The sequence below is a fragment of the Streptomyces sp. NPDC054047 genome (assembly GCF_055585065.1).
Map to the genome: position 1 here is coordinate 165,907 of NZ_JBVJKV010000013.1, position 111,399 is coordinate 277,305.

Here is a 111,399-nt window from a genome sequence, read left to right on the forward strand (position 1 = left end):
ATGAGCGGCACAGAGGTGGATCCCGCGCAGACGCGGCATGCGGCCTCCGAGTACGGGGAACCCGCGCCGTACGTCGAGGTGTTGACGGCCAGGGACGTCCCCCTCGGGGGCCCGCGGGCGATGACCGTGCGGCGCACCCTGCCCCAGCGGTCCCGGACGCTGATCGGCGCCTGGTGCTTCGTCGACCACTACGGCCCCGACGACGTGGCCGTCTCGGGCGGCATGGACGTCGCCCCCCACCCGCACACCGGCCTCCAGACGGTGAGCTGGCTCTTCAGCGGCGAGATCGAGCACCGCGACAGCCTGGGAAGCCACGCGATGGTGCGGCCCGGCGAGCTGAACCTGATGACGGGCGGCTCGGGCATCAGCCACACCGAGGTCTCGACCCCGCACACCACGCTCCTGCACGGCGTCCAGCTCTGGGTGGCGCTCCCCGAGGAGCACCGGCATGCCGCCCGGGACTTCCGGCACCACGTCCCGGCCGCGGTCCGGGTCGGCGGGGCGGACGTCCGGGTGTTCCTCGGCTCCCTCGCCGGCGAGACCTCCCCGGTGCCGACCTTCACGCCCCTGCTCGGCGCCGAACTCGTCCTCGACCCGGGGGCGACGACGACGCTGGAGACCGCCACCGGCTTCGAGCACGGCTTGCTCGTCGACCAGGGGACGGTCCGCATGGCCGGAACGCTCCTGCGCGCCGCGGAGCTGGGCTTCCTCGGCCCGGGTCACGCCACCCTGACGCTCACGAACGAGACGGACGCGCCCGCCCGGGTCGTCCTGCTCGGCGGAGTCCCGTTCGAGGAACGGATCGTCATGTGGTGGAACTTCGTCGGCCGCACCCACGAGGACATCGTCGAAGCCAGAGAGGCGTGGCAGAACGCCTCCGACCGCTTCGGCCACGTCGAGGGCTACGACGGGGAGCGCATCCCCGCTCCCGCCCTGCCGAACGCCACCCTCGCCCTGCGCGGAAACCCGCCCCACCCGAAAGGCACCCGATGACCCCGCCCGACGCCACTCCCACGCCTCCCGCCCCCGCCGTCCGGCGCGTGGACCCCCGGCACCGCTACGAGATCCTGGTCGACGGCAAGGCCGCGGGCTTCACCGCGTACCGCGACCGCGATCACCAGCGGGTCTTCTTCCACACCGAGATCGACGACGCGTTCGCCGGTCAGGGCCTGGCCTCGATCCTCGTGCGGGAGGCGCTGACGGACGTCCGCGCTTCGGGGCTGCGGATCGTGCCCATCTGCCCGTACGTGGCGAAGTTCCTCCAGAAGCACCGGGAGTTCGACGACATCACCGACCCGGTCACCGCCGAGATCCAGACCTGGCTCGACGCCGCCCTCGCCCGCTGAGCCGCTGTCGCTCCGTCCGCCGCTCCCGTCGTCGCGCACCACGCGGGAGCCGGCGGACGCCGGGCCCCGCGCGGTGCCGCAAGTCCTGGTGATCCGCCTACGTCTAGGCTTCATGCATGGAGCAGCGCGAGATCATCCAAAGAGTCGTCGGCATCCTGACCGAGGCGATCGAGATGCGCCGACAGGTGAGGGAGAACCCGGACGGCGAGGTCGAGCCCAGCGGCGCGGTCGGCACGATGCTCGAGGAGATGCTGCCGCGCATCGAAATCCCCGCCGACGCCACCCCCATCGAGGTCGCCGAGGTGGTGGGCCGGGAGCTGAGCCCCGTCATCGAGCAGATCACCTCGGCCTTCGCCTTCTCCTTCGCACAACTGGCCGAAGCACACGACGAGGGCCGCACGGACGTGACGTCCGCGGACGTCCTGCAGTCCATCGCGCTGCACTTCGAGGACGAGGTGGAGGAGTAGGGCCCGCGCGACCTGGCCGAGGCCCCCTGGGATGGTTCGCCCGAGTCCGAGCCCACCTATGCTGTGACGCCTGATTCACGGGGGGCGTGGGATGGATCAAGGACTGGCGGCCATTCTCGGGGCGGCCGTGGGGGCGACGGCCACCGGGGCGGCGGCGCTCGTCACGTCGATGTCCGCGTCGCGGCTGAGCAAGAACAAGGCCCGCCAGGAAGCGTGCCTCGCCTACCTCACCCTGGTGGCGGAGATCGGCACGGCCCTGGCCGACGTCAGCCGGCACTTCCGCACGGGACTGGCCGACGTCTACGAACCACTCGACGCCACGACCGCGCGCGCCCGGGTCACCGCCATCGACGCCCAGTACCACGAGCTCATCACGAAGCACGCGATCCTGATGCTGGCCGGGCCCCGCCGGGTCTACCGCCAGGCGGTGCGGACGACGGACCTGGTCGCCGAACCGCTGACGCTCATCGCGCGATGGAGCGCGGGCTCCGTCCCGGCAACCGTCACGAGCGAGCAGATGCAAACCTTCGACCGCAGCTTGGAAGCCCTGTCCCAGAGCCTGGCCCAGTTCGCGGACACGGCCAGGGAGAGTACGTAGCGCGCTTACGCGAACGGGTCCTCGTACGGCAGTAGATCCGGGCGCTTGGCCGGGAGGCCGTCGCCGGAGGAGCGGCCTGTGAGGCGGCGGATGATCCAGGGGACGAGGTGCTGCCTGGTGAAGCGGACGTCGGCCACGCGGCGTGCCGCCCAGTTCGGGGGGACGGTGTCCGGGAGCTGGGCCTGCCAGTCGTCCTCGGGGTCGTAGCCGAGGGACTGCCACACCGCTTCGGCCACCCTGCGGTGCCCGTCGGCCGTCAGGTGCAGACGGTCCACGTCCCACATGCGCTGGTCGCTGAGCACGGTCGATCCGTACAGGTCCACGACCGTGGCGCCGTGCCGTGCCGCCAAGTCGTCGATGTGGACGAAGAGTTCTTCCATGCGGGGGCGGAAACGCTGCTGCACGGGCCCGCTCCGGCCCGGGCTGCGCATCAGGACCAGCTGCTTGCAGGCGGGGGCGAGGCGTTCGACCGCCTCCTCCAGGAGGCCGCGTACGCGGACCATGTCGCACTTGGGGCGCAGCGTGTCGTTGAGGCCGCCCACCAGGGTGATCACATCGGGCTGCATGGCGGCCGCGACGTCCACCTGCTCGTCCACGATCTGGCCGATGAGCTTCCCGCGCACCGCGAGGTTCGCGTACCGGAAACCGGGGGAGGCGGCAGCCATCCGGGCGGCGAGCAGATCGGCCCAGCCGCGGTAGCTGCCGTCGGGCAGGCGGTCCGACATGCCCTCGGTGAAGGAGTCGCCGACCGCGACGAGACTGGTGTAATTGGCATTCATCTGCATGGCGGGAGCGATCGTACATGGAGCTTCGACCGTTCGCCGTGGCGGATGCCGGCACGGTGGCGAGCTGGCCGGCCTCCGCCGGTGAGGTGGCCCTGTGGTGCGGACTGCGCGCCTTTCCCGTGGACGCCCGGGTGGTCGCCGACTGGCAGCTGGACGGGGACGTGCGGGGCCACGTGCTGGTCGAGGGAGAGGCGCTCCTCGGCTACGGGGAGGTGTGGCGCGACGACGAGGAGGAGGACGAGGCGGAGCTCGCCCGGATCATCGTGGCGCCGGGAGCCCGTGGGCGGGGCGTCGGGCGGCGTCTTGTGCGGGGGCTGATCCAGCAGGCACTGCGGGCCGGCCACCCGGAGATCTTCCTGCGCGTCCACCCGGAGAACGCCCCCGCCCTGCGCTGCTACCGCGGGGCCGGATTCCTCCCCGTCGAGCCCGCCCCCGCCGCGGAGTGGAACGCCCCGCAGCCCGTCAGCTATGTGTGGCTCCGGCATGCGGGCCGGGGGCAGTAGCCGCTGCCGGACCGACGGAGGAACCCACGTCCCCGGGGGTGGGGCTCCCGAGCAGGGGCGCGGACTCACTTGCTCGGAGGGGTGACCTCCGGATCGAGCGGCGCCGTACGGCCCACCAACCGCTCGTAGCGCTGTCGCGCCGCCTGCGGAGTGCCGAGGCCGAGGCCGAAGGCGATCTGCGGCCAGGTCATGCCGCGACCGCGTGCCATCTGCAGGAGCGCGGACTCCACGTCGTCCATCTCGCCGCGGGCCGCCGGCATGAGCGTCAGCGCCGCGGTGATGTCCGCGTGGTCCACCTCCGGTTCGCCCTCCGCGGGCTGGGCGATCCCGGTCATCAGGAACGTCACGATGCGTACGGCCTCATGGGGGCTGATGATCCTGGAGTTCACCTGCCGCCACCGCTGCTCGTCGGTGGCCGCGTGCCGCTCGGCGATGCGGAACAGCGAGGCGGGGGCGCGGCCCGCTCGCACCTGGTCGGGGTGCGTGGGGCTGAAGGGGTCGGTCTCGTCGGGCCGGGGTTCCGGTGTCGATGTCGGTGACATGCCTTCAGCGTGAAGGACGCACATCATGCTGTCAATGCTTTGTTGTGAACAATCTGTTTGCATGCGGGTGAGTCCAGTCGCCGGTCGGGATGCTCTGTGAAACGGTGGAAAACGTCCGAAATGCCAAATATCACTCAAGGTGAACTTGGCGCACCTGGCGAGAGGGGAAGCGCATGTCATCGAAGCGACGCCGCAAGAAGAAGGCACGCCGCAAGCACGCGGCCAACCACGGCAGCCGTCCCCAGTCCTGACCGCTGACCGTTGACCGACCGCTGACCGCGCAACCGGTTTCTGTGTGATCTCGTCAACAGCCTTGCCACCTGGGTCAACGGGTGAACAATGGTGCAATGTTGGAGTTGTTGCGAGAAGTCGGCGTGGAACTGCCGGGCGGGGCTGGACTGTTGAAGTTCGGGATGACTCCCGGCGAGGTCCTTGAACTGCTGCCGCCCGACAGGGTCACGCACCACCGCCAGTGCATGGGGCTGACCCTGGACCAGTACGCGGAGCTTCGGCACGCGCACGACGCCTGGCTCGGCGGCCTCCTCTTCGAGCCCGAGTGGAACTTCGACGCCGAGCTCGACGGCGTCGTCCTGGGATTCGGGGGCGGCGGGCCCGGAGCCACCGACCGGCTGGCCCGCGTGGAGATCCAGGCGCGCAGGCAGCCGGACGGGCAGGCGGACGGCCCCGAGACGACACCGGTGGCCTGGGACGACATCGACCTGTTCGGCTATCCCGCCGCCGAGATCGTGGCCGTGCTGCCATGGGCCGGTGCACCGCCCGGCGGCCCGCCCCTCGCCGAGATGGCGGTGGACGAGCTCGGCCTGCGCCTCTCACGGGCGACGCCGACGACGGAGCGCTGGGAGCGCGTGACCCTCGTCGGGCCCGAGTCCGGTGGCTGGGGCTCCTGCTGCGCGGGCGGACTCGTCTGCGCCGAGCAGGGGGACGGCCTCGTGGGGATCATGTACTGAGGGATCTTGTACGGAGGGATCTTGTACGGAGGGGTCTTGTACTGACGGCAGCCCCGGGTCGGGCCGATCACGGCCGCGCCCCGCCCGCACCCTCCAACGCCGCCAGAATCCAACTCCGCGACTCCGCGGGGTCGATGACCGCGTCGATCTCCAACGCGGCCGCGGCATTCACCGCCTTGCCGTGCTCGTACAACTCGGCGACATGGGCGTCGAACACCCGCTGCCGCTCCTCGGGATCGGCGATCGCGGCCAGCTCCTTGCGGTAGCCCAGACGGACGGCGCCTTCGAGCCCCATCCCCCCGAACTCGCCGCTGGGCCATGCCGCTGTCGCCACCGGGGCACGCGTGGAGCCGCCCATCATCGCCATCGCGCCGAGCCCGTACGCCTTGCGCAGCACCAGACTCACCAGCGGGACCCGGAGTTGGGCGCCGGTCACGAAGAGCCGGGAGAAGTGCCGCACGGTCGCCGTCCGTTCGGCGTCCGGGCCGACCATGAAACCCGGTGTGTCGCAGAGCGAGACGACGGGCAGCCCGAACGCGTCGCACAGCCGCAGGAAGCGCTCCGCCTTGTCCGCCGCGTCGCGGTCGATCGCCCCGCCCAGGTGCCCGGGGTTGTTGGCCAGCAGCCCCATCGGCCGGCCCTCGACGCGTACGAGAGCGGTGATGATGCCGGCTCCGAAGCCTGCCCTCAGTTCCAGGACCGAGTCGGTGTCGGCCATGCCCTCGATCGCGGCCCGCACGTCGTAGGCGCGGCGCCGGTTCTCCGGGACGGCGTGGCGCAGCAGCCGCGGGTCCGGCGCGTCCCAACTTCCGGCTTTCCCGGGGGCGTACGTGAAGTAGGCGAGGTACTTCCGTGTCACCCGCACCGCCTCGGCCTCGTCGGCCACCGCGATGTCCACGACGCCGTTGGGCACCTGGACGGAGAGCGGGCCGACCTCCTCGGGGCGGTACACGCCGAGGCCGCCGCCCTCGATCATCGCGGGGCCGCCCATCCCGATGCTCGCCTCCGGCGTCGCGATCACCACGTCGCAGCAGCCGAGCAGGGCCGCGTTGCCCGCGAAGCACCGCCCGGACGCGACGCCCACCAGGGGCACCCGACCGCTCAGCCGCCCCATCTGATGGAACGTCGCCACGTCGAGCCCCGCCACGGACGTCGTGTCGGTGTCGCCGGGGCGCCCGCCGCCGCCCTCCGCGAACAGCACCACGGGCAGCCGCCGCTCCTCGGCGAGCTGGAGCATGCGGTCCGTCTTGCGGTGGTTCTGCAGGCCTTGGGTGCCGGCGAGCACGGTGTAGTCGTACGACATCGCCACGCACCGCACGCCGTCGATCCGCCCCGTGCCGGTGACCATGCCGTCGGCGGGCGTCGATGCGATCAGATCGTCCAGGGAGCGGCGACGGCGCTGGGCGGCGATCGCCAGCGCCCCGTACTCCGTGAACGTGCCGTCGTCGCACAGGTCCTGGATGTTCTCGCGTGCCGTGCGGCGCCCGATGCGGTGGCGCTTGGCGACGGCTTCGGGGCGGTGCTCGTCCAGGCCGAACGCGTGCCGGGCCAGGCTCTCGGCCAGGTCGGGGCGGATGGCGTCCGGGTCCGCGGATTCCTCGGCGTGGGCCGTCGCCGCCTCGCCCGCCGCCGACGCGTCCACCGTCACCAGGGGGTGGCCCTCCGCCGCCGTGTCGCCCACGCGCGCGTGGAGGGCGGTCACGGTTCCGGAGGCCTCCGCACGCAGCACGTGCTCCATCTTCATCGCTTCGAGCACGAGCAACTGCCGCCCTGCCGCGACCTGTTCACCCACCGCCACATCGACCGTGACGACCGTCCCGGTCATGGGGGCGGTGATCGTCGCGTCACCCGGGACCGCCCGCGGCGGCTCGTCGGGCAGCAGCTCCGCGATGTGCTCGGCCACGAAGTCCGTGTGCGCGCCGCCCGCCGTGAAGCCCGGGTGGGCGAGCAGGGCCCGGAGCAGCGGGATTCCGGTGCGTACGCCCTCGACCGCGAAGTCCGCGAGCGCGCGGGACGCGCGTTCGCAGACCGCCGCGAAGTCCCCATGCGGTGTGTGCGTGATGACCTTCGCGAGCAGGGAGTCGTAACGCGCCCCGATCTCCGCTCCGTTGCGCGCCGCGGTGTCCACGCGCACCCCCCGGCCCGTCGGCACGTCGAAGCGGGTGAGTGTGCCCGTGGAGGGCAGCGCGGTGCCGTCGGGCGCCAGGGACTCGGCGTTGACGCGTGCCTGGAGTGCGTAGCCGCGCGGCTGCGGCGGAGGTCCCGCGAGGCCCAGTGACGCCAGCGAATCGCCTGCGGCGAGGCGCAGTTGGGTCACCACCAGGTCGACGCCCGTGACCTCCTCGGTGACGGTGTGCTCGACCTGGAGGCGCGGATTCGCCTCGATGAAGTGGAACTCCTCGCCCAGGACGAGGAATTCGAAGGTGCCGAGGCCGGTGTAGCCGCACTCGCGAGCCATCCGGAGAGCGGCGGACACGAGCTTCTCCCGTACGTCCGCGACGAGGCCGGGCGCCGGGGCGATCTCGACGAGCTTCTGGTGGCGGCGCTGGGCACTGCAGTCCCGCTCCCAGAGGTGGGTGACCTCGCCGGTGGTGTCGCCCAGGATCTGGACCTCGATGTGGCGGGCGCCGGTCAGCAGCTCCTCCACGTACAACTCCGCGCGCCCAAAACCCTGCAGGGCCTCCGAGCGGCAGCGCTCCCAGGCGTCCGCGAGTTCGTCCGGACGCCGCACGGCGCGCATGCCGCGCCCGCCACCGCCTCCGATGGCCTTCACCATCACCGCGCCCGAAGGGCCGAGCCCGGAGAGGAAATCGGCGGCCTCGGCCAGGCTCGTCGGCCCCTGTGTGCCCGCCAGGACGGGCACTCCGAGGCGCACGGCGAGCGCACGCGCGCGTGCCTTGTCGCCGAACAGGCCCAGCACTTCGGGGGAGGGTCCCACGAACCGCAGCCCGGCCTGCGCGCACCGCGCCGCGAAGTCCGCGTCCTCGCTGAGGAACCCGTAGCCGGGGTGGACCAGTTCGCACCCCGAGCGCCGGGCCGCGGCGAGCACCGCGCCCGCGTCCAGATAGGCGGCCGGACCCGTGCCGCACAACGGCTGTGCCTCATCGGCCAGTTGGACGTGCCGCTCGGCGGCGTCGTCATCGGCGTACACGGCGACGGTGCGCAGTCCGGCATCCGCGGCGGCCTGGAGGACGCGGACGGCGATCTCCCCGCGGTTGGCGACGAGCACGGCGGCAGAACCCATGAAGCCCTCCTGAAGTGTGCGGCGCCGCCATGCTCATTGACATTGGCGTCAACGTCAATAAGCTCGCCGCGTGGCACGACATCAACAGCAGCCCTGGGCGACCCGCACCGCCCGCGACCGCAGCGACGCCCCGGCCCGCGGGCGGCTCCTGGACGCCGCCGAGGCCGTGTTCGCGCGGCGTGGCTACGGCGCGACGACCATCGCCGACATCACGGCGGAGGCGGAGGTCTCCCGGGCGGGCTTCTATGTGTACTTCGCGTCCAAGGAGGAGATCTTTCGCGTCCTCGCGGCGCGCGTACGGGACGCGTTCCTCGCCGCGCAGGACGTGCCGGGCGTCGACCTGGACGACGCGCGCGAGGTCGCCGGGGCGTCCACGGCCGCCTTCATCGCCGCGTACGCCCAACACCTGCCGCTGCTGCGTCTGCTGGAGCAGCAGGCGCAGAACGACGAGGACGTGCGCGCGCTGTGGGAGGAGACCCAGGAGCGCCCGATCCACCGGTCCGCCCGCTACATCCGGCGGCTCGCCGCCGAGGGCAGGGCCCGGCCGGTCGCCGATCCGCTCGCCGTGGCCCGCGCGGTCGGCGGCATGAGCATCCAGTTCGCCCGGCTCACGGCGGCGGACCCGGATGCGTACGACGCGGCCGTGCGCGATGTGACCGCCATGTTCCTGCACCTGCTCGGAGTCGATCCCCAAGGCGGTCCCCAAGGCGGTCCCCAAGGCTGAGGAGCCGCTCGCACGCCAGCCTACGTGGTGGAGATCCTCGACGAACCGCCGCTCACGGCGACGGGCAAGATCAGAAGAACGGAACTGACGGAGCGAGCCCGAGCCACAGCTACGGCAGCGGCAACAGCAACGGCTACGACCGCGACAGAGCAGCCAGGTGGTCCCAAGCCGCCTGCGCCGTGAACTCGGCCTGCCCGCCGCGCAGCAGGAGCCCCGCCGACGCGAACGCCGGCTGGTCGGCGTGGGCGGTGACATAGGGGATGGCGATGCAGCGCATGTCGGCGGCGTGCGCTGCCGTCGCCCCCGGAGCGGCGTCCTCCAGGACCACGCAGTCGGCCGGGTCCGCGCCGAGGAGCGCGGCGGCGGCCAGGAAGACGTCGGGCGCGGGCTTGCCGTGCGCGACCTCGTCGGCCGAGACGAACGTGGTCAGGAGTGCGTCGAGGCCGGTGCCGGAGAGGATCGCCTCGATGGCGGCGCGGGACGACCCGGAGGCCACGGCCATCGGCACCCCCGCACCGTGCAGCCGCTCCACGAACTTCCGCATCTCGGGAAAGACGTGCGTGTCGGCGCGGGCCAGCTCCAGGTAGCGACGGTCGAGCTCCGGGAGCAGTTCGGCCACCGGTACGTCGATCCCGTACCGCTCCTTCCAGATGGCGAGGCTCTCCTGGGTGCTGATGCCTACGAACTGCTCGTTCTCGGCCCAGGTGTAGTCGACTCCGTGCTCGGCGAGCAGCCCGCGCTGTGCCGCGTAGTAATTGGGCTCGCTGTCCACGAGAGTGCCGTCGAGATCGAAGATGACCGAGGTCTTGCCGAGGATGCTCATGCCCTCCAGCATGCCAAAGCCGCAGCTCACCGCTGCACGGCGGAGGCGGGGGCGGAGGCAGAGGCCGAGGCCTTCCCGATCGACTCGACGAGCGGCAGCAGCCGGTGCGGGACGCGCTCGCGCAGAGCCATCTCCGTACGGGTACGGACCACGCCCGGCATCTGGATCAGCTGCTGGACCACGTCCTCCAGGTGCCCGTTGTCCCGGGCGACCACGCGGGTCAGGAGATCACCACCACCGGTGATGGAAAAGGCCTCGATGATCTCCGGCACGGCAGCAAGAGCGTCCCCCACTTCATCGAGATGCCCCTGGGTGACCTCGATGTGCACGAAGGCAAGCACCGGGTGCCCGAGCGCGGCAGGCGAGAGGGAAGGCCCCGTCCCGGTGATCACCCCGTCCCGCTCAAGCCGATCGAGCCGCGCCTGAAGGGTGCCACGGGCAATGCCGAGCACACGCGCGTACTCACGGACGCTGGTGCGGGGCTGCTCCAGGAGGAGACGCAGAATGCGGGTGTCGAGTTCGTCGACGGCCATGGCGCGGGTCTCCCGGGTGCAAGGGGGATGAACCTGGCGACTGTACCAATGGGAGAGGGCGGGCAGCCTCAAGGAGAACGGTCTGACCTGCGCATACTGAAGCGGCCCTCAGCTCCCCTCCAGCTCCCGGCCCCACAGCTCAGACGGCGCCGTCCCTCCGCTGGAGCGCCCGCACCGCCTCGATCAGAGCCGTGACCCCCTGCTCGACCTTGGTTCGTGGGCAGCCGGCGTTCAGGCGTAGGTGGCCGGGGGAGTCGTATGTCGTGCCGGGCATGATCGCTGTCTTTTGGGTTTCGATCAGTTCGCGTTGTAGGGCCTCGTCGTCGATGTTCAAGGGGCGGATGTCGATCCAGGCCAGGTAGCCCGCCTGGGGTGGGGTCCACGTCAGGGGTGGGAACGCCGTGTTCAGGCGGTCGGCCACCAGGTGGAGGTTGCCGCGCAGGTACGTGCCCAGGGAGTCCAGCCACGGGGCTCCCTCTCGGTACGCCGCTATGTGGCCCACCAGGGAAAGCACCGCCGGGGACGACAGGCCGTCCGCCTCCTTGAGGTGGTGGAGGTACGCGTCGCGTGTCGTGGGGTCGCCGATGATGCCGTAACTGCCTGTTAGGGCAGGGATGTTGAAGGACTTCGACGCCGATGTCACGATCGCCCAGCGGTCGCCCCGGCCGCCGTGCAGGGCCCAGGGGCGGTGGACATGCGGCGGGTGCGCGAGGTCCGAGTGGATCTCGTCGCTGATCACCGCCACGCCGTACCGCGCGCACAGGGCCGCGACGCGGTCCAGCTCCCCTTCCGTCCACACATGCCCCGTGGGGTTGTGGGGCGAGCACAGCAGCAGTACCGCCGTGTCCGGGAGGGCGAGGAGCCGCTCCAGCTCCGTCCAGTCGTCGAGCGGGCAGCCCAGCAGGCGGCGTTCGTTGGCGGCGATGGTCTTGGGGAAGGCGTCGTACGCCGGTGTGTGGACCACGACCCCGTCGCCGGGGCGTGACCACAGGCGCAGGAGCCGGGCGACCTGGTAGATCACGGACGGGCCGTAGACGATCGACTCCGGGTCCACCACGGTCGCGTGGCGTGTGCCGTACCAGTCGACGATCGCGGAGAGGAAGTCGGCCTGGCGCCAGCGGGAGTAGCCGAGCACGCCGTGGTCGAGCCGGCCGCGGAGCGCCGCGAGGACCGCGGGCGCCGTCTCGAAGTCCATGTCCGAGATGGTGAAGGGCAGCAGGTCCGGGACGCCGAAGCGGTCCTCCACGTAGTCCCACTGCGTGCACCACGTGCCGTGCCGGTCGACCGGAGTGTCGAAATCGAAGGAGTGCCCCATCGCTCAGCCCACCCGCGTCAACGACGCGATCGCGTCCTTCACCGACTGCACCTGCGGGCCGATGATGACCTGCACGTTGTGCGCGTCGAGCTTGATGACGCCCACCGCGCCGAGCTTCTTCAGGCGCGGCTCGTCGACCTGTTCGGCGTCCGCGACCGTCATACGCAGGCGGGTGATGCAGTTGTCGAGGGACTGGATGTTCCCGGCGCCGCCGATCGCCTCCAGGATCGCCACGGCGTCGTACTTCCCCGCGATCAGTTCGCGCGGAGCCGCGGCCTCGTCCTGGGACGACGACTCCTCCTCGGTCCCCTCAGGGGCAGGCTCGTCGCGGCCCGGCGTCTTGAGGTCGAAGCGGGTGATGGCCCAGCGGAAGAGGAAGTAGTAGACGGCGAACCACACCGCGGCGATGACCGGTATCAGGTACCACTTCGTGGTCGTGCCCTGGAGGACGCCGAAGACGAGCCAGTCGATGACGTTGCCGTCGGTGTTGCCGATGAACACCCCGAGGACGGCCGCCGTCAGGAAGCCGAGGCCGACCAGGACCGCGTGGATCAGGTACAGCCACGGGGCGATGAACAGGAACAGGAACTCCAGCGGTTCGGTGATGCCGCCGACGACGCACGCGACGACGCCGGAGATCAGGAGGGCCTTGATCTCGGGGCGCATCCTCTTGTTCGCGCAGTGGTACATCGCCAGAGCCGCGCCCGGCAGCCCGCCGAGGTAGACCGCCATCTTGCCCTGGGACAGGAAGTGGGTGGCGCTGGTGACATCGTCACCGGGCGGGTTCGCGCAGTTGAGCTGCGCGTAGAAGAGGTTCAGCGCGCCGGAGACCTGATCGCCGCAGACCGCGCCCGAACCGCCCACGTCGGTGAAGCGGAACATCGCCACGAGGATGTGGTGCAGGCCGATCGGACGGAGCAGCACCTCGCCCATGCCGAAGAAGAACGGGCCGAAGACACCCGCGTGACCGATCGCGCGCCCCAGATCCGTGATCCAGCCGTTGAACGTCGGCCACACCAGCGGGATCAGCAGGCCGAGCAGGCTGAGTACGAGCGTCGAGATGATCGGGACGAACCGCAGGCCGCCGAAAAAGGCGAGCGCGTCCGGCATCCGCTGAGCACGAAACCGCTGGTGGAGCACGCTGACAACGATGCCAACAGCGACGGCGCCGAGCAGTCCCGTATCGATGGACTGGATGCCGATGACGTCGGCGATGCCGTAGTGGGCGATGGCCTTCTCGTCCTCGAGGTCCACGCCCTTGGCGGTGAGGTAGAAGTTCACCGCCAGGTTCATCGCGGCGAACCCGACGAAGCCGGAGAAGGCCGCGACGCCCTTGTCCTCGCGGGCGAGGCCCAGCGGGATGGCTATCGCGAACATCACCGGGAGGAACTTGAAGGCGACGAGGCCCGTACTGGCCATCCACGTGAAGACGAGGTGGAAGCCATCGCCCTGGAGGAAGGTGAGGTTGTCGGTGACGGCGTCGCTGGAGAGCGACGAGCCGATGCCCAGCATGATGCCGCAGAACGCGAGCAGGGCCACCGGGAGCATGAACGTCTTGCCGAGGCCCTGGAGGAACTCCCAGAGCGCGGACTTGGTCTTCTGCATGTGTGGGGGTCTTTCGGGCCTGAGCGGAGACGTGCGATGACCGGCCCACGGGCGCGCGGGCCAGGACGGTGGCCGGTCACATGCTGCACACAGGGATCGCCTGCCGATCAGCGTGGCTGGTCCGACGATCCACGCCGAAGGTCGATCGATCCGCCCGGACGGATGAGATCACAGCAGTTCGGGGGCTGTCCATGGGGGAGGAGCGGCTCAGGACCTAAGTCCCGGCCGCGCCCTCACCTGTAACGGGCCCCGCTCGCACGCCGCCTCATCCGTAGGCGGCCTCGCCTCATCCGTACGCCCGCCTCACCCGCGCCCGCCGCCTCACGCGTCCCGCATCCGCAGCACCGCCCCGCCCGCGAGAAGCGCCGCGCCCGCGTACGCGGCGAGCACCCCGATCCCCGCCCACGGCCCGATCGGCAGCTGGTCCAGATCGAGCGTCGACTGGATCGCCAGCCCGGCCGTCGCGGGCGCCGCACGCCGGGCGTACTCCTGCCAGTCGGGATCGGCGAGCAGCCCCGCCAGGAGCGGGAAGGCGTAGAAGAGGCCGAGGACCGCGGTGACGGCACCGGCCGTGTCGCGCAGCGCGGTGGCCACGCCCAGGCCGATCAGGGCGGCCAGCGTGAGGTAGAGGACCGTGCCGGCGGCCGCGCGCAGGGTCGGACCCTCCGCGAGGCCCGGTGTCGCGAAGCCGTCGGCGGCCAGCAGCATCCGCCCCGCCAGGAGGGAGCCGAGCACCCCGACGGCACTGGCCGCCGCGGTCAGGGCGCACAGCACCAGGGCCTTCGCGGCCAGCAGCCGCACCCTGCCCGGCTCCGTCGTCAGCGTCGTACGGATGGTGCCCGTGCCGTACTCGCCGCTCATCGTGAGCACCGCCAGGACGACGACGGCGCCCTGGCCGAGCCAGACCCCGGTGAGGCTCAGCTTCACGGTGTCCTCGTGGCAGTCGGCAGGGACCGGGCAGTCCCCGGCGGTCAGCGACGCGGCGGTGGCCGCGCCCGCGAGGACGGTCAGGGCCACCACGGCGAACAGGAGCCACCAAGTGCTGGGCAGGGTACGGAGTTTGGTCCACTCGGCATGGACGGTGCCGAGCGCGCGTCCCTCGGGTGCGCGCACACCGCGGCCGCCCTTCACGCGTCCCGCTTCCGGACGCGCCACACCGCGACGCCGAGCGTCACGACGGCGTATGCGGCCAGCGTCGCGAAGCCGGTCCACGCGCCCTGCGGATAGCAGCCGTCCTCCGGGAGGCACAGGCTCGCCACCTGGTCGTGGCGCGGAGTCGTCTCCTGGATCGCGAACCCCGCGACGGGCGTGAGCCGTTGCAGCCACTGCGACAGGCCGAGCGGCAGCATGCTGACCAGGATCAGCGGCAGCACGATCACCACGACGACGGTGGTGATCGCGGCGGCGGTGTTGCGCAGCAGCGCGCCCAGCGCCAGGGCGAGCACGGCGATCAGGGCCAGTAGGGCAGCGGTGCCGAACACCGCGCGCAGGACGGGGCCGTCGGTCAGCGAGAAGTCGGGGAACCGCGGCGGCTCGTGACCGTTCGCCCGCAGCACCGGCATGCTGAGCAGGTACGAGGCGAGCGACGCGACGAGCCCGGCGGCGAAGGCCACCGCGCCGATCACCACGGCCTTGGCGACCAGCACCCGGCCGCGCCGCGGACTGGCCACGAACGTCGTGCGGATCATGCCGCGCCGGTACTCGGCGGTGATGAACAGGACGCCGAGCGCGGCGATCAGGACGAGGCCGAGCTGCGAGCCGTTCAGGGCGGTCGCGACGAGGTCGGGCTGCATGGGGGCGCCGGGGGCGATGTCGCCGGAGCCGGTCAGCGTGAACGTCCCGCCGGAGCGGACCAGTTCACCCTGCTCGCCCTTGCCCTGACCGCCGCCGCCCTGGCCGATGTCGGTCCGCTTCCAGTCGGCGCCGCTCTTCGCGCCCTTGACCGTCACCTCGTCGAAGCGCGCGGTCGAGCGCGACGGGCGGTCGTCGATCGAGACGTTGCCGAACTGGCGTTGCATGGACTGCACGTTGGGCGACGCCACGAAGAGGCCGACCGGGACAGCGCCCGTGGCCGTGCCGATTCCGGCCGTGCCGATCTTCCTCCAGTCGCGGCCGTCGTCCGACGCGTACGCCGTGACGGTGGCGCCCGCCCGGGTCAGCCGCAGCCAGTGCGGCGTGTCGGCGGACGCGTCGCCCCCCGCGACGTCGCGGGTGAAGTCGCTCTGGAAGCGCACCCCGTGCCCCGGGGTGACCATCAGCGCCGCGTAGTCGGAGCCGCTCTCGGTGTTCTCCTTGACGAGCACCCCGGCCTTGGCCCACTCGGGCGCCCGGTCGGGGCCCGCGCCGGTGGGTCCTGTCACCCGCGCCGTGACGCTGCCGTCGGCGGGGAGCGTGCGGTGCACGAAGGTGAAGTCGTCACGGACGTGCCTGGCCGGGCGGTCGGCCGCGGACGAACCGCCGCCTCCCTCGACCTGGAGGCCCGAACTGGACGCGGAGAACAGGGAGATCAGCACGGTCACCACGACCGCGGCCAGCAGGGTGAGGCCCCAGCGGCGCACCGTACGCAGTTTGGTCCACTCCGCGCGCAGGAGCTGCGGGAAGCCGTCGCGCCCGACCACGACCGTGCCGGGGCGGCGAGGGGGTGTCGCCGTGGTCGTCATCGGGTGCCCTCCCCGACCGGGTGCTCGGCGGCGAACTCCGCCTCGTTCCTGGTCAGTTCCATGTACGCCTCTTCGAGCGTGGCGCGGTGCGCGGCGACCCCCGAGAAGGCGACACCGGCGCCGCCGAGCAGTTCCACGACCCGTCCCGCCTCAAGACGGGAGACGGTGAGCGTGTCGCGGCCGGTGGCCGCGACACTGGCCCCGGCGCCCGCGAGGACGGTCATCGCCGTCGTGCGTTCGGCCGTCCGCACCTCGACGCGGTCGCCCGACGCGGCGGCGAGCAGCTCTCGTACGCTCGTGTCGGCGATGACGCGCCCGCGCCCGACGACCACCAAGTGGTCGGCCGTGTCCTCCAGTTCACTCATCAGGTGACTGGAGACGAGCACGGCGCGGCCCTCGGCGGCCAGGGACTTCAGGAAGCCGCGAATCCACCGGATGCCTTCCGGGTCGAGCCCGTTGACGGGTTCGTCGAAGAGCAGCACGGGCGGATCGCCGAGCAGCGCCGCCGCGATGCCGAGGCGCTGCCGCATGCCGAGCGAGTACCCGCCCGCCCTGCGCCGGGCGGCCTGCCCGAGCCCGACGAGGTCGACGACCTCGTCCACCCGCCGCACCGGAAGACGGTGCGAGTGCGCCATCCACAGGAGGTGATCGCGTCCGCGGCGGCTGGGGTGCACGGCCGCCGCGTCGAGCAGCGACCCCACTTCGAGCAAGGGCGTACGCAACTCGCGGTAGGGGCGCCCGCCGATGAGGGCGGTGCCCTCGTCGGCGGAGTCCAGGCCGAGGACGATGCGCATGGTGGTCGACTTGCCGGCGCCGTTGGGGCCGACGAAGCCCGTGACCTGACCCGGCGCGACGGTGAAGGAGAGGCCGTCGACCGCGGTGACCGATCCGAACCGCTTGCGCAGCCCGCGTACTTCGATGGTCGCTTCGCCGCCATCGGCTGTTGCTGTGATGCCATCCATGAGAAGGGAGGCTAGGGACGCCGTGCCCGCAGGTCGTCACGCCGGGGAGCCGTCTTCGTATCCCTCACGTGAGGGACTCCGCCGGGCGCCGGGCCGGTGACAATGACACGTGTGAGGGAGAAATCTTCCAGAGCGGGCTTCCGGCGCGGCATGCCCGGCTTCGGTCGCGGCACCGCCGGCTTCGGTCGCGGCGTGGCGCGCGGCCGCATCGCGCACCGCCCCGAGACTCCGGTCGCGGCAGCGGCGCTCCTGGCGCTCGGGGCCGTGAGCGAGGTGCTGCTGCGGGCGGACGGCGATGTTCCGCTCCCGCTGGCCCTGTCGCTCGCGCTGGGGACGACGGTGCCGGTCGCGGTGCTCGCGGGCGGCGACCGCATGGCGCAGCCCTCTGCTGGGCAGCACCCCTTCGGCGCCTCAAGGAGCTCCCGTGGCTACTTCGCCGCCGCGGTCGTCCTCGCCGGTGTGGCGGGCATGCTCTCCCTCGCGCCGTTCCACGTCCTGACCGGTGCCGGACTGTGCGCGCTGCTCGTCGCGCTCCACCAGGCCGGGCGCCGGGGCCTGAAGTACGTGGCCGGCCTTCTCCCCCTGCCCTTCATCGCGTACGCGGTCTCCGTGCCCGCGGGATCGGATGCGGGGGAGCGGTTCCTGACCGTCCTCACCGCGGTGGGCGCCGCCGTCGCCGCCGGTACCGGTCTTGCCCGCAGGGCGCGGGACACCGCCCTGGTGAACAGCGCGACCGAGCAGGCCATCGCGGACACCCTCCTGGAACACGTCGCGCGCGGCGAACGGGCCAGGATCGCGCGCGAGTTGCACGACGTGGTCGCCCACCACATCTCCATGATCGCGGTACAGGCCGAGACCGCCCGGCTGACCACCCCGGGCCTGCCCGCCGTCGGCGCCGAGCGCTTCCTGGCCATCGGCGACACCGCGCGCATGGCCCTGACCGAGATGCGCAGGCTGCTCGGCGTGCTGCGCGAGGACGCGGGCGGCGGCACGACGCCGGACCGCCGCCCGCAGCCGGGCCTCGAACAGCTCGGTGAACTCGTCGACGAGGCACGCGACGCGTCGGCGGCGGCCGTGCGCCTCATCGTCGAGGGCCCGGTACGCCCCCTGGACCCCGGCCTCGAACTCACCGCGTACCGCATCGTGCAGGAGGCCCTCACCAACACCCGCCGCCACGCGCCGGGCGCCGCCGTGGACGTCGAACTCCGCTACACCCAGGACGCGTTGCGCCTGCGCGTGCGCGACAACGGCCCCAGTCCGCACACGTCGAAGAACCTCGACGCGGGGCACGGCCTGGTCGGCATGCGGGAGCGGGCCGCGATGGTCGGCGGCGAGCTGCGTGCGGGCCCGGCGCGGCGCGGCGGATTCCTCATCGAGGCGACGTTCCCGGCGCCGGTGCGGGAGCATGCCGCATGAGCACCCCCAGCCCCTCTCCGCTGCGCCTCGTCATCGCCGACGACCACGAGGTCGTACGCGCCGGATACGCCGGACTCCTCGCCACCCAGCCCGACTTCACGGTCGTGGGCACGGCGGCCGACGGCGCGCGGGCGGTCGAGCTCTGCCGGGAGCTGCTGCCCGACCTGGTCCTGATGGACGTCCGCATGCCGGTGATGGACGGCATCGAGGCGACCGGGCGGCTCGCCGGGACCGGCACGCGCGTGCTGATCCTGACCACCTTCGACCTGGACGAGCACGTGTACGACGCGCTGAGCGCGGGCGCCGCCGGGTTCCTGCTCAAGGACGTGACGGCGGAGCGCCTCTTCGACGCGGTGCGGGTGGTGGCCGCCGGCGAGGGGCTGCTCGCCCCCACCGTGACCCGCCGCCTCATCGCGGAGTTCGCCCGCCTCAGGCCGGGCCCGCCCGCGGGGCCCGCCGCCCGCCTCGACACGCTCACCCCGCGCGAGACCGAGGTGCTGCGGCTGATCGCGGAGGGCCTGTCCAACCCGGAGATCGCCGGGCGGCTGCACGTCAGCGAGGAGACCGTGAAGACCCACGTGAGCCGGGTGCTCGCCAAACTCGGGCTGCGGGACCGCACGCAGGCGGTGGTCGCCGCGTACGAGTCGGGCCTCGTGGTGCCCGGGGCGGGGGCCTGAGCCCAGGCCCGACGGGCCCGTCCGCCGTACAATGGAAGGGCGGCAATGTGCACGACGGCGTGACTCGATCATGAACGCACGCATCGAGGACTACGCCCTCATAGGTGACCTGGAATCCGCTGCCATGCTCGGCAGGGACGGGTCGATCGACTGGCTCTGCCTGCCTCGCTTCGACTCACCGGCCTGCTTCGCCGCACTGCTCGGCACGCGGGAGCACGGCTTCTGGCGCGTCTCCCCCGTAGGCGCTGGACCCTGCGCCCGGCGGGCCTATCGCCAGGACACCCTGATCGTGGACTCCCGCTGGGAGGGCCCGACCGGTGCCGTGCGCGTCACGGACTTCATGCCGCCCCGCGCACACCTGCCCTGCGTCGTGCGCGTCGTCGAGGGCCTGTCCGGCGCCGTGGCCATGCGCAGCGAACTGCGGCCGCGCTTCAACCAGGGCCGCATCGTGCCGTGGGTGCGCGCCCAGGAGCACTGCACGGTCGCCGTGGCCGGTCCCGATTCCCTCTGGCTGAGCGCCGACGGCCCGATGGAGATACGCGGCGTGGACACCACCCCGGACTCCACCACCCCGGACTCCACCGACCCGAACCCCACCGTCCTGGACTTCACCGTCACGGCGGGCCAGCGCCTGACCCTCCAGCTGGTGTGGGCGCCCTCGCATCTGACCGATCCGCCCGCGCCCCTGAGCGTCCCGGCCGAGACGGCCCTGAAGGCGACCGGCGACTTCTGGCGCCGCTGGACGGCCCAGTGCCGCTACCAAGGTCCCTGGCGGGAGGCCGTCACCCGCTCGCTGATCACGCTGAAGGCCCTCACCTACGCGCCCACCGGCGGCATCGTCGCCGCGCCGACCACCTCGCTCCCCGAGTGCGTCGGTGGCGAGCGCAACTGGGACTACCGCTTCTGCTGGCTGCGCGACTCCACGCTGACCCTCTCCGCCCTGCTGCGCAGCGGCTACCGCGAGGAGGCCACGGCCTGGCTCGACTGGCTGGTGCGTGCCGTCGCGGGGGACCCCGCCGATCTACAGGCGGTGTACGGAGTGGGGGGCCAGCGGCGGCTGCCGGAGGCCGAGGCGCCCTGGCTGCCCGGCTACGAGGGGTCGCGGCCCGTACGGTTGGGGAACGCGGCGGTCGGTCAGTTCCAGCTCGACGTCTACGGCGAGGTGCTCGACACGCTCTACTTGTCGCTGCGGGCGGGGATTCCGATGCAGCCCCATCTGTGGAGCCTGGTGAAATCCCTGATGGGCCATCTGCGGGAGCACTGGCGCGAACCCGATCAGGGACTGTGGCAAGTCCGGGGCGCCAGGCGGCAGTTCGTCCACTCCAAGGTCATGTCGTGGGTCGCAGCCGACCGTGCCCTGCGGATGGGTGAACTGCTGGGCAGGAACGAGTCCGCGGGGGAGTGGCGCGCCATGCGGGACGCGGTGCACCGGGAGGTGTGCCGTGAGGGGTGGGACGCCGGGCGGCGGTCGTTCGTGCAGTCCTACGGATCGCCCGCCCTGGACGCGTCGGCCCTGCTGATCCCCAAGGTCGGCTTCCTGCCCGCGGGCGACCCGCGCGTGCGCGACACCGTCCGGGCGATGCGAGCCCTGGACCACCAAGGATTCGTGCGCAGGTACGCGCACGAGGGCCCGGGCAGGCACGGCGTGGACGGCATGCGCGGATCGGAGGGCACGTTCGTGGCGTGCTCCCTCTGGTACGCCGACGCGCTGGCGGCGACCGGCGACCTCCGGCAGGCGCGCGAGACCTTCGAGCGCGTCCTGGACGTACGCAACGACGTGGGCCTGCTCGCGGAACAGTGGGACCCGCGAGACCGGCGCCAACTGGGCAACGCCCCCCAGGCGTTCAGCCACATCGCGCTGGTGGAGACGGCGTTCGCACTGCGGGAGGCGGGCGCCTGAGGCCCCAGGAGGCGGGTCCCCGAGGGCGGGCGGTCACGCCTCGCGGCGCGTCGCCGAGAGCAGCACCATCCCGGAGTCGCCGTAGTCCGGCAGTGTCGGGTCGGCGTCGATCCGGGTGACGGCGAGGTGCTCGGTGAGCGGGGCGAACACCTCGGTGACGACGGCCGGGTCCACTGGGCAGCCGGGCCACCGCGACGTGGGCCCGATGCGGTACGTCGGCATGTTCTCCATGAACGCCGCGACGAGATGCCCGCCCGGGACGACGGAGCGCGCGAAGCGGTGGCAGAAGTCGGTGAACTCCGCGAAGTCCTCGGTGACGCCCTCGGCGACGAAGTTCATCGACGAGATGTCGTACGAGCCGGACGGCAGCGCCCGGATGTCGCCGTGGACGACGCGCACGCCCGCGAGCGCCCGTGGAAGCGTCGGCGGCAGATCGGGGTTGAGGCGTCGGCACAGCGCGTGGAACGGCAACCAGCTTTCGTCAGGGGCCTGTTCGAGCTGCCGGGTCAGATAGGCGACGCCCGCCGCGCTCGCCTCCACGGCGTCGATGCGGCGGCTCGCGGCGGCGGCGAGGATCAGCGGATAGAGGTTGGGTCCGGCCCCGAACTCCAGGGAGCGCGCGGCGCTGTGCGGGGCGAACTGCCGGTAGAAGGCGGAGTGGTGGACGATGACCGCGGCGTCGGAGGGGTGCAGCACGCGGTAGTTCTCGCCGAGATAGTCCTGGACGGGCCAGCTGTCCCAGTCCACGTCGTCGTTGCGGGTCGGGGCCATCACGGTGTCAGCTCCCCGGCCGCAGCGGGAACCGCTCGGAGAGGCGGGTCAGGGCGGCGTTGAGCCGGTCGATGTCCTCGTCGGAGTTCAGGGCCGTGAGCTGCGCGCGGAAGCCGACCCGGTCGCGCGGCACGAGCGGATAGGCCGCGAGGGTCACATAGATGCCCTGCTCCCAGAGGAAACCGGCGACCGCGTCCAGGTCGGACGCGTCGGCCAGGGGGATCTCCACGATCGGCAGCTGATCGGAGTTGAGCGTCTTCAGCCCGAGCCCGGCCACGTGGTCCAGGACCCGGACGGTCTTGCGGTGCAGATCGGCGCGGATGGCGTCGCCGCGCCGGTCATTGACCTCCAGCCCGGCAAGCGCGGTCGCGAGCGAGGCGGTGGGCGAGGGCCCGGAGTACAGATAGGGGGCGGCGGTGACCTTCAGATGGTCCTTGAGCCCGGTCGGCAGCGCGAGAAAGGCGAGCAGCGACGAGTAGGCCTTGGAGAAGCCGCCGACGAGCACGATGTTGTCGTACGTCTCACCCGTGTGCCGGACGACGCTGTTGCCGCGCATCCCGTACGGGCACGGCTCGTCGACGCCGCGCTCCCCGATGACACCGAATCCGTGGGTGTCGTCGATGTACAGCGTGGCGTCCACGTCACGGCAGAGTCCGGCCAGTTCGGGTACGTCGGCGATGTTCCCGCTCATGCTGTTGACGCCGTCCAGGCAGACCAGGCGGGCATCGCCGCTCGGCACCGCCCGCAGCAGGGCGGCCAGTTCGTCGGGCCGGTCGGCGTGGAACCGCCGCAGCGTCGCGCCCTGCCCGCGGGCGGCCACGCAGCCGTCGTACACCGTGCGGTGCGCCGCCGCCTCGACGAAGACATGGCCCTTGCCCGCGAGGACGGGTATCACCGAGGCGTGGATCAGGGTCGCCGTCGGGAGCAGCAGCGTGTCGGGTGCACCGAGCAGCGCGGCGAGCCGTTCCTCGATCTCGGGGTAGAGCCGGGGGCTGCCGAGCAGCCGGGACCAGCTGGGGTGCGTTCCCCAGCGGCGTACGGCGGGTTCGATGGCAGCGATGATCTCCGGATCGCAGTCGAAGCCCAGGTAGTTGCAGGAGGCGAAGTCGATGAGCCAGTGGTCACCGCTGCGGATGTGCCGGCCGCGGACCTCGTCCAGGACGCAGTCGCTCATCGGGCTGGTCCGCCGCAGGTGGTCGAGATCGCCCCAGCGCGGCTCGCTCCGTACCCCCAGGAGTTCGGCGTCAGGTTCGCTCATGGCGCTCTCCCTCTCCGAGGGGATCGGGGCGGTCGGGACAGCGCGGGTGGAAGGAGCGGGGGCGGCCGGTGTGATCCGGCGGCCCGGCCCCGCTCCCCGGCCGGTGGCGGCGCCGTTCTGCCCCCGGCGTCGCAGGAGCCGCTCCCCCTGCTCGGCCGTCAGCGGCCGGGCGAAGAGATAGCCCTGGCCGAACCCGCAGCCCATCCCGGCCAGCAGGTCCCGCTGCGCGGACTGCTCGATGCCCTCGGCGATGACCTGGAGGCCCATCGTGTCGGCGAGGTGCACGATGCCCTCCACGAGGGCGAGTTGCCGGGTGTCGTCGGCGATGTCGTCGATGAACGTCTTGTCGATCTTGAGTACGTCGACGGGGAACTCGCGGAGGTAGCGCAGCGAGGAGAATCCCGTGCCGAAGTCGTCCACCGCGATCCGCACCCCGAGGTCCTTCAACGCCTCCATGACCCCCTGGATCTGGCTGTCGCGCCGCATCAGCACCGACTCGGTGAGCTCCAGCTGCAGGGAACCCGGGGCAAGGCCGGGCGTGTCCAGGGCCCTGCGCACCTCGTCGAGGAAGCCCGCGTCGCGGAACTGGCGCGCGGACACGTTCACGCTGATGTAGGGGTGCCGCTCCGATGAGGGCCCCACGCTCTGCAGTCCGGCCATGTCCGTGGCGGCGCTGCCCAGGACCCAGGCGCCCAGCGGCGTGATGTGCCCGGTCTCCTCGGCGAGCGGGATGAACTGCTGGGGCGGCACCAGGCCGCGCCGGGGGTGCGGCCAGCGGGCCAGGGCCTCGAAGCCGACGATCTCGGCGGCGCCCGCCGCGCTCTGCGCCGGGTCGACGTGCGCGCTGATGTCCACGACGGGCTGATAGCGCAGCGCGAACTCCTCGTCGGCGATCGCCCGGTCCAGGCCGGCCTGGAGGTCGTGCCGCTCCAGCATGCGTACGTGCAGCCGCTGCTGGAAGCGGCGCCATTGGCGCTTGCCCGCGGCCTTGGCGGCGTACAGCGCCAGGTCGGCGTGGGCCAGGAGCTCATCGGCGCCCGCGCTGTCCGCGGCCGTGGCCACGCCCACGCTCGCCGAGACGCTCACGCAGTCGCCGGACAGCTGGAAGGGCCTGCTGAGCGCCTGCACCACCTGCGCGGCGAGGATCTCGGCGTCGACGGGCTGCTTGGCGTCCTCCATCAGGACGGCGAACTCGTCGCCGCCGAGCCGGGCCGCGGTGTCGCTGCGGCGCAGCGACCGCGAGAGGCGCGATCCGACCGCCGTCAGGAGCCGGTCGCCGACCGAGTGCCCCAGCGTGTCGTTGACGACCTTGAAGTCGTCGAGGTCCACGAAGAGCACACAGGTCAGCATCGACTCGCGGCGGCCGCGCAGCAGGGCGCGCTCGATGCGCTCCAGGAGCAGTGTCCGGTTGGGCAGGCCGGTCAGCGCGTCGTGGAAGGCCCGCTGGGTGAGCTCGTGCTCCAGCTGCCGCTGCTCGGTCACGTCCCGCAGGGTGACCACCAGGCCGCGGACGGTGGGGTCCTGGCGCAGGTCGCTGCAGCGCACCTCCACCTCGATGCGCCCGCCGCCGCGCGGCATCCACCAGTAGTCGTGGGGCTCCTGCTGCCCGCCGCCGCGCATGGCCGCGAGGACCCGCGCGGCCCGGTCGCTGTCGCGCGGGTCCACCAGCGCCGGGAGCTCCGCCCCGATCAGCGTGGCGGCCCCGAAGACGGCCTGGGCGGACGGGCTCGCGTACCGCACGGTGTCGTCGTCGTCGACGATGAGGATGACGTCGGAGGCGTTGCGCACCAACGTACGGAAGTGCGCCTCGCTCTCCCGCCGGATGATCTCCTTGCGGAGTGCGATGCGCTCCTTGGCCAGGCCCGCGTGCGAGGCGAGGATCTCCAGGGAGCCCCAGATCTCGGTGAGCTGTTTCTCGGAGCCCGCCGCGATCAGCACCCCCGGCGGCGCGTCGCCGGCCGGACGGTCGCGCTGGATCATCGGGCACACCAGCGCACGCTGCGCGGCCCCGAAGCGGGCGGCGATCTGCGGGCCGAGTGCGGCGGCCTGGACCAGGCGCGTGCGGCGCAGGTCGAGGGCGGCGTAGGGCACCGGCGGTGTGTCGCCCGCCTCCAGGAGCAGGGTCCCGGACCGGCCGCCGGACCCGGAGAGCGCGGCGACGGTCGTCTCGCAGGTGTCGGTGATCTCCTCCGTCGTGATCGCCGCCACCAGCGAGGAGGCCGCGTCGCGCAGCGCAAGCTCACGGTCCACGGCCTTGCGGTGCGCCACGACCATGCCCGCGAGCCGCAGGATCACCAGCAGGAACAGAGCGCCGGAGAAGGCGGCGATGACGGCCGCGTCATGGGCGCTGTCGAGCAGGCCCTCCGTGAGCAGGATCGCCGGGGCGATGAGGGTGGCCGCGGCGAGCAGCACGAGCCTGCGCGGCGGCGGGAGCAGGGTCAGTGGCTGATGGGTGTAGGCGGTCAGCTCCGCCATGGAGGGATGCAGCGCGGCAAGGCCCCACGCCGTGTAGAAGACGATCCAGCCGGTGTCCAGGAGCGTGCCCGCCTGCCACAACCCGTTGAGCTGGAGAATCCCGTACGCGATGTCGAAGAGCAGCAGGGTGAGCGTGCCCAGGACGAGCAGGCGCACGGCGGGATTGTGGCCGGTCACGTAGCCGGGGGTCAGCAGCCGGGCGAGCAGGGCGAGGACCAGGACGTCGCCCAGCGGGTAGGCGATGCTGATGGCGCGCTGCGGCCAGGTCAGGCCCTCGACCTCGGTGAGCGGCTGGACGAGGTAGACCCAGACGGGCAGCGCGAGCCCGCCGGTGATGATCAGCGCGTCGAGGAGGCTGGGCAGGTCGCGGCCCGCCCAGCGGTAGCGGACCAGGCCGAAGAGGCCTGCCGCGAGCAGCGGATAGACCACGAGGTAGCAGGCGTCCGCCGGGGAGGGGAACGGATTGGACGCGTCGAAGTACTGCTCGACCACGTTGTAGTACGTGTCGCCCGCGGCGAACGCGAAGAGTCCGGCCGCGAGCACCCACCACGGCCAGCGGTGCGCGGGCCGGTGGACGTGCGCACCGAGGAGGACGGCCGCGACGCCCCCGAGGCCGATGAGTGCCCAGAGGGGTGCGCGCAGGCCCGGCAGCGTCATGTAGACGGCGGTGAGAGCGGCGACCAGGACGATGTAGGCGACCATGAGCCGATGGGCCCGTGGTGGGTCCCGAGGGTGTGCCCGAAGCAATGGCAAAGCGCCTCCCTGCGTGGCAGGGACACCCGGCCGAGAGTCACGCTTCAACCTGGGGTCTCGCTGTTTCGATCGTAGGCCCGGGCGGCGGGCACCTGCATCTTCAGCCGGACCCGGTGTCTTCGGCCGGGCTCAGTCCGCCGGGGGCAGCGCGGCCCCGACCGGCGGAGGCGTGCCGACGGGCCGGCCGAAGTAGTCCACGGAACCGGGGTCGACGCCGAACAGCTTCCGCAGGTCGAGGCCCTTGTCCGCGAGGGCGTCGCACTCCGGGGCGAGCAGGTGCGCGTCGCCGGGGGAGTCGACGTCCGGCAGTTCGCCGCCGGCGAGGCAGGGGTCGACGGTCAGGCCGGCGGGCCGTCCGTCGACGCGTTCCTGTCCGGTCGCCGTGCGCCAGGCGGCGAGGCCGGTGTAGGCGTGGTCGCCCCACTGCACGGCCCACTGTCCCTGCGGCGCCCGGTAGTTGTTGCCCTGCACGAGGACGTTCTTCGCGGTGAGGCCCCGGTCCACCAGGGCCAGGGGGGAGCCGTCGGTGACGAAGGTGTTGTTGCGGACCGTGACACCCGTCTGACCGTCCATCAGGCGCAGGGCGGGGCCGCTCCTTCCGTTCTCCAGGGCCGTCATGACCACGGTGTTCTGGTAGATGCGCAGGTTGCGCACGTCGTGGCCGTAGACGGCGAGCCCGCCGAAGCGCGGCAGCTTGCGGCCGTCGTCGGAGGTGAGGTTGTAGCGGATCGTGTTGTCCTTGTGCGCGCCGTTGGTCTTCCTGGTGTAGGTGTAGAAGCCCGGGCCGTCGTTGTGGAAGGCCAGGTTGTACTGGATGGTCGAGTCCGAGACGTTCTCGTCGAATCCGAACCCGGCGCCGTCGACGTCCGAACCGGTGTGGTTGCGGTAGGCGGTGTTGTGCTCCAGGAGCACGTCGCTGGCGTCGTAGGCCCAGATGCCCACCGGCCCCGAAGGCGCCTCGGTGGCCGACGTGCTCCCGTTGTCGTGGGCGCTGGAGTCGCGCACCGTGGCGTGGCGTACGGCGCCCAGGATGATGCCGTCGCCGGTGTGACGGTCGTCCGCCGCGGGATCGCCGGTGTTGCGGTAGGCCTCGACGCCCGTGACGTCGACGTCCTCGTGCGCGTAGGCGGGCTGTCCCGGCTCGAACTCGGGGCCGTACGTCAGGAGACCGGCGTCCTTGTTGCCGTGCAGCTTCGCCTGCCGGATCGTCACGTCCTTGAATCCGTTGCCCTTCTCGATGCCGCCGACGGCGATGCCCACCTGGAATCCGGAGACGGTGACGTCCGAGACGGAGACACGGTTCAGCTTTCCGCCGCCGGGGCGGTCGGCGTAGAGGTTGATGCCGCCGTCACGGGCGTAGGCGGCGCGGTCCCCGGTGACGGTGAGATCGCGGATCCGCACGCCCGCGGTGTTGTGCACGGAGATGCCGGGGCTGCCCTCGGCCTCGACGGTCGCGCGGCCCTCGCCGTACGAACCGATCACCACGGGCCGGTCCGCGCGGCCCGCCTCGGTGCTGCCCAGGGTGATCGTGCCGGTGAACCGGGCGCCGCCCTCCAGGAGCAGCCGGTCGCCGGGTTCGAGCGCCACGCGTTCGGCACGGGCGAGGGAGCGCCATGCCTGTCCGGGCGAGGAACCGTCGTTCTCGTCGTCGCCCCGCGAACCGACGTAGTACGTGGCGTACGGGGCGGCATCGGCCTTGGTGCCGGTCGCGGGCGAGTAGTGGGGCGTGGCCACGCAGCCGCTCGCACCGATCAGCACGAGCGCGGCGGTGAGGACGCCGGGGGCGGTGCACCGCCGGGCGGTGGCTCTGGAGAATTGCCCGGTCATCGGGATCAGGCCTCCACCGGCACTCGCGCGAGCGGCGGTTCGGACCGCGCGGCGAACCACGCCACCGTGCGCCGCAGCCCCTCGTCGAGGGGGACGCGGGGCATCCAGCCGAGCTGCTCCACGGCCCGGTTGATCACCGGGCGGCGGCGGGTGGGATCGTCGACGGGCAGCGGGCGGCAGACGATCCGCGAGGGCGATCCGGTGATACGGAGGACGAGTTCGGCCAGTTCGCGGACGGTGCGCTCGCTGGGATTGCCCAGGTTCACCGGCCCGGCGCGGTCGCTGTCGAGCATCGCGATCAGGCCTCGGACGAGGTCGTCGACGTAGCAGAAACTGCGGGTCTGGCTGCCGTCGCCGTAGAGCGTCAGCGGCCGGCCCGCCAGGGCCTGGCGGACGAAGGTGGAGACCACCCGTCCGTCGTGCGGCCGCATCCGCGGACCGTACGTGTTGAAGATCCGTACGATGCCCGCGTCAACGCCCGGGCCGCGCCGGTACGCCGTGGCGAGCGCCTCCGCGAACCGCTTGGCCTCGTCGTAGACGCTGCGCGGGCCGACCGGATTGACGTGGCCCCAGTACTCCTCGGGCTGCGGGTGGACCTCCGGGTCGCCGTAGACCTCGCTGGTGGAGGTGAGCAGGAAGCGGGCGCCGTGCCGCTGGGCCAGGCGCAGGGCTTGCTCGGTGCCGCGGCTGCCGACGGCCAGGGTCTCCAGGGCCAGGCGGTGGTAGTCCGGCGGAGAGGCGGGGCTGGCGAGGTGGGCGACGGCGTCCACGCGGCCCGGCACGTCGAACGGCGCCGTCACGTCGGCGTGGATCAGCCGGAAGCGGGGTGTGCCGAGCAGGTGGGCGACGTTGTCCTCTTCCCCGGTGCAGAAGTTGTCCAGGCAGCAGACGGTGTCTCCTCGGCGCAGCAGCGCCTCGCACAGATGGGATCCCACGAAACCGCCGCCGCCGGTCACCACGACCCTCATGACGCACCTCCGGTGAGTGCGGCGGTCCTGACCCGCGACGGGGTGGCGCAGGAGAGCCGGGGGCGGCCCGGGGCGTGCACGGTCCAGCCGGCCGCCGACCAGGACCGCGGGTCGAGGCTGTTGCGGGCGTCCAGGAGGACGGGGGAGCGCACCTGGGAGGCGAGCGCGGCGGGGTCGATGTCCTGGTACTCGGGCCAGTCGGTCAGGTGCAGGACCAGGTCGGCGTCCTCGCACGCCTTGTCGACGTCCAGGGCGTAGGACAGTTCGGGGTGGACGGCGCGGGCGTTGTCGAGGGCCTGGGGGTCGTGCACGCGGACCGCGGCGCCCTGCCGGTGCAGGGCCGCCGCCACGGCCAGGGCGGGCGAGTCGCGCACGTCGTCGCTGCCGGGCTTGAAGGCCGCGCCGAGCACGGCGATCCGGCGCCCGGTCGGCGAGCCGCCCAGGAGCCGGCGTGCCCGCTCGACGGTGCGCAGGCGCTGACGGGTGTTGATCCGGTCGACCTCGTGCAGGAACACCACCGCCTCACCGGCGCCGATCTCCTCGGCGCGGGCGGCGAAGGCCCGGATGTCCTTGGGGAAGCAGCTGCCGCCGAAGCCGAGCCCCGGTTCGAGGAAGCGGGGCCCGATCCGGGTGTCCGCGCCGATGGCCCTGGCCAGGACCGACGCGTCGGCGCCCGCGGCGTCGCACACCTCGGCCATGGCGTTGATGAAGGAGATCTTGGTGGCGAGGAAGGAGTTCGCCGCGACCTTGACCAGCTCCGCCGTCGCCGGATCGGTGCTGAAGAACGGCACCCCGGCGAGGATCATCGGCGTGTAGATCGTCCGCAGCACGGCCTCGGCGTGCTGCGACGTCACGCCCACGACGAGCCGCTCGGGCCGCATGGTGTCCTGGACCGCGGACCCCTCGCGCAGGAACTCGGGGTTCCAGGCGACCTCCGTGTCCCGGGTCGTCCGGGCGATGCGCTCGGCGAGCCGGGCCGCCGTGCCCACCGGCACGGTCGACTTGCCCACGATCAGGCTGCCGGGCCGCAGATGCGGGGCGAGCCCGTCCACGACGGCGTCCACGTAACGGAGGTCGGCGGCCTTGCTGTCGGGGCGCTGCGGGGTGCCCACGCACAGGAAGTGCGTCCGGGCGAACGCGGCGCCCTCGGCGAGCGAGGTGGAGAAGCGCAGCCTGCCCGACGCGACGGTCCTGGCGAGCAGTTCGTCGAGGCCGCTCTCGTGGATGGGCGCCCGGCCCGCCGACAGGGATGCGATCCGTTCGGCGTCGATGTCGATGCCGAGGACCTGGTGGTCGATGTCGGCCATGCACGCGGCGTGCACCGTTCCCACGTATCCGGTGCCGATCACTGTCATCCGCATGACGTCGCTCCTTACGGGTCGTCGGGCCTCACGGGGCCTGCTGCTTGCTGGTGGGGTGCCGGCCGGGGCCGGCGTAGCCATGGGGGTTGAGCTGCTGGAAGCGCCACGCGTCGCGGCACATGTCGGCGAGGTCCCGGGTGGGGCGCCAGCCCCAGGCGCGCGCCACCGCGCTCGCGTCGGCGACGAGTTCGGTCACGTCGCCGGGGCGGCGCGGCATGATCTGGTACGGGACGGCCCGGCCGCAGGCCGCGCCGAACGCGGAGATGACGTCGAGGACCGAACGGCCGGTCCCGACGCCGAGGTTGAACACCCGCAGGCCCGGTCCGTCGGCGAGGTGGTCCAGGGCGATGCGGTGGGCCTCGGCGGTGTCCATGACGTGGAGGTAGTCGCGGATCGCGGTGCCGTCGGGCGTGGGGTAGTCGTCGCCGAAGACGGGGAGCCGCTCGCGCCGCCCGACGGCGACCTGCGCCACGTAGGGCATCAGATTGTCGGGCACTCCGCCCGGGTCCTCGCCGAGCAGTCCGCTGGGGTGGGCGCCGACGGGGTTGAAGTAGCGCAGGGCCAGCACGGTGAACTCGGGGCAGCGGGCGCACACGTCGGCCAGGACCTGCTCGCAGATCCACTTGGACGTCGCGTACGGATTGGTGGGCCGGGCGGGCGTCGACTCGTCGAGCGGCCCGCGCCCCGCGTCGCCGTAGACGGAACAGGAGGAGGAGAACACCAGCTGGTGCACGCCGTGTTCACGCATGACCCGCAGCAGCGCGGTCGTGCCGCCGACGTTGGTGTCGTAGTACTCGATGGGCATCCGTGTCGACTCGCCCACGGCCTTGTGCGCGGCAAAGTGCACGACGGCGTCCACGGAGTGGCGGTCGAAGACGGCCGACAGGGCGCGCCGATCACGGATGTCCAGCTCATAGACGGCGCCGACGAACCGGTCGGCGATCCGTTCCACCCGCGTGAAGACCTGCGGGGTGCTGTGGGAGTAGTCGTCGATCACGATCAGTTCGTAGCCGTGGTCGAGGAGTTCGACGCAGGTGTGGCTTCCGATGAAGCCCGCTCCGCCGGTGACGAGGATCGTGGAGGGTGCGCTCATGGCCCGTTCACCAGCTCAGGACGGCGGCGGCGTACGCCGGGTAGAAGACGATGGCGGTGGCGACCGGAAGGGACGCCAGGAGGCCCAGGGCCAGCGGCAGGCGGGCGGTCGACAGGGCGCGGGTGAAACGGATGTCCGCCGCCCGTGCCGCCTCCCGCACGTGGAGCAGGGGCACGGCGACGGCGACGGCCGCGTAGGTCGCGGCGGCGAGCAGGCAGAGGAAGACGTAGCCGGCCGCGGGGCTTGTCAGCTCGCCCACCACGGCGATCGAGGACAGCGCGCCGGCCAGCACGACGAAGGGCAGGGTGAGCCGGGCGGGCAGCGGCCGCGGCCCGCCGGTGTCCTTGGGCGTGACCTTGAAGGTCACCGGGTGCGGGCGCAGCTTCTGCCCGACGGCGCCGAACAGGCCCAGGATGACGAACGGCCAGCGGGCGAGCGCGAACAGCCAGGTCTCCCAGCTGATCAGCGGGGCGGTGCGCGGGCGCAGCATCCCGCAGCGCCGCATCACGTACAGGGTCAGGAGCAGCCACACGGGCATGGCCCAGAAGTGGACCAGGAAGTCGAAGTAGTTGACGTTCATCCACGGCAGGCCGGTGAGGACGGCGATCGGCGGCAGCGTGAGGCCCGCGGTGATCATCAGGCCGAGGAGCGGGTAGTAGGCCAGGGCGTACGAGAAGCGCAGCCGCAGCACGAGCGGCAGCCGTCGCAGATGGCACGGCAGCAGACCGAGGAGCATCGTGGTCAGGCTCCGTGACCACTGGTACTCCTGCGTGATCATGTCGGCGAAGGTGAGCGGACCGTCCCCGTGCGCCTCGGCGTCGATGGCGAACGCGCCGTTCCAGCCGGCCGAGTTGAGCAGGTACGTGGTGGAGAAGTCCTCGGCGAGCTCGGGGCCGAGGCCGCCGATGTCCCGCAGCGCGCGGGTGCGCACGGCGTAGTGGGAGCCGATGCACATCGGCGCGAGCCCGTCGCTGTGCCCCAGCTGGACCGCGCCGTGCCAGACGGCCTCGCGGTGCAGCCGTCCCCGGGCCGCCCACGACACCGCGCCGTTGGCGTCGCAGATGCTGGGGGCGGCGACGTAGCCGATGGCGGGGTCGTCGAAGGGGCGGACCATCTCGGCGAGGTAGGTCGGCGCGGGGACGTGGTCACAGTCGAGCTGGGCGACCACCTCGTAGCGGTCGTAGCCCCAGTTGTCGTAGAAGTAGGCGAGGTTGCCTTCCTTGCAGCGGGTGCGGCGCGGCCAGTCGCTGCGGTGGTAGGGGCGCACGCCGCGGCGGCAGGACATCCGCACCTGATGCGTCCGGCACCAGGCGATGATCTCCTCGGTGGGGTCCTCGTCGCACAGCCACACGTCGTAGCGGTGCGGGAAGTCCTGGGCCAGCATCGCCTCGAGCGTGTGCCGGACGGTGGGCCAGGGCTCCGAGGGGGCGCGGGTCACGGCGAAGGCGACCGGAAGTGCGGGCACCGGAAGCGCGGGGTTGACGCGGCGCAGGCGCAGGGCGGTGACGAAGAAGTAGCAGGGCAGGGCGGTGAGGTACAGCAGCAGGGCACTGTTGACGATCAGGCCCGCCCAGCCGACACGGTGCTGGGGCTGAAGCCACCAGGACCAGAACCACAGGAAGCTCAGCGCCCAGCACACGGCGATCACCGTGAGGGCGGCCCGGTCGTGCCGGGGGAGCGCGGGCACGAAGGTCGTGGGGCGGACGGTGCGCACCGGGAACGGATGGCCGAAGACGGGGCCGCCCGCGGTGACCCGCACGACGTTGCCGTCCGACATCCGCGCGAGCTCCCGCTCCAGCTGGAGCAGATCCGCCGGCATCGGCTCGCTGTGCGTCATGGCGCGACGCTCCTGAGAGGTCGGACGCTGTACGCTGACCACGTACGTTTACGTCGTATATGTACGACTTTGCACCCGATGTTCCCTGAGGTCAAGGGGGCCAGAGAGGCGGACGCGGCGGACATGCCGAACGAGAAAGAGAAGGAGAAGAAGGCGGCCGCGGCCGAGGGGCGGCGCGCCAGTGACCGGGGGCGTTATGGACGGCTCAGCCGGGAGCGCGTCCTGGCCACGGCCCTGGAGGTCGTCGACCGCGACGGGCTCTCGGGCCTGAGCATGCGCAAGCTCGGCGCGGAACTGGGCGTGGAGGCGATGGCCCTGTACCGGTACGCGTCCAGCAAGGGGGACCTGCTCGACGGCCTGGTCGAGGCGTTCTGCCAGGAACTGGAGAGCGACCTGGACGCCGAGCCCCGAGCCGCCGACTGGAAGGGGGAGCTGCACCGCATCGCGCTCGCCACCCACCGCGTCGCCCTGCGCCACCCGAACATGGTCCCGCTGCTCGCCACCCGCCTGCTGTCCACCCCGCTGGCCCGCCGCCCGGCGGCCGTCCTGCGCAGCGACGAACGCGTCCTGGCGCTGCTGCACGACGCGGGTCTGGGCGGCCGCCGCGTCGTGGAGCTCCACCGGGCGTTCACGGCGTGGCTGCTCGGCTATCTCCTCGTCGAGCTGCGGGCCATGGACGACGAGCCCGGTGAGCCCGACCCGGCCTTCCGGCTCGGCCTGCACCGCATGCCCGCACAGGAGTTCCCGCGGCTGCGGGCCACCGCCGTCTCCCTGGACGGACAGGGCGGCCCGGGGCAACTGGCCGCGGGGCTCGACGCGTTGCTGGGGGCATGAGGCCGCCGCCCCGGCGTGCGGCAGCGGGCTCCGGCGCCACCGTGGCGCCGGAACTCGCCCTGGACGCGCGGGAGTTCACATCCGCTTCGCCCCGGCCTTGATGGCCTCGCGGATCCGGGTGTACGTACCGCACCGGCAGATGTTGCGGATCTCGTCCAGGTCGTCGTCACTGATCTCACGGCCGGCGGCGGCGGCCTGCCGTACTTTGGCGACGGCGGCCATGATCTGGCCCGGCTGGCAGTACCCGCACTGCGAGACGTCCAGCTCCAGCCACGCCTCCTGCATCGGGTGCAGCTCCTTGCCGACGGTGCCGGGCAGGCCCTCGATCGTGGTGATCTCGTCATCGGTGCCGATCTTCGAGACCGGCACCGAACAGGGGTTGAACGCCTTGCCGTTGATGTGCGACGTACAGGACTGGCAGACGCCGAGACCGCAGCCGTACTTCGGCCCGGTCACGCCGAGCAGGTCACGCAGCACCCACAGGAGGCGTACGTCGTCGTCGGCCTCGACGGTGATCTGTTCGCCGTTGAGCTTGAAGGTGTGGCGCGGCACGGAAGGCTCCTCAGCAGACGCGGGCGCGTCAGTAGGCACGGGCGAGTCAGTAGGCACGGTCGAGACCGTCGGTCGGGGACTGCGGCGTGGACGGCTGGGCCGGCAGCGGATCGAAGCCGAGCGTGCCGTGGTTGATGGGGAAGCTGGTCGGCATCGTCCCGGTGGCGCGCGCGTAGGCGCAGGCGATCGCGCCGAACGCGGGCGCGACCCCCAACTCGCCCACACCGGCGGGCTTCCCGGTGGTCTCGCCCATCACGACGACGTCCAGTTCGAGCGGGGTGTTCCACTGCCGGGTGTAGAAGTAGTTGTCCCAGCTGCCCTCCAGCGGGAGCCCGTCCTTGATGTGCAGGCTGGAGGTGAGCGCCATGGCGAGGGCGTCGTTCATCCCGCCCATCATCTGCGCCTCGATGCCGCGGGGGTTGATGGCGAACCCCGCGTCCACGACCATCAGCGCCTTGGTGACGCGCGGCCCGGTCACTCCGTCCCTGACCTCGCGGTTCACCGTCTCGGGCCGGCAGTCGATCTCGACGAGCGTGGCGACCGCTCCCCGGTACTCGGCGTGCAGCGCGATCCCCTGGGCGACGCCCGAGGGCAGCGACCGGCCCCACTGCCCGGCCTCGGCGGCCTTGTCCAGGACGGCCCGCAGCCGCTTCTCCTTGACGAACTCGCGGCGGAACTCCACGGGGTCCTTGCCCATCTTCGCCGCCAGTTGATCGACGATGAGCTCGCGCGCGCACGCCACGTTCGGCGAGTAGATGTTGCGCATGCTGCCCGTGTTGAACTTCAGCGGCACCTCGTTCAACAGCTGCGTGGTGACACCGAAGTGGTAGGGCGAGGACTGGGTGAGCTGGAAGATGGTCTGGGCGAACGTCGGATTGCCCACCACCGGCAGCTGCGCGGCCGTGGACGTGAGCACCTCGCCCAGGCCGTGGCCGAAGTCCGTGCGGGAACTGGTGTGCCGCTGCTCGTAGCTGAGGACATTGCCCAGCGCGTAGGTGGCGCGCACCCGCGAAACGCACATGGGATGGGTGCGGCCCTGCCGGAAGTTGTCCGTGCGGGACCACGAGAGCTTGACCGGCTTGCCCATCTTCTGCGAGATCTCGGCGGCTTCGGCGGCCACGTCGTGGAAGAGGTGGCGCCCGAACGACCCGCCGCCCTCCACCACATGCACGGTCACGGCCCGCTGGGGCAGGCCGAGTTGGGTCGCGATCGCGCGCTGCGCCACGATCGGCACCTTGAGGCTCGACCAGATCTCCGCCCGGTCGGAGCGCACGTCGGCGATCGCGTTGTCGGGCTCCAGCGGGCTGTTGCTGGCGAACGCGAAGGTGAACTCGGCCTCGACCTTCTTCGTCAGGAGCGGGGGCACGACCAGGGGCAGCGCGGCCTTCTTCAGCTTGGCCAGGACGGTGGCGTCGGACTCCTTGTCCACGGGTCCCGGACCCCACGTCACCTCCAGCGCCCGCAGCGCGTCGATGCACTGGCCGAACGTCTCGCCGCGTACGGCCACTCCGTGCTTGACGGTGGCGACATCGGTGATGCCCGGCATGGAGCGCACCGCGTCGGCGTTGGCGACGGACACGACGGTGCCGTTGATCGTCGGCGGCCTGCGCACCATTGTCGGCTTGGCGCCCGGGACCTGGAGGTCCATGCCGAACGACTTGCGCCCGGTCACGGCGGCCACCGCGTCGACGCGGTTCTGCGGGGTGCCGATGACGGTGAAGTCCGAGGGATCCTTCAGGCGCGCCGATGCCGCCACGACGCTGGCGCTGGCCGCCGCCTCGGCGAGCGAGCCGTACGTGGCGCTCTTCGTGGAGCCGTACGAGATGACGCCGTCCTTGGTGGACAGGTCGCCCGCGGCGACGCCCCACTGCTCGGCGGCGGTCGCGACGAGGCGCTGGCGGGCGACGGCCGCCGCGACGCGCACGGGGCGGTAGATGCTGCGCATCGAGTTCGAGCCGCCGGTGAGCTGATTCATCATCAGCTCCGGGCGGGCGTCGGCCAGCGTGACCCTGACCTTGGCGAGCGGCAGGTCCATCTCCTCGGCGATCATCATCGCGACCGCCGTGGTCATGCCCTGGCCCACTTCGGCCCGGGGCACCGCGAAGGACGCGGTGCCGTCGGTGTGCACCTGGACCGCGATCAGGCCGGAGGTCGGCGCAGCCGCGAGATTCTGCAGGTCGCCGAGGTCGAGCAGGTTCTCGGGCTGCGGCGGCGACGGCACCACGGCCTCGGCCGTCTCGCCGCCCGCCGAGTCGACCCCCAGCCGCACGCCGACGGCCAGCGTCGGCGCCGCCAGCAGATACGCGAGGACCCTGCGGCGGCCGGGGTCTTCGGGCCCGGACTCCTGTTCCGAACGGCGCTGTTCTGCCATGTGTGCTCCTCCCGGGGAACGCGAACGACCTGGACGGTGGCGTTGCGTTGATCAACCGCGCAGCTTATGGCGCGGCAGCCGGGAGGAGCACGGCGAGGGCGGAAACTGCACAGGGCCGCCACAGGGATGGGCCGGAAGTCAGCCCAGCGGCACGTCGAGGCGGGCCTTGCGGTGGCTGAACGTGGCGATGGAGTGCGGGCCGTGGTAGTTGCCCACGCCGCTCTCGCCGACGCCGCCGAACGGCAGCTCGGGGACGCGCAGATGGGCCATCGGCAGGCCGAAGCCGAGCCCGCCCGACGACGTCTCCGCGGCCAGGCGCTGCCGCGTCGTCTCGTTCTCGGTGAAGCCGTAGAGGGCGAGCGGCTTGTCGCGGTCGTTGATGAACGCGATGGCCTCGTCGAGGCTGTCGACGTTCACGATCGGCAGGACGGGGCCGAAGATCTCCTCCCGCATCACCGGCTCGTCGGGCTTCACGTCGGTGAGCACGGTCGGCGCGATGTAGACGTCGTCGCGGTCGCTCTGCCCGCCGAACGCCGTCGTCCCGGAGCCGAGCAGGGCCGAGACCCGGTCGAAGTGCCGCTCGTTGACGATGCGTCCGTAGGTCTCCGAGGTCTTGGGGTCCGCGCTGAACACCCGCTCCACGGCCGTGCGCAGCTCCCGGGCGAGGGCGGACGCGGTCTCCGGATCGGTCAGGACGTAGTCGGGAGCGACGCACGTCTGGCCGGCGTTGCGGAACTTGGCCTCGGCCAGGCGCGTGGCGACGGCGGCCACGTCGACGTCACGGTCCACGAACACCGGTGACTTGCCGCCGAGTTCGAGGGTGACGGGGGTGAGGTGCTCGGCGGCGGCGCGCATCACGATGCGGCCGACGGCGCCGTTGCCGGTGTAGAAGATGTGGTCGTAGCGCTGGGCGAGCAGCGCGGTGGTCTCCGGCACGCCGCCCTCGACGACGGCGACCGCGTCCGTGTCCAGGTACTCCGGGACGAGCCGGGCGATCAACTCCGAGGTGGCCGGGGTGACCTCGCTCGGCTTCAGGACGACCGTGTTGCCCGCCGCGAGCGCGCCCACCAGCGGGACGAGCAGCAGCTGTACGGGGTAGTTCCACGGCGCGATGATCAGGACGGTGCCCAGCGGCTCGTACTGCGTGCCGGCGGTCGAGCCCTCGGGCAGCCCGGCGAGGGCGCCGGACGCGAGCGGCTGGGGGCGCAGCCACTCCTCCAGGTGGGCCAGCGTGTGGTCGATCTCCCGTACGGGGAAGTCGACTTCGGCGGTGTAGGCCTCGGTGCGCGGCTTGTGCAGATCGGCGTACAGGGCGTCCGCGATGTCCTCGCGGTGCTCGGTGAACAGGGAGCGCAGCCGGGTGAGCTGCCGCTCGCGCCAGGCCAGGGGTCGGGTGCGGCCGGTGGCGAAGGTGGCGCGGAGCCCGGCGACGAGCGCCTCGGGGTCGAGTTCGGGGGAGGCGGGCGCTTCGGGGTGGTGCATGAGGGGTCTCCTCGGGAGGTCTCAGATGAGGTGGTGCATGGGGGGTGGGGAGGAGCGGGGTCGGCGCGCTCAGTCCGGGGTGGTGGTGACCGGCGAGCCGAGCAGTCCGGTCAGGAGCGCGTCCGTGGCGGGGCCGAAGAGACGGCGGCCGTCGGACACCGACTCCAGGCCCATGACCAGGGCGACGCAGATGTCGGCGGCCTCGGCGGGCTCCACGGACGCCGGGGTGCCCGCTTCGGTGAACAGGTCGATGAGCAGGTGCCGCAGCGAGCCCGTGAAGCCGTGGCAGATGTCGCCGAAGAGGCGGGCCTTGGCGTCGAGGAGCTCGGCGGAGTGCGGCGAGTCCCCGGCCAGCCGCAGGACCAGGTCGAGCTTGGCGGCGAGGACGCCCCGGATGCGCTCGGCGCTGGGGGCGTCAGCGGCCGCCGCCTGCCGGGCCCGCGCGAGCGCCTCGGCGTGCAGGCGCTCGGCGAGCTTGCGGAAGGCGTCGTCCTTGTTGCGGACGTACTGATAGACCGCTGACCGGGACACGCCCATCGTGGAGGCGATGTCGTCCATCGTGGTGCGCCGTACGCCATACCGCGTGAGGGAGTCGTAGGTGGCGTCGAGGACCTCGTCGAGCCGGTCGCTGCCCATGAGGGTCAGGCCAGCTTCTTGAGGAGCTCGGCCGCGAGCGGCGCCGAGGACGCCGGGTTCTGGCCGGTGACCAGGTTGCGGTCGACGACCACCTTGGGGGCCCAGGCCTCGCCCTCCTGGAAGTCGACGCCCGCCGCGACGAGCCGGTCCTGGAGCAGCCACTTGGCCTTCTCGGCGAAGCCGGACTGCGTCTCCTCGGCATTGGTGAAGCCGGTCACCTCGTACCCGGCGAAGGCGTTGGTGCCGTCCTCCTTGGTCGCGGCGAGCAGCGCGGCCGGTCCGTGGCAGACGACGCCGAGCGGAATGCCGACTTCCAGGGCGGTGGTCAGGAGCCTGCCGGACGCGGCGTCGACGGCGAGGTCCTCCATGGGGCCGTGGCCGCCGGGGTAGAAGACCGCGGCGTAGTCGGCGAGGTCGACCTCCTCCAGCTTGAGCGGCTCGAGGAACTCGCTGATCTCCGCGAGGGTCGCGGCGACCTTGTCGGCGCCTTCCTGGCCGCCGTTGAACTCGGGCGCCAGGCTCGCCTGGTCGACGGTCGGCACGACGCCGCCCGGTGTCGCGACGACGATCTCGTGTCCGGCGGCCTTGAACGCCTCGTACGGCGCGACGGCTTCCTCGGCCCAGAAGCCGGTGGGGTGCTGGGTGCCGTCGGCCAGCGTCCAGTGGTCGGCGCCGGTCACGACGAACAGGATCTTGGACATGTGTCTCTCCGAGGCTGGAATCTCTGACGTTCTGTGCTCAGAGCGTCAGTCGGTGCTGTCCTCGAAGGTAGGTGGGCCTGCCCAACGAAATCCAATAGGCTGACCCATATGGGAGATAGGAATTCCGATGGGTCGGCGGGAATAGCTCAGGGGGCCGCACCAGCCGGGCCGGACGGACCGGCCGTGGCGCACGGCGCCGCCGGGGGCCCGCTGGACCTGAACCTGCTGCGTACGTTCCTGGCCGTGTACCGCTCGGGTTCCTTCACCGCCGCGGCCCGGCTGCTCGGCCTCTCGCAGCCCACCGTCACCACGCAGATCCGGGCCCTGGAGCGGCAGGTCGACCGGGAGCTGTTCGAGCGGCTGCCGCGCGGGGTCGCCCCGGCGCCGTACGCGGACGCGCTCGCCGCCCGGGTCGTCGACCCCCTCGACGCCCTCGCCGCGGTCACCGGACACGGCGGCCCCCTCGACGGCGCCCCTGCGGAGCCCGTCCACCTGGCGGGCCCGGCGGAGATGCTCTGCCACTGCGCGCTGCCCGCGCTGGCGCCGCTGATCGAGCAGGGCGTCCGGCTGCGCGTGACGACGGGCCTGAGCGACCGGCTCCTGGACGAGCTGCGGGCGGGACGGCACGACCTGGTGATCGCCACGGCCCGCCCCCGCGGGCGCTCCCTGAGCTCGGTGCCGCTGGCGGACGAGGAGTTCGTGATGGTCGCGGCGCCCTCGTGGGCCGAGCGCATCGGCGGCCCGGACCGGATCGCGGCCGACGGCCCCGGCGTGCTGCTGGGCGTCCCCCTCGTCACGTACGCCGATGACCTGCCGATCGCCCGCCGCTACTGGCGGCACGTCTTCGGCAAGCGGCTCGTCTGCGAGGCCTCGGTCACGGTCCCCGACCTGCGGGGCGTGCTGTCGGCCGTGATCGCGGGGGCCGGCTTCTCCGTGCTGCCCCGCTATCTCTGCCGCGACGCGCTGGCCGCCGGGACGCTGGTCCTCCTCCACGACCCGGAGGACGCCCCGATCAACACCGGCTTCCTGGTGCAGCGCCCCGGCTCGGCGGACAACCCGCACGTCGCCCTCGTCCGCGACCACCTCGTCCGGTCGGCCCGCGCCTGGTAGTCGGCGGCGCCTACGCGCCCGCCGCCTCCTGGGTGATCCGGTCCCACTGGGCGCCCATGGCCTCGGCGAGCGCCTGGGCGGCCGACAGCGGGCGGACCATCACCATGAACTCGTCGATCAGCCCGTCCTCGTTCACGTGGAGGAAGTCGCAGCCGGTGATCTGCCGGTCGCCGACCCGGGCCTCGAAGACGAGCGCGGAGTCGCGCCCCGCGGCGTCGTTGATCTCCCGTACGTACCGGAAGTCCTCGAAGACCCGGGTGACGCCGCGCAGGATCGCGGCGGTCGTCGCCTTGCCCGGGTAGGGCCGGAACACCACCGGGCTGGAGAAGACGACGTCATCGGCCAGGAGCGCCTCGATGGCCGCGTGATCGTCGGCCTCGACGGCCTTGCGGAAAGCCTGCATGCCCACACCTCGCATCTGAGAGACCTAGTCAATTTGTTGAGTAGGTGCGGGGGAGAGTAATCGCATCGGTGTACGGTGTCCAGATGTCTCTGAAGTACGCGGTGCTCGCGGCGCTCCTGGAGGGTGAGTCGTCCGGCTACGACCTGGCCAAGATCTTCGACGTCTCCGTGTCGAACTTCTGGTCCGCGACTCCCCAGCAGCTCTACCGCGAGCTGGAGCGCCTCGCGGGCGACGGGCTGATCGACGCCCGCGTGGTGCAGCAGGAGCGCAGGCCGAACAAGCGGATGTTCACGCTCACCGATGCCGGGCTGCGCGATCTGCACGCCTTCGCCGCCGAGCCGCCCCGGCCCATCGCGATCCGGGACGAACTCATGGTCAAGGTGCAGGCCATGGACGGCGCCGACCCGGCCGCCACCCGCGCGCTGGTCGAGGAGCGCATGGAGTGGTCGCGCGGCAAGCTCGCCCGGTACGAACGGCTGCGCCTCCATCTACTGGGCGGCCGCGACGAGGCGGAGTACCTGCGCGCCGCCGAGCGCATCGGCCCCTACCTCACACTGATGGCGGGCCGCTCGCTGGAGGAGTCGAACCTGCGCTGGGGCGAGCGGGTCCTGGAGATCCTCGACCGACGTTTGAACTACGCCGAAAAGGGCGGAACCTGAGGAGGCGGCAGTGGACCACATGCCTGAGCCGACACCGACGCTCGAGCCGACGGAGGAACGCCCGCACGCGCCCGCGCGCGCGGTGCTCACCGACTTCGGCGGCGTACTGACCACCAGCGTGCTCGACTCGTTCCGCTCCTACTCGGCACGGGTGAGCGACGACCCCCTGCTGATCGAGCGGCTGTTCCGGGAGGACACGGAGGCGTCGGCGCTGCTCGTGGAGCACGAGTGCGGGCGCATGAGCGAGGCCGAGTTCGAGCGGGGCATCGCGGGGCGGCTGCGCGAGAAGGGCGTGGAGGTGGAACCGGTGGGTCTCGTCGCCGCCATCGGGGCGGGCATGCGGCCTGACGAGGCGATGCTCGCGGCGCTGAGGGGCCTGCGCGCCCGGGGCATCCCGGTGGCGATCGTGTCGAACGCGCTGGGCGACGACTGCTACCAGGGCTACGACCTGGACGCCCTCGCGGACGTGGTGGTGATCTCCAGCGACATCGGCTCCCGCAAGCCGGGCCGCCGCATCTACCAGACGGCCTGCGACCGCCTGGGCGTCGAACCCTCAGCCTGCGTCATGATCGACGACCTGGAGCACAACCTGAGCGGGGCGGCCCGACTCGGCATCCGGGGCCTGCACCACCTCAACAGCAACGAGACGACCCACGCCCTGGAGGAGTTGTTCGCCACCGCCCCGCACGCCGGGCCCGGGGTGCCGGGCCCGGCGTGAGCGGGCTGCCTTCCTCGGTGGGCTCACCCGGTCGTCCTCCTCGGTAGCCTCACCCGGCCGCGTACACGTCCTCGACGTAACGGCCTTGTGCCGTCAGCTCGTTCAGCCACTGCTCGGAGTCCGCCGCCGTGGCCCCCGGTGTGCGGTCACGGTGCAGGGTGCGCAGGGCGTCGCGTACGCCCGGGGCCATGCGTGAGCCGTCGCCGCACACGTACACCCGGGCTCCGGCGGCCAGCAGGGACCATACCTCGTCGCCCTCCGCCGCGATGCGGTGCTGGACGAAGGCCACTCCGTCGACGGGGGAGGCGCTGAAGGCGGGGCGCAGTGAGACCGCTCCGGCGGCCTCGGCGGCGCGCAGCTCATCGGCGTGCAGGAAGTCCGCGTCCGGGGCGTCGCACCCGAAGTAGCAGAGCGCGGACGGGAGGTGAGCTCCGTCGGCCACCAGCGCCGCGCGGTCCGCGATCGTGCCGCGGAAGGGGGCCAGGCCCGTGCCCGCGGCGACCATGATGACGGGCGCCGCGTCCGCGTGGTCGATGCGGAAGGCCTCCCGGCAGGGCTGGACGCGGGCCAGGACGGTGTCGCCCGGCCGCACCCCGTTGAGGTGGCCGGAGCCCGTGCCTCGGTACAGCCGCCCGCTGCCCGAACGCGCCGGGGCCTCCAGGAGGGAGACCATCAGGTCGGCGTGACCGGGCCGCACGCCCGGCGACGAGGACACCGAGTAGTGGCGGGGCCGCAAGGGCGTGAGCACGTCGAGCAGTTGAGCCCACGGCAGGGCGCCGCGCAGGGCGGGGCAGGCCTCGACCAGTTCGAGCAGCGTGCGCCCGTCGGCCGCGCGGGCCGCGGCGTCCTCGGCCAGGGCGGCGAGGGCGGCCCGCTCGGGCGGGCAGGGGTTGGCGGCGGCGAGCACCGCCAGCTGACCGGCGGTCGGTCGGTCCTGCAACTCGACGTGTTGTGCGAGAAGTTGGCGCACCGTCAGGGGGCGGTCCACGGCCAGGCCGTCGCGGCGCGGGCGGCTCGCGCGGATGTCGAGCACCGCGTCCAGGTCCACGCCGAGCGCTGCGGCGGCCCGCTCGACGAGCGCCGGATCATTGACGGGCAGCACGGTGAGGTGGTCGCCGGTGCGGTAGGTCGTGCCCTTTGGCAGCGCGAGCCGTACGAAGCGCTTCGTGCGGGGATGGCCGGGCGCGGTGAGGTCGTAGGCCTCGCTGACCGTCATCGGGACGAGGCCGTGCCGCGCGGCGAGCGCGTCCAGCGGGCCGCCGGTCACCTCACGCACCTCGTACGCGTCCGCGGGCTCGACGGCCTCCGGAGCGTCCAGCGCGTCGGGATCGCCGTACTGCTCCAGAAGGGTCCTGCGCAGCCGGGCCGTGAAATCGCGGACGGCGCCGCCGAGATCGCCCGACGCGTCGGCCGCCGTGCGCTCCAGGAGCCGGGTGCCGCCCAGCTCCGCGAGCCGCTCGTCCAAGCGCGTCGGGACGTGCTGATAGGTGGCGGCCCAGTTGCGGTCGCCCACGCCGAGGACCGCGTACGTGACGTTCTCCGCGGTGGCCGCCGGGGCGCCGTCCAGCCAGGAGGCGAACGCCGCGGCGTCGTCGGTGGGCCGGCCGTTGTAGGAGGCGGCGGTGATGACGACCGGGCGGTCGGCGGGCAGCGCGCCGGCGTACGCGTCCAGCGGCGCGACCTCCGTGTCGCAGCCCACCGACGCCGCCTCGTCGGCGAGTTGAGCGGCGAAGTCCCGGCAGGTCCCGTAGTTGCTGCCGTGCAGGAAGAGCGCGCGGGTGCCGGGCACGACGCGCGCGGGCAGCACCGCGGCGTCGGGCTCCGCGACCGCCTGGCCCGCTGTCGTGCCCGGCAGGAGGCCGTGCACGCGGTCGGCGGCGGTGCGCGGCGTCAGCGTGAGCGTGAAGCCGTCGGGCTTGAGGGTGAGCGTCTCCTTGACGGTGAGCCGGTAGTCGGCGTGGTCGTGCAGCCGGTAGCGGTGCACCAGCATCCCGAGCAGCATGGTCGCCTCGTGCAGCGCGAACTGCCGCCCGATGCAGGCCCGTTCACCGGTGCCGAACGGCTTGAACGCGTGCGGGGAGCGCGCGGCCTCCGCCTCGGCGGTGAAGCGCGAGGGGTCGAAGAGCTCCGGGTTGTCGCCCCACACGGGCTGGCGGTGCAGCATCGGCGCGAGCACGGTGACACCCTGGCCCGCGCGCAGCGGGATGCGGCCGCCGAGGAGCGTGTCCGCACGGGCGTGCCGGCCGAACGCGGCGGCCGTCGGCCACAGGCGCAGCGCCTCGTTCAGTACCTGACGGGTGTACGTGAGCCGCCCGACGTCGTCGAAGGTCGGCTCGGGATCAGGGTTGTCGCCCCACAGGGCATCGACCTCGCGCCGTACGAGGTCGAGCACGGCGGGGTGCTTGGCGAGGTAGTACATCGCGAACGACATCGCGCCGGACGTCGTCTCGTGCCCCGCGATCAGGAAGGTGATGACCTGGTTGCGGATGTTGGCGGTGTCCAGCTTCGTGCCGTCGGCCGGGTGCGCGGCGCTGAGCATGAGGCCGAGCAGATCCTCGGCGGCCGACGCGCCGGGCCTGTCGCCGGACCGCGCCGCAATGACCTCGTCGACGACCTGGGCGAGATAGTCGGCGTCGGCCCGGAACGCCGCGTCGGCCGCCGCGTGGTCGCTGCCCGGCGTGCGGCTCAGCCGCTTCATGCTCCACTCCAGACAGCGGACCATGGCCTCGACGAAGGGATGCGAATCGGCCCGCTCGAAGGACCCGAAGTCGTAGCCGAACCCGGCGAGCCCGATCGTGTCCAGCGTCATCCGGGTCATGTCGCCCGGCACGTCCACGGGACGCCCCTCGCGCGCACCGCGGTCCCACGACTCGATGAGGCGGTGGGCGACGCGCAGCATCATCGGGTGGTAGGTGCGCATCGAGCCCAGCGCGAACGCGGGCATCAGGATGTCGTGCGCACGGGCCCAGTTGGGCTCCTCGTTGTACGCGGTGAACAGTCCGTCGGCGGTGAACTCGCGCACGTTCTCCAGGGCGGGGCCCACGTGCTTGGCGAAGCGGCTCTCGTCGGCGAGCTCGGTCACGAGATCGAGATCGCTCACGAACAGCGCGTCGCGGCCGTGCAGCCGCCGCCGCACCACGGGCCCGTGGCGGCGGACCAGGTCCATGACCTGCTGAAGCGGGGCGGGCCCCGGCCCGGTGGCGGAAATGTCGATCAGGGGTACGCCGTCGGGGTCGGCTGCGGCGCCCTGGGGGAGCGGTGCGGTGGTGGGGGGCATGACGTGACAACTGCCTTTCGCCGTACGGAAGTCACTGCTCCCCAGCTTGATCGCCGGTCCCCGCGGGGCCGCGCCGCGGCGCTACATGATTGTGTAGTGGCGAATGACGCCCCGCTCTTGACGGCCCAGGAAGGAGTCGCCCGTGGACTGCGCGGACTCCGTGCTGTGGCGCAACCGCGCCATGCTCCTCTTCAACCGCATCCCGATGCCGGTCGCGGTGTGCGACGCGAACGGCGCGATCATCCTCGCCAATCCGGCGATGGCGGCGCAGTGGGGCGAGACCTCGGGCACCCTGCGGGAGCGCAACGTGCTGGAGCTGTTCCGCCCCGAGGAGAAGACACAGGTCCTACGGATCGCCGAGGCGCTGCGGCTGCGGCACCGCTCGCGCTACCCGGTCGCGGTGCACTGGGAGGCGGCCGACGGAGTGCGGCGCCACGGCGAGCTGACGGCGGAGCCGGTGAGCGACACGGTCGACGCGGTCCCCGGCCTGCTGGTGCTGCTGCGCGTCCTGGGGGAGGAGCCCGCCCCGGATCCGGCGCCCGTCGAAGCCGCGTCCGCGGCCGAGACCCGCATCCTGGCCCTGCTGGCCGGTGGCGCCACCACGGCTCGGGCGGCCCGCGAGACGGGCCTCACCCGCGACGGCGTGACCTACCACCTGCGGCGCCTGACCGAGCGCTGGGGCGCGGCCAACCGGACGGAGCTGGTGGCGCGGGCGTACGCGCTGGGGGTTCTCGCGCCGGGGGTGTGGCCCCCGGCCGCCGACGAAAGCGTGCAGCGGGCATGAAGCGGGCGCGGAGCGAGCCCGCCCCAGGGAGGGGATCTCTCCCCGGGAGGGCGGGGCTCAGCTCGTGCTGTCGCTCGACTCGGCCGCGGTGCGGCGGTACTCGGCGTTGATGCGCTGGGCCTCCTCGAGCTGATCCTCGAGGATGACGATGCGGCACGCCGCCTCGACCGGGGTTCCCTGGTCCACCAGCTCGCGAGCGCGCGCGGCGATCCGCAGCTGGTAGCGGGAGTAGCGCCGGTGGCCGCCCTCCGAGCGGAGCGGTGTGATCAGCCGGGCCTCACCGATGGCCCGCAGGAAACCGGGTGTGGTGCCGAGCATCTCGGCGGCCCGCCCCATGGTGTAGGCGGGGTAGTCGTCGTCGTCCAGACGACCGGTGAGCGGGGTATCTGCAGTCATGTCACCTCGTTGTGCCAACGCGTCGAGGGGCCCCAGTGCCGTACGGCACCAAGGCCCCGAAGGAAATTCAACACCATCTGTCGGCCTCGTTGCTGCGCCGACCTCTTGTTTCCGCTGTCCGGCCCGAGCAAACAGGGCGGAATTGCGGGGATCGCTGATGCTTGACCGAGGACCACCTTCCAATCCGGGGTCTTGCGGCACCCGGGCCGAATCGATCTCGGGCCGGGCGATCCTGATGGCGTCTACTCCTCCGTTCTCCTCTGGGTCTGTAGCTACGAGAGAAACCCTAATCATGCGGTCGCCCAATGTCTACTCCGGCGAGGATAGATTTTATGTACTGCCGCTCGGACTGGGGCGTGGGGCAACGCAAAGAGGGCCCTGCCGGCGCGCGCCGGCAGGGCCCTCTTCGCAGCTCTTGGCTGTTCTGGTGTGTCTCCCGCTACACGGGAGTGGAGGCGCCGAGCATCGCCGACGCGGTCTGGAGCGGGGTGAGGTCGCGCGGGGCGGGGTCCTCGGACGGGGTGCGGCAGGTGAAGCCCAGGAGCGCCATGGCGCGGGTGACCTCCCCGGCGCTGAAGTCACGCCGGTCCTGCCGGGTGATGACCGCCCCCACCTGCTTGATGGGGTAGTGGCGGCGGCCGATGATGACGGAGTCGCCCGTGATGGGCTCGGGCTTGATGCCCTTCATCGCGTCGAGAACACCACTCTTGGTGAGGTCGAACGGGAAACGGGCGATGACGCAGCGCATGGTGCCTCACAGATGAGGAGAGGGGCCGACTGAGAGGGGTGGGGCGATCAACGCGAGAGGGCGAGAACGTCCCGTAGGCGGACCTGGTCCGTGTAGGCGGGTCCTTCACGGACGGCGATGAGCCGGGCCCGGGTGATCAGGCCCGTGCACTGGTCGTCCTCGTCGCACAGGAACAGATGGCCGGCGCCCGATCCGGACATGACCGACAGAGCCAGCTCGACGGTCATGTCGTCACGGACCTGCGGTCCGCTCACGTCCCTGCCGCCGGCGCTCGGGGCGCCGTCGGCCGACGGGACGGTGGCGGTGTCCGCCGGGCGTGGCTGCGTCTGAACCGGTGTCAAAGGTGCCTCCTGCAGGGATGGATGAGCCTGATGAACGCGAAGCCTAGGCCGCCGAGCTGGAGGCGGACGGCCCCTGGGCGGCGCGGCGCGGAGCGCGGTCGGTGCGCCGGTCCTGGGCGCTGCGGCTGCGACGGCCGCGGGAGGAGGCGGCGCTGCCGCGACGGGGGCGCTCGGCGGCCGGCATCGTGATGGTGACCGGGACGCCAGACGGAGCCTGGGCGCCGGTGATGCGGGTCAGCTCCTCGTCGCCGGAGCGCACCTGGGCGGTCTGCGGGGTGATGCCCGCCGCTGCCATCAGGCGGCTCATGTCGCGGCGCTGGCCCGGCGTGACCAGGGTGACGACGCTGCCGGACTCACCGGCGCGGGCCGTACGGCCGCCGCGGTGCAGGTAGTCCTTGTGGTCGGTGGGCGGGTCGACGTTCACGACCAGGTCGAGGTTGTCGACGTGGATTCCGCGTGCGGCGACGTTGGTCGCCACGAGCACCGTCACATGACCGGTCTTGAAGTGCGACAGCGTCCGCGTGCGCTGCGGCTGGGACTTGCCGCCGTGCAGGGCCGCGGCGCGGACACCGCTGTTGAGCAGGTGCTCGGTCAGCCGGTCGACGGCGTGCTTGGTGTCCAGGAACATGATCACGCGGCCCTCGCGGGCGGCGATCTCGGTGGTCGTCTGGTGCTTGTCCGCGCCGTGCACGTGCAGCACGTGGTGCTCCATCGTGGTCACCGCGCCCTGCGAGGGGTCGACGGAGTGGACGACCGGGTCGTTGAGGTAGCGGCGGACCAGCAGGTCGACGTTGCGGTCCAGGGTGGCCGAGAACAGCATCCGCTGGCCCTCGGGGCGCACCTGGTCGAGCAGCGCGGTGACCTGGGGCATGAAGCCCATGTCGGCCATCTGGTCGGCCTCGTCCAGGACGGTGATGCCGACCTGGTTGAGCCGGCAGTCGCCGCGGTCGATGAGGTCCTTGAGGCGGCCGGGCGTGGCGACGACGACCTCCGCGCCGGAGCGCAGCGCGCCGGCCTGCTTGCCGATCGACATGCCGCCGACCACCGTGGCGAGCTTCAGCTTCAGGGCACGGGCGTACGGCGTGAGCGCGTCGGTGACCTGCTGGGCCAGTTCGCGGGTGGGGACGAGGACCAGGGCGAGCGGCTGGCGCGGCTCGGCGCGCTGGCCCTCGGTGCGGGCGAGGAGCGCGAGTCCGAAGGCCAGGGTCTTGCCCGAGCCGGTGCGGCCACGGCCCAGTACGTCGCGGCCCGCGAGGGAGTTGGGCAGCGTCGCGCCCTGGATCGGGAACGGCACGCTCATGCCCTCGCGGCTCAGCGCGGCGAGCAGCGGCGCCGGCATCTCCAGATCGGCGAAGGCCTCGACGGCCGGGAGCGCGGGAGTGACCGTGACCGGCAGGGCGAACTCGCCCTGGGGCGCAGAGGATCGGCGGCCGTAACCACCCGAGCGGTTCGATCCGCCGGAGCGGCCGCCGGACTGGGCGCCGAAGCGGCCTCCGCTGCGGCCGGAGCCGGAGCTGGAGCCGTAACTCGAGCCCGAGCCGGAGCCGTAGCCCGAGCCGGAACCGGAGCCATAGCCGCCGGAGCGGCTGCGGGAAGAGCGGTCGTTCGTGCGTGCGCGGTTCATGTGGAACCTTCCTTGATGCGGCACGTACCAAGGAATTTCCGCAGCGAGAACGCAGCGCGGAGAATCACGAGAACGGGCCGGATGAAATGCGTGAAGCGAATCCGGCCGACGGCAGGTGTTCTGCGGGCGGATGCGCGGGAACGAGAGACGTTCCGGACAGGGGCACGGCGGACAACAGGTCGAGGACACAGTGTTCGCTCAGAGAATTCGTGGCCCTGGGTCAAGCGGGAAATGCACGAGCTGGGGCCCGCACCCCAAGGTGCGGGCCCCAGCTGCGAAGTACGCGTGAGCGTCAGGCGGGAACGATGTTCTCGGCCGTCGGGCCCTTCTGGCCCTGGGCGATGTCGAAGTTCACCTTCTGGCCTTCCTGGAGCTCACGGAAGCCCTGGGCGGCGATGTTCGAGTAGTGGGCGAAGACGTCGGGGCCGCCGCCGTCCTGCTCGATGAAGCCGAAGCCCTTTTCAGCGTTGAACCACTTCACGGTGCCAATAGCCATGTTAAATCTCCTTCGGGGCAGTGCCCGGAGCCCGCACTGTGCGGACTCCGCGTCGCCACGATGATCGCCCCTCCGGAAATGACCGGAAATACAAAAGTGCTCTCACCTGCACATAAAGAGCGGTGAGGGCACTTGAAGTTTTTTGGGAACCACAACTGCAACTGAGATCGACAGTAGCACGGTGCGGTCGGCTCTGTGTGGTAAAAAATGCCGTTCAGAGCGTCGCGCGAGAAACTCTCAGAGCGCGTCGCGCTGATTTCTCTCACGGCCGACACACATATTGGTTCGCTCGAAAGACAGCGTTTCTTCCGCAGCGGGCCGACCGGGGGATCGCCCCGTCGTCTGCGGGGCGATACGGCCCTGGACCTGGAACCTGCCGACCGCGTCGTCGCCGGTCGGCCGCAGGCTGATCGCGACGGGGCCGGCGAACGTGTAGCCCTGCTCGGCGGCGTGCCGGTGCACCTGGGCGGCGAGATGGCGACTCAACTCCGCGCCGGTGTTCCTGAGTCGGCGGTGGCTCTCCGTCGGCAGCTCGATGACGAACGCGTTGGGCACGAGAACGCGCTCGTGTCCCAGGATCATCGCGCTGTCGTCACACTGCCGACGCAGTGTCGCGACCACTTCCCCGCGCTGGTGCCGGGTGGGAAGCAGCAAGGTCCACAGGGTGGTCGTCCATCGCTCCATGGTGTGTTCGATCTGGCTGATGAGTCGCATGGCCCTTCGGGTGCCCGGTGACCCAGGACACACACTCGCCCAATGGGGTGGCCGACTGCGTGGGGCCGGATCGGTGCGACCGGTTCAGCGGGCGGGCCCCGGTGCGGCGCCGAGGACCAGCGCGTAGGCACCCAGGCCGACCATGCGGGCGGCGGGAACCTGCTCCTGCCCGATGTAGAGGTCGCCGACGCCGCCGGTCTCGGGGTCGAAGGTGACTTCGGAGAGCGTGCCGATGTCCTCGCCGTACTCGGTCAGGACCCGCTTGCCCAGCAGCCTCTTGTGCGCTCGGGAGTGCGGACTCTTGCGGGCGGCCTCGGCGGCAGCGGCGGCGGTGTCGATGATCACCGCGTCCGGTCCCACCCCGCGCACCTCGCTCCAGGGCACGCTGTCGCCGCTCTTGGCGTCCCGCAGATACAGCTCCGTGATCCGGCGGGTCATCGGGTCGATGCCCACGCCGGCCACCTCCCCGGCGGGGCGCGCGTCCTCGGCGCTGATGACCGGGTGACCCAGTACCTGACTGAGCAGCATCATCGGTCGTCCCCCTTCCGGAACCCCGTCTCAATTCCCGTCCCAAGCCCTGTCTCGAGCCCTGTCTGCATCCTCGTCCCAGGCCCCGTCCCGCCCGCGGTCCGCAGCCGCTCCCAGGCCGCGGTCAGCGCGTCCAGATCGTCCACCGCCTGTCCGGCGAGCCGGGCCGGGATCACCAACGTGTCCCCGGTCATGGCCAGTTCGCCGTACGCCGGCAGGAACGCCCGGCGTTCGTGGCGGCCCATCGCCTCGGTGGTGGCGACCTTGAAGCCCACCACCCGGCCGCTGGTGCCGCCTTCGACCACCACGTCGAGCACGGTGCCCAACTCCAGCCCGCCGTCGCTCAGTACGCGGGCGCCGCGCACCTGCCCGGTGTCGGCCTCGCCCCTGTCCACCACCGCGTCCCTGGCCTGTAGGACCTCGACGGCAGGGATCATCACCGCGTCAGGTCCCAGCGCGTGGACGCCGGACCAGGGCAGGCTCTGCTTGAGCGGACCGGACAGCAGTCCGCGGCCCGCCAGCGTGAATCCGGTGATCTGTCCGCCCGCCGCGTCGAAGACGGTGTCCTTGACCTGGGCCACCACCTCCCCGCCGAGCGTGACCACGGGCCGCTTGGTCAGCCCGGCGGCGAGCATCAGCACGGTCATCGCGTCCTCCCGCGTCCCGCTCGGCGGCCCCGCCGGACCACGATCGCGCCACCGCCCCGGCGCCGGGCCTGCGTTCCCAGGACCGCCCCCGCCAACAGGACCAGTGCGACCAGTACCGCGGTCACCCACATCCACCAGATCACAGCCGTCCACCTCCCGTGTCGTCCCGCGCTTGCACCGAGTTCCCCGGAAGACACTTCTTATACGGAGAGTCAAGTCACGGGAATGTAACGGCAGATGGTGGGTAAGAGCCCGTGCACGGCGCGCTCTCAGCCCGAGGGCGCCTTGTGTTCCGGGAGTGACGATGGTGGCCTCGACGACCAGCGGTCCAGCGCCCACGGAGTCGTTCGGCGAACGACATACCGCCGGCCCCGACAGCCCCGCGGCAGGGCCGGCGGCCACCGAGCACCTCCCGCCGCCGGCCGGCGGGCAGCGCACGGCCGATCTCCGGGCCCTCTCCAAGACGCTCTTCGCCCGCCTCGACGCGGTGGAGGAAGGCACGCCCGAGCACGCCTACGTACGCAACTCGCTGGTGGAGCTGAACCTCAACCTCGTGCGGTACGCCGCCCATCGGATGCGCCCGCGCGACGAGTCGTACGAAGACGTCGTCCAGGTGGGCACGATCGGTCTGATCAAGGCGATCAACCGCTTCGACCTCCAGCGGGGCGTGGAGTTCCCCACCTTCGCGCTGCCGACCATCATGGGCGAGATCAAGCGGTTCTTCCGTGACACCACGTGGGCCGTGCGCGTTCCCCGCCGGCTGCAGGAGCTGCGCCTGGACCTGGTGAAGGCCACCACGGACCTCGAGCAGACCAACGGGCACACCCCGACCACGGCCGAACTCGCCGAGCACCTGGACCTGGACGAGGCCGAGATCAGCGAAGGTCTCACCGCCGCCAACGGCTACACCACGGCCTCCCTGGACTATCCGGCCGACGGCGTCGACTCCGACGACACGCTGGCCGACCACGTGGGCTACCGCGATCCGGAGCTGGACAAGGTCGAGGACCTGCACTCCCTCAAGCCGCTCATCGCCGCGCTGACGGAACGCGAACGCAGGATTCTCGCGATGCGTTTCGCCGCCGACATGACGCAGAGCGAGATCGGTGCGGAGCTGGGCATCTCCCAGATGCACGTCTCGCGCATCCTCACCCGGATCCTCGGGCGGCTGCGGGTCAAGCTCCTCGACAAGAGGTAGCGGCGAGCGCGCGAGCCGCGCCGAGCTGTTTCGGGAGAGGCCGCTGGGTCGATCTCGGTACGATGGCTCTTGGGGGTGCGATGTCCACTGAGACCCATCGCCTGACCATCACCGAGCTCGCGAGTTGCTCCGACTCCGCGGTGCTGCGGGTCAGCGGCGAGCTAGACCAGTCCTGCGAGGAGTTCTTCCTGCGTACCCTCGGCGCCTCCGTCGAGGCCGGGCACCGGCATCTGGTCCTGGACGTGACGGCGCTGATGTTCTGCGACTCGCGCGGACTCAACTGCCTGCTCGCCGTGCGCTGGCTGCTCGCACGCCGCGAGGGCAGACTGCTGCTCGCGGGCGCGGGACGCCGGCTTTCGGAGATGCTGGCGCTGACCGGCAGCACGGAACTGCTCCCCGCCCACCGCACGGTCGGCCAGGCCCTGCAGACCCTGCCGGCGGACCAGCGCCCCCAGTGGCCGCCGAGGGAGCCGTAGGTAGCCTGCGGGGAGCGGGCAGATCTCACCGGGAGGCCGCGATGCGCGTGCCCGAGCGGCTCACGGCCGCGGTCGAGCTCCTCGGCGCGGGTCCCGACGACCGGGTCCTGGAGATCGGCTGCGGGCGCGGGGTGGCCGCCGCGCTGATATGCGAACGGCTCGTGCGGGGCAGACTGCTGGGCATCGACAGGTCGGCTGCCGCCATCGCCGCGGCGCGGGAGCGCAACGCGGCGGCGATCGCGTCGGGACGCGCCCGGTTCGTCCGGGCAGTGCTCGCCGATGTGCGGACGGCGCCCCTGGGGACGTACGACAAGATCCTTGCCTGCGACGTCAATGTCTTCTGGACCGGACCGGCGACGCGCGAACTCGCGATCGTGTCCGCGCTGCTGGCCCCCGGCGGGGTGCTCCTGATCGCCTGCACCCCACCGCCCGGCCGGCCGCTCGGACCGCTGGAGGAGATACTCCACGCCCGTCTGCGGCAGGCCGGCCTGCGTACGACGGCGTCGACCCGGGCGGTGCCCGGGTCGACGCTGCTCGCGGTCGAGGGGCGTCATCGGGACCGATGGACGCCGACCGCATGCTCGGAGGTGTAGCCGTGAAGCTCAGCGGCGCCCTCGGAACTTGCCGAGCATCCGCTTGGCCTGGGCCCGCTTCTTCGGGTCGGCCGAAGCCTGGCGGACCTGTTGGATCGTGCGCTGTCCCTGAGGGCTCCGGACGAACTGCTTGATGCGGTCGATGACTCCGGGCATGCCGACTCCTAAGACTTGAGAACTGCCAGCCTACGACGGCGTGCTCAGCAGGTACCCGGGCCGGCGGCCTTTACGCCAGGAGCCTCAACGCCGGGCGCGCTCGGCGAGCCAGCCCGCCATCGCGCGCACGCCGATGCCGATGGCCCGCTCGTCGGGGGCGAAGTCGCCGTAGTGCGGGTAGCTCTCCGTGATGACGGTGCCGGGCTTGCGCACGCCCAGGAACGTGTAGGTGCCGGGGATCTCGTCCAGGAACAGGGCGAAGTCCTCGCCGTTGAACGGGAACGCGGCGTGCAGCACGGTCACCCCGTCCGGGCCGAGGACGCGGCGCAGGTGCCGCTTCAGGGTCAGGGCGTCCTTCTCCGGGCAGACCAAGGCCGGGAACGGCTCCTTGGTGAAGTTCACCACGGCGCCGTCGTAGGGCGCCGCGAGCCGCCCGATCGTCTCGCGGATCTCGACGTACCGCTCCTCGGGCCAGCAGCGGTACGACACGGGGATCGTGACCTGCCCCGTCTCCTTGTCCTGCTGGGCCTTGGCCCGCACGACGACGAACCGGGCGAGCGGCCCGTCCGGGGTCTGGACGTCCGCGACCATCTTCTCCAGGTGGGCGGGCGTCTGCGGGGGCGCCACCGTGGCGAGCCGCGTGATCTCGGCGGCGAGCCGCTCGGCCGAGGCGAGCGCGTCCGGGCCGGTCACCGTGATGGTGGTCCCGTCCTGCCCCGGCAGACCGCTCCCGGGCGTCACGGCGAACTGTCCCACCGGGAAGGGGCCGCAGTGCAGGGCGTGGATCTCCTCGGGTCTGTGGTCGCGCAGCACGTTGTCCTTGATCATCGCGTCGGCGCCCTTCAGGGCCTCCTCGCCGGGCTGGAAGAAGAAGACCACGGTGCCGCTGAGCCGGTGGCGCAGCTTCGCGAGAGTCTGCGCGACGCCGACGCCCACGGCCGTGTGGACGTCGTGCCCGCAGGCATGGGCCGGCTTGTCGCCGCCGCCGACGATCCCCTGCGGCGGTACGGCGTCCATGTCGGCGCGGTAGGCGACGGTGCGCCCGGGACGGGCACCCTTCAGGACGCCGACGACCCCGAGACCGCCGACGCCGGTGGTCACCGTGAGCCCGGCGGCGCGCAGCAGGTGGCTCACGATCCGGGAGGTGGCGACCTCGTGCTCGGCCACCTCCGGGTGCGCGTGGAAGTCGCGCCGCAACGCGATCAGATTGCGCTCGACCCGGCTGACGACGGCGTCGATCGCGTCCTGGTCGAGGGGTCCGCCCTGACGGCCGGAGTCGGCCGCGGCAGCGGCACCGGCGGGCACCATGGCGCCGACTCCGGCGGCCGCGGTGCCGCCGAGCAGGGCACGACGGTTGAGAACGGCCTTCTTCGGACGGGTCATTTCTTCCCCCAAAATCACAGTGCGGGGGCAGAGCTGGACGCCCACCCCCGTGCGGCTCGCCGCAAGTCAATCAAGAAGATCGCCCGGCGGCCCCAACTGTCCCTGGACGCAAGGGAACTGGGGGAGGGTACTCCGCTTCGGCGGGAGGCGCGGCGGTGGCTTGCGGTAGTCCGTTGGCCCTCTCGTGGCATGGTGATACGTCGTATGAGTGGGCCAATGGCCCAGTCGAACGGGTGCCTGTTGAGCCAGTAGGGCTCCGGATGATCTGATGTGTCTGTCGATGGCGCTGCGGATCTCCGCGGCGCCTTTTTCATGCGGGCAGATCGGGCCGGGCGCGAAAGGGGCGGGAAGCTGTGCTGAAGAGGGTGTTCGTGGCGCCGGATCCGGGGCGGGTGCGGTTGCGGTTCGCGGTGCGGGCCGTCATCGGCATCGCGCTGGCGGTCGCGGTGTGCGGCCTGGCCGGGCACTCGCTCGTCGCGGCGATCACCGGCGGGCTCGCGGCGCTGCTCGCTCTCTTCACCGTCGGCGATGCCACCGTGCGGGGGCAGGCCGTCACCACGGCGCTGCTGCCCGTCGTCGGATTTCCCGTGCTCGCCCTCGCCGCGGTGCTGCACGACGTGCCCGTGGCGCGGGACGTCGCCTTCCTCGCCGTGATGGGCGCGGGCGTGTACGCGCGGCGGTGGGGGCCGCGCGGGCACTCGCTCGGGGTGTTCGCGTTCATGATGTTCTTCGCGACGCAGTTCCTGCACACGGGGCCGGGGCAGCTGCCCGAGCTGTTCGCCGCCATCCTGATGTCGCTGTGCGCCTCCTCGGCCGTACGGTTCGGGCTCTGGTGCTACGAGCGCCGGCTGCCGCCCCCCGTCGCGCCCGCCGCACCGGGTGGCAGGGGCCTGGCCAGGACGACCACCCGGCAGGCGGTCCAGGCGACACTCGGCGGCGCCTTCGCGCTCGCCGCGGGGCAGGTGCTCTCCCACGAGCGCTGGTACTGGGCCGTGGGCGCCACCTGGTGGGTGTTCGTGAACACCGCGTCGAGCGGGGAGACGCTGGTGCGCAGCTTCCGGCGGCTGCTCGGCACGGTCATCGGCATCGGCGCGGGCTTCGTCCTCGCGGTCCCGCTGCACGGTGCGCCGGTGCCCTCGGCGGTCATCGTCGCCGTCAGCGTCTTCGGGATCTTCTACACGGCCGCGGTCTCCTACACCTGGATGATGCTCGCGGTCACCGTGATGGCCGGCGTCCTCTACGGGCTGCTCGGGGTGCTGAACCCGGGGCTGCTCGCCCTGCGGGTCGCGGAGACCGGCGTGGGGGCGCTCGGCGCCGTCCTGGCCGTGCTCCTCGTCCTGCCCGTCACCACGCACGCCACGACCAACGCCTGGATCGAGCGCGCCCTGCGGTGCGTGCACGCCTGCACGGCGGAGGCCGCCGCCCGGCTCGCCGGGTCCGAGAGCTCCGATCCCGCGCCGCGCGTCGCGGAGCTGGAGCAGCTCCTGGGGAAGGTGCGGTTCTCGCTCGCCCCGCTGGTGCACCCGTTCAGCCCGCTGCGGGCCCGCAAGGAGCGCGCACGGCAGGTGCTCGCGCTGCTCGACGCCTGCGCCCGCGAGGTGCGCGGGCTCGCCTCGATCGCCGCGGACCCCGAGGCCTCGCACGACGACCGGCTCGCCGCGGCCTGCTGGCGCGTGGAGGCCGCCGTGGAGGCGCTCACCGCGCCGGAGGCGGGCCACGGTCCTGCCGCCGACGCCATCGCCCTGCCACATCCCGCCACCGAGCCCGTCCTCGCCCATCTGCACGGCCTGGAGAAGGCACTCGTCGAACTGGCCGTGCCGCTGCGCAGCCCGACGCGTACGCCCCTGATCGGGGCCTGAGCAGGCATCATCCCCTCGGATGTCCGAAGCCGCAGCGATCACGCCGATCGATGACTCCGGCCGATGACACATGAGGTGGCGCATCGCGTGGTAGACGAACTTCCGCTCCTTCGGGCGCCGGGCCCACCGTGCGCCTCCGTCCGGAGGCGCTGCCGGACCGTGAGGCACGCGACTGGAAGGGATGCTCACCATGCTGGAGGAATCACCGTCGATCGTGCACGACGTGTCGGTCGCGGCAGCTGTCGGACGACGCGCGCTGCCCAACCGGCTCTGCACCGCGTTCACGCAGTCGCTCGGCGCGCAGCGCGCCGCCCTGTCCTGGCTGCCCAGGCTCGAGGACTGGCAACTGCTGCACGCCACCGACGAACCCGCCCTGCAGGCCGAGGCCGCACAGTTCACCCGCGCCGACGGCCCCTCGGTCAGCGCCGCCCTGGGCATGCAGCCCGTCTTCGTACCGGACCTGCGCGACTACCCGTGCCGCACCGGACCGCCCCTGGCCGAGGAACTGCCCGGCACCCGGCGCGTGTTGGCGCTCCCGCTGCACGCCGGTCACACCCCGGTCGGCGTGCTGTGTCTCTACTACACCGAGCACACCGACGTGACGCCCACCCACATCACCTACGCGCAGCGCGCCGCCTCGCTCGCCCTGGAGGCGCTGCTGCGCTGGCGGCCCGTGCACGAGAACACCGGCTGCCGACGCCCGGTGTGGACCACCAGCACGCGCGCGGCGCGCTGGGAGCGCATCCACCAGGCGGCCGACTACGTGGCCGCCCGTGACGACTGCGCCGTGGCCGAAGGGCTCGCGTGGCTCCAGGAGGTGAGCGCGAGCGACGGGCTCTCGCTGCTCGACGTGGCCGACACCGTCCTTCAGCCGGCCCGCGCCCACCACATCGACGAGAGCGACGACGCGAGGGCAGACGCGAGCGAAAAGGCGAGCGAAGTGGCGAGCGAAGAGGGGAGCAGCCATGAACGAGTCGGTGGACGTGTTGCTTGACCGTGTCCAGGAACGCGGGGGCTACGCCGGGCGGCAGGAGGCCGCCGGGGCCGTGCAGAGCGTCCTGGAGGTCCTGGGAGCCCACCTGGTCGGCGACGACCGCACGGATCTCGCCCGGCTGCTGCCCCGGCAGTGCGGCCCGCTGCTCACCGACGGCTCACCGGCCAGCGAACCCCTGACGCCCGCGGCCTTCATCGCGGCGGTGGGCGCCCACGTGGACGTCGACGCGGGACAGGCCCGCCGTGCCGTCACCGCGGTGCTCGCCACGGTCGCCGAGGTCGCCGACGACGCGCTGCTGCGCCGCATCCTCACACAGCTCCCGCCGGGGCACGCCGGTCTGTTCGGGCGTACGGATCCCACATGACCGGCGCCGAGGGGATGCCGTCGCGGCGAGCGGGCACCAGGAAGCGAAGACAGAACACCCCCTGAAACGGAGGCTCGTGATGGCACGGACAGTTCCGCAGGGCAAGACCGTGAAGGCCTCGGAGGCACGCGGTGCTCCGGGCACGCCCCCGCTCTCCCGGTGGGCGCGCGCGGTGGCGATGCTGCTGGCGTTCGCGGGGACCGTGGCCTTCGCCGTCATGCTGGCCCGGCTGACGCTGGAGCCCTCGGTCGCCTCCGAGCCCTTGACGCACAGCAACCTGCGCCCGGGCGACTCGATCCGTGACTATCTCGCCCAGCCCGCATTCCGCGACACCGTCAAGCAGCTCGGCGGCAACATCGTCCTGGGGCTGCCGTTCGGCATGCTGCTGCCGGTGCTCGTGCCCCGCGCCCGTGGGCTGCTGCGCGTCATCGTCGCCACGGCGCTTGTGATGCTGCTGGTCGAGCTGGCGCAGGGCTTCCTCGTCACCGGGCGGGCCTTCGACATCGACGACGTCCTGCTCAACACGACGGGCGCGGTGCTGGGGTACCTGCTGATCGGCCGCAGGCTGGGCCGCGCCGTGCATCCGCGCCGCCGGCACTGGTGGCACCGCTTCACGAAGCGACCCACCGACGCCCGCTAGCGGGCGTCGGCCACGGCTCGGCCGCTCGGCCCGGGGGTCACACGGTCAGACGGCCGATGTCCTGCGGGTCGATGCCGGTCAGCCGGGCGATGCGCGGTCCGGGGATGCCGGCGGCCAGCGCCCGGTGCACCAGCGCCTGCCAGTCCTGGGTCGTCTCGCGGAACTCCAGCAGTTCGCCCTCCATGTCCGTGACGGACTGGGGCGCGCACTCCTGCTGGACCCGCAGCGCCTCCTCCTCGCTCAGTGGAATGAGCAGGCGCTCGGCGTCCTTTGGGATGAACGCCTCGGACTCGGCGGGCAGGATCCGCACCAGTTCGGACGAGGCCGACACGTCGTGAGCCTGTAGCCAGCCGTGGACGGCGGGGGTCTCGGAGCACTCCAGGGCGCCGACGGCGGCCAGCGCCGTCCCCAGTCGGGGGTGGCGGTCAGGGAGGAGGAAGAGGTAAGCGTCGTCGGCCATCGTGGGGGAGTCGCCTTCTCGATCGGACATCAGCGGCGCACTGATGCTAGCCCGGAAGCGTCAGCGTGTGGTCAGCATTCCCTCGCGCAGGCGGGCCAGGGTGCGCGAGAGGAGGCGCGAGACGTGCATCTGGGAGACGCCGAGGCGCTCGCCGATCTGCGACTGGGTGAGTTCGTCGACGAACCGCAGCCGCAGGATCTGCCGGTCGCGCTCGCCGAGTTGGGCGAGCAGCGGGGCCAGGGCGTGGAAGTCCTCCACCAGCTCCATGGCGGGGTCCTCCGCGCCGATGAAGTCGGCCAGCGCCGCCTCGCTGTCGTCGCGGGCGCCGTGCACGGTGGCGTCGAGGGAGGTGGAGTTGTAGCCGTTGGAGGCCGTGCGGGCCTCGATGACCTCGTCCTCGGTGAGGTCCATCAGCTCGGCCAGTTCGGCGACCTTGGGGGCGCGGCCGAGGCGGGAGCTGAGTTCCTCGGTGGCCTTGGCCAGCTCGACGCGGGCCTCCTGGAGGCGGCGCGGAACGTGCACGGCCCAGGAGGTGTCGCGGAAGAACCGCTTGATCTCACCGACGATGTAGGGCACGGCGAACGTGGCGAACTGGACCTCGCGGGAGAGCTCGAAGCGGTCGATGGCCTTGATCAGGCCGATCGTGCCGACCTGGACGATGTCCTCCATGTCGTCGCTGCGGTGACGGAACCGCCCGGCGGCGTACCGGACCAGCGACATGTTCATCTCGACGAGGGTGTTGCGGGCGTACTGGTACTCCGATGTGCCCTCTTCGAGTACGGCGAGACGGGTGAAGAACAGCTTCGACAGGTCGCGGGCGTCCTTGGGCCCGACGCCCTGTGGGGAGACGATCTCCGGCAGTTCCGCGATGCCGGTGTCCGTCGATGTCCCGGTGGCCGTAGTCATGGTTGCCCTCCCCAGTCCGCACCGGCCCTCCGTCGTCCCCCGACCGGCCGGTGAAGCGCACGTACCCGCGCCCCGGCGCTTCATGCGCGCGACCGTGCAACAAGATCCGTTGTGTGTCGAGGCGTTAGAGGGTCCGCATTGCCGGGCAAGTGAGCAATTCGGACAACGGCCACCCCCTATTCGGACAGAGGCCACCCCATACGAGGAGGGCTCATGAAGACGCACGGGATGCGACTGGACACCGAAATCTCGGACCAGGCGGTCTTCGACAAGAAGCCGGAAGCCGTCGCCCACGCGCGGGACTTCGCCCGCGCCTTCGTGGACAGGCTCCACCCTGCTGTGGACGCCCAGGACGCCGCGAGCGTCGAACTCGCGGTCTCCGAACTGGTCACCAACGTCGTACGGCACGCACGCGGCTCGTCGTGCTCCCTGCGCCTTCAGGCGCAGCCCGACGGCATCGCGGTGGCCGTCGGCGACGCCGACCCGCGACCGCCGCGGGAGCGGGCCCCCGACCTGGCCGGCGGCACCGGCGGATTCGGCTGGCCCATGGTCCGGCACATGGCCACCACGGTCACGGTGACCAGCGGGCCCCACGGCAAGACCATCCGGGCCGTGCTGCCCCGGTAACGGCGGCCCGCGGCGGCCCGCGGCGCCACGAGGCGGACACCGCGCGGCGAGATGTCCGGCATGAGCGCGAGCGGGTGGGGCAGGAGAGGCCAATGGACGACCTGTCTCAGCTACTCCAACAGACCATGCGCCGCCGTCATCTGACGCCGCAGGCGATCGCGGACAAGACCGGGATCCGCACCCCGCGCATCCGGGCCTTCGCCGAGGACGGCACCGAGGGGCCCATCCGCCCCACCGACGCGGAACTGGCCGAACTGGCCGGCGCCCTCGCACTGCCCGCCATCAAGGACGCCACACGGCCCACGGCCGCCGCACCCTCTCCCTGACCGCGCGACTCACTCCCATCCGGTGTGCACGGCCGCGTGGCGGTGGACATCGCGCCCGCTTCTGAGGCATGTTCACCGAGCACCCACAGGGTGGATCACCCCGTGGGTGGGGTAACTGCGCGGCTAACAGACGTGCGGACCGTGCGGGAGCGGTCCGTGCCCCCCGAGCCGCCCCTGGGGGCGCACCATGCGGAATTTCCTGCGCAGGGCCGGACACGGAGCCCCTGCGGACCGCGGTACGCGGCGAAGCGCATCCGACCCCCACCAGCGTGCCGCCGACACGGCCTGCCCCGAGCGTGCCGCGGGCCACGAGGAGCCCGTCGCCCCACGGGCCCCGCGCCCCGAGCGGGTCTCGCCGTCGGGGCCGGCCCTGCGCCGGGCCGCCGCCGAGTTCGTCCGCCTCCACCACGGCGAGACCCGCCGCGGCGATCCCGCGCCACGGATCGCCCAGGTGTTCGCCGAGATCGCGGGGACGGGGACGTACCGCCACACCCACGAGGAGCTCGTCTTCGGCGCCCGGCTCGCCTGGCGCAACGCCGCCCGCTGCATCGGACGCCTCTACTGGCGCTCCCTGCGCGTCCTGGACCGCCGAGAGCTGACCGGCGCCGACGACGTGGCCGCCGCGGCGGCGGATCATCTGCGGGCGGCCGTCGGTGAGGGGCGGCGGATCCGGCCCCTCATCACCGTCTTCGCGCCCGACGCGCCCGGCCGTCCGGGGCCGCGCATCTGGAACGAGCAGCTCATCCGGTACGCCGGGTATCCGCGCCCCGGCGGCGGTGTCGTCGGCGACCCGCGCAACGTCGGCATCACCGCGTTCGCGCGCGGCCTGGGCTGGCCGGGCGGACCCGGCACGCCCTTCGACGTACTGCCCCTGGTGATCCAGGGCGCCGACGCGGGGCCCCGCTGGTTCTGGCTGCCGCCCGACGCGGTGCTCGAAGTCCCGATCGAGCACCCCGATCACGCCTGGTGGGCGGGGCTCGGGCTGCGCTGGCACGCCGTGCCCGCGCTGGCCTGCATGTGCCTGGAGATCGGGGGCATCTGCTACCCGGCCGCGCCCTTCAACGGCTGGTACATGGGCACCGAGATCGGCGCCCGCAACCTCGCCGACGGCGACCGCTACGACCTGCTGCCACGCGTGGCCGAACTGCTCGGGCTCGACACGGCGAGCGACCGCTCGCTCTGGAAGGACCGCGCGCTGGTCGAGCTGAACCGTGCGGTGCTCCATTCCTTCGACCGGGCCGGTGTCACCATGTCCGACCACCACACCGAGTCGCGGCGCTTTTTGACCCACCTGGACCGCGAGGAGAGCAGGGGCCGCTCCGTCGGCGCCGACTGGTCCTGGATCGTGCCGCCGCTGTCGGGCAGCACCACCCCTGTCTTCCACCGCACGTACGACACCGTGGAGCGGCACCCCGCCTACGTCCACCACCCCGAGGCCCTGGCCAGGACGCGCGGCGAGAGCAGCGGAGCGCTGGTCTAGACCGACTGCTAGCGTCTGCCGCACGAGTGCCCCCTGGACACGGTGCTCGGTCCAGAGTCGAGAGGGGAACGCAGTGGTCGGCAGGCACGACGACAGTCAACGGGCGTACATCGGATCCTTCACCGCGGCGGGCGGGGCCGGGATCCTCACCGCTGCCGTCGACGCGGACAGCGGTGCGCTGACCGTCCTCGGCGCCACGGACACGGTCGCCGACCCCTCCTACCTCGCGCTGTCGGCGGCGGGCGACATGCTCTACGCGGTCAGCGAGACCTCCGACGGCGCAGTGGCCGCCTACCGCCTGGACGGTGACAAGGTCGTGCAGGCCGGATCGCCGGTGCCGGTCGGCGGTGCGGCTCCCACACACCTCGCGGTGCACGCGGGGCACGTCCTGACCGCCAACTACGGCTCCGGCAGCGTCACCGCCGTGCCCCTGCGCCCCGACGGCGGCCTCGCCCGCACCGCCTCCGGCGTCCTGGCGCACAGCGGCGCGGGACCCCACCCGCAGCGCCAGCAGGGGCCGCACGCCCACCAGGTCCTGCCCGACCCGAGCGGCCGCTGGGTGGTCAGCGTGGACCTGGGCACCGACTCCGTACGCGTCTGCGAGCTCACCGCGGCGGGCGAGCCGGCCCTGCACCGTGAGGTCGCGCTGCGGCCTGGCTCGGGCCCCCGGCACCTCGTCTTCCACCCGCGCGGGGATCGCGCCTACGTCCTGAACGAGCTCGCCCCCACCGTCACGATCTGCGCCTGGGACGCCGCCGAGGGGGCCCTCAAGCCGCTCGGCGAGGCCGCCGTCCTGCCGGGCCCCACGAACGGCGACGGCGAGGCCTACCCCTCCGAGGTCGTCGTCGCGCCCGACGGCCGCTTCCTGTGGACCGCCACCCGCGGCCAGGACGTCATCTCGGTGCTCGCCCTGGACGAGGCGGGGACACGGCCGCGGCTGACGGCCACCGTCCCCTGCGGCGGCCACTGGCCGCGTGACCTGGCCATCGACCCGTCGGGGCGGTTCCTCTACGCGGCCAACGAGCGCTCCGGCGACGTGACGTGGTTCACCATCGATCCCGAGACGGGCATCCCGCGCCGCGCGGGCTCGGTCGAGGCCCCCGCCGCCTCCTGCGTGATCTTCGGCTGACCGCCGCGCCCGCGTCACGCCGATGGGCCCGCCCCCTGCATCAGGGGGCGGGCCCATCGGCGTGACGGCATCAGATCTGCCGGCGCGGTGCGGTCAGTGGACCGGCGCGCCCGAGGGCTGCTGCGGGGCGATCCCGAGCGCCGACGTGTACTTGGAGAGGGCGAGCTTGCCGATCGCCGGGTAGGCGCCGAGCGACTCGGCGACCGAGCAGCCGGCCTCCTTGGCGGCCGCTTCGAGGAGGCTGCCGTCGATCTCGGGACCGATCAGGTACGGGGCGAGCGCCAGCTGTGTGGAGCCCGAACCGCGCAGCTGCTCGGCGGTGTCCGCGATGGCGCCCTCCTGGTCGAGGGCCGCGGCCATCACCGGCACCGCGAGGCGGGCCGCGAGCAGCATGCCGGTGATCCCGGCGGCCTGCACGGCCTCCTCGCCGCCGACCGTGGCCAGGACGATGCCGTCCGCCGCGGTGGCCACCGTGAACAGGCGGGCGCGGTCGGCGCGGGCGAGCCCGGCCTCCGAAAGGCGCACGTGCAGTCCCTCGGCGAGCAGCGGGTGCGGGCCGAGGACGTCCGTCAGCTCGGCCGGGGCGCGGCTGTCCATCACGGCCTGCCGCACGCGCCGCATCAGCGCGTTGTCGGGGCCCGCGAGCAGCGGCACCACGACGGCGACGGGGCCGTCGGGCTCGGCGGCGTCCGACCCCGCGGCGCGCGCCTGCTCATGGCGGGAGGTGCGCTCGATGGCAGCGTGCGCGAGCACGGACTGCAGCGAGGGGAACTCCGGGAACGAGGCGGTCGTGGCGTCCTCGGTCCCGTCCAGGTACCCGATGCGGGCATCGAGACCGGGCAGCTCGGAGCGGGCGATGCTCACGACCTCTTCGGCGAGGCTGCGCGTGGAGGTGCTGGGTACGCCCGGTACGGCGAGAACGAGCGCGGGCGCGTTCTCGGGAGCCGCCACGGGCTCCGGGCGGCGGTGCCGCCCGGGCTGGCGGGGTCGCGGCATTCGTACGGGCAGGCCTGATGCGGGCCCGGTGGGGGAGCTCATGGCCCCGCATGCTACTGGTCTTGGGGGCTTCGCTGTTCGGGGAGGGTACAGGTGGGCGGTATAAGTCCACTTTTGTCTGATGAGTTACGTAGAGGTCGACTGCCGCACGACGGAGTGGTCATCCGGGGTGGTCAACTGTCGTACTCCCTGTGCAGTGTGAGCATGCGCGCGTCGAGCGGCAGACGCAGCCGGTCCGCGGCGACGGCGGCGGCGATGCGCACCGCGCCGTCCAGCGGATCACCGGCGGCCGGGACCAGGCGCACGTGCCGCAGATGCTCCGCCAGCTCCGCGCGCACCGGGCGCAGCAGCACATCGCCCAGCTTGAACAGGCCTCCGGTCAGTGCGACTTCGGGCCGATCGCCCCGGCCCACGGCGTCGGGCGCCGGGCAGACGGCGGCCGCCGCCTCGGCGATGTGCCGGGCGGCATCGCGCAGGATCGCCTCGGCCACGGGGTCCTCGGGGGCGCAGCGCCCCACCTCGGGTGCGAACGAGGCGAGCATCGCGGGCCGGTCCGTACGGGGATAGAGCTGTCCGGGCAGGGCTGGTGCGGGGCCGAAGAGCTCCTCGGCGCGGGCGAGCAGCGCCTTCGAACCGCGGGCCCGGCCGTCGAACGCCCGCATCGCCGCATCGAGACCCGCCCGGCCGATCCACGCGCCGCCGCCGCAGTCGCCGAGCAGATGCCCCCAGCCGTCGGCGCGGTGCCAGCCGGTCAGGTCCGTGCCGATCGCGATCATGCCGGTGCCCGCGGCGACGACGGCGCCGGGGCGGTCTCCCAACGCGCCCGCGTACGCGCTGACGGCGTCGGCGGCGAGCACCAGGCGGCTCGTGCCCAGGGCCTGGTGGAGCGCGGCGGGCAGTTCCGCGCGCAGGTCGTCACCGAGGGTCGCCATGCCCGCGGCGCCGATGGCCACGGCGGCGATCCGTCCCCCGCCCGCCTGTTGCAGCAACTCCCGCGCCATGGGGACCAGTTGCTCGGTGAAATGCCCGGCGTCGATGCCGCGCGCGCCGGTGCGCACCGGCTCCTTCGAGCTCAGCGGGGCGAGGCGGCCCGCCGTGTCCGGTCCCGCGTCCGTCCCCGTGAGCGCGACGCGCATCCCGGAGCCGCCCGAGTCCACCCCGACGACCCACGCCCCGTCCGTCACGGAAGGCGCCAGTCCACCGGCTGCCCGCCCTGCTGGACCAGCAGGTCGTTGGCCCGGCTGAAGGGGCGCGAGCCGAAGAAGCCGCGGTCCGCCGACATCGGCGAGGGGTGCGAGGACTCGACCGAAGGCAGCGGGCCGAGCAGCGGCCGAAGATTGCGGGCGTCGCGCCCCCACAGGATGGAGACCAGCGGGCGACCGCGGGCGGCGAGCGCCTTGATGGCCTGCTCGGTGACCTCCTCCCAGCCCTTGCCCCGGTGCGCGGCGGGCCGCCCCGGAGCCGTGGTGAGCGCCTTGTTGAGCAGCAGGACGCCCTGCCGGGTCCAGGGCGTGAGGTCGCCGTTCGACGGCTGCGGGACTCCCAGGTCGGAGCCCATCTCGCGGTAGATGTTGATGAGGCTGCCGGGCAGCGGGCGCACCTCGGGCGCGACCGAGAACGACAGACCCACCGCGTGCCCGGGGGTCGGATAGGGGTCCTGGCCCACGATCAGCACCCGCACCTCGTCGAAGGGCTGTTGGAACGCGCGCAGCACGTTCGGCCCTGACGGGAGGTAGGTGCGTCCCGCGGCGATCTCAGCGCGCAGGAAGTCGCCCATCTCGGCGATCTTCCCGGCGACGGGTTCGAGGGCCTTCGCCCAGCCCGCTTCGACGATTTCATGCAAGGGTCGTGATGCCACGGCGTCACCCTACTGCCGTAACGGGGACGTCGATCAACCGATGGCCGCCGCCCTGACGCACAGTACGTCGGGCAGGTGGGAGGCCAACTCCTGCCAGCTGTCACCGTCGTCCGCCGACGCGAACACCTCGCCGTTGCGATTGCCGAAGTAGATGCCCGCGGGATCCTGGCCGTCGCTGCACATCGCGTCGCGCAGCACCGTGCCGTAGTGGTCCTCCGAGGGCAGGCCCTCGCTCAGCGGCTCCCAACTCCGGCCCGCGTCGGACGTGCGGTAGACGCGACATCGGTGGTCGGCGGGGACGCGGTCCATGTCGGCGTTGATCGGGAAGACGTAGGCGGTGTCCGCGCGGTGCGGGTGGGCGACGGCGGCGAAGCCGAAGTCGGAGGGCAGGCCCTCGCCGATGTCCGTCCAGTGCGCGCCCGCGTCGTCGCTGCGGAACACGCCCCAGTGGTTCTGCAGATACAGGCGGTCCGGGTCGACGGCGTCCCGCGCGACCTTGTGCACGCACTGGCCGAACTCCGGGTTCGGGTCCGGCAGGAAGACCGCCGAGACGCCGTCGTTCGACGGGGCCCAGCTCTTGCCGCCGTCCAGGGTGCGGAAGACTCCGGCGGTGGACACGGCGACCGTCACTGCGTCCGGGTCGCGGGGGTCGGTCAGCACGGTGTGCAGGCCCTCTCCGCCGCCGCCCGGCACCCACTTGTCGCGGGTGGGGTGCTCCCAGAGGGGCCGTACGAGCTCGAAGGTCTCGCCGCGGTCCCGCGATTTGTACAGCGCCGCCGGTTCCGTGCCCGCGTACACGACATCCGGTTCGGCGGCAGCGGGGTGCAGCTGCCAGACCCGCTCCAGGGAGGCCCCGGTGTCCTTGGGGAACTTCACGGCCGCCTTGGCCGGCTCCGTCCAGGTCCTGCCGAGGTCGTCGGAGTGGAAGACGGAGGGCCCGTAATGGGAACTGTCGCCGCCCACCAGCAGGCGGGGGGTGTCACCGCGGGCGTCGATGGCCACGGAGTAGACGGCCTGGGCGTTGAAGTACGGGCCGTCGTCGAACCGCCAGGTGTTCGAGCCGCCGCGTTTGCGGCCGATGAAGAGGCCCTTGCGGGTGCCTACGGTCAGGATGATCTCGGCCATGGTGGCCACCTCCGGGACGTCGTTGTCTCAGGTAGGGCTCAGTCTGCACCTCGGCACTGACAGTCACCCCTGGGCACGACGTTCTCGCAGGTCACATCGAGTGTGGTGGAGGGGCGTACGCCCCAGACCTTCACTGCGGCAGGCTGCTGTCCGCCAGCTCGGCGGCCACCTGAGTGATCGTTTCAGGCCCCACCCGGCAGCATCCCCCGATCAGCCGCGCCCCCGCGTCCCGCCAGCCGGTGACCCGGCCCGCGGAGAAGTGCGCCGGGCCCCGCCACGCCCGCTCGGCCGCGTCCCACGTCTCGCCGCTGTTGGGGTAGGCCACCACCGGTTTTCCGGTGATGCGCGCGGCGAGGCGCACCGCCGCGTCCGCGTCCTGCGGGTCGCAGCAGTTGACGCCGACCGCGAGGATCTCCTCGGCGTCGGCGGCCAGGGCGAAGGCCTCGGTCAGGGGCTGGCCCGCCCGTGTGTAGCCGCCGGAGACGGTGTACGACAGCCAGGCGGGCACCCCCAGGCCGCGCACCGCCCGCAGCAGGGCCCGCGCCTCGTCCGTGTCCGGGACCGTCTCCAGGGCCAGCACGTCCGGTGCCGCGTCGGCCAGGACCTCCAGGCGCGGGCGGTGGAAGCGTTCCAGCTCGGCCACCGTCAGGCCGTAGCGGCCCCGGTACTCGGAGCCGTCCGCGAGCATCGCCCCGTACGGCCCCGCGGACGCGGCCACCCACACCTGACGGCCCGCGTCCGCTCCCGCCTCGCGCGCCAACTCCACGCTCAGCCGCAGCAGTTCGGCGGTGCTCAGCGCGTCGATGCCGTGCTTGGCGAAGCCTTCGAACGTCGCCTGGTAGCTCGCCGTGGTGGCGATGTCCGCGCCCGCCTCGTAGTACGCCCGATGGGCCGCCGCGATGGCACCCGGTTCGTCGGCGAGCAGCCGCGCCGACCACAGGGCATCGCTCAGGTCGTGCCCGGCGGCCTCCAGCTGGTTGGAGAGGCCGCCGTCGAGCACGAGCGGGCGGCGGGTCAGGGCTTCCGCGAGTTTCACACCGTCGACGCTAGCCGAGGCGCGGACAGGGGGAAGTGGCACGCGACCCGGTGTCCCGCACTGTTCGGCGTGGACACCGGCGGCTCCGTGACGGCGCACACCTCCTGGGCCGCGGGGCAGCGGGTGCGGAAGCGGCAGCCCGACGGCGGCTTCGCGGCCGACGGGGTCTCGCCCTCCAGCGGCGTGCGGTCCGGGCCGCCCGCCGCCTCGGGGTCCGGCAGGTTGACCGTGTCGAGGAGCCCGCGCGTGTAGGGGTGCAGCGGGTGGGCGTACACCTGCGCGGCCGGGCCCGACTCGACCAGCTTGCCCAGGTACATCACGCCGACCGTGTCCGCGAGGTGGCGCACCACCGCCAGGTCGTGCGAGATGAACAGATAGGTCAGGCCGCGCTCCCGCTGGAGCTCGCGCATCAGGTTCAGGATCTGCGCCTGGACGGAGACGTCGAGCGCGGAGACCGGCTCGTCGGCGACCACCAGATCGGGCGAGAGCGTCAACGCCCGTGCCAGGCCCAGGCGTTGGCGCTGGCCGCCGGAGAACTCGTGCGGGTAGCGGTGCACGGCGCCGCGCGGCAGACCGACCGCGTCCAGGAGTTCGCCGACCAGCTTCTCCTGGTCGGCGCGGCTGCCGACGCCCTGGATGACCAGGGGCTCCCGCAGGATCTCGCCGACGCGCATCCGGGGGTCCATGGCGGCCGTGGAGTCCTGGAACATCAGCTGCACGCGCCGCCGGTGCGCCCGCCGCTCGGCCCGTGACATCCGCGCCGGGTCGTGCCCCTCGAAGCGCACGTGTCCGGCTGTCGGCTCCTCCAGGCCCGCGACGATCCGGCCCAGCGTGGTCTTGCCGCACCCGGACTCGCCGACCATGCCGAACGTCTCGCCCCTGCGGATCTCCAGGGACACCCCGCCGACCGCGCTGACCGTGCCCCGGCTGCGCGAGAAGGCCCCGCCCTTGAGGGGGAAGTCCTTGGCCAGGGCGTCGAGTTCGAGCAGTACGTCGCCGGGCGCGCGCGGTGCGGGGATGGCCGGCGGGATCACGACCTCCGCCGCGGACGCGTCGTCCGGAACCGGATGGAAGCAGGCGAACCGGTGCTCCGCGCCGCGTACTTCGTCGTCCGCGAGCCGCGGCTCCCGCGTACGGCACTCCTCGGTCGCGAAGGTGCAGCGCGGCGCGAAGCGGCACCCGGTCGCGGGCGCCGCCAGGTTCGGCGGCAGGCCCGGGATGGTGTGGAGCGCGGTGCCGCTGTCGGCGGACCGCTCGGGGAGGGAGGCGAACAGCGCCTCGGTGTAGCGGTGCCGGGGTCTGGCGAACAGGCCGCGCACGTCGGCCTGTTCGGCGACCTTGCCCGCGTACATCACCGCGACCCGGTCGACCCGGTTGGCGATGACGCCCAGGTCGTGCGTGACCAGGATCAGCGCCATGCCGAGCCGCTCGCGCAGGCCGTCGATCAGCTCCAGGATCTGGTGCTGCGTCGTCACGTCCAGGGCGGTGGTCGGCTCGTCCGCGATGAGCAGCTTGGGCTCGCAGACCAGGGCCATGGCGATCGCCACGCGCTGGCGCATGCCGCCCGACAGCTGGTGCGGATAGGCCTTCATGCGTTCGGCGGGCTGCGGCATGCCGACCAGGCGCAGCATCTCCTGGGCCCGCGCCCACGCCTCTTTCCGGCTCAGGTCGGGGCGGTGCAGGATCAGTGGCTCGGCGACCTGCGCGCCGATCGTCATCGTCGGGTTCAGCGAGGTGAGCGGGTCCTGGAAGACCATGCCGATGGTGTTGCCCCGTACGCCCTGAAGGGCCGGCGCGGGGGCGGTGGCCAGGTCCTGGCCGTCGAACAGGACGCGTCCGCCCGTGACGGCGCCGCCGGGCGGAAGCAGGCCCAGGACGCTGAGCGCGGTCATCGTCTTGCCGCAGCCGGACTCGCCGACGATGCCCAGGGCTTCGCCCGGGGCGAGTTCGAGGCAGACGCCGTCGAGGGCGTGGACGGTGCGCTCGCGCGAGGTGATGTCGACGCGCAGATCGTCGATCGTGAGCAGCGGCCCGGTCTTGGCCGGGGGGTCGCTCTTGAGCAGAGGCTCGGTCATCGTGTGGGTTCTCCCTTACTTCCGCAGCCGTACTTCGAACGCGTCCCGCAGCCCGTCACCGATGAAGTTGAACGCGGCGACGACCAGGACGATCGCGATGCCCGGCGGGAAGATCAGCCACCAGTAGCCGTTCTGGGTGTAGGTGATGCCGGCCGAGAGCATCGAGCCCCAGTCGGCCGACGGCGGCGGGATGCTCAGGCCCAGGAAGGCCAGGTAGCTGACGTAGAGGATGGCGTCGGCGATCTGGAAGGTGCAGTTGACGATGACCGTGCCGATCGCGTTCGGCACGATGTGCTTGAACACGGCCCGCGCCCCGCCGCCGCCCATCATCCGCATCGCCTGGACGTACTCGCGGTCGCGCAGCGAGAGCGCCTCGCCGCGCACCAGACGGGCGGGGGACAGCCAGGCGACCGAGGCGATGATGACGATCAGGACGCCCTTGCTGGGCGTGATGATCGCGGCGACCACGACGAGCAGGAACATCGCCGGGATCGCGAGCGCGGCGTCCGTGATCCGCATCATGGCCGCGTCCACCCAGCCGCCGAAGTAGCCGGCGACCGCGCCGTACACGGTCCCGAAGAGCGTGGCCAGCAGACCTGCCGCCAGGCCGATCTCCAGCGACGTCCGCCCGGCGACCATCAGCCGCCCGACCATGTCGTAGCCCAGGTCGGTGGTGCCCAGGAGGTGGCCGGGGCTGCCCGGCGCCAGGTTGGCCTGGCTGAGGTCGGTGTGCACCTGCTCGGTGGGGTGGAGCAGCGGCCCCAGATAGCTGAAGGCCAGGAGCAGGACCAGGACCACCACCCCCGTCAGGGCGAGCTTGTTGCCGGTGAAGACCTGCAGGGTGCGCCGGGCGAGCGAGGGCGTGGCCCGGGCCGCCGCTTCGTTGCCCGGAGCGGCACCGGGGCTGACTGGGGCGGTCGCGGTACTCATGCCACGCTCCGGATCCGGGGGTCGAGGACGGCGTAGAGGATGTCGGTGAGCAGCGAGCCGACGACGGTGGCGATGCCGACGACGAGCGTCACGCCGAGCAGCACCGGGAAGTCGGAGCCCTGCGCCGCGTTCCAGAACAGCAGCCCCATGCCGGGGTAGTTGAACATCGACTCGACGACGAGCGCGCCGCTGAAGAGCGTGGGCAGATACAGGCCCAGCAGGGTGGCCAGCGGGATCAGTGCGTTGCGCAGGACGTGGCGGACCATGATGCGGCGGCTCGACTGGCCCTTGGCCATCGCCGTACGGACGTATTCCTCGGTCAGGTTGTCCAGGACCGCCGAGCGCATGTAGCGGCTGAACATGGCCACGATGCCGAAGGCCATGGTGACCACGGGCAGGACCAGCCCCGTGAAGTCGCCCAGGAGTTCACCGACGCTCTCGCCCTGTGGTGCCTCCGCCGGGAGGATCGGCAGCACCTGCGCGAACACGATGATCATGATGAGGCCGAGGAAGAAGACCGGCGTCGCGTAGAGCAGGAAAGCGAGTCCCGTCAGTGCGTAGTCCGACGCCTTGCCGCGCCGCACGGCCTGCAGCAGACCGAGCGGGACGGCGATGATCACCGCGAGCGCGGTGGAGAGGACGGTCAGGAGCAGGGTCTTGGGCAGGCGCTGCTTGAGCAGGTCGAAGACCGGCGAGTTGAGCTTGAAGGACTCGCCCAGGTCGCCGGTGAAAAGACGCTTCAGGTACATCACGTACTGCGCGGGCAGTGAACGGTCGTATCCCTGCTGGTGGTTGAAGTGCTCGATCTGCTGCGGGGTGCCCTTGGGGCCGAGGATGGCGCGTGCGGGGCCGCCGGGCAGCATGTGGAGCAGCGTGAAGACGATGATCGAGACCAGGAACAGCACGACGAGCGCCTGAAGGAAGCGCTTGACCAGAAAGCCGGTCACTTGTCGGCTCCCTTCTTCTTGACGTAGTACCAGTCCTGCGGTGCGAAGGTGACGGTCGGGTTCTGGCCGATGCCCCGCAAGTCGTTGCGGATCACGGAGACCTGGTAGGCGGGGTTGGGCATCCACATCACCGGCAGCTGCTCGGCGAGGTACTCGCCGTAGGCGTGCATCGCCTTCATGTCGGGCGAGTACTGCACGGCGCGGATGATCCGGTCGGCCTTCTTGTCGCTGTAGTTGCCGAAGTTGGCCGAGGCGCCGGTGGAGAAGAGCTGCTCGCCGCTGGGGTTGAGCGGGTAGTACCAGCTGCCGGCCGTCCCGAAGAACGACATGTCCCAGTCGCAGCCGGGATCCTTGGCCTTGCAGGGCACGGAGTTGCCGAGCACCGAGTTCAGCGGCTGCTGGCGCACGGTCAGGTCGATCCCGGCCCGGGAGAGCGAGGACTTGAGCTCCTGCATCATGTTCGTCGTCTCGGTGGAGCCGGACTGGGAGAGCAGGGTCAGTTCGAGCGGGGTGTTCCTCGCGATGCCCTTGCCGCACGCGTCGGGGCCCGTCCCGGGGCGTACGCAGCGGGCGGTGCCGTCCACGGTCTTCCAGCCGTGCTCGGCCAGGAGCCGCTTGGCCTCGTGCACGTCGAAGGGGTACTGGTTCTTCTCCATCGCCCCGGACAAGTACTGGCTCTTGGGCGTCACCGGCACCGGGCCGAGCGTCGGGGTCGCGCTGCCCTGCCAGATGACGTCGCTCATCGCCTTCTGGTCGACGAGGTGCTGCATCGCCCGGCGGATGTAGAGCTGGTCCATCATCGGGCCCGCGTGCGTGGAGTTGAAGTTGTAGACGATGTACGTCGCCGCCCAGCCCTCCCACGGATCGACGCGGTAGCCCTTCTCCTGGAACTTCTCCTTCTGCGCCATCACCGACGGCGGGATGTAGCCGTAGTCGACGCCTCCCGACCGCAGCACGTTGTACTCGGAGTCGGCGGTGGTGAAGGGCTTGAAGACGACCTTGTCCAGGTGCGGGCGCTGGGAGGCGGGGCCGGTGTACTTCTCGTTCGGGACGATGGTGACCTGGCCGCTGTCGCGCCAGCCCGCCAGCTTCCACGGGCCGTTGACCGTCTTCCACAGCGGGTCGGAGCCGTACGAACCCAGGCTCTTGGCGTGCCGCGTGAGCCGCGCGAAGACGGTCTTGGCGCCCGCCTTTGTGCGGTCCCAGTCGCCGATCTCGCCGCCGTCGGTCTTGGCGTCCCAGGCGTGCTGGGGCAGGGCCCGCATCAGGGTGAGCTGGTTGGCGGTGAACCAGTCGGGGTTGTAGGCGCGGCTCAGGTGCAGGCGCACGGTGTGGTCGTCGACCGTCTCGAAGCGCTTGACGTTGTCGGGCATCGTGCCGACCGAGTAGTTGCCCCAGCTCGCCTTGTTGGCCTTGACGAGGTTGAACCAGAACTCGATGTCGCGTGCGGTGACCGGCTTCCCGTCGGACCACGTGACGCCCTCGCGCAGCGGCACCGTCACGGTCTTGTTGCCGTCGCTGAACTTCGGCTCCCGGCCGAGGGTGCTCGGACCGTGCGTGGTCAGCTCGCCCTTCTCCTGCACGGCGTCGTACACCGGCATGAAGAGCAGGGACTGGATGCCGTAGTTGTACGAGGCGCCGTAGCCGGGGGCGCCGATCGGGAAGATCCAGTTCGGTGTGGCGGCGGGCGGCAGGGCCATCGTGGCGGTGCCGCCCTCGACGGGAGTGCCGCCGGTGGGGCCCATGTCGACGCGGCCGCCCTCCTGGGTGCAGCCGGTCACGGCCGTGAGGGCGAGCGCGGCGACGGATGCCGCGGCGGCTATGAGAGCGCGGCGCCGCGCGCGGTGACGTGATCGCCTTGAGCGCATGGCGAAGGGCCTCCAAGGATGCGAGAGCCGGACCGTGCCGGAGATCGACGGGCGGCGCCTGAACGCTAGGACCGGCGACAAAATCAAGTCAAGGGCTTCGTTCGGCAAGAAGTCTCAAAATCGGGAGGGTCTGGCCAACTTGCTTTGAAGGGTCTTAGTGTTCGTCCCGATGTCGAACGAACTGATCGAAGCAACTGGGGGCGGCATGGCCGGTACACCGCACGGCGAACCGGGTTCGGCGCAGCACATCCTGCAGCTGGTGTCCTCGGGCGCCGCCTCCTCCCGGGCCGATCTCGTACGCGAGTTGGGGCTCGCCCCCTCCACCGTGTCGCTGCGCGTGCAGGAGCTGGTCAGCGCCGGGGTGCTCAGCGAATCCGGCGAGGGGGCGTCCCGCGGGGGCCGCCGCCCCCGGCTGCTGCGCGTCCACGCGCAGGGCGGCGTCGCCCTCGCCGCCGACCTCGGCAGCCATCACGCGCGCATCGGCGTCGTCGACCTCGGCGGCACGGTCCTGGACGCCGTCGACCTGCCGCACGACATCACCGCCGGGCCGGAGTCCGCCGTCGACTGGCTCTGCGGCCAGGTCGCCGAACTCGGCGCCCGCCAGCGCGAGGCAGGCCGCACCGTGCGCGCCCTGGGCGTCGCCTTCCCCGGCCCCGTACAGCCCGCCGAAGGCCGCGTCCTGAGCCCCTCGCGGATGCCCGGCTGGCACCGCTACCCGCTGCGCGACGTCCTGGCCGAACGCCTCTCCATCCCCGTCACCGTCGACAACGACGCCACGATGATGGCCGTCGGCGAGCACCGCACCGCACGCCCCGGCCTGGACCACATGGTGGTCGTCAAGGCGGGCCGCGGCATCGGCAGCGGCGTCATCGTGGCGGGCCGCCCGCACGACGGCGCCAATGGCTCGGCCGGCGACATCAGTCACGTACGCATCGAGGCGGCGGGCGACCGCCCGTGCAGCTGCGGCAACATCGGCTGCCTGGAGACCGTGGCCAGCGGCGCCGCCCTCATCCGCGAACTGGCCGCCCAGGGCGTCGAGGTGGCGGACACCACCGAACTGCTTCGGCTGGTCGCCGACGGCGACCCGCAGGCCACCACCCTCGTGCGCACCGCCGGACGGCACATCGGCACCGTCCTGTCCGTCGTCGTGAACTTCTTCAACCCCCAGGCCGTCGCCCTCGGCGGGGTCCTCGCCACCGCCGAGCCGCTCGTCGCCGCCGTACGCGGCGTCCTCTACGAGCGCTGCCTGCCGCTGGCCACCGCGGACCTGGAGATCACCACCACCGTCACGGGGCGTGACGCGGGCCTCCTGGGCGCCGGACTCACCGCCCTGCGGCAGAACCTCCCGACCCCACCGGCTCCCCAGGAAGAGAGCGCCCCCGCATGACCACGAACCAGCGTCGCCTCCGCATCGGCATCGGCGGCATCGGCATCGAGTCCTCCACCTTCTGCCCGCACCGCTCCACCACCGACGACTTCCGCCAGACCCGAGGCCAGGACCTCCTGGACCGCTACACCTGGACCCGGCCGGAGTCCGACCTGGCCCACACCGTCGAGTGGGTGCCGCTCCTGCACGCGACCTCGCTGCCCGGCGGCCCGGTGGAAGCGGAGTCGTATCTGACCCTCAAGGACGAACTGGTCACGCGCATACGGGAAGCGGGCCCGCTGGACGGTCTGGTCTACGACATCCACGGCGCGATGAGCGTCATCGGCCTGACCGACGCCGAGGCCGATCTGACGGAAGCGGTCCGGGCCGCCCTCGACGCCGTCGGCACCCCCGACGGCGGGCGCCCGATGATCTCGACCGCCATGGATCTGCACGGCAACGTCTCGCGCCGGTTCGCCGAGCCCATCGACCTGCTCACCGCCCACCGCCTGGCCCCGCACGAGGACGCCTGGGAGACCCGCGAGCGCGCCGCGCGCAATCTCGTGCGCTGTCTGCGCGAGGGAAGCAGGCCGCACCGCGCCTGGGTGCAGGTGCCGGTGCTGCTGCCCGGCGAGAAGACCAGCACCCGCCTGGAGCCCGCCAGGTCCCTCTACGCCTCGCTCGCCGACATCGAGCAGCTGCCCGGCATCCTGGACGCCGCGCTGTGGGTCGGCTACGCCTGGGCCGACGAGCCGCGCTGCAAGGCCGCGATCGTCGTCACCGGCGACGACGTCGAACTGGCCGCCGCCGAGGCCGAGAAGCTGGCACGCCGCTACTGGGACGCGCGCCGCGACTTCGTCTTCGTCGGACCCACCGGCGGCGCCCAGGAGTGCATCGAGAAGGCGGTCGCCTCGGACAAGCGGCCCTTCCTGATCAGCGACTCCGGCGACAACCCCACGGCGGGCGGCGCCGGCGACCTTGCGTACATGCTGGGCAAGCTCCTGGAGAACGAAGCCATCCGGTCCGGGGAGGTCACCGCCGTCCACCCCGGCATCACCGACCCGGCCGCCGTCGCCCGCTGCTTCGAGGCCGGAGTGGGCGCCGAGGTCACCCTGAGCGTCGGCGGCAAGGTCGACGCGAACCACGGTGGCCCGTACGAACTCACCGGCACGGTCGTGGCGTTGCAGCGCGCGGCCGAGCAGCAGGACCGCGCGGAGGGCGGCGCGTACGACCGGGGCGTGGACATGGCCGCGGTGCGCAGCGGCGGCGTGACGGTGATCCTGGTCGAGCGCCGCAAGCCCTTCCACACCCTGGCGGACTTCCTGGGCCCGGCGGACGGCGGCCTGGGCATCGACCCGCGCACCTTCGACCTGGTCGTCGTCAAGATCGGCTATCTGGAGCCGGAACTCTACGACATGGCCGCCGACTGGCTGCTCGCGCTCACCCCCGGCGGCGTCGACCAGGACCTGCTGCGGCTCGGGCACCACCGGGTGGAGCGCCCGCTGTACCCGTTCGACGAGGACGCGTACGACACCGGGGACGGCCCCGTTCTGACGGCCACCCAGCTGGGCACCCTCGCCGGGTGACGGGCGCGCTCGCCAGGTGAGAAGGGTCTTCACCTGCGGGAACCGGTCTGCCAGGGTGATCCCCGCGCCCCACCCGTGATCCCCCCCCCCGCAGAGGAGCCGCCCCATGAAGCGCGCCGCCACGCTGTCCGCCCTGGTCTGCCTGCTCGCCGTCACCGCCGCCGCGCCCGCGTCGCCCGACACCGGACGCGGCAAGGGCGGTCACCACGGCAGTCTCCTGGACTCCGTGCCCAAGTCGGGCGTCCTGAAGGTGTGCACGACGGGCGACTACCGCCCGTTCACGCACCTGGACCCCGCCGACAAGACGTACAGCGGCGTGGACATCAAGATGGCCCAGGACCTGGCGAAGAGCCTGGACGCCAAGCCCAAGTACGTCGCCACGACGTGGGCCGACCTCACCAAGGACGTGGCGGCGGGCCGCTGCGACATCGCGGTCGGCGGCGTCTCCATCACCCTGCCGCGCGCCCGCCAGGTCTACTTCAGCGAGCCGACCCGCGAGGACGGCAAGACGCCGATCGTGCGCTGCGCCGACAAGGAGAGGTTCGGCGAGGGCACGCTCAAGGACATCGACAAGCCGGGCACCACCGTCATCGTCAACCCCGGCGGCACGAACGAGCAGTTCGCGCGCGCCAACATCAAGCAGGCCACGATCAAGCAGCACCCCGAGAACACCACGATCTTCCAGGAGATCATCGAGGGCCGCGCGGACGTGATGATGACGGACGCCAGCGAGACCCGCTACCAGGCCAAGATCCACCCCGAGCTGTGCTCCCTGCACCCCGACAAGCCCTTCACCTTCTCCGAGAAGGCCTACGCGCTGCCGCGCGGGGACGAGCAGTTCAAGGAGTACGTCGACCAGTTCACGCACCTGGCGACGCACGACGGGACGTACGCCCGGTACGAGGCCGAGTGGATGGGCGCCCCCTCGGGTTCCTAGACAGGGGTTATCCCTGAGGTGGTCCCCGATGTCGGGGCGGCGGGGCCGTCCTACCTTCCTGGCATGGCTTCCTTCCGTGATCGGTGCATCCACAGCCGGCAGGGCGGTCGGCTCTCCTCGACCACCACCGCCGACATCGACGAGCTCGTGGCCGGGCTCAAGGACCGGCCGCGCGTCGTGCTGCACTTCCACGGTGGGCTCATCGACGACACGCTGGGGTTCGCCACCGCCGAGCGGCTCGCGCCCGTGTACGAGGCGGCGGGCGCCTCTCCCGTCTTCTTCGTGTGGAGCAGCGGGCTGCTCGAGACCCTGCGGGGCAACCTGCCGCAGATCCTGAAAGAGAGCGTCTTCCGTACGCTGCTCAACAGGGTCACCCGTTATGCCACCGGCACCGTGTTCCGGCAGCCGGGGCAGCGCGCCCTCGGGGTGGTGGCCACTCCCACCCCGAGGGCTGTGGCCGCCGAACTCGCCCAAGTGCGGGCGGGACAGGAACCGTACGCCCGGCTGGCCGCGCCGCCGGAGGTGCCGCCGCTGAGCGATGCGGAGCAGAAGCAGATCGCCGCCGAGCTCTCGGCGGACGTCGAACTGGCCGAGCGCACCCGGGAGATCGTGAACTCGGTGCTGCCTGCGGACCAGCCGCAGACCACAGAGCCGGCCGTCGCGGCGCGAGACGTCATCGGGGGGCGTGCCGCGGCGGCCACACTGATGTCACCGGACGTGGTCGCCGACCTCGCGGCCAGGGCGGGCACGGGGGAACGCGCCCTGGTCAGCACCGCGTTGGTCGTGCGCAAGACCGTGCGGGTGGTGGCCGCCGTCGTCGGCCGCTTCCGGCAGCGCACCGACCACGGGCTGTATCCGACGGTCGTCGAGGAGATCCTGCGCGAGTTCTACCTCGCCAATGTGGGCGCCGCGATCTGGGACGCCATGAAGCGGCAGACCGCCGACACGTTCGCCGCCGCCGACGACGACGAGGTCCGCGCCGGACGGTACTTCCTGGACCGCTTCGCCGAGCTGCTCGCCACCGGCACCCGCCCGCAGGTGACCGTCGTCGGCCACAGCGCGGGCGCGGTGTTCATCGGCAACCTGCTCGACGACCTGGTGCGCAGGCGCGCCGCGGAGGACGATCCGCTGCCCGCCGACTTCCGGCTGCGGGACCTGGTGCTCCTCGCACCCGCCTGCACCGTGGGGCAGCTGGCGCCCGTGGTCCGCCGCCAGGCCGAACTCTTCGACCGGTTCCGGATGTTCACCATGACCGATCCGGCGGAGCGGGCCGACCACCTCGTGCCGTTCCTGTATCCGAGGTCGCTGCTCTACTTCATCTCCGGTCTCCTGGAGCGCGGGCCGTCGCAGCAGTCGGTCGTGACGCCGATCGCGGGCATGCAGCACTGGTATCTGGACGCCGCCGGGGGGCCCGACTCGGACGATCTGCGCACCTTCCTGCGGGCGGACCCCGCGCGCACGGTCTGGTCGCCCGGGGACAGCGGCACGGGCCTGCGCGCGGGGGCGCGCAGCCACGCCGCGTTCGACGACGACCCGCAGGTCCTCGAGAGCGTGGCCGCCATGCTCGCCGACTGAACGGCGCGAGGACCGGCGCGAGGCACGCCACGAGGAGAGGCACGCCACGAGGAGAGGCGCGTGGACGAACAAGGGGGAGTCCGATGAACGACCTGCACTACGCCGTGGTCGTCGGCATCAACCGCTACCCGGCCATCGGTGACCTGCAGGGGGCGCGGGGTGATGCGGTCCGGTTCCGCGACTGGCTCGTCGACCCCGACGGAGGCGACGTGCCGAAGGACAACGTCGTCCTGGTCACCGCCTCCGAGGAGGAAGAGCTCACCGCGGACTTCATGAGCGCCGTACCGACCCGAGAGATCGTCAACCGGGCGCTCTACGAACTGCACCTCGCGGTCACGCGGGCGATCGACGCCCTGCCCGGCGAGGAACAGCTGGCCGCGTGGCGGCGGACCCGCCTGTACATCTTCCTCGCGGGGCACGGCATCGGTCTCTCCGACAACAGCGCCGGGCTGCTGATGGCCAACGCCGCGATCGACCTGCTCGGCAACCACGTCGCCGTACGCTCCTACCTGGACTGGTACGAGTCGGCCGCGAAGTTCCGCGAGGTCGTCTGCTTCGCCGACTGCTGCCGCACCGGCTACCGCGGATCGCCGCCCTTCGGGCCTCCCTTCACCGGAACCACCGAGGATCCCGAGGCGGTCGACTGCTTCGTCGGGTTCGCCACCTCGCTCGGTGACCCCGCCTACGAAGAGCAGCACGCCGACCCCGACCGCGCGCGCGGGCACTTCACCACCGCGCTCCTGGACGGACTGCGCGGCGGCGCCACCCGCAACGGGGCGATCACCTCCGACAGCCTCAGCGACTACGTCGTACGGCATGTGGAGGACCGCACCCAGACCATGCTGGTCCCGCAGCAGCCCCGGTTCATCAAGGGCAGCGCCCCGATGATCTTCGCGGGAGAGCTCGCGCCGCAGACGTACCCCGTCACACTGCGCTTCCCGGACGGCTTCCGCGGCTGGGTGCAGCTGCGCGGCGGCGACCCCGGCCAGGCGCCCGTGAGACTGCACGTCGACTCGGCGGAGAGCGTCGAGAAGCTCACGCCCGGTCTGTACCGCGCCACGCCGGAGAGCGTGAGCGCGGCGGACTTCCGCCACGGCGGATTCTTCGAGGTCATGACAGGAGGTGGCAACGGTGTCCAGCTCTGAAACCCCTGAGGGGCGCGGGCGCGCACGGCAGGACGCGGTGGACCGGGTGCCGTTCGTCGTCATACCGGACACGCCGTCGGTCCTGGTCACCGTCACGGACTCAGCGTTCCGCGAGGTGGCGCACGCGATGGGCACCATCGACACCACGCTGCCGCCGGGCATCTACCGCATCGAGCAGCGCTTCGGCGGCGCGGTGGAGAGCCGGTTCGTCGAGGTCGGCACGGAGGCGTTCGCCGAGCGGCTCGCGCTGCCCGCCATGCCCACGCCCACCCCGGTCGAAGGCACCCCCACGACCCGCGAGGACCACCGTGCGGCGGCCATGCGCTGGAGCACCGAGGCGACGCACGGCGGGGGCCCGCCGACGCTGATGGTCCTGGTCCGCAATCTGCGCCGGGGCTGGCAACTGGACCCCTTCGCCCTGGAGATCGCCGACGAGCGCGGCAGGCCCGTGGACGGCGGCGCCGGGGGCTGGGAGCCGGCCGGTGGACAGGAGTGGTCGGCCTGGAGCGGTGAACTGCCGCCCGGCGGCTACCGGTTGAGGCCGCGCAGGCGTCCCGCCGACGGGCTGTCCCTGGCGCAGGCGCTGCACGTGCTCGACGGGTGGACGACCCTGGTGTTCGTGAGCAACGGCCCGCAGGGGCCGCAGCCGCAGTTCGCCTCGATCCAGATGGTGCCCCGGGGCATCGGCTGGCAGCCGGCGGACCGCACCCTGGACCTGGCCCTGGAGGCCGCGCTCTCGGGGCTGCGGCAGGGGATCGACCTGGTGTCGACGCGGCAACTGCTCGGCCTGCTGGACGCGGAGAGCGTCAACCCCTTCCTCGGGATCGTCGGGGCCCACGCGCTGCTGCTGCACCCGACCCCCGACCTGGGGCGGATCGGCAGCCTCCTGGAGCGCCTGGTCCACTACGCCCCCGTCCAGCCGGACATCGCCGCGCTGTGCACCCTGCTCGACGAGCCGGTGCCGACGGTCGCGACACCGCCCATGCTCGCCGCCTCCTGCCGGCTGCTGGTGCGGGCCGACGCGGCGGACCCGGGGGTCCTCCAGGACGGTTCGGTGGCCGAGAACGTGGCGGAACACCTGGTGGGGCGCGGGGTCTGGACGACCTGGCTGGAGCAGGAACCCCGGCAGGCCGTCGCGGCGCGCGGCGGACTCGTCCCGCCGGCGCGGGGGGACGCCGGCCGGGCCAGGCGATCGCGGGCCGCCGATCCGGTGGGCCGGGTCCAGCGCTATGTGCGGGAAGTCGCGAGCGTCGAGGACAGGAGCGTGGGCGACGTGCTGAGCAGCATGGCGCCGAAGGACCTCTCCCGCAGGACCGGCATGCCGCACAAGGCCGTCGACAAGGCCATCGAGGAGCTCAGGCGCACGGAAGCAGACCCGCGGGGCCCGCAAGACCGGCAGGGCCCGCAACGGAAGCCGCAAGGCGAATGAGGCCCGCACGGCGGCACGGAGAGGAAGAGGGAGCCGGGCGGCCCACAGGGGGAGTGAGGCCGCGACGGCCGGGAGGCACTGCCTCCGGCCGCCGCGGCTCCCGACGGCTCCGTCGCCACGCACGGCACCCCCGTGTCCGTGCGTGGCGGAGCGTCGGTGGCCTGCCGGCCGCGTCCCCCAACACGGCCGGCAGGGGTGGGTGGGGCGACCTGCGGCCCGTGCACCCCCGAGCGTGCACGGACAGCCAGGCCGGCGGTGACGTGGTGGCGCGTCACCCGTTCTCGTGGAACCCGCGCTGCGGTTCCGCTCCCCATGGCTGCCCCGTCTCCCCGTCGTGTCCGTCAGGTCAGCGCGTGGCGCACCATCGTGCGGAACTGCTCCGAGGGTTCGATGCCGAGCTCCGTGCGGAGCAGCCCGCGGAACGCCTTGAAGTGGCGTACCGCCTCCGCGAGGTTGTTCTCGGCGAGGTGCACCGTCACGACCGCCCGGTGCGCGCTCTCGCGCAGCGGATCGATGCGGGTGCACTCCAGGGCGGCCTCCAGGGCGGGGGCGTACTGCTCCCGCACGACCAGGCGCGCGGACAGGGCCTCCAGCGCGTGCAGCCGCAGCTGGTGCAGCCGTTCGCGCTCGAACACCACCCAGTCCTGGTGCCAGCCGGGCAGCAGTTCCCCCATGCCCATCAGCGAGGCGCACGCGGCCCCGGTCCCCTCTGCCGAGGCCGCGAGTATGTGGTGTGCCGTGGCGGTGAAGTCCTCGATGTCCATCCGGACGCGCCGGCTGAGCGCGAGCACCCCCGGCCGGGGGTCGGCGACGGCCGAACCGGCCGCGTTCAGGCGCCAGATGGCGGTACGGAGGCAGGCGCGCGCACGCTCCTCGGTGACGTCGGGCCACAGTGTCCCGGCGAGCACCGAACGGGTCAGGGGGCCCCGGAGCCCGAGCAGGGCGAGCAGCTGCTGCCCGCTGGCGGACACGTCGACCTGCTCGCCGCCGTCGCCCTCGCCGCGGCTGAGGTGAAATCCCCCCAGCAGCCGCAGACGCAGGGCCGGTGGCGCGTCGCCGCATACCGCCGGACATTCCGTGACAGCCATGTGTGCACCCCCAGTTGTGCATTCCGTGCCCTGACCAGCCAAGAACCTACGCCGGGCAGGGGCAGGGGTGCCTCAGGGAACCGCCCAGGGATAACCCCGGTGTCTCAGGGTCTTGGCCAGGGGACGGGCTAGGACAACGGACCAGGAGGACGGACCAGGAGGACGGACTAGGAGGAGGTGCGCCGCTCCTGCGGGGCGAAGTGGTGCACGAGTCCGATCCGCGAGGAGATGCCGAGCTTCGTATAGGTGTGTCCCAGGTGGTACTCGATGGTCTTGACGCTCAGCGCGAGCGCGGTGGCGATCTGCCGGTTGGTGAAGCCCTGCGAGGCAAGGCGCGCGACGGCCAGCTCCTGCGGGGTGAGCCCCTCGGCGGCGGAGTCGACGTCCGCCGGGTCGTGCGCGGGCCGCGGGGGCGCCGCACGCCCGCAGGCGTCCAGCTCCCGTTCGCACCGGGCCAGGTAGGGCGCGGCGCCCAGTTCGCTCATCGTCGTGTACGCGGCCTGGAGCTGGGTCACGGCGACCGAACGGCGCCCGATCCTGCGCAGGAACGCCCCGTGGTCGAGCTCGACGCGGGCGCGGCCGAAGGGCGAGGGGATCTGCGCCGCCTGGTCGTGCGCGCGCAGGAACGAGGCCTGGGCGCGGTCGGTCTCCCGCCGCGCGGCGTGCAGATTGCCGCGCACCCGGGCCGCGGCGGAGAGCGCCGAGTGCTGGCCGCGCGCCGACGCCCGCTCCTCGTAGGGCACGAGCACCGCTTCCGCCTCGTCGAACTCGCCGAGCTGGATGAGCGCGTCGACCAGGAGTTCGCGCCAGGAGACCACGCCCGGTTCGTTCACGCCGTCGTGCGAGGCGAAGTCGAGCAGCGGGCGCAGCGCATCGACGACCCGCTCCGGCTCCGCGCGCGCCTCGGCGAAGGCCCCGTGGGCGGAGGCCGCGTACGCGTAGGCCAGCGCGCTCTCGTCGCAGCCCGGCGCGTCCAGGGCGAGCCGCAGATGGACCGACGCGCGGTCCCAGGCGCCGCGGGCCGAGAGGATCCAGCTGGCGATGGCGTGCGTGACGGGCTTGAGCCAGGACTGCTCGGTGTCGTCGGCGATGGACGCGGACGCCTCGGCGTGGATCAGGGCCTCGTCCCAGTCGCCGAGCCGGTGCAGGGTCTGCGCGAGCGCGGAGGCCGAGAGCAGCCGCAACGGCACCGTCCCCCTGCGGCAGTTGGCCACGGCCCCGAGCAAGTCGGCGCGTGCGCCCAGTAGATCGTCCGACCACAGCCGCAACTGGCCCCGGGCCAGCAGCAGGTCGATGCTCGCTGGCGGCACGAGGAGCGGATCGGGCAGGTCGCCGGCCAGCTCGATGCCCTTCTTGGCGTGGCCGCTGAGGCCCAGCGCCAGGAGGTGGTTGAAGCGCAGCATCCGGCTGGGCCCCTGGAGGGTGGAGAGGCGCTGGGCGCGCTCCGCCCACTGGGCGGCGTCGGCGGAGCGCCCCCGCATCACGGCGGCGTAGCTCAGCTGCTCGGCCGCCCGCGCGGCCAGCGAGGGGTCGCTCTCGTGGTCGCACTGGTTCCAGGCGTCGACGAGCAGCGTCTGCGCCTGCTCCATGCGCCCTTGGACGCGGGCCACATAGCCGCGTACGTAGCCGCGCAGCGCCGGATCGGCGCAGGCCGGAAGTCCGGCCGCCAGCTCGGCCGACTCGTGCACCCGGCCGTCGAGCAGCAGCGCCTCGACCGCCTCGACGGCCAGCCGGTCGCGTTCCAGGTCGGTGGTCGCCACCCGTGACGCGTGCCGCAGGTGCTGGCCCGCGACCGCCCACTGTCCGGTGGCCGCCTCACGCCGGGCGCACGCGGCCAGGGCGGCGGCCAGATGCTCGTCGGGGCCGGTGGCGGCGAGCACGCGGTGGCGCAGGCTCGCGTACTCGTCGTCGACCAGGGCCGCGGCGCGCGTGTGCAGGTCGGCCCGGTGGGCGGGGCCGATGTCCTGGTAGACCGCGGCGTGGACGAGGGGATGCGGGAAGGTGATCTCGGGTGCGGCGCCCGGGTGCGTCTCCTTCAACAGGCCTGCCTTGACGGCGCGTTCGAGCGCGGGCAGGGGTGCGGTGACGCGGGCGAGCGAGGCGGCCACGCCGAGCGGGCAGGAGTGCCCGAGCACGCTGACCGCCTGGACGAGGCGCAGCGCCTGGGGCCCGCACTCCGCGAGGTTGGCGAGCACCAGCATGGCGTACGAACGGGGCGCGGGCAGGGGTGTGGCGACGTCCCGCAGGACGTGCGCGGGCACCTGGTCGAGCAGTGCGCGGGCGTGCAGCGGATTGCCGTGCGTGTGGTCGTGCAGGCGGACGGACGCCGAGTGCGGCAGCCGGTCGGTGCCCATCTGCGCGCTCAGGGAGCCCAGTTCGTCCGGGCTGAGGCCGTGCAGCGGGATGCGCCGGGTGCGGACGTCGGCGAGCAGTCGGCGGATGCCGTCCGGCAGCTGGGGCGCCTGCGGGTCGCGGGCCGTCACGATCGCGAGGACCTTGTCGACGCGCAGCCGCCGCAGCGCGAACGTCAGCGCGTTCAGGGAAGCGGAGTCGGCCCAGTGGGCGTCGTCGAGCACCAGGACGACCGGGCCCTTGTCCTGAAGCTCGCTCAGTAGGTCGAGCAGCCCGAAGCCGGCCGCGAGCGGCGGCAGGGTGCCGGGCGCCGAGCGGGGCGTGCGCACCAGTGAGCCCAGGCAGTCCGGCAGCGGGATCGGGCTCTGCCCGACGAACTGGGCGAGCACCCCGCAGGGCAGCGCGCTCTCGTTCTCGTCCCCGCTGGCCTGGAGCACACAGGCGTCGCCCGCCGTGTCGAGGAATCTGCGCACCAGTGCGGTCTTGCCGATGCCGCCGGGCCCGTCGATCAGCACGAGGCGCGGCACTCCGTCGCACGCCTGGCGGAACTCCTCCTGGAGCGCCGCGAGTTCGTGCGTACGACCGGAGAACGCCTCATGGGGCGCCGGTGCGTGGGCATGGCCGTTCAGGATGTCGCCGGACGTCATCACCGCCCCCACATGTCGGCACCCGGTACGGGCGCCAGGACTGTGACGGCGACCCGTGCCGGGCGCATGGCCCTGAACGTCCACGATGATGCCGAAACCGGTCTCGGTACAAGCAGATTCCCCGTCCCCGGAGAGCTGTTTGCCGTCCCATGGGATCAGGTGTCACAGGAGTCGCCATCCGTCGCGGAGGCCGGCCCTCCGGTCTCGCCGGACGCGGCGTCCGGGGGCGGTTCGAGCAACGAGAGCAGTTCGAGCCAGCCGTGGAACGGCGTGCAGCGACCTGAGCCCTCCTTCTCGATGTCCTCATCCACCACGTTCCCGTGCACGCCCCCAGGCGAGCGGAACACCTCGATGACGTAGCGCACAACGCCCTCCCGAGGGCCGGTACGGGCCCCGAACCGTGACACATCGCGACAACGCCACGGTACGAACCCTGGTCGGCCCCTCGCTTCGGGGTGTCACCTAGGGATGACCCCAGGGCCCCACCCTTGGCCAAGGCTGCGCCGCCCCGAACGTCCCCTGGAGGAAAGCTGGTTGAGGGTGCGCCGACCAGGCCGAAGTGGCGCGGAGCGGGGCTCACACCATGCGGTGGTACTGCTGGGGAGTGGCGACCTCTCCGCCCAGCTCGTTCGCGGCGTGGCGGGCCCAGGAGGGGTTGCGCAGGAGCTCGCGGCCCAGGAGCACGGCGTCCGCCTCGCCGTTGGCGAGGATCTTCTCCGCCTGCTCGGGGTCCGTGATCATGCCGACGGCGGCCACGGGGAGCGAGGTCTCGGCCTTCACCCGGGCGGCGAAGGGGACTTGGTAGCCGGGGCCCGTCTTGATGCGTGCCTTCGGGGCGTTGCCGCCGCTGGAGACGTCCAGGAGGTCCACTCCGTGGGCGTGCAGCTCCTTGGCCAGGCGGACCGTGTCGTCGGCGGTCCAGCCCTCGCGCTCGTCCTCGGGGTTCTCCGTGAGCCAGTCGGTCGCGGAGATGCGGAAGAAGAGGGGCAGGTCCTCGGGCCAGACGGCGCGGACGGCGTCGACGACTTCGAGGGCGAGCCGCGAGCGGTTCGCGAAGGAGCCGCCGTACTCGTCCGTGCGGTGGTTGGAGAACGGCGAGAGGAACTCGCCGATGAGGTAGCCGTGGGCGCCGTGGATCTCGACCACCTGGAAGCCGGCGTCCAGGGCGCGCCGGGCCGCGGCGGCGAACTGGCCGACGACGGCGTGGATCTCGTCCGTGGTGAGCTCGTGCGGAAGGAGGTGGCCCTCGTCGAAGGGGAGCGCGCTGGGGGCGAGGGGCTGCCAGCCGTGCTCGTCCTGGCCCAGGGGTCCGCCGCCCTTCCAGGGGCGGTCGGTGGACGCCTTGCGGCCCGCGTGGGCGATCTGGATGCCCGGGGTGGCGCCCTGGGTCTTCAGGAAGCCGGTGATGCGGCGCAGCGCCTCGACCTGCGTGTCGTTCCATATCCCGAGGTCCGCGGGGCTGATGCGGCCCTCGGGGCTGACGGCCGTCGCCTCGACGAGGATCAGGCCGGTGCCGCCGGCGGCGCGCGCCCCGTAGTGGGCGAAGTGCCAGTCGTTGACCACACCCGCGTTCGGACCGAACACCTCGGCGGAGTACTGGCACATCGGCGCCATCCACACACGGTTGGGGATGGTCAGCGATCGCAGGGTGTAGGGCTCGAACAGGGCGCTCACGGAGGACTCCACTCGTCACGGACTCGTCACGGACTTCGGTACGGCTCGTACGGTAGCCCTCGTAGTACGCCAGATGTCAAACTACGATGACTCTCGTACTATGGAGGCCTTCGAGCCTTCTAGAAGACGTGAAGCCCGGACGAAGTGGAGCCGTCATGACGACCGCCGCACCGATCAGCACCCGTGCGCTCGACCATCCGGCGCGCGAGGAGATCCGGTTGGAGGGCGTGCTCCACGCGCTGTCGGACCCGATGCGCCTGCGGGTGGTGCGGCAGCTGGCCGGGTGTCGGCCCGGGCTAGAGGGTCTCTCCTGTTCGCAGATCGACCTGCCCGTGACGAAGTCCACGAGCACTCACCACTTCCGGGTGCTGCGCGAGAGCGGCGTGATCCAGCAGATCTACCGCGGCACGGCCAAGCTGAACGGCTTGCGCCGCGAGGACCTGGACGAGCTCTTTCCCGGGCTCCTCGACAGCGTCCTGGCGGCGGCAACAGCGCAAGTGAAGCGGACGGGCGCCCCTTAAGGGGCGCGGGTTAAGGGGCGCGGGGAACGGCGCGATCAGCCCCCACCGGTCCGCGGATCAATCACCGCTCACGTCAAGCGCGGCGGCCCGCAGCCCCGACCAGTCGGGGATCTTCACCGGCCCACGTCCCAGCGACCGCCCCAGCTCCGCCTCCGCCCGCTCGATCCCCAGCCAGCCCTGCCACTCGACGGGGTGCAGCCCCGCGTCGAGAAGCGCGGGCAGGGAGTCCTCGGGCACACCTCTGCGTACGAGGGCGGGGGCGTCCTCCAGCAGGGAGAGCACCGTCTCCTTGGCGCACGGGCGGTTGGTCCCGATGACACCCGTCGGGCCCCGCTTGATCCAGCCCGCCACGTACTCGCCGGGCGAGGCGGCGCCCGCCCGCAGCACCCGCCCCGCCGCATGGGGCACCGTGCCGAGCCCGGCGTCGAACGGCAGCCCGTCGATGGGCACCCCGCGGTAGCCCACCGAACGCAGGACCAGCTGCCCCGTGATGTCCTCGTACCGCCCCGAACCGGTCACCCCGCCCCGCCCGTCCGGCAGCGTCCGCTCGAACCGCACCCCGCCCACCCGCCCCGCCGCCTCCGTCACGGCCACCGGGCGCAGGAAGAAACGGAGCCGGATGCTGCGCGGCAGGTGCCGCGCCGGGCGCTCGGCCCAGCCGCGCATCACCTCGACGTTGCGGCGGCCCGCCGCGGGCAGGCCGGAGGGGTCGGCGTACGCGGGATCGAGCGCCAACTCCGCGGGATTCACGATCACTTCGGTGTCCGGGAGCGAACCGAGCTCGCGCAGTTCCTTGGTGGTGAAGCGCGCCTGCGACGGGCCGCGCCGCCCCACCATGTGGACCTCGCGCACCCGGCTCTGGGCAAGGACGCCGAGCGCGGCCTGCGGCATGTCGGTGGGCCGCAGCTCGGCCACCCCGCGCGCCAGCATCCGGGCGACGTCCACCGCGACGTTCCCGACGCCGATGACCACGGCGGACTCCACGCCCCCGATGAATCCGTCGGCCGTGGCGTCCGGGTGCGCGCTGTACCAGGACACGAACTCCGTGGCCGAGTGGCTCCCCGGCAGGTCCTCGCCCGGCACGCCCAGCCTGCGGTCGGCCGCCGCGCCCACGCAGTAGACCACCGCGTGGTAGAGGTCGAGCAGCCGCGCGGTGGGGAAGCCGCCGGGGCCGATCTCGATGCCGCCCAGGAAGCGGACCTGGTCGTGTTCGAGGACCGCGCGCAGGTTGTTCTGGAGGGACTTGATCTTCTCGTGGTCGGGTGCGACTCCGTAACGGACGAGGCCGTAGGGGCAGGGCAGCCGGTCGATGATGTCGACGCGCACCCCCGGCACGCGGTCCTGCTGGACGAGGGACTGCGCGGTGTAGACCCCGCTCGGGCCCGATCCGACGACGGCGACCTGCAGCACGGCGGCGCTCCTTCCGCGAGGCGGCCTCGGGGGATGGCTTCAGCATCGCACCCCGGTGCCTCCAGGGGGAGATGCGGTGAGGGGCGCGTTGATCCGGGCACCCCGCTCCGGGGCCGGTCGCCGCGCGGGTCTGCGTGCCGTTCGTGACCTAATGCGATCGCACGGCTACCTTTTGATTGTGCTTGAGAGCCCCTTTCTTGGCGTTTCTGATCACTATCGACCGAATGCTGATGGATCGCCCTCGTTCTCACCCTCGTTCCATGTACGGCTGACCTTCGGTGACGGAGCCGCCATCGACGCGCGGGCCGTGGTGTCGGAAGGGCGGATCACCCTGGAGGGGCTGCACGCCCGGCCGCCCCATCCGGCCGACGACGTCCCCGCCTCGCCCGACGACATGGCGTACGCCCACCCGGTGGCGTACGCGCACCCGCAGGAGCCGCCCGCCGTGCACCGCGCCCGGCCGGCGTGGCCGCGCGGGCGCGAGGGGCGGCTGATGGTGGCGCGGGAGTACCGCACGGCGCAGGCCGAGGGGCGCGATCCGGTGCTCGCCGTGATGCAGGCGACCGGCCGCAGCCGCCGCAGGTCCCTCAGGCTCATCGCCGCCGCACGGGACGCGGGGACCCTGCCCCCGCGGCACAACCGCCGCTAGCGCGCGCCCGGTGCGCTGATCACCGCGCCCCTCGCGGTGTCCACGTACCGGCTTCGCGGGGGCCGGGACGCAGGGCGGCGAGGTGGTCGCGCAGGGCGGTGAGCGCGGGGTGCGGGTTGTCGCCGCGCCAGATCAGCGAGTGCGGGTAGACCGGCGTCGGGTCGTGCACCGCGACGCGCCGCAGATCGTCGTCGGCCGGCCAGACCAGGCGGGTCTGCTCGCCGACGAACGTCGCGAGGACCGCGGAGCCGGCGATCGTGTCCAGGAGCGGCTCGGTGCCGAAGTCGGGCCCGGTCGCCTCGATGGTGATCCCGAACGTGGTGGCGAGCGCCTCGTAGTAGGCGGCCCACTCCGTCCCGGCGACGATGCCGGGCATCCAGATCCGGTGGCCCGCGAGCTGTGCTGGCGTCACCGCGCGGGCGGCGGCGAACGGGTGCTTCGGCCCGGTCAGGAGCTGGACGGGCTCGTCGTACACGCGGGCCGCTTCGATGCCGTCGGGCAGCTGCCGCGCAGGCTGGACGAGGGCGCGGAAGGACGCGTCGACGGTGCCCGACCGGATGGCACCGACGGCCGCGTCGGCGTCGAAGAGCGTCACGACGTCGAGCTCGATGTCGGGACGCGCCCGGCGGAAGCCGGTCAGCAGCCCCGCGGGCGCGAGACGCCGCCCGATCACGTCGACACGCAGCGCCCGGCGGCCGGGCCGCACCGAGGCGGCAGCCCGCTCCTGCGCGCGCAGGAGTTCACGGGCGTGGGGCAGGAACGCCTGCCCGTCGACGGTGAGCCGGGCCCCACGCGCGGTACGGGTGAACAGCCGCACCCCCAGGTCCTTCTCCAGCGCGGCGACCCGCTTGGAGACGGCCTGCTGGGTGATCGCGAGCGCGGTCGCGGCCACCTGGAACTGACCGGCGTCCGCGACGGCGACGAAGGTGCGCACGGCATGAAGATCCACGCCGGCCATCCTAGGAGCTCCGCCCGGTGCACAACCGATGGTTGTGGCCGCCCGCGCGACACGGTTGTTTGACCTGCGGACCCGTCGCCGGTTTGGATGCCGCAGGTCAGGGTGGGGTTGTTCGAGCGCGATGGCGGAGGGGTGGCACCGGCATGGGAGCCAGGAGGTCCCTCGGGCGACCGTTCGGATGGCTGTGGGCCGCCTACACGGTCAGCGCGTTCGGCACGCGGCTCGCCTTCGACGCGTTCCCCTTGATCGCGATCCTCGCCCTGGACGCCGGCCCGACGCAGGTGTCTCTCCTCGCGGCGGCGGGCTTCGCGGTGGGCGCGGTGGTGGCGGTGCCGCTGGGCCCGTGGGTGGAGTTCCGCCGCAAGCGGGCGGTGATGATCGCGATGGACCTCGTCCGCTGCGCGGCGCTGCTCAGCATCCCGGCCGCGTACGCCCTGGGCCTGCTCGGGTTCGGCCAGCTCCTGGCCGTGGCGGTCGTCGTCGGCGCGGCCGACATCGCCTTCACCGCGGCCAGTGGGGCGTGCCTCAAGGCGCTCGTACGGCCGGAGGACCTGCTCGTCGCGAACGGCCGCCTGGAGTCCACGAGTTGGACCGCCCTGGTGCTCGGGCCGCCGTTGGGCGGGGCCGCGATCGGGCTCTTCGGCCCGGTGGTGACCGTGGTGGCCGACGCGGTCAGCTATCTGCTCTCGGCCCTGGGGGTCCGCGCGATCGGCGGCAAGGAGCCGCACCCCGTGCGCACCGACCCGCCGCCCCGGTTCCGGGCGGGCGATCTGCTCGACGGGTGGCGCTACATCTTGGCGGGCCTGGCGCTGCGCCCGCTGTTCTTCAACACGGTCCTGAACAACGGCCTGATCATGGCCACGTCGCCGCTGCTCGTCGTCCTGATGGTCGGCGAGCTCGGCTTCGCGCCCTGGCAGTACGGCCTGGCCTTCGCCGCGCCCTGCGTCGGCGGCCTGATCGGCTCGCGGCTCGCCCGGCCGCTCGTCGAGCGGTTCGGACGGCACCGGGTGCTGCGCACCGCCGGGACGCTGCGGGCGTGCTGGCTGCTGGGCCTCGCCTTCATCGGCCCCGGCGTCGCCGGGCTCGTGCTCGTCATCGTCGTCGAGTTCGGCCTGATCACCTGCTCGGGCGTGTTCAACCCGGTGTTCGCCACCTACCGGCTCGACCACACACCGGCGGACCGCGTCGCGCGCACCCTGTCCGCGTGGTCGGTCACCAGCAAGCTCAGCATCGCGGCCCTGACCGGCCTGTGGGGCCTGCTGGCCGGCGTCACCGGCCCGCGCACCGCGGTCGGGATCGCCGGAATCCTCATCCTGGCCACCCCGCTGCTGCTGCCGCGCCGCGACCACGCGCCGCACGACGAGCGGGACGCCGCCGCGCCGAGCCACACCTGACGCCCGGCACCCGAAGCCCCGCGTCCGAAGCCCCGCATCCGAAGCCCTGCATTCGAAGTCCTGCATTCGAAGTCCCGCATTCGAAGCCACGCACCCGGCGCCCTACATCTTGCGCATCCGGCTGATCTCCGCCGTCTGCTGCGCGATCACGTCGTTGGCCATCTCCTCGACCTGGATGTTGTTGCCGTCGGAGAGCGCATCGGTGGCCATCGTCACCGCGCCGTTGTGGTGAGTGATCATCAGCTTCAGGAAGAGCTCGTCGAACGTCTTGCCCTTCGCGGCGCGCAACTGCTTCAGCTGGCCCTCCGTGGCCATGCCCGGCATCGTCCCGTGGTCGTGACCCTGCTGCTTCTTCGCGCCGCCGTGCTTCTTCAGCCAGCCCTTCATGGCGCCGATCTCCGGGCGCTGCGCGGCCGCGATGCGGTCGGCCAGGCGTTTGACCTTCGTGGACTCGGCGCGCTTGGGGGCGAGTTCGGTCATCGTCAGGGCCTGGCCGTGGTGCGTGATCATCATCTGGGTGTAGGTGAAGTCCGCCGAGTTGGGGGAGTCGTCGTCGGTTCTCTTCTTGGCCGCGTCCTCGGCGGACATGGTCGCGGCCGTCTCGCCCGGTTTGCCGGGAGCGATCACCGAGGGGCCTGGCGCGGCCTTCTTGCCCGGCTCCGAACCGGCGTCGGAGCCTCCGGAATCGCAGGCGCCGAGCGCCAGAACGGCGGCCGTGAGGAACACGGCGACGGCGGGCGTACGACGGTGGTGCACGGCTGCCTCCTGTGGCGCGCGGGGGAGTTGAGGACCGTCCTAGCACGCTTAAGTGCGCTGGAGATCAAAAACTTTCATTACAGGTGCGTTGCCATCTGTTGATCTGAGCATGATGAGCACGATACTGCGGGGTGTCCGTGAACCGTTCAACTACGAACGGCGACTAGGGAGGACGCAGTGACCCTGTTGAACAACCCCCGAACACGGCGCAGACGCTTCGGCGTCGGCGCGGCCGCGCTCGGTCTGATAGCCGCGCTGTTCAGTGCGGCGCCCGCCGGAGCGACGCCCGACCCGGGCGACTCGCCGGCCGCGCCCAAGAGTGTGTCGAAGAGTGACGCCGCCGACGCGAAGGCGGCCGTCAAGAGCGGCGAGATACCCGCGCCCGACGAGATCGTGCACTCGAAGAACATCAAGCACCTGGCCAACATCCCCAAGGACGCGCTGCCGGGCTTCAACACCGACCTCGCCTTCCAGGGCAAGTACGCCTTCGCGGGCAACTACGACGGCTTCCGCATCTACGACATCAGCAACCCGAAGAAGCCGCGGACCGTGTCCCAGGTCCTGTGCCCCGGCTCGCAGAACGACATCTCGGTCTCCGGGAACCTGCTCTTCCTCTCCACCGACTCCTCGCGCAGCGACAACTCCTGCAACAGCACCTCGCAGCCCGCGACCGAGAAGTCCTCGTGGGAGGGCATGAAGGTCTTCGACATCAGCGACAAGTCGAACCCGAAGTACGTCTCCGCCGTCGAGACCGCCTGCGGCTCGCACACGCACACCCTGGTGCCGGAGAAGCGGAACGTCTACGTGTACGTCTCCTCGTACTCCCCGAGCGCGACGTTCCCGGACTGCCGGCCTCCGCACGACGGCATCTCCGTCATCAAGGTGCCGCGCAAGGCCCCGCAGAAGGCGGCGGTCGTCAACTTCCCCGTGCTGTTCCCGGGTGAGGGCCCCGACGGCGGCGGCAACCCGGGCGGGCCCACCAACCCCGGCGTCTCCAAGACCACCGGCTGCCACGACATCACCGTGCTGCCCTCCAAGGACCTCGCGGCGGGCGCCTGCATGGGCGACGGCATCCTGTTCTCCATCAAGGACCCGGAGAAGCCGAAGGTCATCGACCAGGTCCAGGACAACAAGAACTTCGCGTTCTGGCACTCGGCGACCTTCAACCAGAAGGCCAACAAGATCGTCTTCACTGATGAGTTGGGCGGCGGTGGCGGCGCCACCTGCGACGAGGCCACGGGCCCGGAGCGCGGTGCCAACGGCATCTACGACGTCGTCGGCAAGGGCGATCACCGCAAGCTCGTCTTCAAGAGCTACTACAAGATTCCGCGCCACCAGGCCGCGACCGAGAACTGCGTGGCCCACAACGGCTCGCTGATCCCGGTCAAGGGCAAGGACCTGATGGTCCAGGCGTGGTACCAGGGCGGCGTCTCCGTCTGGGACTTCACCGACTCCTCGAAGCCGAAGGAGATCGGCTACTTCGAGCGCGGTCCCCTCTCCACGGACACGATCCAGACCGGTGGCTCCTGGTCGGCGTACTACTACAACGGTTACGTCTACTCGAACGACATCGCCAAGGGCTTCGACGTCCTGAAGATCGACGACAAGCGGACGGATCCCGCCGAGCGGGTGCGTGTCCGTGAGCTCAACGTCCAGACCCAGCCTGACTACTTCGACTGACCGGACCGCTCCGACCGTGTGGACCGCCGGGCGGGCCGCGTCTCCTGCGCGGCCCGCCCGGCGACTCGCGCATGTGTCCCGCCGGGCGGCTCGTCCCCCGGCGGGACCCCGAGCTCCCACGCGAGCCCGTACCGCTGGAACAGCTCGGCCCGCAGGGCGCCCGCCGGCATCGGCGCCCCAGGAAGCAGCACAGCGAAGACCGCGCCCATCAGCAGCGCCCGCAGCAGTGGATAGTCGGTGTCCACGTCGGGCGACCCATGGCGTACGACGGTGTCGCGGAGCAGTTCGGCCAGGTGCTGCTGCTCGGGGCAGCGCACGAACCCGTCCGCCTGGAGGATTCCGGCCATGTGGGTGCGCATGAGCACGGGCTGGTCCCGGGCCAGGCCCAGGATCGCGTCGATGGCACGCGCCAGGAGCTCGTCCCCGTCCGTGGCCCGCGGCTCGCGGTCGAGCGCGGCCTCCAGCGTGCGGTGCATCAGACGGTGCACCGCCGACTGCAGGAGCTGGCGCTTGCCGGGGAAGTAGTACGACACCAGGCCGCGGGCCGAGCCCGCGCGGTCGGCGATGTCGCCGAGTGTCGTCGCCTCGTAGCCCCGCTCGCTCACCAGCTCGACCGTGGCCTGCAGGAGCCGTTCCCTGGAACGTCTTCGCAACTCTTCATTGACCGATGCGCTACGCGGGGACATCCTGTAACTCCTGCGTTGACTGGCTCCGAGCCAGTATACTCGGGACGTCTCGGACCAAGGCCCCCAGTGGGCCGTTCCTGGTCCGGTGTGGCCTGGGGCAGGCAACACCGCGGGGGAGTGTTGCCTGCTCACAGGTGCCGATCGGCCGAACCCTCCTTACAGTGGGCCGGGGGGCCGAGGAGGCGTACTGAGATGGATCAAGAGCAGATTCTGTCCCGGATCGCGTCGATGGTCGACGACGAGCGGACGCTGCGGGACTCCCTGGCGTCGGGAGCGATCGACGAGGCGACGGAGCGCGCGAGGCTCGGCGTGCTCGAACGGGAACTGGACCGGTGCTGGGACCTGCTGCGCCAGCGGCGCGCGAAGGCGGAGTTCGGCGAGAACCCCGACGAGGCGCGGGTGCGCCCGGCCGCCGAGGTCGAGGGCTACCGGTCCTGACCCGGCCCGCCCCCTGGTGCCTGACGCCTGACGCTCAGGTCCGGTCGACGAGGCCGAGGACCGGAGAAGTCGAAGAGCGCGCCCTTGACCGTCATGGCGGGGATCGTCCGGGACCGGCCGACGGACGGTCAAGTGCGTTCGGCCGCGGGCGTGTTACGCGGTGTCGGCCGCGCGGGCGCCCGGCCGGTAGGCGTACGTCGCGATCGCGAGCGTCACCATCAGCGCGCCGAGGAGCCAGCCGCCGACCACGTCCGTCGGCCAGTGCACGCCGTTCCAGACGCGGGTCACGCCGACCCCGACCACGGAGACCACGGCGATCGTCACCGCCGTGCGCCACGCGGCGGGCCCGGCGCCGTAGAGGCGCAGCAGCCACAGGAGCAGCCCGCAGAACACCGTAGCCGTCATGGCGTGGCCCGAGGGGAAGGCCGCGAAGTGCGCGGAGTCCACCGGGTCCGGCCATGTCGGGCGCGGCTTGTCGACTGCCGCCTTGAGCCCTTGCTGCACCGCCGTGCCCACCAGGGAGGCGGCCGCGACCCACAGCGCAAGCCACCGCGCCCCGCGGAAGGCGAGCCAGACCACCGTCGCGGCGCACAGCGCGCGCATCGTCCACGGGTCCCACACCCAGTCGGTCAGGATGCGGCTGGCCTGGGTGAGGCCGTCGTGCGCGACGGCCCAGCGGTGCGTGGCGCGCGCGATGTCGCCGTCGAGGGTGCGCAGCGGGCGCCACTCCAGCTCGACCAGGAGGATCAGCAGGACCGAGAGGACGCCCAGGAGCGCGGCGGTGAGCGCCGCGCGGGACTTGTGCGGGCGGGGCGGACGGGGCGGCGAGTCGAGCGGTGCGGCGGGGTGCATGGGGAGATCCTCGCTGACGGGCGGTGCCGGGGGCCATCCCGGGGCGTGCTCCCGTGGGGTGAGTCCCGGCGGCCTCCGTCGACGGCGGCGGGCCACTATCCCAGTGCGCGCAGCCCCGGCACGAACGTGACCAGGAGCGGGACCACCGGCACCAGCGCCGCGGCGGCGGTCAGCCGCAGCCGCCGTGCCGCGGTGAGCCGCGGCCGTGCGGACAGCAGCCGGTGCACCCGCTGCGGCACGTGCGCCTGCGGGGTCGGGCAGGGGCCGAACACACCGCGGTCCTCGTTGAGCTCGATCAGCGCGAGGGCGATCGTCAGGCGCCCGAAGCGCCGCGATGCCACGTCGTCGGCGGCCAGCTCGACCAGGCGGTGCATCTCGCCCCGGAACGCGGCGAAGACCGGAACCTGCGGGAAGCCGGTGGCCAGCGCGCCCGAGCAGTGCAGGAGCCAGTCGTGCCGCGCCTGTGCGTGCCCCTGCTCGTGGGCGAGCACGGCGTCGAGCTGGCGGCCCTTCAATCGGCGCAACGCGGCGGTGGTGATGACCAGTTGGGGCGCCGTGCCCGGCAGCCACCAGGCGTCGGGGCGCTCGCCCTCCAGGACGACGAGGCGGTCGGCGCCGGGCTCCTCGCCGGGCAACAGCGGCGCGCGCAGCAGGAGTTCGATGCGCCGCTTGCGGCGCCTGGCCCGCGCCCGGACGATCTCCCGGGTCAGCATCGCGGCGGTCCACACGCCGCCCAGGGCCAGCGCCACGGCGGTCGCGGGCGCCCAGGAGCCGCCCGCCCCGAGGGCGTACGCCTCGACCACGTCGTGCGGCGCGGGGGCGAAGACATGGCCGCGCACGGCCTGCCACGCGGCTGCGGCGCTCAGGGTCATCGACAGGGCGCAGCACATGAGCACACCCGCCACGACGCACTGCCACGCCCACAGCGCGACCACCGGTTCGCGCTCCGGCCAGTCGGCGCGCGCCAGGAGGCGCGGGGCGACGACGGCGGTGAGGGCGCCCAGCAGCAACAGCGCAACGGGGAGCAACATGTGTCAAGACTATGAGGGTGGCGCTCCCGGAGGGTATGGACTATCGCCGCAAGTGACGCACGACACGGCCGATCGCGGGATATCACCCCTTACGGCCTCGCGGGCTCGGCGGCCTTGGCACTCCTGGCCCCGAGTTCTTCCGCCCGTGCTCGCCCTGGGGCGCTCTACAGCGTCAGGAGCATCGCGATCATGGCGATCCCCATGGAGAGGCGGCACACCATCGCCAGTTCCGTGCGGTCGGCCCACCCCGTGATCGGCCCGCCGCCACCGGCTCCGCCCTCCGCCGCCGTCGCGAGCGTCGGCACGGGCAGCAGGCGCACCCCCGACCAGAGCACGTAGGCGGCGAAGTACAGCAGCAGGGCCCCGGTGAGCGCCGGCGCGCCCCCGCCGCCGTGGCCCGCGTGCGCGGTGGGGGCCGCGGCCATGGCCACCGCCATGTAGACCATGGCGCAGGCGCCGACCAGATGATGCAGGTGGTGGCGGCTGCGTCCGGCCGCCCAGAGCGCGCGCAGCGCCGCCGCGCCGAACACGGCCGCGTACGCCAGCCAGGCCCACCGCGGCGGGGTGAGCACGGCCGCGGGCAGGGCCATCAACGCCATCCCGAACCCCATGAGCGCCTCGCCGCCGGCCGCCCTGCGCTGTTCCTCGATCCTGCTGCGCATCCGCAGCAGACAGTAGGACCCGGTCGCCGCGCACAGCGCGACGAGCAGCCAGCCGGCCTGCGCCGGTCCGTGCACCGCACACCTCCCCGATCGACGGTGTCGTCGGGTCGATGCCCTCGCACAGGACGTCGTATGCGAGCGCACGGGTGTACGCGGGGAGCGCGGAGGGAGCGGACGAGTAAATCGTTTTCGAGTAAAACACTTGCTAAGCTTCTTGGTATGAGCAGTGCACCACCCCCCTCGCCCCGCCCGTCCGGCCCCTCCCGTGTCCGCCGACTCCCGCTCGCCGGTGTGCTGCGTCCGGGCAAGCCGTCCGACATCTGGTTCAAGCCCGCGTCGAGCGTGGTCGTCGCCTCCGCGATACCGAATCTGACGCTCCTCGCGCTCGGCCGCCTCGACCTCGTCATGTACACGATGGCCGGTTCGTTCTGCGCCCTCTACACCCACAACCTCCCCTACGCCGCGCGCGCCCGCGCCCTGGCCGGAGTCGTCGTCGGCATGCTGGCCGGCGTCGGCATCGCCATGGTCGCCGCCTCGCTCACCACATCGGCGGCGGTGCTCGTGGCCGTCGGGGCGCTGCTCGCCGCCGCGCAGAAGACGCTCTGCGACGCGACCCGCATCGGCCCGCCCGGCCACCTCATCTTCACGTTCATCAGCTCCGCCACGCTGTTCGCGCCGCAGGCCATCGGGCAGGTCCCCGGCCACCTCGCCCTGACGCTCGGCGCGGGCGCCATCGCCTGGCTGGTCGGCATGGCCCCCGCCCTGGTGCGCCCGCACGGCCCCGAGCGCCGGGCCACCGCGCGGGCCCTGAACGCGGCGGCGGCGTACGCCGAGGCCGCGGGCCCCGGCCGCGAGCGCGCCAGGACCGCGGCGGCCGCGGCCGTCCACGCCGCCTGGCAGTCCCTGCTCGCCACCGGCGCCCGCACGGCGGCGCGCCGCGCCCTGGAGCGCCTGGTGATCCGCGCGGAGGAGGCCCTGGCGGCGCCCTCGGATGCCGACCCCGCCCAACTGCGCACCTGGGCGGCAGGCCTGCGGGGCACCGGCGCGGTTCCCCGCCCCGGCGACGTACGACCCGAAGCGGGCGACGAACTGCTCGGCGTGGAAGCCGAGTTGGCATCCCGCTCCGCGAAGGCCCCCCTGTGGCGGCGCCTCGGCCCCGGGTCACCGCTGCTGCCCATCGCGCTGCGCACGGCCCTCGGCTGCGCGCTCGCGGGCTACGCCTCGCTGGCACTCGGCGTCGGCCGCCCCTACTGGGCCCTGGTCACGGCGGCCTCGCTCTACCAGGCCAACGTCACGCTCACCTGGAACAGGGGTGTGCAGCGCGTGGTCGGCAACCTCGTCGGCGTGCTCGCCTTCGCCGCGATCGTCCCGCTGGCCCACCTCAGCCAGGCCGCACTGATCGTCTGCTGCCTGGCGCTCGCCTTCGGGGCGGAGGCACTGATCGGCCGCAACTACTGGATGGGCAGCGTGTGCGTCACGCCGATGGCGCTCCTGGTCACCGAGTTCGCGCGGTTCCAGCAGCCCGGAGCGCTGATCATCGACCGGGTCGTGGACACGTTCGTGGGGGCCCTGCTCGGCATCGTCGCGGCGATCGCCGTCACCAACCGTCGCGCCGCCGACCACATCGAACTGGCCATCGACGCCACCGACCGCGCCCGCGCACACGCCGAACAGGCCCTGGCGGCCCCGCTCGTCACCCCAGCCGCCCTGCGCCCGGCGCGTCGCGGCCTGACCGCCGCCCTCGTCGAGCTGCGCACCGCCCATGACGCGGCGGCGGGCGAATGGTGGCAGCGTGCCCTGCCCGAGCAGCGGGTGATGGCAGCCGAGCAGGCCGGACACCGTACGCTCGCGGCGACGGTACGCGGCATGCGGCACGGTGAGCGCGTACGGGTGTGACCGGCCGGGCGACGCGGAAGGGCGAGGACAGGGGCGCATGAGGAACGGGAACGAACGGGACACGGCGGCGGACGCCGTGGACCGTGCGGGAGACGGCGCCGTGGGCGGCGCCGCGAGTGGTGCCACGCGTACGGCCGGGGGTGGTGCCGGGGATGGTGCCGCCACCGGCGCGGCGGGTGCGCCGGGCAGTGCTCAGGGCGTGCCCCGCGACACCGTCGCCGCCGTCGTGCGGCAGTGGCAGGCGGTGCGGCCGGACATCGACACCGGCCCGATGGAGGTCATCGGCCGCATCAACCGCTGCGCGGCCCTCCTGCAACAGGCCGAGGACGCCCCGCTGCGCCGCGTCGGCCTGACCCGCCCGGAGTTCGACCTTTTGGGTGCCCTGCGCCGCACCGGTCACGAACTGACCCCCAGCGAACTGGCGCGCGAGACCTTCTCCTCGGGGGCCGCCGTCACCAAGCGCCTCAAGCAGCTCCAGGAGCGCGACCTGGTCGACCGGCGCGCCGACACCCGGGACCGCCGCGTCTCGCACGTGAGCCTGACCGGCACGGGTCGCGATCTGGTCGACTCGCTCCTGCCCGACCAGCTGGCCTACGAGACCGTGGTCCTCGCGGGGCTCGACGCGGACGGTCAGGGGCAACTCAGCGGTCTGCTGGGTGAGTTGCTCAGCCAGCTGGAGGGGCGGCTCGGGCTCTCGCCGGGATTCAGGGGCTGAGGCGGGGTTCGGGGGCTGGGCTCGGGGTCGCGGGGCTGAGCCGAGACGCCGTCAGTGGTCCTCGACGGACGCCGCGAGCAACTCCCGCGTCTCGGGCTCCACATGCTCCGCGTAGTACTCGTGCAGCGCCGTGCGCCCCAGGCGCGCGGCCAGCGGCCCGTCGCCCGCGGTGATCGCCGCCAGGACCTCGCGGTGGTGGGCTATGGAGCGCTTCATCCAGGCCGTGGTGTCCGTGACGCCAGCGATCTTCTTCTCGATGACCTCGACCACGGCCTCGTGCACGGCGCGTGCGCACAGGCCGAGCAGAGAATTGCCGCTCGCCTCGGCGATCGCGCGGTGGAAGAGCGCGTCCGCCTCGCTGAACGCGTGCAGGGACGACGCCGGGCCGCCGCCGCTGAGGGATTCCATGCGGGTGATCTGCTCGCGCATCCGGGCGAGGTCGTCCTCGCCGTGCAGGCGGGCCGCGAGGCGGTTGCTCTCGGCGTCCAACACCATCCGGAACTGCACCAGTTCGCCCAGGGTGGCCACGCTGGAGCGGGTGAGGCGGCCCAGGGCCTGGCTGAGGTTGTCGGGCGACACGCCGAGCACCTCGGCGCCCAGCGGGTCGCCCGGCCGGGAGCGGATCAGGCCCGCCGACTGCAGGACGCGCAGCGCCTCGCGGACCGTGGAGCGGCCCACGCCGAAGCGGTTGACCAGCTCGCGCTCGGCGGGCAGCCGGGAGCCGGGCGGCAGATCACCGCTGAGGATGCGCTCCTCGATCTGCTCCGCCACCCGCTGATAGGCGCGGACCGGTGTGACCGGCCGGAACAGGTCGGCGTCGTCGGCGGCCATCGGCCCCGCCCCCTCCACGGTACGTAGCTGATACGCGGTACCGGCGCGGGAAATCCAAGATCTGGTGGTTGACCCGGCCGTGAACGTGGAGGCAGAGTACGGGAACTCAACTGGTCTGACCAGTCGACTGGCCTCGCGGTCGGCCGACTTGGAGGTTCCATGCACACCAGCTCAGGGCACACCAGCTCAGGGCACACCAGCTCATGGCACACCGGCCCACGGCACCCCGGCTCACCGCGCACCGGCTCAAGCGCGCCCGTCGAGGTCACGGCCGCCGACGCTGCCGCCGTCGTCGCCTTCACCCAGGATCTGGTCCGGCTGCGTACCGTCAACGCGGCCGGAGCCACCGAGGTCGAGCGGCCCGCGGCCGAACTCGTCGCCCGGCTCTTCACTGAGTTCGGCTGGACGTACGACGTGGTGGAGGTCGCGCCCGGCCGGCCCAACACCGTCGCCGTCATCGAGGGCGGGGGAGGTGACGGTCCGACCCTGATGTTCGAGGGGCACATCGACGTCGTCACGGAGGGAGATCCGGGGGACTGGAGCGTCGACCCCTACGGCGCCGAGATCCGCGACGGCAAGCTCTGGGGCCGCGGCTCCGCCGACATGAAGTCGGGCGTCGCCGCGATGATCTACGCGGTGCGGGCCCTACAGCTCGCCGGCCCCTTCCCGGGCCGCGTCGTCCTCGGCGTGCTGTGCGACGAGGAAGGGCTGATGCTCGGCGCGAAGGCGTTCGCGGCCACCTCACTCGCACGGGAGGTGGACGGAGTCATCGTCTGCGAGCCCGAGGGGTACGAGGTGTGCACCTCCGCCCGTGGCGGCATCCGCCTCCGGCTCGACCTCGACGGGGTGATGGCCCATGGCGCCATGCCGCAGGAGGCCAAGAGCCCGATCGTCGCTGGGGCGCGCGTCGTCGAGGCGCTCGGCCGCGCGCAGGACTGGGCCCAGAAGCGGTACGGCACCCACCCGCACGCCGGAAGCGTGACGGTCACGCCGACCGTCCTGCTCGGCGGCGACCCGGACCAGCTCAACGTCATCCCCGCCCACGGGGTCGTCGGCATCGACGTACGCACGATCCCCGGGACCGATCACGCGGAACTCATCGAACAGGTGCGGCAGTTCGCGGTCGAGGCGGCCGGGAGCGTGGGGGTGGGCGTCGCGCTCACCGTCGTCGACGACCGGCCCGCCATCGAGATCGCCGACGACCACCCCGTGGTCACCGCCCTCGTCGACGGACACCGCCAAGTGCACGGCGCCGCACCGCCGTTCGGGGCCGTGCCCGGAACCACCGACGGCACCATCCTCACCCGCGACGCCGGTCTGCCGACCGTGGTCTACGGACCCGGCGGGAAGTGGATCGCGCACCAGAAGGACGAGTTCGTCGAGGTGCGCGAGATCGTCGAGTACACGCGGGTGTACGCCGCCGCGGCGCGCTCCTTCCTGGACGGCGCCGCCGGAGGTGCGCGATGACAGGGCCCACGATCCTTCCCGGGACGTGTCCCGAAGGGCTGCCCGTCGGGGACGGCTGGGTGAGCGCGCCGGGCAGCCGGCCCGTCCACTTTCCTTACGACGGGACGGAGTTCGCCGCGGCGCCGGTCGGCGACCAGGAGCTCGCGGAGCGGGCCGTCGAACATGCAGCGGCGGTGCGGGTGCGCGTCGGCAGGCTGACCGCGGGCGTGCGGCGGCAAGTGCTCGCCGGGGTCGCGGACGCGCTGGCCGAGGCGGAGACGGATCTCGTGGAGCTCCTCGTCCTGGAGACCGGCAAGCCGCGGATCGACTGCGGGGTCGAGATGCGGCGGGCCGTGGCCACCTGGCAGGCCGCCGCGGACGAGGTGGCCCATCTGCACGGGGAGACCGTGCCGCTGGACCTCCAGCCATCCGGGGAGGGCCTCTTCGGCTTCTGGACGCGCAAGCCCGTCGGCGTCGTGGTCGGCATCGCGGGCTTCAACTACCCGGTCCTCCTGGCCTCCCACAAGATCGCGCCGGCGCTCGCCGCGGGCTGCCCGGTGATCGTCAAGCCCGCCCCGGCGACACCGCTGGCCACCCTGCGCCTCGTCCACCTCGTACGGGAGCAGCTGGTGGCGGCGGGTGCGCCCGCCGGAGCGGTGCAGCTCGTCACCGGGGACGCGGAGGTCGGCCGTACGCTCACCACGCATCCGGAGGTCGCGGCGGTCTCCTTCACCGGCTCGGCGGCCGTCGGCCACCGCATCGCGCGGGACGCGGCGCCCCGCAAGGTGGTCCTCGAACTCGGCTCCAACGCGGCGCTCGTCGTGGCCGCGGACGCCGATCTCGACGCGGCGGCCGACGCGGTGGTGCGCGGCGGGTTCTACGCGTCGGGCCAGGCCTGCATCTCCGTACAGCGGGTCGTCGTCGTGGACGCGGTGGCGGGGGAGTTCGAGAAGCGGCTCGCGGACCGGCTGCCGGACGTGGTGGTCGGCGACCCCCGCAACCCCGAGACCCGTGTCTCGGCGCTCATCGACGAGACGGCGACGGAGCGGGTGCTCGACTGGGTGGAGCGGGCGCGGGCCGCGGGCGCGCGCCTCGTGGCCGGGGGAGTCCGCGACGGGGGCGGCCGGTGCGTCGCCCCGACCCTGCTCGCGGAGGTCCCCGACGGTGAACCGGCCTGGGACGAGGAGATCTTCGGCCCGGTCGTCTGCCTGCGCACGGTGCCGGACCTGGACGCGGCGTACGACCTGGTCAACGCGAGCCGCTACGGCCTGCACGCGGCCGTCTACACCCGCGGCCTGCGGGCCGCCCTGGAGGCCGTGGACCGCCTGGAGGTCGGCGGCGTCGTGGTGAACGAAGTCCCCGGCTACCGCAGCGACATCGCCCCCTACGGAGGCGTCAAGGACTCGGGCATCGGACGCGAGGGCCCCAGGTTCGCCATCGAGGAGATGACGGTGACCCGGATGGTGGTCGTCAGGCCCTAGGCCCGGACCGGAGACGGCGAGCACCCGGGACCGGGGCCATGGCGCAAGGCTCTTCCACCCCGCCCCTCTGCCGGGTGGAGCCGCCCCGTCCCGCCCGGCGCCCCGGCCCCGGCGCGAGCCCTCCGGCAGACACGCAGCACACCCGACCCCGAGCCCCGGCAAGAGAGGCAACACCCCCATGGACTACGGCAATCTGTTCCGGCTCGACGGCCGCCGCGTGGCGGTCGTGGGCGGCGCGAGCGGCATCGGCCGCGAGGCCGCCCGCGCGCTGGCCGCCCAGGGCGCGCACGTCATCGTCGCCGACCGGGACACGGAGGGGGCCGCGCGGACGGCGGCGCTCGCCGTGGGGGAGGGGACGGGCCAGGGCGTCGGCACCGCCGTCCCGCACCCCCTGGACGTCCTCGACGCCGACGCCGTCCGCGCCGCCGTCGCCGCGTGGGAGCCGCTCGACGGGCTCGTCGTGACCGTCGGGGCCAACGTGCGCAAGCGCATCGCCGACTACGGCCTCGACGAGTTCGACCGTGTCATCGCGCTGAACCTGCGCTCCTACCTCACGCTCATCCAGGCCGTCGCCCCCGGCATGGCCGAGCGCGGCCGGGGCAGCGTGGTCGGGTTCGCCTCCATGCGCGCCTTCCAGGTGGAGCCGGGGCAGGGGCCCTACGCCGCGTCGAAGGCGGGCCTTGTCCAGCTGCTGCGGACGGCGGCGGCAGAATGGGGGCCGCAGGGCGTGCGGTTCAACGCGGTCGCGCCCGGCGTCGTCCGTACTCCGCTCACCGATCAGATCGCCGCCGACCCCGCATGGTTCGATGCCTACGCCCAGGCCTCCGCGCTCAAGCGGTGGGCCCGCGCCGACGAACTCGCCGGCGCCGTCGCCTATCTGGTGTCGGACGCCTCCACCTTCGTCACCGGCACCGTGCTGAGCGTCGACGGCGGCTGGACCGCGGTGGACGGCCGTTACGACCCCTCTGTGTGACCCCCCTGTGGGACCGCCCCCCGCATGCCCCCGCATGACCTCCTCCGCATGACCTCCTCCGCATGACCTCCCCCTCCGTTCCCCCGGGCGCGCCCCTGATGCCGCCCCTCAAGGAGTCCCCCCATGCCCCCGACCGCTGATGACGGCGAACAAGACAGCACGGCAGACGGCGTGAAAGACGGCGTGCGAGACAACCCCCTCGACGGCCTGCCCACCCTCAAGGGCGTGGCCCGCCCCACCCTGTGGCTGCTCCTCGTCCCCGTCCTGCTCTACGGCTCCGCCCCGCTCGTGGCCAACCGCATCGAGCCGCGCATCCTCGGCGTCCCCTTCCTCCTGGCCTGGGTCATCGCCGCCACGGTGATCAGCCCCCTGGTCATCTGGCTCGCCGCCCGGCTCGACCCGGCGTACCGCACGGGCGCCGTCGAGCCCATCCCGGCCGACGACCTCCCCGGCGACCTCGCAGACCCCGCCACCGAAGGAGGCCGCCGATGAACGGCAACGCAGCCGTCGCCACCACCGTGTTCGGGCTCGCCATGGTCGCCACCATCGGGATCGGCGTGTGGAGCGCCCGCGGCCGGTCCAAGGGCCTGGCCGAGTGGTCCGTCTCCAGCCGCGGACTCGGCGTCCTGTTCATCTGGCTGCTGATGGCCGGAGAGACGTACACGAGCTTCTCGTTCCTCGGCACCGCGGGATGGTCGTACTCCTTCGGCGCGCCCATCCTCTACCTGGTCGCCTATCTGACCGTCGGCTTCGCGGTCGCGTACGTCGTGGGCCCCGCGCTGTGGACGTACGCGTCCCGGCACGGCCTGATCTCCATCGCGGACATCGCCGAATTCCGGTTCCGCTCGCGGCCGGTGGGGATGCTCGTGGCCGTCGTCGCGACGGTCTTCATCGTCCCCTACATCCAGGTGCAGATTCAGGGCATGGGCGTCGTCGTGAACGCGATGACGTACGGCAGCGTCGACCTCAAGGTCGCCGCCGTCATCTCCTTCGTCGTGGCCGAGGTGTTCATCCTCGTGTCAGGGCTGCGCGGCTCGGCGTGGGTGAGCGCGCTCAAGGACATGCTGGTGATCGTCGCCGTCGTGTTCCTCGCCGTGTACATCCCGATGCACTACCTCGGCGGCTTCAGCGACTTCATGCAGCGCATGGTGACCGAGAAGCCCGAGTGGCTGACCTTCCCCGGGCACGAGTCCGGCGGGCGCAACGCCATGTGGTTCCTGAGCACGGTGGTGCTCAACGCCGTCACGATCACCATCTTCCCGACCACCGTCGCCGGTTACCTCAGCGCGAAGAGCCCGAACGCGCTGCGCCGCAACGCTCTGCTCCTGCCCTGGTACCAACTTCTCCTGTTCGTACCGATGGTGGTCGGCGCGACGGCCCTGTTCGTGATGCCGACCCTGGGCAACCCCGACCTGGCCCTGTTCGCCCTGGTCACCGACTCCCTGCCCGCACCCGTCGTCGCGCTCATCGGCGTCGCGGGCGCCCTCTCGGCGATCGTGCCGATGAGCGTCTTCATGCTCTCCATCGGCACGCTGTGGGGCCGCACGATCCTCGGCGGCGGCAACGGCGCCGATCCGCGGGCCCGCCGCCGTGCCCCGGGAAAGTCCGGCGACGCGAACGACATGCGCACCAAGCGCCTCTCTCAACTGGTGTGCGTCATCGCGGGGTTGATCGCCCTGGCGGGCAGCCTGTTCTACCCGAACACCCTCGTGGAGCTCTCCGTCCTGTCGTACGAGGGCCTGGCGCAGCTCGTGCCGGTCGTGCTCCTCGCCCTGTTCTGGCGGCGGCTGACCGCCAGGGCCGCCGTCGCCGGTATGCTCACCGGGCTCGTGGTGATGACCGCGCTGTGGGCCACCGAGAACGACCCGTACCACGGGGTGAACGGCGGCATCATCGCGCTCGCCGCCAACCTCGTCGTGCTGCTCGCCGTCGTCCGGTTCGCGCCGGGTCCAGGACCGGCTACGATCTCCGCCGCCAACCCCTCCGTGCCGGGTGAGAGTTCGGCGGAGGCCGCCGTGAAGGAGCCCCGATGACGGACAGCGACATCTTCGAGGTGCCGGGCCTCCAGGAGCCCGTGGAGATCCGGATCGACCAGTGGGGCGTCCCGCACCTGTATGCCGCGTCGCAGGACGACCTCTTCCTGGCCCAGGGCTTCAACGCCGCCCGCGACCGCCTCTTCCAGCTGGACCTGTGGCGCCGCCGCGGACTCGGTCTGCTCGCCGAGGTGCTGGGGGAGCGGTACGCCGAACACGACCGTGCGGCACGGCTGTTCCTCTACCGGGGCGACATGGCCGAGGAATGGCGGGCGTACGGGGACGACACGGAACGGGTGACGACGGCGTTCGTCCACGGCATCAACGCCTACGTGGCGCTGTGCCGCGCGGACACGGCACACCTGCCGCCCGAGTTCGCCCTGCTGGAGTACGAACCGGCGTACTGGCACCCCTCCGACGTGGCCCGCATCCGCAGCCACGGACTCCAGTACAACCTGCGGGACGAGGTCGCCCGCGCCCTCACCCTGCGTGACCACGGACCCGAGGCCGAGGAGCTGCGCCGCCGCCGCGAGCCCGCCCCGCACCGGCTGCGCGTCCCCGAAGGCCTCGACCTGTCCGTCATCCCGGCCGACGTCCTGCGCGTGTACGAGATGGCCACCACGCCCCCGTGGGCGGCGGGCGCGGCGCCCCGCCAGGGCCTGGACGGCTCCAACAACTGGGTCATCGCCCCGTCCCGCACCGCCACAGGACGCCCCCTCCTGGCCAACGACCCGCACCGCGGGATCGCCCTGCCCGCGCTGCGCTACCTCACGCATCTCTCGGCGCCGGGCATCGACGCCGTCGGAGCGGGCGAACCGGCCCTGCCCGGCATCTCCATCGGCCACAACGGCCACGTCGCCTTCGGCCTGACGATCTTCCCGATCGACCAGGAGGACCTGTACGTCTACCGCACGAACCCGGAGAACCCCCACGAGTACTGGTACCAGGACCGCTGGGAGCCGATGACGCGCGTCATCGAACCGATCCCGGTGCGCGACGGCGACGAGATCCCGGCCGACCTGTGGTTCACCCGCCACGGCCCGGTCATCCGCGAACTCCCCGAGCGCAACGCCGCGTTCGCGGTCCGCGCGGCCTGGCTCGGCCCGGGCATGGCCCCCTACCTGGGCAGCATGGACTACATGCGGGCGGCGAGCCCCGACGCGTTCGTGGCGGCGATGCGCCACTGGGGAGCCCCCGGCGAGAACCAGGTCTACGCCTCCCCCGACGGCACCATCGGCTGGCGCCCCGCGGGCCGCGTCCCCGTCCGCCCCAACTGGGACGGCACGCTCCCGGTGCCGGGCGACGGCCGCTACGAATGGGACGGCTTCCT

At 72.3% G+C, this 111,399-nt stretch carries 103 protein-coding genes (1 of these 103 only partly in view); 46 read left to right on the top strand and 57 right to left on the bottom strand.

From position 1 onward, the window contains the following. From ACZ6ZP_RS36360 to ACZ6ZP_RS36375, 4 genes are all read left to right on the top strand, one after another. Entirely contained in the window at nt 1-993 is a 993-nt protein-coding gene (locus ACZ6ZP_RS36360; RefSeq protein ID WP_469410086.1) for a pirin family protein, read from the top strand. Next, a complete protein-coding gene (locus ACZ6ZP_RS36365) occupies nt 990-1,346 on the top strand; it encodes a GNAT family N-acetyltransferase (protein WP_361472164.1) in 357 nt (118 codons plus the stop codon). Before ACZ6ZP_RS36360 ends, ACZ6ZP_RS36365 begins: the two co-directional genes overlap by 4 nt. Before the next feature lie 116 nt (nt 1,347-1,462). Further along, nucleotides 1,463-1,813, top strand: coding sequence for a hypothetical protein (locus ACZ6ZP_RS36370; protein ID WP_351172320.1), 351 nt, complete (start codon nt 1,463-1,465; stop codon nt 1,811-1,813). Nucleotides 1,814-1,904: 91 nt separating this feature from the next. After that, entirely contained in the window at nt 1,905-2,411 is a 507-nt protein-coding gene (locus ACZ6ZP_RS36375) for a hypothetical protein (RefSeq protein ID WP_351172323.1), read from the top strand. Between the two features lie 5 nt (nt 2,412-2,416). Here the strand turns inward: ACZ6ZP_RS36375 and ACZ6ZP_RS36380 are convergent, their stop codons facing one another. Continuing rightward, nucleotides 2,417-3,196, bottom strand: coding sequence for an SGNH/GDSL hydrolase family protein (locus ACZ6ZP_RS36380; RefSeq protein ID WP_351172326.1), 780 nt, complete (start codon nt 3,194-3,196; stop codon nt 2,417-2,419). 17 nt (nt 3,197-3,213) lie between these two features. On the opposite strand from ACZ6ZP_RS36380, the gene ACZ6ZP_RS36385 reads away from it, so the two are divergent. After that, a complete protein-coding gene (locus ACZ6ZP_RS36385) occupies nt 3,214-3,699 on the top strand; it encodes a GNAT family N-acetyltransferase (RefSeq protein WP_361472157.1) in 486 nt (161 codons plus the stop codon). A 65-nt stretch (nt 3,700-3,764) separates the two neighbouring features. On the opposite strand, the gene ACZ6ZP_RS36390 is transcribed toward ACZ6ZP_RS36385, so the two are convergent. Next, nucleotides 3,765-4,241 (bottom strand): DNA-binding protein, encoded by a 477-nt coding sequence (locus tag ACZ6ZP_RS36390; protein ID WP_361472154.1) that lies wholly within the window; start codon nt 4,239-4,241, stop codon nt 3,765-3,767. A 173-nt stretch (nt 4,242-4,414) separates the two neighbouring features. Here ACZ6ZP_RS36390 and ACZ6ZP_RS36395 point away from each other — a divergent pair, with 173 nt between their 5' ends. Next, a complete protein-coding gene (locus ACZ6ZP_RS36395) occupies nt 4,415-4,492 on the top strand; it encodes a 50S ribosomal protein bL37 (RefSeq protein ID WP_466231358.1) in 78 nt (25 codons plus the stop codon). Nucleotides 4,493-4,588: 96 nt separating this feature from the next. Next, on the top strand, nt 4,589-5,209 hold the full coding sequence (locus ACZ6ZP_RS36400; RefSeq protein WP_366463842.1) for a hypothetical protein: 621 nt from the start codon (nt 4,589-4,591) through the stop codon (nt 5,207-5,209). A 67-nt stretch (nt 5,210-5,276) separates the two neighbouring features. Here the strand turns inward: ACZ6ZP_RS36400 and ACZ6ZP_RS36405 are convergent, their stop codons facing one another. Then, nucleotides 5,277-8,453: a carboxyl transferase domain-containing protein gene (locus ACZ6ZP_RS36405; RefSeq protein WP_469410091.1), complete on the bottom strand. Its 3,177-nt coding sequence runs from the start codon at nt 8,451-8,453 to the stop codon at nt 5,277-5,279. Nucleotides 8,454-8,523: 70 nt separating this feature from the next. Here ACZ6ZP_RS36405 and ACZ6ZP_RS36410 point away from each other — a divergent pair, with 70 nt between their 5' ends. Next, nucleotides 8,524-9,177 carry a TetR/AcrR family transcriptional regulator gene (locus ACZ6ZP_RS36410; RefSeq protein ID WP_366463839.1) on the top strand — a complete coding sequence of 218 codons (654 nt, stop codon included), beginning with the start codon at nt 8,524-8,526 and terminating at the stop codon, nt 9,175-9,177. Between the two features lie 133 nt (nt 9,178-9,310). Here ACZ6ZP_RS36410 and ACZ6ZP_RS36415 read toward each other — a convergent pair whose 3' ends face one another. The 7 genes from ACZ6ZP_RS36415 to ACZ6ZP_RS36445 all read right to left on the bottom strand — a co-directional run bounded on the left by ACZ6ZP_RS36415 (nt 9,311) and on the right by ACZ6ZP_RS36445 (nt 17,075). Then, complete coding sequence (locus ACZ6ZP_RS36415; protein ID WP_469410094.1) at nt 9,311-10,000, bottom strand: HAD family hydrolase; 690 nt, start codon at nt 9,998-10,000, stop codon at nt 9,311-9,313. A gap of 26 nt (nt 10,001-10,026) precedes the next feature. Then, a complete protein-coding gene (locus ACZ6ZP_RS36420; protein WP_351172343.1) occupies nt 10,027-10,533 on the bottom strand; it encodes an Lrp/AsnC family transcriptional regulator in 507 nt (168 codons plus the stop codon). Nucleotides 10,534-10,672: 139 nt separating this feature from the next. Continuing rightward, entirely contained in the window at nt 10,673-11,848 is a 1,176-nt protein-coding gene (locus ACZ6ZP_RS36425) for a MalY/PatB family protein (protein ID WP_469410098.1), read from the bottom strand. 3 nt (nt 11,849-11,851) lie between these two features. Further along, a complete protein-coding gene (gene malX, locus ACZ6ZP_RS36430; protein ID WP_383825403.1) occupies nt 11,852-13,453 on the bottom strand; it encodes a maltose/glucose-specific PTS transporter subunit IIBC in 1,602 nt (533 codons plus the stop codon). Nucleotides 13,454-13,774: 321 nt separating this feature from the next. Continuing rightward, nucleotides 13,775-14,566, bottom strand: a complete 792-nt coding sequence (locus tag ACZ6ZP_RS36435) for an ABC transporter permease (protein WP_469410100.1) — start codon at nt 14,564-14,566, stop codon at nt 13,775-13,777. 14 nt (nt 14,567-14,580) lie between these two features. Further along, nucleotides 14,581-16,113, bottom strand: coding sequence for a DUF1349 domain-containing protein (locus ACZ6ZP_RS36440; protein ID WP_351172355.1), 1,533 nt, complete (start codon nt 16,111-16,113; stop codon nt 14,581-14,583). Next, a complete protein-coding gene (locus tag ACZ6ZP_RS36445) occupies nt 16,110-17,075 on the bottom strand; it encodes an ABC transporter ATP-binding protein (protein ID WP_383825397.1) in 966 nt (321 codons plus the stop codon). Before ACZ6ZP_RS36445 ends, ACZ6ZP_RS36440 begins: the two co-directional genes overlap by 4 nt. 111 nt (nt 17,076-17,186) lie before the next feature. Between ACZ6ZP_RS36445 and ACZ6ZP_RS36450 the strand changes: the two genes are divergently transcribed. From ACZ6ZP_RS36450 to ACZ6ZP_RS36460, 3 genes are all read left to right on the top strand, one after another. Further along, the gene (locus ACZ6ZP_RS36450) at nt 17,187-18,491 is read left to right on the top strand and encodes a sensor histidine kinase (RefSeq protein WP_469410103.1); all 1,305 of its coding nucleotides are present in this window, start codon (nt 17,187-17,189) and stop codon (nt 18,489-18,491) included. Then, nucleotides 18,488-19,168, top strand: coding sequence for a response regulator transcription factor (locus ACZ6ZP_RS36455; protein ID WP_366463831.1), 681 nt, complete (start codon nt 18,488-18,490; stop codon nt 19,166-19,168). Before ACZ6ZP_RS36450 ends, ACZ6ZP_RS36455 begins: the two co-directional genes overlap by 4 nt. Nucleotides 19,169-19,238: 70 nt before the next feature. Further along, nucleotides 19,239-21,068 carry a glycoside hydrolase family 15 protein gene (locus ACZ6ZP_RS36460; protein ID WP_469410106.1) on the top strand — a complete coding sequence of 610 codons (1,830 nt, stop codon included), beginning with the start codon at nt 19,239-19,241 and terminating at the stop codon, nt 21,066-21,068. Between the two features lie 33 nt (nt 21,069-21,101). Here ACZ6ZP_RS36460 and ACZ6ZP_RS36465 read toward each other — a convergent pair whose 3' ends face one another. The 7 genes from ACZ6ZP_RS36465 to ACZ6ZP_RS36495 form a co-directional block, all read right to left on the bottom strand. Then, nucleotides 21,102-21,839: a class I SAM-dependent methyltransferase gene (locus tag ACZ6ZP_RS36465; protein WP_469410195.1), complete on the bottom strand. Its 738-nt coding sequence runs from the start codon at nt 21,837-21,839 to the stop codon at nt 21,102-21,104. 7 nt (nt 21,840-21,846) lie between these two features. Beyond that, complete coding sequence (locus tag ACZ6ZP_RS36470; RefSeq protein ID WP_469410108.1) at nt 21,847-26,274, bottom strand: aminotransferase class I/II-fold pyridoxal phosphate-dependent enzyme; 4,428 nt, start codon at nt 26,272-26,274, stop codon at nt 21,847-21,849. Nucleotides 26,275-26,454: 180 nt separating this feature from the next. Next, a complete protein-coding gene (locus ACZ6ZP_RS36475; RefSeq protein ID WP_361472116.1) occupies nt 26,455-28,152 on the bottom strand; it encodes a right-handed parallel beta-helix repeat-containing protein in 1,698 nt (565 codons plus the stop codon). Nucleotides 28,153-28,157: 5 nt separating this feature from the next. After that, nucleotides 28,158-29,120, bottom strand: coding sequence for a UDP-glucuronic acid decarboxylase family protein (locus ACZ6ZP_RS36480; protein ID WP_469410110.1), 963 nt, complete (start codon nt 29,118-29,120; stop codon nt 28,158-28,160). Continuing rightward, entirely contained in the window at nt 29,117-30,481 is a 1,365-nt protein-coding gene (locus tag ACZ6ZP_RS36485) for a UDP-glucose dehydrogenase family protein (protein ID WP_469410112.1), read from the bottom strand. Before ACZ6ZP_RS36485 ends, ACZ6ZP_RS36480 begins: the two co-directional genes overlap by 4 nt. Before the next feature lie 28 nt (nt 30,482-30,509). Beyond that, nucleotides 30,510-31,574, bottom strand: a complete 1,065-nt coding sequence (galE, locus tag ACZ6ZP_RS36490) for a UDP-glucose 4-epimerase GalE (protein WP_351172386.1) — start codon at nt 31,572-31,574, stop codon at nt 30,510-30,512. Between the two features lie 7 nt (nt 31,575-31,581). Further along, a complete protein-coding gene (locus tag ACZ6ZP_RS36495; protein WP_469410115.1) occupies nt 31,582-33,411 on the bottom strand; it encodes a glycosyltransferase family 2 protein in 1,830 nt (609 codons plus the stop codon). 123 nt (nt 33,412-33,534) lie between these two features. Here ACZ6ZP_RS36495 and ACZ6ZP_RS36500 point away from each other — a divergent pair, with 123 nt between their 5' ends. Next, nucleotides 33,535-34,245: a TetR/AcrR family transcriptional regulator gene (locus ACZ6ZP_RS36500; RefSeq protein WP_351172392.1), complete on the top strand. Its 711-nt coding sequence runs from the start codon at nt 33,535-33,537 to the stop codon at nt 34,243-34,245. A 75-nt stretch (nt 34,246-34,320) separates the two neighbouring features. Here the strand turns inward: ACZ6ZP_RS36500 and ACZ6ZP_RS36505 are convergent, their stop codons facing one another. The 5 genes from ACZ6ZP_RS36505 to ACZ6ZP_RS36525 form a co-directional block, all read right to left on the bottom strand. Further along, nucleotides 34,321-34,797 carry a (2Fe-2S)-binding protein gene (locus tag ACZ6ZP_RS36505; protein ID WP_351172395.1) on the bottom strand — a complete coding sequence of 159 codons (477 nt, stop codon included), beginning with the start codon at nt 34,795-34,797 and terminating at the stop codon, nt 34,321-34,323. Between the two features lie 46 nt (nt 34,798-34,843). Then, nucleotides 34,844-37,168 carry a xanthine dehydrogenase family protein molybdopterin-binding subunit gene (locus ACZ6ZP_RS36510; protein ID WP_468617695.1) on the bottom strand — a complete coding sequence of 775 codons (2,325 nt, stop codon included), beginning with the start codon at nt 37,166-37,168 and terminating at the stop codon, nt 34,844-34,846. Nucleotides 37,169-37,306: 138 nt separating this feature from the next. Further along, on the bottom strand, nt 37,307-38,650 hold the full coding sequence (locus tag ACZ6ZP_RS36515; RefSeq protein WP_469410118.1) for an aldehyde dehydrogenase family protein: 1,344 nt from the start codon (nt 38,648-38,650) through the stop codon (nt 37,307-37,309). A 69-nt stretch (nt 38,651-38,719) separates the two neighbouring features. Next, nucleotides 38,720-39,286, bottom strand: coding sequence for a TetR/AcrR family transcriptional regulator (locus ACZ6ZP_RS36520; RefSeq protein ID WP_351172404.1), 567 nt, complete (start codon nt 39,284-39,286; stop codon nt 38,720-38,722). Nucleotides 39,287-39,291: 5 nt separating this feature from the next. Next, nucleotides 39,292-39,987 (bottom strand): type 1 glutamine amidotransferase domain-containing protein, encoded by a 696-nt coding sequence (locus ACZ6ZP_RS36525; protein ID WP_361472097.1) that lies wholly within the window; start codon nt 39,985-39,987, stop codon nt 39,292-39,294. A 108-nt stretch (nt 39,988-40,095) separates the two neighbouring features. On the opposite strand from ACZ6ZP_RS36525, the gene ACZ6ZP_RS36530 reads away from it, so the two are divergent. Further along, the gene (locus tag ACZ6ZP_RS36530) at nt 40,096-41,097 is read left to right on the top strand and encodes a LysR family transcriptional regulator (protein WP_383825371.1); all 1,002 of its coding nucleotides are present in this window, start codon (nt 40,096-40,098) and stop codon (nt 41,095-41,097) included. A 10-nt stretch (nt 41,098-41,107) separates the two neighbouring features. Here the strand turns inward: ACZ6ZP_RS36530 and ACZ6ZP_RS36535 are convergent, their stop codons facing one another. After that, nucleotides 41,108-41,500 (bottom strand): nuclear transport factor 2 family protein, encoded by a 393-nt coding sequence (locus tag ACZ6ZP_RS36535; protein ID WP_351172412.1) that lies wholly within the window; start codon nt 41,498-41,500, stop codon nt 41,108-41,110. A gap of 83 nt (nt 41,501-41,583) precedes the next feature. On the opposite strand from ACZ6ZP_RS36535, the gene ACZ6ZP_RS36540 reads away from it, so the two are divergent. Then, nucleotides 41,584-42,159, top strand: coding sequence for a PadR family transcriptional regulator (locus tag ACZ6ZP_RS36540; RefSeq protein ID WP_351172415.1), 576 nt, complete (start codon nt 41,584-41,586; stop codon nt 42,157-42,159). A 19-nt stretch (nt 42,160-42,178) separates the two neighbouring features. Beyond that, entirely contained in the window at nt 42,179-42,877 is a 699-nt protein-coding gene (locus ACZ6ZP_RS36545) for an HAD family hydrolase (RefSeq protein WP_469410196.1), read from the top strand. Nucleotides 42,878-42,926: 49 nt separating this feature from the next. Here the strand turns inward: ACZ6ZP_RS36545 and ACZ6ZP_RS36550 are convergent, their stop codons facing one another. Beyond that, nucleotides 42,927-46,154 (bottom strand): bifunctional cytochrome P450/NADPH--P450 reductase, encoded by a 3,228-nt coding sequence (locus tag ACZ6ZP_RS36550; RefSeq protein ID WP_469410122.1) that lies wholly within the window; start codon nt 46,152-46,154, stop codon nt 42,927-42,929. A 181-nt stretch (nt 46,155-46,335) separates the two neighbouring features. On the opposite strand from ACZ6ZP_RS36550, the gene ACZ6ZP_RS36555 reads away from it, so the two are divergent. Continuing rightward, entirely contained in the window at nt 46,336-46,938 is a 603-nt protein-coding gene (locus ACZ6ZP_RS36555) for a PAS domain-containing protein (RefSeq protein ID WP_351172454.1), read from the top strand. Between the two features lie 57 nt (nt 46,939-46,995). Here the strand turns inward: ACZ6ZP_RS36555 and ACZ6ZP_RS36560 are convergent, their stop codons facing one another. From ACZ6ZP_RS36560 to ACZ6ZP_RS36595, 8 genes are all read right to left on the bottom strand, one after another. Further along, nucleotides 46,996-47,334 (bottom strand): helix-turn-helix domain-containing protein, encoded by a 339-nt coding sequence (locus ACZ6ZP_RS36560; protein ID WP_351172421.1) that lies wholly within the window; start codon nt 47,332-47,334, stop codon nt 46,996-46,998. Between the two features lie 439 nt (nt 47,335-47,773). Continuing rightward, entirely contained in the window at nt 47,774-48,082 is a 309-nt protein-coding gene (locus ACZ6ZP_RS36565; RefSeq protein ID WP_351172424.1) for an SCO5918 family protein, read from the bottom strand. A 47-nt stretch (nt 48,083-48,129) separates the two neighbouring features. Next, nucleotides 48,130-48,423, bottom strand: coding sequence for a CBS domain-containing protein (locus ACZ6ZP_RS36570; RefSeq protein ID WP_351172427.1), 294 nt, complete (start codon nt 48,421-48,423; stop codon nt 48,130-48,132). Nucleotides 48,424-48,466: 43 nt separating this feature from the next. Continuing rightward, nucleotides 48,467-50,047, bottom strand: coding sequence for a DEAD/DEAH box helicase (locus ACZ6ZP_RS36575; protein ID WP_366465199.1), 1,581 nt, complete (start codon nt 50,045-50,047; stop codon nt 48,467-48,469). A 292-nt stretch (nt 50,048-50,339) separates the two neighbouring features. Next, nucleotides 50,340-50,543 carry a cold-shock protein gene (locus tag ACZ6ZP_RS36580; protein ID WP_249591397.1) on the bottom strand — a complete coding sequence of 68 codons (204 nt, stop codon included), beginning with the start codon at nt 50,541-50,543 and terminating at the stop codon, nt 50,340-50,342. 237 nt (nt 50,544-50,780) lie between these two features. Beyond that, on the bottom strand, nt 50,781-51,257 hold the full coding sequence (locus ACZ6ZP_RS36585; RefSeq protein WP_361474584.1) for an FhaA domain-containing protein: 477 nt from the start codon (nt 51,255-51,257) through the stop codon (nt 50,781-50,783). Between the two features lie 84 nt (nt 51,258-51,341). Further along, nucleotides 51,342-51,788, bottom strand: coding sequence for a PRC-barrel domain-containing protein (locus tag ACZ6ZP_RS36590; protein WP_399983317.1), 447 nt, complete (start codon nt 51,786-51,788; stop codon nt 51,342-51,344). Further along, a complete protein-coding gene (locus ACZ6ZP_RS36595) occupies nt 51,785-52,432 on the bottom strand; it encodes a PRC-barrel domain-containing protein (protein WP_366465197.1) in 648 nt (215 codons plus the stop codon). The genes ACZ6ZP_RS36590 and ACZ6ZP_RS36595 overlap by 4 nt, the downstream gene beginning before the upstream one ends. Before the next feature lie 304 nt (nt 52,433-52,736). Between ACZ6ZP_RS36595 and ACZ6ZP_RS36600 the strand changes: the two genes are divergently transcribed. The 3 genes from ACZ6ZP_RS36600 (at nt 52,737) to ACZ6ZP_RS36610 (ending at nt 54,699) form a co-directional block, all read left to right on the top strand. After that, nucleotides 52,737-53,630, top strand: coding sequence for an RNA polymerase sigma factor SigF (locus tag ACZ6ZP_RS36600; RefSeq protein ID WP_351172442.1), 894 nt, complete (start codon nt 52,737-52,739; stop codon nt 53,628-53,630). A gap of 80 nt (nt 53,631-53,710) precedes the next feature. After that, nucleotides 53,711-54,106, top strand: coding sequence for an STAS domain-containing protein (locus ACZ6ZP_RS36605; protein WP_351172445.1), 396 nt, complete (start codon nt 53,711-53,713; stop codon nt 54,104-54,106). 41 nt (nt 54,107-54,147) lie between these two features. Further along, a complete protein-coding gene (locus ACZ6ZP_RS36610; RefSeq protein ID WP_399983326.1) occupies nt 54,148-54,699 on the top strand; it encodes an SAM-dependent methyltransferase in 552 nt (183 codons plus the stop codon). A 9-nt stretch (nt 54,700-54,708) separates the two neighbouring features. Here the strand turns inward: ACZ6ZP_RS36610 and ACZ6ZP_RS36615 are convergent, their stop codons facing one another. Both ACZ6ZP_RS36615 and ACZ6ZP_RS36620 read right to left on the bottom strand, forming a co-directional pair. Beyond that, nucleotides 54,709-54,855: a hypothetical protein gene (locus tag ACZ6ZP_RS36615; protein ID WP_351171729.1), complete on the bottom strand. Its 147-nt coding sequence runs from the start codon at nt 54,853-54,855 to the stop codon at nt 54,709-54,711. 84 nt (nt 54,856-54,939) lie between these two features. After that, nucleotides 54,940-56,238 carry a M20 metallopeptidase family protein gene (locus tag ACZ6ZP_RS36620; protein ID WP_351171726.1) on the bottom strand — a complete coding sequence of 433 codons (1,299 nt, stop codon included), beginning with the start codon at nt 56,236-56,238 and terminating at the stop codon, nt 54,940-54,942. 353 nt (nt 56,239-56,591) lie between these two features. Here ACZ6ZP_RS36620 and ACZ6ZP_RS36625 point away from each other — a divergent pair, with 353 nt between their 5' ends. The 4 genes from ACZ6ZP_RS36625 (at nt 56,592) to ACZ6ZP_RS36640 (ending at nt 60,095) form a co-directional block, all read left to right on the top strand. Beyond that, a complete protein-coding gene (locus tag ACZ6ZP_RS36625; protein WP_361473022.1) occupies nt 56,592-58,097 on the top strand; it encodes an FUSC family protein in 1,506 nt (501 codons plus the stop codon). A 190-nt stretch (nt 58,098-58,287) separates the two neighbouring features. Then, nucleotides 58,288-59,091 (top strand): GAF domain-containing protein, encoded by an 804-nt coding sequence (locus ACZ6ZP_RS36630; RefSeq protein ID WP_361473025.1) that lies wholly within the window; start codon nt 58,288-58,290, stop codon nt 59,089-59,091. Continuing rightward, complete coding sequence (locus tag ACZ6ZP_RS36635) at nt 59,063-59,455, top strand: DUF2267 domain-containing protein (RefSeq protein WP_351171717.1); 393 nt, start codon at nt 59,063-59,065, stop codon at nt 59,453-59,455. Before ACZ6ZP_RS36630 ends, ACZ6ZP_RS36635 begins: the two co-directional genes overlap by 29 nt. A 79-nt stretch (nt 59,456-59,534) precedes the next feature. Next, on the top strand, nt 59,535-60,095 hold the full coding sequence (locus tag ACZ6ZP_RS36640) for a VanZ family protein (RefSeq protein WP_351171714.1): 561 nt from the start codon (nt 59,535-59,537) through the stop codon (nt 60,093-60,095). 37 nt (nt 60,096-60,132) lie between these two features. Here ACZ6ZP_RS36640 and ACZ6ZP_RS36645 read toward each other — a convergent pair whose 3' ends face one another. Together ACZ6ZP_RS36645 and ACZ6ZP_RS36650 are read right to left on the bottom strand one after the other, a co-directional pair. Next, nucleotides 60,133-60,585 carry a DUF6003 family protein gene (locus tag ACZ6ZP_RS36645; protein ID WP_351171711.1) on the bottom strand — a complete coding sequence of 151 codons (453 nt, stop codon included), beginning with the start codon at nt 60,583-60,585 and terminating at the stop codon, nt 60,133-60,135. A gap of 30 nt (nt 60,586-60,615) precedes the next feature. Beyond that, the gene (locus ACZ6ZP_RS36650; protein ID WP_361473033.1) at nt 60,616-61,461 is read right to left on the bottom strand and encodes an RNA polymerase sigma factor SigF; all 846 of its coding nucleotides are present in this window, start codon (nt 61,459-61,461) and stop codon (nt 60,616-60,618) included. Nucleotides 61,462-61,674: 213 nt separating this feature from the next. Between ACZ6ZP_RS36650 and ACZ6ZP_RS36655 the strand changes: the two genes are divergently transcribed. The 4 genes from ACZ6ZP_RS36655 to ACZ6ZP_RS36670 all read left to right on the top strand — a co-directional run bounded on the left by ACZ6ZP_RS36655 (nt 61,675) and on the right by ACZ6ZP_RS36670 (nt 65,023). Then, nucleotides 61,675-62,088, top strand: coding sequence for an ATP-binding protein (locus tag ACZ6ZP_RS36655; protein WP_351171706.1), 414 nt, complete (start codon nt 61,675-61,677; stop codon nt 62,086-62,088). Between the two features lie 92 nt (nt 62,089-62,180). After that, nucleotides 62,181-62,414 (top strand): XRE family transcriptional regulator, encoded by a 234-nt coding sequence (locus tag ACZ6ZP_RS36660; RefSeq protein WP_351171703.1) that lies wholly within the window; start codon nt 62,181-62,183, stop codon nt 62,412-62,414. Nucleotides 62,415-62,601: 187 nt separating this feature from the next. Beyond that, nucleotides 62,602-63,894: a nitric oxide synthase oxygenase gene (locus tag ACZ6ZP_RS36665; protein ID WP_469410135.1), complete on the top strand. Its 1,293-nt coding sequence runs from the start codon at nt 62,602-62,604 to the stop codon at nt 63,892-63,894. A 73-nt stretch (nt 63,895-63,967) separates the two neighbouring features. After that, a complete protein-coding gene (locus ACZ6ZP_RS36670) occupies nt 63,968-65,023 on the top strand; it encodes a lactonase family protein (RefSeq protein ID WP_468618245.1) in 1,056 nt (351 codons plus the stop codon). Between the two features lie 93 nt (nt 65,024-65,116). Here the strand turns inward: ACZ6ZP_RS36670 and ACZ6ZP_RS36675 are convergent, their stop codons facing one another. From ACZ6ZP_RS36675 to ACZ6ZP_RS36715, 9 genes are all read right to left on the bottom strand, one after another. After that, nucleotides 65,117-66,061, bottom strand: coding sequence for a sirohydrochlorin chelatase (locus tag ACZ6ZP_RS36675; RefSeq protein ID WP_361473043.1), 945 nt, complete (start codon nt 66,059-66,061; stop codon nt 65,117-65,119). A 131-nt stretch (nt 66,062-66,192) separates the two neighbouring features. Then, the gene (locus tag ACZ6ZP_RS36680; RefSeq protein ID WP_469410138.1) at nt 66,193-67,203 is read right to left on the bottom strand and encodes an N-acetylglucosamine kinase; all 1,011 of its coding nucleotides are present in this window, start codon (nt 67,201-67,203) and stop codon (nt 66,193-66,195) included. Beyond that, nucleotides 67,200-67,877 carry a uracil-DNA glycosylase gene (locus ACZ6ZP_RS36685; RefSeq protein WP_351171688.1) on the bottom strand — a complete coding sequence of 226 codons (678 nt, stop codon included), beginning with the start codon at nt 67,875-67,877 and terminating at the stop codon, nt 67,200-67,202. The genes ACZ6ZP_RS36680 and ACZ6ZP_RS36685 overlap by 4 nt, the downstream gene beginning before the upstream one ends. 33 nt (nt 67,878-67,910) lie before the next feature. Further along, a complete protein-coding gene (locus ACZ6ZP_RS36690; protein ID WP_469410140.1) occupies nt 67,911-69,002 on the bottom strand; it encodes a WD40/YVTN/BNR-like repeat-containing protein in 1,092 nt (363 codons plus the stop codon). A gap of 130 nt (nt 69,003-69,132) precedes the next feature. Further along, on the bottom strand, nt 69,133-70,038 hold the full coding sequence (gene mmuM, locus ACZ6ZP_RS36695) for a homocysteine S-methyltransferase (RefSeq protein WP_469410143.1): 906 nt from the start codon (nt 70,036-70,038) through the stop codon (nt 69,133-69,135). Further along, complete coding sequence (locus ACZ6ZP_RS36700; RefSeq protein WP_469410145.1) at nt 70,035-72,113, bottom strand: ABC transporter ATP-binding protein; 2,079 nt, start codon at nt 72,111-72,113, stop codon at nt 70,035-70,037. The genes mmuM and ACZ6ZP_RS36700 overlap by 4 nt, the downstream gene beginning before the upstream one ends. Nucleotides 72,114-72,128: 15 nt before the next feature. Next, nucleotides 72,129-73,043, bottom strand: a complete 915-nt coding sequence (locus tag ACZ6ZP_RS36705; protein WP_361473061.1) for an ABC transporter permease — start codon at nt 73,041-73,043, stop codon at nt 72,129-72,131. Further along, a complete protein-coding gene (locus ACZ6ZP_RS36710; RefSeq protein ID WP_399983358.1) occupies nt 73,040-73,990 on the bottom strand; it encodes an ABC transporter permease in 951 nt (316 codons plus the stop codon). Before ACZ6ZP_RS36710 ends, ACZ6ZP_RS36705 begins: the two co-directional genes overlap by 4 nt. Then, entirely contained in the window at nt 73,987-75,858 is a 1,872-nt protein-coding gene (locus tag ACZ6ZP_RS36715; protein ID WP_469410147.1) for a peptide ABC transporter substrate-binding protein, read from the bottom strand. Before ACZ6ZP_RS36715 ends, ACZ6ZP_RS36710 begins: the two co-directional genes overlap by 4 nt. A 169-nt stretch (nt 75,859-76,027) precedes the next feature. Between ACZ6ZP_RS36715 and ACZ6ZP_RS36720 the strand changes: the two genes are divergently transcribed. The 6 genes from ACZ6ZP_RS36720 to ACZ6ZP_RS36745 all read left to right on the top strand — a co-directional run bounded on the left by ACZ6ZP_RS36720 (nt 76,028) and on the right by ACZ6ZP_RS36745 (nt 83,896). Next, on the top strand, nt 76,028-77,245 hold the full coding sequence (locus ACZ6ZP_RS36720) for an ROK family transcriptional regulator (protein WP_351171667.1): 1,218 nt from the start codon (nt 76,028-76,030) through the stop codon (nt 77,243-77,245). Continuing rightward, complete coding sequence (locus ACZ6ZP_RS36725) at nt 77,242-78,810, top strand: M81 family metallopeptidase (protein WP_469410150.1); 1,569 nt, start codon at nt 77,242-77,244, stop codon at nt 78,808-78,810. Before ACZ6ZP_RS36720 ends, ACZ6ZP_RS36725 begins: the two co-directional genes overlap by 4 nt. Nucleotides 78,811-78,916: 106 nt before the next feature. Then, nucleotides 78,917-79,747 carry a transporter substrate-binding domain-containing protein gene (locus ACZ6ZP_RS36730; protein ID WP_361473075.1) on the top strand — a complete coding sequence of 277 codons (831 nt, stop codon included), beginning with the start codon at nt 78,917-78,919 and terminating at the stop codon, nt 79,745-79,747. A gap of 63 nt (nt 79,748-79,810) precedes the next feature. Next, entirely contained in the window at nt 79,811-81,322 is a 1,512-nt protein-coding gene (locus ACZ6ZP_RS36735) for a hypothetical protein (protein WP_469410152.1), read from the top strand. Between the two features lie 83 nt (nt 81,323-81,405). Further along, nucleotides 81,406-82,467 (top strand): caspase family protein, encoded by a 1,062-nt coding sequence (locus tag ACZ6ZP_RS36740; protein ID WP_351171655.1) that lies wholly within the window; start codon nt 81,406-81,408, stop codon nt 82,465-82,467. Continuing rightward, complete coding sequence (locus ACZ6ZP_RS36745) at nt 82,454-83,896, top strand: hypothetical protein (protein ID WP_383825316.1); 1,443 nt, start codon at nt 82,454-82,456, stop codon at nt 83,894-83,896. Before ACZ6ZP_RS36740 ends, ACZ6ZP_RS36745 begins: the two co-directional genes overlap by 14 nt. A gap of 341 nt (nt 83,897-84,237) precedes the next feature. Here the strand turns inward: ACZ6ZP_RS36745 and ACZ6ZP_RS36750 are convergent, their stop codons facing one another. The 4 genes from ACZ6ZP_RS36750 to ACZ6ZP_RS36765 all read right to left on the bottom strand — a co-directional run bounded on the left by ACZ6ZP_RS36750 (nt 84,238) and on the right by ACZ6ZP_RS36765 (nt 89,657). Next, nucleotides 84,238-84,984, bottom strand: coding sequence for an AfsR/SARP family transcriptional regulator (locus ACZ6ZP_RS36750; protein ID WP_351171650.1), 747 nt, complete (start codon nt 84,982-84,984; stop codon nt 84,238-84,240). A gap of 167 nt (nt 84,985-85,151) precedes the next feature. Continuing rightward, nucleotides 85,152-87,983, bottom strand: a complete 2,832-nt coding sequence (locus ACZ6ZP_RS36755) for a helix-turn-helix transcriptional regulator (protein ID WP_361473087.1) — start codon at nt 87,981-87,983, stop codon at nt 85,152-85,154. 155 nt (nt 87,984-88,138) lie between these two features. Beyond that, nucleotides 88,139-88,348, bottom strand: coding sequence for a hypothetical protein (locus ACZ6ZP_RS36760; RefSeq protein WP_469410156.1), 210 nt, complete (start codon nt 88,346-88,348; stop codon nt 88,139-88,141). Nucleotides 88,349-88,559: 211 nt separating this feature from the next. Beyond that, the gene (locus tag ACZ6ZP_RS36765; protein ID WP_351171641.1) at nt 88,560-89,657 is read right to left on the bottom strand and encodes an NADH:flavin oxidoreductase/NADH oxidase; all 1,098 of its coding nucleotides are present in this window, start codon (nt 89,655-89,657) and stop codon (nt 88,560-88,562) included. Between the two features lie 155 nt (nt 89,658-89,812). Between ACZ6ZP_RS36765 and ACZ6ZP_RS36770 the strand changes: the two genes are divergently transcribed. Next, entirely contained in the window at nt 89,813-90,178 is a 366-nt protein-coding gene (locus tag ACZ6ZP_RS36770; RefSeq protein WP_351171638.1) for an ArsR/SmtB family transcription factor, read from the top strand. A 57-nt stretch (nt 90,179-90,235) separates the two neighbouring features. On the opposite strand, the gene ACZ6ZP_RS36775 is transcribed toward ACZ6ZP_RS36770, so the two are convergent. Then, on the bottom strand, nt 90,236-91,588 hold the full coding sequence (locus tag ACZ6ZP_RS36775) for an FAD-dependent oxidoreductase (protein WP_469410160.1): 1,353 nt from the start codon (nt 91,586-91,588) through the stop codon (nt 90,236-90,238). A gap of 175 nt (nt 91,589-91,763) precedes the next feature. Between ACZ6ZP_RS36775 and ACZ6ZP_RS36780 the strand changes: the two genes are divergently transcribed. After that, a complete protein-coding gene (locus ACZ6ZP_RS36780; protein ID WP_454429311.1) occupies nt 91,764-92,237 on the top strand; it encodes a DUF6214 family protein in 474 nt (157 codons plus the stop codon). Nucleotides 92,238-92,256: 19 nt separating this feature from the next. Here the strand turns inward: ACZ6ZP_RS36780 and ACZ6ZP_RS36785 are convergent, their stop codons facing one another. After that, complete coding sequence (locus ACZ6ZP_RS36785; RefSeq protein ID WP_366463478.1) at nt 92,257-93,186, bottom strand: LysR family transcriptional regulator; 930 nt, start codon at nt 93,184-93,186, stop codon at nt 92,257-92,259. A gap of 152 nt (nt 93,187-93,338) precedes the next feature. Between ACZ6ZP_RS36785 and ACZ6ZP_RS36790 the strand changes: the two genes are divergently transcribed. Beyond that, on the top strand, nt 93,339-94,589 hold the full coding sequence (locus ACZ6ZP_RS36790) for an MFS transporter (protein ID WP_469410162.1): 1,251 nt from the start codon (nt 93,339-93,341) through the stop codon (nt 94,587-94,589). A gap of 102 nt (nt 94,590-94,691) precedes the next feature. On the opposite strand, the gene ACZ6ZP_RS36795 is transcribed toward ACZ6ZP_RS36790, so the two are convergent. Further along, entirely contained in the window at nt 94,692-95,345 is a 654-nt protein-coding gene (locus ACZ6ZP_RS36795) for a DUF305 domain-containing protein (RefSeq protein ID WP_383825299.1), read from the bottom strand. Between the two features lie 177 nt (nt 95,346-95,522). Between ACZ6ZP_RS36795 and ACZ6ZP_RS36800 the strand changes: the two genes are divergently transcribed. Further along, on the top strand, nt 95,523-97,025 hold the full coding sequence (locus ACZ6ZP_RS36800) for an LVIVD repeat-containing protein (RefSeq protein WP_468618225.1): 1,503 nt from the start codon (nt 95,523-95,525) through the stop codon (nt 97,023-97,025). On the opposite strand, the gene ACZ6ZP_RS36805 is transcribed toward ACZ6ZP_RS36800, so the two are convergent. Then, a complete protein-coding gene (locus tag ACZ6ZP_RS36805; protein WP_351171618.1) occupies nt 97,013-97,711 on the bottom strand; it encodes a TetR/AcrR family transcriptional regulator in 699 nt (232 codons plus the stop codon). The genes ACZ6ZP_RS36800 and ACZ6ZP_RS36805 overlap by 13 nt on opposite strands. Nucleotides 97,712-97,903: 192 nt before the next feature. On the opposite strand from ACZ6ZP_RS36805, the gene ACZ6ZP_RS36810 reads away from it, so the two are divergent. Beyond that, nucleotides 97,904-98,149 carry a DUF2630 family protein gene (locus ACZ6ZP_RS36810; RefSeq protein ID WP_351171615.1) on the top strand — a complete coding sequence of 82 codons (246 nt, stop codon included), beginning with the start codon at nt 97,904-97,906 and terminating at the stop codon, nt 98,147-98,149. A gap of 153 nt (nt 98,150-98,302) precedes the next feature. Here ACZ6ZP_RS36810 and ACZ6ZP_RS36815 read toward each other — a convergent pair whose 3' ends face one another. The 3 genes from ACZ6ZP_RS36815 to ACZ6ZP_RS36825 all read right to left on the bottom strand — a co-directional run bounded on the left by ACZ6ZP_RS36815 (nt 98,303) and on the right by ACZ6ZP_RS36825 (nt 100,769). Continuing rightward, entirely contained in the window at nt 98,303-99,001 is a 699-nt protein-coding gene (locus tag ACZ6ZP_RS36815; protein ID WP_361473110.1) for a phosphatase PAP2 family protein, read from the bottom strand. Between the two features lie 95 nt (nt 99,002-99,096). After that, a complete protein-coding gene (locus ACZ6ZP_RS36820) occupies nt 99,097-100,032 on the bottom strand; it encodes a M56 family metallopeptidase (protein WP_351171609.1) in 936 nt (311 codons plus the stop codon). Between the two features lie 164 nt (nt 100,033-100,196). Further along, nucleotides 100,197-100,769 (bottom strand): DUF5134 domain-containing protein, encoded by a 573-nt coding sequence (locus ACZ6ZP_RS36825; RefSeq protein ID WP_469410163.1) that lies wholly within the window; start codon nt 100,767-100,769, stop codon nt 100,197-100,199. Between the two features lie 144 nt (nt 100,770-100,913). Between ACZ6ZP_RS36825 and ACZ6ZP_RS36830 the strand changes: the two genes are divergently transcribed. Continuing rightward, complete coding sequence (locus ACZ6ZP_RS36830; RefSeq protein WP_469410164.1) at nt 100,914-102,590, top strand: FUSC family protein; 1,677 nt, start codon at nt 100,914-100,916, stop codon at nt 102,588-102,590. 37 nt (nt 102,591-102,627) lie between these two features. Then, the gene (locus tag ACZ6ZP_RS36835; RefSeq protein WP_469410165.1) at nt 102,628-103,305 is read left to right on the top strand and encodes a MarR family winged helix-turn-helix transcriptional regulator; all 678 of its coding nucleotides are present in this window, start codon (nt 102,628-102,630) and stop codon (nt 103,303-103,305) included. Between the two features lie 51 nt (nt 103,306-103,356). Here ACZ6ZP_RS36835 and ACZ6ZP_RS36840 read toward each other — a convergent pair whose 3' ends face one another. Next, on the bottom strand, nt 103,357-104,136 hold the full coding sequence (locus ACZ6ZP_RS36840) for a FadR/GntR family transcriptional regulator (protein WP_469410166.1): 780 nt from the start codon (nt 104,134-104,136) through the stop codon (nt 103,357-103,359). 159 nt (nt 104,137-104,295) lie between these two features. On the opposite strand from ACZ6ZP_RS36840, the gene ACZ6ZP_RS36845 reads away from it, so the two are divergent. From ACZ6ZP_RS36845 to ACZ6ZP_RS36870, 6 genes are all read left to right on the top strand, one after another. Further along, nucleotides 104,296-105,603 (top strand): M20 family metallopeptidase, encoded by a 1,308-nt coding sequence (locus tag ACZ6ZP_RS36845; RefSeq protein ID WP_469410167.1) that lies wholly within the window; start codon nt 104,296-104,298, stop codon nt 105,601-105,603. Next, the gene (locus tag ACZ6ZP_RS36850) at nt 105,600-107,063 is read left to right on the top strand and encodes an aldehyde dehydrogenase family protein (protein WP_469410168.1); all 1,464 of its coding nucleotides are present in this window, start codon (nt 105,600-105,602) and stop codon (nt 107,061-107,063) included. The genes ACZ6ZP_RS36845 and ACZ6ZP_RS36850 overlap by 4 nt, the downstream gene beginning before the upstream one ends. A 178-nt stretch (nt 107,064-107,241) precedes the next feature. Continuing rightward, nucleotides 107,242-108,036 (top strand): SDR family NAD(P)-dependent oxidoreductase, encoded by a 795-nt coding sequence (locus ACZ6ZP_RS36855; protein ID WP_351171588.1) that lies wholly within the window; start codon nt 107,242-107,244, stop codon nt 108,034-108,036. Between the two features lie 123 nt (nt 108,037-108,159). Further along, nucleotides 108,160-108,528, top strand: a complete 369-nt coding sequence (locus tag ACZ6ZP_RS36860; RefSeq protein WP_469410169.1) for a DUF3311 domain-containing protein — start codon at nt 108,160-108,162, stop codon at nt 108,526-108,528. After that, the gene (locus ACZ6ZP_RS36865) at nt 108,525-110,069 is read left to right on the top strand and encodes a sodium:solute symporter family protein (protein WP_351171582.1); all 1,545 of its coding nucleotides are present in this window, start codon (nt 108,525-108,527) and stop codon (nt 110,067-110,069) included. The genes ACZ6ZP_RS36860 and ACZ6ZP_RS36865 overlap by 4 nt, the downstream gene beginning before the upstream one ends. After that, nucleotides 110,066-111,399, top strand: partial view of a penicillin acylase family protein gene (locus tag ACZ6ZP_RS36870; RefSeq protein ID WP_469410170.1) — the 5' portion only. 1,021 nt of this gene lie beyond the right edge of the window; only the first 1,334 of its 2,355 coding nucleotides appear in the window; the start codon lies at nt 110,066-110,068; the stop codon falls past the right edge of the window. Before ACZ6ZP_RS36865 ends, ACZ6ZP_RS36870 begins: the two co-directional genes overlap by 4 nt.

Bases quoted from the DNA above. Each gene is read 5' to 3' on its own strand.
- ACZ6ZP_RS36360 (WP_469410086.1), top strand. From the start codon at position 1: ATGAGCGGCACAGAGGTGGATCCCGCGCAGACGCGGCATGCGGCCTCC.
- ACZ6ZP_RS36365 (WP_361472164.1), top strand. From the start codon at position 990: ATGACCCCGCCCGACGCCACTCCCACGCCTCCCGCCCCCGCCGTCCGG.
- ACZ6ZP_RS36370 (WP_351172320.1), top strand. From the start codon at position 1,463: ATGGAGCAGCGCGAGATCATCCAAAGAGTCGTCGGCATCCTGACCGAG.
- ACZ6ZP_RS36375 (WP_351172323.1), top strand. From the start codon at position 1,905: ATGGATCAAGGACTGGCGGCCATTCTCGGGGCGGCCGTGGGGGCGACG.
- ACZ6ZP_RS36380 (WP_351172326.1), bottom strand. From the start codon at position 3,196: ATGCAGATGAATGCCAATTACACCAGTCTCGTCGCGGTCGGCGACTCC.
- ACZ6ZP_RS36385 (WP_361472157.1), top strand. From the start codon at position 3,214: ATGGAGCTTCGACCGTTCGCCGTGGCGGATGCCGGCACGGTGGCGAGC.
- ACZ6ZP_RS36390 (WP_361472154.1), bottom strand. From the start codon at position 4,241: ATGTCACCGACATCGACACCGGAACCCCGGCCCGACGAGACCGACCCC.
- ACZ6ZP_RS36395 (WP_466231358.1), top strand. From the start codon at position 4,415: ATGTCATCGAAGCGACGCCGCAAGAAGAAGGCACGCCGCAAGCACGCG.
- ACZ6ZP_RS36400 (WP_366463842.1), top strand. From the start codon at position 4,589: ATGTTGGAGTTGTTGCGAGAAGTCGGCGTGGAACTGCCGGGCGGGGCT.
- ACZ6ZP_RS36405 (WP_469410091.1), bottom strand. From the start codon at position 8,453: ATGGGTTCTGCCGCCGTGCTCGTCGCCAACCGCGGGGAGATCGCCGTC.
- ACZ6ZP_RS36415 (WP_469410094.1), bottom strand. From the start codon at position 10,000: ATGAGCATCCTCGGCAAGACCTCGGTCATCTTCGATCTCGACGGCACT.
- ACZ6ZP_RS36420 (WP_351172343.1), bottom strand. From the start codon at position 10,533: ATGGCCGTCGACGAACTCGACACCCGCATTCTGCGTCTCCTCCTGGAG.
- ACZ6ZP_RS36425 (WP_469410098.1), bottom strand. From the start codon at position 11,848: ATGGGGCACTCCTTCGATTTCGACACTCCGGTCGACCGGCACGGCACG.
- malX (WP_383825403.1), bottom strand. From the start codon at position 13,453: ATGCAGAAGACCAAGTCCGCGCTCTGGGAGTTCCTCCAGGGCCTCGGC.
- ACZ6ZP_RS36440 (WP_351172355.1), bottom strand. From the start codon at position 16,113: ATGACGACCACGGCGACACCCCCTCGCCGCCCCGGCACGGTCGTGGTC.
- ACZ6ZP_RS36445 (WP_383825397.1), bottom strand. From the start codon at position 17,075: ATGGATGGCATCACAGCAACAGCCGATGGCGGCGAAGCGACCATCGAA.
- ACZ6ZP_RS36455 (WP_366463831.1), top strand. From the start codon at position 18,488: ATGAGCACCCCCAGCCCCTCTCCGCTGCGCCTCGTCATCGCCGACGAC.
- ACZ6ZP_RS36460 (WP_469410106.1), top strand. From the start codon at position 19,239: ATGAACGCACGCATCGAGGACTACGCCCTCATAGGTGACCTGGAATCC.
- ACZ6ZP_RS36465 (WP_469410195.1), bottom strand. From the start codon at position 21,839: ATGGCCCCGACCCGCAACGACGACGTGGACTGGGACAGCTGGCCCGTC.
- ACZ6ZP_RS36470 (WP_469410108.1), bottom strand. From the start codon at position 26,274: ATGGTCGCCTACATCGTCCTGGTCGCCGCTCTCACCGCCGTCTACATG.
- ACZ6ZP_RS36475 (WP_361472116.1), bottom strand. From the start codon at position 28,152: ATGACCGGGCAATTCTCCAGAGCCACCGCCCGGCGGTGCACCGCCCCC.
- ACZ6ZP_RS36480 (WP_469410110.1), bottom strand. From the start codon at position 29,120: ATGAGGGTCGTGGTGACCGGCGGCGGCGGTTTCGTGGGATCCCATCTG.
- ACZ6ZP_RS36485 (WP_469410112.1), bottom strand. From the start codon at position 30,481: ATGCGGATGACAGTGATCGGCACCGGATACGTGGGAACGGTGCACGCC.
- galE (WP_351172386.1), bottom strand. From the start codon at position 31,574: ATGAGCGCACCCTCCACGATCCTCGTCACCGGCGGAGCGGGCTTCATC.
- ACZ6ZP_RS36495 (WP_469410115.1), bottom strand. From the start codon at position 33,411: ATGACGCACAGCGAGCCGATGCCGGCGGATCTGCTCCAGCTGGAGCGG.
- ACZ6ZP_RS36500 (WP_351172392.1), top strand. From the start codon at position 33,535: ATGCCGAACGAGAAAGAGAAGGAGAAGAAGGCGGCCGCGGCCGAGGGG.
- ACZ6ZP_RS36510 (WP_468617695.1), bottom strand. From the start codon at position 37,168: ATGGCAGAACAGCGCCGTTCGGAACAGGAGTCCGGGCCCGAAGACCCC.
- ACZ6ZP_RS36515 (WP_469410118.1), bottom strand. From the start codon at position 38,650: ATGCACCACCCCGAAGCGCCCGCCTCCCCCGAACTCGACCCCGAGGCG.
- ACZ6ZP_RS36520 (WP_351172404.1), bottom strand. From the start codon at position 39,286: ATGGGCAGCGACCGGCTCGACGAGGTCCTCGACGCCACCTACGACTCC.
- ACZ6ZP_RS36525 (WP_361472097.1), bottom strand. From the start codon at position 39,987: ATGTCCAAGATCCTGTTCGTCGTGACCGGCGCCGACCACTGGACGCTG.
- ACZ6ZP_RS36530 (WP_383825371.1), top strand. From the start codon at position 40,096: ATGGGAGATAGGAATTCCGATGGGTCGGCGGGAATAGCTCAGGGGGCC.
- ACZ6ZP_RS36535 (WP_351172412.1), bottom strand. From the start codon at position 41,500: ATGCAGGCTTTCCGCAAGGCCGTCGAGGCCGACGATCACGCGGCCATC.
- ACZ6ZP_RS36540 (WP_351172415.1), top strand. From the start codon at position 41,584: ATGTCTCTGAAGTACGCGGTGCTCGCGGCGCTCCTGGAGGGTGAGTCG.
- ACZ6ZP_RS36545 (WP_469410196.1), top strand. From the start codon at position 42,179: ATGCCTGAGCCGACACCGACGCTCGAGCCGACGGAGGAACGCCCGCAC.
- ACZ6ZP_RS36550 (WP_469410122.1), bottom strand. From the start codon at position 46,154: ATGCCCCCCACCACCGCACCGCTCCCCCAGGGCGCCGCAGCCGACCCC.
- ACZ6ZP_RS36555 (WP_351172454.1), top strand. From the start codon at position 46,336: ATGCTCCTCTTCAACCGCATCCCGATGCCGGTCGCGGTGTGCGACGCG.
- ACZ6ZP_RS36560 (WP_351172421.1), bottom strand. From the start codon at position 47,334: ATGACTGCAGATACCCCGCTCACCGGTCGTCTGGACGACGACGACTAC.
- ACZ6ZP_RS36565 (WP_351172424.1), bottom strand. From the start codon at position 48,082: ATGCGCTGCGTCATCGCCCGTTTCCCGTTCGACCTCACCAAGAGTGGT.
- ACZ6ZP_RS36575 (WP_366465199.1), bottom strand. From the start codon at position 50,047: ATGAACCGCGCACGCACGAACGACCGCTCTTCCCGCAGCCGCTCCGGC.
- ACZ6ZP_RS36580 (WP_249591397.1), bottom strand. From the start codon at position 50,543: ATGGCTATTGGCACCGTGAAGTGGTTCAACGCTGAAAAGGGCTTCGGC.
- ACZ6ZP_RS36585 (WP_361474584.1), bottom strand. From the start codon at position 51,257: ATGCGACTCATCAGCCAGATCGAACACACCATGGAGCGATGGACGACC.
- ACZ6ZP_RS36590 (WP_399983317.1), bottom strand. From the start codon at position 51,788: ATGATGCTGCTCAGTCAGGTACTGGGTCACCCGGTCATCAGCGCCGAG.
- ACZ6ZP_RS36595 (WP_366465197.1), bottom strand. From the start codon at position 52,432: ATGACCGTGCTGATGCTCGCCGCCGGGCTGACCAAGCGGCCCGTGGTC.
- ACZ6ZP_RS36600 (WP_351172442.1), top strand. From the start codon at position 52,737: ATGGTGGCCTCGACGACCAGCGGTCCAGCGCCCACGGAGTCGTTCGGC.
- ACZ6ZP_RS36605 (WP_351172445.1), top strand. From the start codon at position 53,711: ATGTCCACTGAGACCCATCGCCTGACCATCACCGAGCTCGCGAGTTGC.
- ACZ6ZP_RS36610 (WP_399983326.1), top strand. From the start codon at position 54,148: ATGCGCGTGCCCGAGCGGCTCACGGCCGCGGTCGAGCTCCTCGGCGCG.
- ACZ6ZP_RS36615 (WP_351171729.1), bottom strand. From the start codon at position 54,855: ATGCCCGGAGTCATCGACCGCATCAAGCAGTTCGTCCGGAGCCCTCAG.
- ACZ6ZP_RS36620 (WP_351171726.1), bottom strand. From the start codon at position 56,238: ATGACCCGTCCGAAGAAGGCCGTTCTCAACCGTCGTGCCCTGCTCGGC.
- ACZ6ZP_RS36630 (WP_361473025.1), top strand. From the start codon at position 58,288: ATGCTGGAGGAATCACCGTCGATCGTGCACGACGTGTCGGTCGCGGCA.
- ACZ6ZP_RS36635 (WP_351171717.1), top strand. From the start codon at position 59,063: ATGAACGAGTCGGTGGACGTGTTGCTTGACCGTGTCCAGGAACGCGGG.
- ACZ6ZP_RS36640 (WP_351171714.1), top strand. From the start codon at position 59,535: ATGGCACGGACAGTTCCGCAGGGCAAGACCGTGAAGGCCTCGGAGGCA.
- ACZ6ZP_RS36645 (WP_351171711.1), bottom strand. From the start codon at position 60,585: ATGTCCGATCGAGAAGGCGACTCCCCCACGATGGCCGACGACGCTTAC.
- ACZ6ZP_RS36650 (WP_361473033.1), bottom strand. From the start codon at position 61,461: ATGACTACGGCCACCGGGACATCGACGGACACCGGCATCGCGGAACTG.
- ACZ6ZP_RS36655 (WP_351171706.1), top strand. From the start codon at position 61,675: ATGAAGACGCACGGGATGCGACTGGACACCGAAATCTCGGACCAGGCG.
- ACZ6ZP_RS36660 (WP_351171703.1), top strand. From the start codon at position 62,181: ATGGACGACCTGTCTCAGCTACTCCAACAGACCATGCGCCGCCGTCAT.
- ACZ6ZP_RS36665 (WP_469410135.1), top strand. From the start codon at position 62,602: ATGCGGAATTTCCTGCGCAGGGCCGGACACGGAGCCCCTGCGGACCGC.
- ACZ6ZP_RS36675 (WP_361473043.1), bottom strand. From the start codon at position 66,061: ATGAGCTCCCCCACCGGGCCCGCATCAGGCCTGCCCGTACGAATGCCG.
- ACZ6ZP_RS36690 (WP_469410140.1), bottom strand. From the start codon at position 69,002: ATGGCCGAGATCATCCTGACCGTAGGCACCCGCAAGGGCCTCTTCATC.
- ACZ6ZP_RS36700 (WP_469410145.1), bottom strand. From the start codon at position 72,113: ATGACCGAGCCTCTGCTCAAGAGCGACCCCCCGGCCAAGACCGGGCCG.
- ACZ6ZP_RS36705 (WP_361473061.1), bottom strand. From the start codon at position 73,043: ATGAGTACCGCGACCGCCCCAGTCAGCCCCGGTGCCGCTCCGGGCAAC.
- ACZ6ZP_RS36715 (WP_469410147.1), bottom strand. From the start codon at position 75,858: ATGCGCTCAAGGCGATCACGTCACCGCGCGCGGCGCCGCGCTCTCATA.
- ACZ6ZP_RS36720 (WP_351171667.1), top strand. From the start codon at position 76,028: ATGTCGAACGAACTGATCGAAGCAACTGGGGGCGGCATGGCCGGTACA.
- ACZ6ZP_RS36725 (WP_469410150.1), top strand. From the start codon at position 77,242: ATGACCACGAACCAGCGTCGCCTCCGCATCGGCATCGGCGGCATCGGC.
- ACZ6ZP_RS36730 (WP_361473075.1), top strand. From the start codon at position 78,917: ATGAAGCGCGCCGCCACGCTGTCCGCCCTGGTCTGCCTGCTCGCCGTC.
- ACZ6ZP_RS36735 (WP_469410152.1), top strand. From the start codon at position 79,811: ATGGCTTCCTTCCGTGATCGGTGCATCCACAGCCGGCAGGGCGGTCGG.
- ACZ6ZP_RS36740 (WP_351171655.1), top strand. From the start codon at position 81,406: ATGAACGACCTGCACTACGCCGTGGTCGTCGGCATCAACCGCTACCCG.
- ACZ6ZP_RS36750 (WP_351171650.1), bottom strand. From the start codon at position 84,984: ATGGCTGTCACGGAATGTCCGGCGGTATGCGGCGACGCGCCACCGGCC.
- ACZ6ZP_RS36755 (WP_361473087.1), bottom strand. From the start codon at position 87,983: ATGACGTCCGGCGACATCCTGAACGGCCATGCCCACGCACCGGCGCCC.
- ACZ6ZP_RS36770 (WP_351171638.1), top strand. From the start codon at position 89,813: ATGACGACCGCCGCACCGATCAGCACCCGTGCGCTCGACCATCCGGCG.
- ACZ6ZP_RS36790 (WP_469410162.1), top strand. From the start codon at position 93,339: ATGGGAGCCAGGAGGTCCCTCGGGCGACCGTTCGGATGGCTGTGGGCC.
- ACZ6ZP_RS36805 (WP_351171618.1), bottom strand. From the start codon at position 97,711: ATGTCCCCGCGTAGCGCATCGGTCAATGAAGAGTTGCGAAGACGTTCC.
- ACZ6ZP_RS36810 (WP_351171615.1), top strand. From the start codon at position 97,904: ATGGATCAAGAGCAGATTCTGTCCCGGATCGCGTCGATGGTCGACGAC.
- ACZ6ZP_RS36815 (WP_361473110.1), bottom strand. From the start codon at position 99,001: ATGCACCCCGCCGCACCGCTCGACTCGCCGCCCCGTCCGCCCCGCCCG.
- ACZ6ZP_RS36820 (WP_351171609.1), bottom strand. From the start codon at position 100,032: ATGTTGCTCCCCGTTGCGCTGTTGCTGCTGGGCGCCCTCACCGCCGTC.
- ACZ6ZP_RS36830 (WP_469410164.1), top strand. From the start codon at position 100,914: ATGAGCAGTGCACCACCCCCCTCGCCCCGCCCGTCCGGCCCCTCCCGT.
- ACZ6ZP_RS36835 (WP_469410165.1), top strand. From the start codon at position 102,628: ATGAGGAACGGGAACGAACGGGACACGGCGGCGGACGCCGTGGACCGT.
- ACZ6ZP_RS36840 (WP_469410166.1), bottom strand. From the start codon at position 104,136: ATGGCCGCCGACGACGCCGACCTGTTCCGGCCGGTCACACCGGTCCGC.
- ACZ6ZP_RS36845 (WP_469410167.1), top strand. From the start codon at position 104,296: ATGCACACCAGCTCAGGGCACACCAGCTCAGGGCACACCAGCTCATGG.
- ACZ6ZP_RS36850 (WP_469410168.1), top strand. From the start codon at position 105,600: ATGACAGGGCCCACGATCCTTCCCGGGACGTGTCCCGAAGGGCTGCCC.
- ACZ6ZP_RS36855 (WP_351171588.1), top strand. From the start codon at position 107,242: ATGGACTACGGCAATCTGTTCCGGCTCGACGGCCGCCGCGTGGCGGTC.
- ACZ6ZP_RS36860 (WP_469410169.1), top strand. From the start codon at position 108,160: ATGCCCCCGACCGCTGATGACGGCGAACAAGACAGCACGGCAGACGGC.
- ACZ6ZP_RS36865 (WP_351171582.1), top strand. From the start codon at position 108,525: ATGAACGGCAACGCAGCCGTCGCCACCACCGTGTTCGGGCTCGCCATG.